Raw genomic sequence first — 115,343 nt, 5'->3', positions numbered from 1 at the left:
TAATCGGTCGAGGGCTTATCCTAAAATTACCCCAAAAAGTGAAGCGAAGCTTTGAAGCTAATGCCGAATACTTTTCGGGGACCCCGATACCACATCGGGTAATGCTACGGATTCTAATTAACGCAAAGACGTTTCGTATCTAGTTTTCAGGTGATCAAACCACCTTGAATCGTTTGGTGGCGATGGCGGAAGGGTTCCACGCGTTCCCATACCGAACACGACCGTTAAGCCTTCCAGCGCCGATGGTACTTGGACCGAAGGGTCCCGGGAGAGTAGGACGCCGCCAAGCGAACAACCATAAAGGCCGTTATCGAGCAATCGATGACGGCTTTTTTTGTGTATGTATTTTACGCCCAAGGACCGTAAGGATCGAAGGGATTTGCGTTAATGACTTTTGCACAGTGGCGCTGGCTATTCAACCTTTGCTGCTTGCGTGTATACAAAAGCTTAAGAAGGATTTTAATTTGCTATCACCGGGGAGCAGGAACGTTAACCGGCCAGTTATTAAAGCTGCCCTCGAAAATAGACCACCTTGAAGTCCCCGAAATGATCAGCTGTGATCAGCTGTTTAGTCTGTTTGATCTTAGGTGATACTATGTCAGCATGAAGCCCATCAAGGAATGTTACATCTTACACTTTTGGCTAATCAAAAGGGAAGGGGAAGATCAGGGAAGGAAACCATGTAATAGAAGATTATTGATGATTTGTCCACTGTGGAAAGACAATCTGACGCCGTGGATGGATACCATCCGTCTTTTAGATATGGGGCAATTCAATCCTTGACAGCCCATGGGCCCTTTGCTAAGATGGCAATAATATATTTTCTGAAAATACTTGAAAATGCCGTCCGGTCCAGCACTGACAGTCATTAAAAGTCCGCAGGAAGACGACAAAAAGGAGGAATAACCCAGGTGTGGGAAGATAAGTTTAGCAAGGAAGGCTTCACTTTTGACGATGTATTGTTGGTTCCTAGAAAATCCGAGGTGCTTCCAAAGGAAGTGGATGTCACCACTCGATTGAGCGAGCATGTGAAGCTGAACATTCCCCTGATCAGTGCGGGAATGGATACCGTAACGGAGGCTCCTCTGGCGATTGCGATCGCGAGAGAAGGCGGAATCGGCATTATTCATAAAAATATGTCCGTTGAACAGCAAGCCGAGGAAGTGGATCGGGTAAAGCGCTCCGAAAGCGGCGTTATTACGAACCCATTCTCCCTGCATGCCGATAATCTTGTAGCCGATGCCGAGAAGCTGATGGGGAAATTCCGGATTTCCGGCGTTCCGATCGTGGATAAGGATAACAAACTGATCGGGATTTTGACGAATCGGGATCTTCGTTTTGTGCATGACTATAACACGGTCATTCGTGACGTGATGACCAGCGAGAACCTTGTGACTGCACCGGTTGGAACGACGCTTCAAGATGCAGAAACGATTTTGCAGAAGCATAAGATCGAGAAGCTGCCTTTGGTGGACGAAAATAACGTGCTAAAAGGGCTTATTACGATTAAAGATATCGAGAAGGCCATTCAGTTCCCTAACGCTGCGAAGGACGCTCAAGGACGCCTGTTGGTGGGCGCGGCCATCGGGATCTCCAAGGATACCTTTGAGCGAGCGGAAGCGCTTGTAAAAGCAGGCGTGGATGTCATCACCGTCGATTCCGCGCATGGACATCATATCAACATCGTCGACGCGGTACGGAAGCTGCGCGAGCTGTATCCGGATCTCACTATCATTGCAGGTAACGTAGCGACAGGTGAAGGTACAAGAGATTTGATCGAAGCCGGAGCCTCTGTCGTCAAAGTCGGGATCGGCCCAGGCTCGATCTGTACGACCCGTGTCATTGCAGGTATTGGCGTACCGCAAATTACGGCGATCTACGACTGTGCTACGGTTGCTAAGGAATATGGCATTCCAATTATCGCAGACGGCGGAATTAAATATTCCGGTGAGATTACGAAGGCGATCGCTGCTGGAGCGCATGCCGTTATGCTGGGCAGCATGTTTGCCGGTACGGAAGAAAGCCCGGGCGAGTCGGAAATTTACCAAGGCCGCCGATTTAAGGCTTACCGCGGCATGGGCTCCCTGGCGGCAATGAAGCAAGGAAGTAAAGACCGCTACTTCCAGGATGACGACAAGAAGTTGGTACCGGAAGGCATCGAAGGCCGCGTGGCTTACAAAGGGCCGCTCGCGGATACGATTCATCAGCTGATCGGCGGATTGCGATCGGGGATGGGCTATTGCGGTACGCAGAACCTTGAGGAGCTGCGCAATGATACGCAGTTTATCCGCATTACGGGTGCTGGTCTTCGGGAAAGCCATCCGCATGATATTCAGATTACGAAGGAAGCTCCGAACTACTCTTTGTAATCAAATCTGCTAAACATAATCCACATATGTAAGCAATGTTATTTATTTCCTGGACAAGCCGGGCGGAAACGCTCCGGCTTGTCTTTTTTTGATATCTCTCCTGTGATAGAATAGAACAAGTTAAACTTATGACTTATTGAGTAGTAGAGGGGAGTAATTCCATTGATAGAGAAGTCTATTAAGAGAAACAAACGATATCGCATACAACGTACGCTAGCATCCTTGATGCTGTTTAATATACTGTGCTTCTCCGCTGCACCAGCTGTTTCGCTGGCTGCTCCAACCACGCTTGCTACGGCGGAAACCACCGACAGCGCGAAAACGGGGGATGCCGCTGCGGAGACGAAGAATGCCAAGCCTGATCGAGTTCCTTCAGCTGAACAGCTTGGACTCGAAGTGGAATCGGCTGTGCTCATCGAACCGTCTACGGGTCAGGTGCTGTTATCCATCAATGCAGATGAGGCATTGCCGCCAGCCAGCATGACAAAGATGATGACCGAATACATCGTAGCTGAACAAGTGAAGCAAGGGAAGCTCTCATGGGACGAGGTAGTGACCGTTGGGGAGAATGCGGCGAAGACCGAAGGTTCACGTATATTTCTTGCTGAAGGCGATCAACATACGGTTAAAGACCTTTACATAGCGATGGCTGTAGGCTCTGCGAACGATGCAACCGTTGCTTTGGCCGAGCGTGTAGCCGGTTCGGAAGAAGCTTTTGTGAAGATGATGAACGACACGGCCAAGAAGATGGGGCTTAAGACGGCCTTCTTTATTAACTCCACCGGTCTGAGCCGAGCAGATATGCCGGAGAAATACCGCCCCAAAGAAGATAAAGAAACCGTAATGTCGGCTATGGACGTTGCCTTACTGGCGAAGTACATCGTGGAGGACCATCCGGATTTCGCCGAGTTTACGGCGATCCAAAACTACAAATTCCGCGAGCGTGATGATAAGCCAATCGTTAACTATAACTGGATGCTGGAAGCGAACAAGGACATTACGAACTTCAAGTCGTATGCATACGAAGGATTAGACGGGTTAAAGACAGGACATACCAGTGCTGCTGGGTATTGCTTTGCCGGTACGGCCGAACGGAATGGCATGCGCCTCATTAGCGTTGTGATGGGAACGAAGTCCGAGCCTGCCCGTTTTGTGGAGACTCGCAAGGTTCTGGACTATGGCTTCAACAACTTTGAAGTAAAAGAGGTTCAGCCTGCGGGTGCTACCGTAGAAGGCTTTGACAAAGTGCAGGTCAAGAAGGGCAAAGGTAAAGAGGCAAAGCTGGTGACCGATCGTGCCCTGACATTCGTCGTGCCTAAAGGCTCCAACGGCAGCAATATCCAATTCGAAGCGAAGCTCGATTCCACCTCTGTGAATGCTCCTGTAGCGAAGAATACGAAGGTCGGGACGGTTACGTATAATTACAAGATCGAGGGCATGGCCAGCACACAGAGCGATACGCTGAATCTGGTTACAGCCGAGGAAACGGAAAAGGCGGGCTGGTTCAAGCTGTTCCTGCGTGCGATCGGCGAATTCTTCGCGGATTTGTTCGATTCGATCAAAAATTTGTTCTAATCCGCAAAAGCCTTATAAATTCCGAGTAAATGGGTTGTGTATTTCATAACCTTGCGTTAAAATATCAAGTTAGATTCATTACAAATTTCTACAAGATTCACATGTACGATACCACCTGAGATCTTCATTTCGGGAGGTAAGATCTAAACATATATTCGGGAGGCTGGGGGATATGGAAACAGGAACATCTACTGTAAAAAGAGGTATGGCAGAAATGCAAAAGGGCGGCGTCATCATGGACGTCATGAACGCGGAGCAAGCGAAAATCGCTGAAGCTGCCGGCGCAACGGCAGTCATGGCGCTGGAGCGCGTACCTTCCGACATTCGTGCTGCCGGAGGCGTGGCTCGCATGGCAGACCCGACCATTATTGAAGAAGTGATGAAGGTTGTTTCCATTCCCGTTATGGCGAAAGCCCGTATCGGTCACTATGTGGAAGCGAAAGTGCTTGAATCGCTGGGCGTCGATTATCTTGATGAGAGTGAAGTGTTGACGCCGGCTGATGAGGTATACCACATCGATAAATGGGACTTTACGGTTCCGTTCGTATGCGGCGCGAAGGATATCGGTGAAGCGCTGCGCCGAATCGGAGAGGGTGCTTCGATGATCCGTACGAAGGGTGAGCCGGGAACCGGCAACATCGTTGAAGCGGTACGTCATATGCGCCTGATCAACAGCCAAATCCGCAAGGTACAGAATATGTCGAAGGACGAGCTGTATGCCGAAGCGAAGAACCTGGGCGTCTCTTATGACCTCTTGAAGGGTGTTCATGAGACCGGCAAGCTTCCTGTCGTGAACTTCGCGGCTGGCGGTGTGGCAACGCCTGCGGATGCTGCGCTTATGATGCATCTCGGTGCAGACGGCGTATTCGTAGGCTCCGGTATTTTCAAATCCGAGAATCCAGAGAAGTTCGCCCGTGCAATCGTTGAAGCGACAACACACTACGATGATTACAAGCTGATTGCCGAAGTTTCGAAGAACCTTGGTACACCGATGAAAGGCATCGAGATTTCCAAGCTTACGGCTGCTGAACGCATGCAGGATCGCGGCTGGTAAGAGAGAAGGGGTTACATTGAAGATTGGCGTACTGGCACTTCAGGGTGCCGTTGCAGAACATATTCGGAGTATTGAACGGGCAGGTGCCGAAGCGATTCCGGTTAAACGAGTGGAGCAGCTTGGTGATATCGACGGCTTGATTATTCCTGGCGGCGAGAGCACCACCATCGGCAAGCTTATGCGAAAATATGATTTCATGGATGCGATCCGCAGCTTCTCCTCGCAGGGGAAGCCGATCTTCGGTACATGCGCCGGCCTGATTGTGCTGGCAGAGCGGATCCAGGGTGATGAGGAAGCGCATCTGAAGCTCATGGATATCACGGTGGCGCGCAATGCATTCGGCCGTCAGCGGGAAAGCTTCGAGACAGACCTGAAGGTCGTGGGAATCGATGAACCGGTGCGTGCCGTGTTTATCCGGGCGCCGCTCATCCTGGAAGTAGGAGAAGGGGTAGAAGTTCTCTCTACGTACAACGATGAGATCGTGACGGCAAGGCAAGGCCATCTGCTGGCCGCTTCCTATCATCCGGAGCTGACCGATGATTACCGGCTCCATGCCTATTTTATCGAAATGGTCCGGGAGCAGGCTGACCGCCAGGGTTAAATTCAATATAGACTTAGGATCAGACAGAAGACATCTTGACTCTTTATGCATATGCGAAGGGTCAAGTTTGTCTTTTTCGTTGAAATAAACTAAGATTGTAACGTATATGAGGTTCTTACAGCTTGCCAGCCTGCGGTAACGGGCCTGGAGCTGTTACGCTACACCGATGGATGTTTTACTTTAGGAGGGTTCCCCGTGTTAGACGTAAAAATATTGCGCAGCGAGTTTAGTCGTGTAGAACAATCGCTTAAGAATCGCGGCAAGTCGCTTGATTTGATTGCGGATTTTCCGAAGCTTGACGCCCGTCGCCGGGAGTTGCTGCAGGAAAGCGAGAGCTTGAAGAATCGCCGCAACACCGTGTCGGCTGAAGTCGCTCGTCTGAAGAAGAACCGTGAGAATGCAGATGAGCTGATCCTGGAGATGCGTGAAGTCTCGGACAAGATCAAGGCCATGGACGAAGAGGTGCGCGAACTGGAAGCAAGCATAGCGGAGCTTACGCTTGCGATTCCGAATATTCCGCATGAGAGTGTGCCGGTAGGCGCCTCGGAAGAAGACAATGTGGAGGTTCGCCGCTGGTCGGAGCCTGCTGCATTTGATTTTGAGCCGAAAGCGCATTGGGAGGTTGCCCAAAACTTGAATATCCTTGACTTTGAAGCAGCTGCCAAAGTTACGGGCTCCAGATTTACCTTCTACAAAGGGCTTGGTGCGCGTCTTGAACGTGCCCTCATCAGCTTCATGATGGATCTGCACAGCGACAAACACGGCTATGAGGAAATGCTGCCTCCTTACATCGTCAACCGGGACAGCCTGTATGGAACCGGTCAGCTTCCGAAATTCGAAGAGGATCTGTTCAAGATCAGCGATACGGACTATTATCTGATTCCGACGGCCGAGGTTCCAGTCACGAACTATCATCGTGAGGAAATTTTGAATGCTGAAGATTTGCCGAAATACTATGTAGCCTACAGCTCTTGCTTCCGTTCCGAGGCCGGCGCGGCCGGACGGGATACGCGCGGGCTGATTCGCCAGCATCAGTTCAACAAGGTAGAAATGGTGAAGATTGTGCACCCCGACACCTCCTTTGACGAGCTGGAGAAAATGACGGCGGATGCGGAGCGTGTTCTGCAGCTCCTTAACCTTCCTTACCGTGTGATGGAGCTATGCACGGGGGATATGGGCTTTGGCTCGATGAAAACCTATGATCTCGAAGTTTGGCTGCCGGAGAGCGGCGTATACCGTGAAATCTCCTCATGCTCGAATATCGGTGATTTCCAGGCACGCCGGGCGAATATTCGTTTCCGTCCGGAGCCGAAAGCGAAGCCGGAATTTGTCCACACCCTGAATGGGTCGGGGCTTGCGGTGGGACGTACCGTTGCGGCAATTCTGGAGAATTATCAACAGGCTGACGGCTCGGTGGTCATTCCGGACGTGCTTCGTCCATACATGGGCAATATCAGCGTGATTGCACCTAAATCATTGGCTTGATTAAATCATTTGGCTTGTGGTATAATGAATGATGCACGTGATTCATTTTGGTGCTAATGATATACCACATGGAGAGGTACCGAAGCGGTCATAACGGGGCGGTCTTGAAAACCGTTAGGGGGCAACTCCACATGGGTTCGAATCCCATCCTCTCCGCCATCCATAATAATGACAGGCCCGTTTCCTTACTGGAAACGGGCTTTTTACATAGCATTATTTCTAAAGCGGAAATCGATTCTTTCCAGGGGCGGGCGTTCGGTGCTCATTTATTTCCTTCTATAATAAACGGTTGCTGCGTAATAGGTCTCCTTTTTAAGCGATGCTTACCGGTTGAATAAACGAAGCCGGCATGCATGGGCTGGTTGGTGTGTCTTTACAGGGCTTTAGAGGGTGCATAAAAGTTCAACCACTTTCGCAATTTATAGAGAAGGGGAGGTGTGATGATGAACTCAGAACTGAATGTAGATCAGGCTACGCTTGTTAACGCATGGCAGGAAAGGCTGCCGACGATCCTCAAGCCCGGTGATCGTGCGGAGGTGGCTCCCGACGAGGGAGATCCCAATGCCATCCGCATTCATATCGGTGCGGCTGGGCGTCAGGAGTATTCATTCGATTTCCAATGCACGTACGTGGACACGAGAGAAGTAAAGGTGGACCTGATCGATGTGGAGCGGGATGGAGCGACGACCGATGAACGCAATGAGAATGTCCAGGGCATGATCGGCGATTACACCCGGCATATCCATGAATGCGCGCAGGCGCTGCAGCAGATTACCCATCAATAGGGATAGGAATGAATTTCGCTATGGTTCCGATCCCAAGAAACGGAGGACTTCACGATGAGCAAGCCGAAATCGATTCCTGTACCGGAAGCCCAAGAGACCCCGCGCCGACGCGATGACCGCGACAGAGGCGGCCAAGAGCCGTTGTCTGGCTCGCACAAAGCCAAGATCCGCAAGCAGGACGGGCATTTTAATCGGGAGGGCTGACCTGCTGTCAGCCTCATTTCGAGGCATTATAGACATGAAGAGATTAGAACTTCCTGTATGATTTCGACAGGAAGTTCTTTTTTTGTTGAAACTATTTCCATCAACGTCTCGTATTAGAAGGCAAGTGTAATATTACGGGGCCCCGAACATTACAGGAAAGTTAAGAAGTTTAAATTAAAGATTCCTGGAAAAAGAAAGGAAATAAAATTTCAGCAAATATTCCATAAAGTGTTTCTCATTTCGTCGAAATGGTATATGATTAAAAGGTCTGTTATTTTTTTTAAGCAATAGAGGGGAGAGAAAGTTTAATGAACAAGAAGTTGGTAGCCATTTTGCTGACACTGCTGCTCACAGTGACAGTGGTTATGTCTGGCTGCGCAAAGAAGGAAGAGCCTAAAGCCGCTATGACGGCAGCTGCTAAGAACGCAATGCAGATGACGTCGTACGAGATGAAAAGCAAAGTTGTCCTTGAAGATCTGCAAATCAACATACCGGAAGTTGCAGGGGATCCAAGCGTAACACAAGCGATGACCATGTTGAAAAATGCCGAAATCACGATGGACGGCATGTATCAAGCGGATCCGCAGCAAATGGAAATGAAGATGGGCATCAACCTGAAGGGTGACATGGCGATGTCTTTCAACATCGACATGGTTATGACGCAAGACACGATCTACGTTAAAGTGCCAAGCATCCCAATGCTTCCACTTCCTGAAGATGTTGTCGGCAAATACCTTAAGATGGATCTGAAAGAGCTTGCCGAGCAATCCGGCGAAACGTTCAGCCCAGAAACAATGGATACGGAGAAAACTCAGAAATTCGCGAACGAATTGCTTGAAGCATTGCTGAGCGAATACGATCAAACGAAGTACTTCAAAGAAATCAACGCGAAGGACGCCGGTCTTCCTGAAGGTGTAGACGCGAAGCAAGTGGTACAATTCTTCGTAACAAATGAGAACGTAAACGAAGCACTGGAAATCTTGGTTAACAAGGTTGCTCCTAAGGTTGTAGACATCGCAGGTAAAGAAGAATACCGCGAAATGCTGGGACTTACACAAGAAGACATCGACACCGCTAAAGCTGAGCTGTCCGAATTGAACCAGGAAGATTTCAAAGCTGGACTGGAAGAAATGAAGAAATACCTGAAGATCAACACATTCAGCATCAACACGGCAATCGATAAGAACGACTTCCCTGCATATCAGGATGTAGCATTGAACGTTGAATTCAATGAGCCTGAAACAAGCGAAAGCGTAAAAGTCGCTATCAAGGGCAGCACGCAATACCTCAATATCAATAAGAAGCAAGAGTTCAAGATCGGTATTCCAAAAGACGCTGATGTCATTACGATGGAGCAATTTGAGGAATCCATGAGCGAATTGGGCGCTTATTAATCACATCATCCATGAACAGAAAAACCCGGCCGTCATGGCCGGGTTTTTGTATTGTTTTCAGACAACAGGGATTACTTTCCCCGCAGTCGGCGAAAAAACTGAGTCAGAAGCGCGGCGCACTCTTCCTGCATAACGCCTTCCGTGACCTGGGTCCGGTGATTAAACCGCGGCTCCTGAAGCAGGTTCATCAAGGTACCAGCGCAGCCGGCCTTGGGATCCCGGGTCCCATATATGAGCTGCGGCACCCGCGATTGAACGATTGCCCCGGCGCACATCGGGCACGGCTCCAGCGTTACATACAATCGGCAGTCCAGCAAGCGCCAGGCGCCGAGATGCCTGCTGGCCTCGCGGATTGCAACCATCTCAGCGTGAGCCGTCGCATCGTATGTCGTTTCGCGCAAATTGTACCCGCGGCCGATGATTTTGCCGCCATGGACAACGACTGCGCCAATAGGCACTTCTCCGAGCTCCTCGGCTTTCCGGGCCTCGTCAATGGCTGCCTGCATCCAGTATTCATGCTGCTCGTTATCCACAATCGTGGTAGACGCTATATTTGATTCCATTTCACGATCTCCCTTCGTTTCAGCCCAAAACACGTGGGTTATACCCAGTGTTCAACGAACACTCATTCGTTTGTTAACATGATGTGGACATATTTGTGGATAACTTTATTTTTATTCACAAAGTTATTCACATTATCCCCAATAAAGATGTGTATTTGTTAGCAATCTGTGGATATATATCTTTACAAGCCAGGTTTAACCTCTATATTGTAAGGATTCCATCATTCGTTGGCAATGTAATTAGAAATCAGGCGTTCCCCTTGAGGGGCTTGTCTTTTCAAACGTTTACGATCAAGGTATCATGAGGATACCAGAGGTTGCAAGCCGTCACTGTGAATAGCAGAAAGGTGAAGATGCCATTTGTCGATCAAGACCAAATTATCGATGATCATGTCCATATCGGTATTATTTATACTTCTGCTTAACATCACGCTCAACTACTATACAACGCAGGAAAATTTGCAGCGGGACAGCGAAGTCAAAATGGTTATGGCAGCAACCCAGATCGCTATAACCGTACAGCAGACGGAGTTCAGCTCCTCCTATGTGGATGGTCTGTTTGGGGATATGCTTAAAGATGTTTCGATCGAAGCGGCTCGGGTGTTGGATCCGGATATTAACAATATTACGAACGGCCAGTTAGTAGAACTAAGCAAGGAGCTGGGCGTAGCCCATATTTCGCTGCTGGTCAAGACGAAGGATGACGTCGTCGTTGCCCGTTCCTCCGCCAATGAAGAGATCGGCTTGTCCACAAAAAACTGGGGTTATTGGCATACGGCGTTTCTCGAGCTGTTCGAGCACGGTGAAGTGCGCTCGGTTACGAAGGGCCAACGATCGGAGAATTTCTGGTCCGGCCCATTCGAGTTCTCCACTTCAAATCCCGACATGATTTATAAATGGGGGTATTATTACGACGGGAAGCGCAATTATATCATTGATCCATATATCCAGAATTCCACGTTTAAGGATTATGTAAAGGTTACGAGTCCGGATACGGTCGTTCAAGAGACTCTGAAGGCCAATCCGCATATATTGGAAGTCACGGGCATTAACCCTGATACGTTTGGCAATCAATATATGAGAGAGGACGGCTCGGACGACGTACATTATAAGCTTTACAACCGCCCGATTACGTTCGGTACCTACCATTACGGCAAGCTTGACCAGGATATGGAGGCGGTTCGGGACGCCGTGTCGACCGGCGAGAATGTCGTGCTCGTGGATACGATCCAGGGGAAAAAGGTGCTTAAGAGCTTTATCCCGATTGATTACGAGGACAAGCCGACCAATGTGATCGGCGTGGTCATGGATTATGAGGCCATCTCGTCGGTCATGAGAGAGCAAATGATCAGTCTCGTGGCAATCTCCCTGGTTCTGCTGGAAATCGTTATTTTCGGAAGCTACATTGTGGCCGGCTATTTTACCAAGCCGATTCAGTCGATTCTGAGAACCGTCAATGATGTCGCGGACGGACACTTTGACCGGCGTCTGGAAGTAACGAGCCGCGATGAGCTGGGTCAGCTGGCCGGACGGATTAATGCGATGACCCGCAACCTCGGCCATTATACAAGCCAACTGAAGCAGATGGTTGAGGAGAATCAATCTGTCAAAGAGTATCTCGAATCGATCATTAATCAAACGGCGGATGCGATTCATACCACCGATACGCATGAGCGGGTAATCAGCGTGAATAACGCCTTTGAACAGCTGTACGGCTGGAAGGCGAATGAGGTGATCGGGCAAAAGCTGGAGCTCGTTCCCCCGTCCAAGCTGGATGAAGAACGCGACCGGCTTCGGCGGCTTCGGGAAGGTGAGCGTTTGCCTCCGGTCGAAACGGTCCGCATGCGGAAGGATGGAAGCCTGATTGAGGTGAGCATCAGCACCTCGCTCGTTCGGGACGAGCAGGGGCAAGTGACCTCGATGATCAGCGTGTCCCGGGATGTCACCGAGCGCAACCGAATTGAGGAGCTGCTGCGGCGCTCCGAGAAGCTGAACACGGTCGGTCAGCTGGCTGCCGGCGTGGCGCATGAAATCCGCAATCCGCTAACGACGCTGCGGGGATTCCTGCAGCTGCAGCAGCAGACCCAATCCGTGAATGCGGATCATATTGACCTGATGCTGTCGGAGCTCGACCGTATTAATTTGATTGTGAGCGAGTTTTTGATTTTGGCAAAGCCGCAGGCGATTCATTTCCAGGAGCGGGATGTCAGGGGCATTCTCCGGGACGTAATATCGTTCTTGGACAGCCAGGCGCATCTATACGGGGTCGAGGTCAAGCTCGACTTCTCCCCCGAACCTGCGCTTGTCCATTGCGAGGAGAACCAGCTGAAGCAGGTATTTATCAATTTGCTAAAAAATGCGTTTGAAGCCATGCCGGACGGCGGAACAGTAACGATTACACTTAAACGCCCGGGAGGAGATCACGTGCTCATCACCATCCAGGATGAAGGCCACGGCATACCGGAGGAGCTGATGCCTCACCTGGGCGAGCCGTTCATCACCAATAAGGAGACGGGAACCGGACTTGGGCTGATGGTGAGCCAGCGGATCATTCAGGGTCATCAAGGCACGCTTGAAATCGAGAGCAAGTCCGGGGTGGGAACGAAGATCAGCATCGTTCTTCCTGCGGCAAGAAGACAATCAGACATGGAAGCAACATCAAACGATGAGTGACATAATAAGGGGATGGCAGCTTGAGAATCAATAAATTTATTAGCGAAACGGGATACTGCTCCCGGCGGGAAGCGGACAAGCTTGTCGAGAGCGGGAAGGTAACGATTAACGGCGAGATTGCCGTATTAGGAAGCCAAGCCGAGGAGGGCGATGATGTCCGTATTAACGGGCGTCCGCTGCAGGAAAAGCAGCAGCAGCACGTCTATATTGCCCTTAACAAGCCGGTAGGCATTACAAGCACGACGGAATCGCATATCAAAGGCAATATCGTCGATTTCGTAGGCCATAAGGAGCGTATCTTTCCGATCGGACGGCTCGACAAGGATTCCGAGGGTTTAATTCTGTTAACCAACGACGGGGATATCGTCAATAAAATATTAAGATCCGAGGGCAAGCATGAGAAGGAATACATCGTGACGGTCAACCGTCCAGTGACTCCTGCGTTCTTGAAGGGAATGTCCAGCGGGGTCAAAATTTTAGGCGAAATGACGCTGCCCTGCCAAGTTACCCGGATTTCCGAGCGGGTATTCCGCATTATTTTAACCGAGGGAAAGAACCGGCAAATTCGGCGAATGTGCAGCGCGTTTGGCTATGAGGTCCGGAGGCTCAAGCGGATCCGGATCATGAATATCCTTCTCGGGGATCAGAAGGTGGGCACTTGGCGGGACTTGACCCCTGCGGAGAAGCAGGAGCTTGGCAAGCTGCTGAAATACAAGCTGGAATAGAAAAATTGCGCCAAGATCGAAGAACCGTAGGATATAACAAAAAAAACAACCGATTCGTCTGTTTGAGGCAGAAACGAATCGGTTGTTTTATTTATAGGAACTTCCGGAGGCTAATTACCGGCTTCGTCGACACTCGTAAAGGTTGCGCTGTCCTGGTACTTCCGGATAATGGACACCTCAACCCGGCGGTTCTTCGCCCGGCCGGCAGCCGTTGCGTTGTCCGCGATCGGATGGTATTCGCCGTAGCCGATCGGCATGAAGCGTTTCGGATCCAGCGACGAGTTGGCCAGCAAGATCTTCATGAACTGAAGCGCTCGGTCTGAGCTCAGATCCCAGTTTGACGGGTATTTACTGTTGGAGATCGGTACATTGTCGGTATGCCCGGATACGATAATTTCATAATCCGGGAACTTCTGAAGCATTTGCGAGATGGCCTCGGCCAGCTTGCGGGCCTCCGGCTTCACGACCGCTTCCCCTGACGGGAACAGCGCGTTGTCGCGAATGGTCAGCACGAGCTGGGAGTGGTTGAGCTTGGTGCTGAGCTCGGAGGTCAGCCCATTATTTTTAATATAATTATCGATCTGCTTCTTAAGCTTCTCCAGCTCCTCCTGCTCCTGGCGCATCAGCTCCGCCCGTCGTTGGTCGGGAGTCGATGCGGGAGTGGTTGGTGCTGTCGCTTTATGATCCTTAAGATCAGGCGGGTCGTCGCTTGGCTGGGTCTTGCTGTAATCCAGCACGCCGGTACCGCCCGTCAGGGCAATGCTGAAGGCCTCGCTCATCTCCTGGAATTTGCGCGCATCGGTCGCACTCATGGCGTAGAGGACGAGGAACAACGCAAGCAGGAGCGTCAGCAAGTCGGCATAAGGGAGGAGCCAGGATTCATCGGCATGCTCCTCGTGCGGCTCGTGTCTAGTCTTCTTGCTCACTAGAACCAGCCTCCCTCTCATCAAGCTGCGCACGCTCCGACGGGGTCAGGAACACGGACAGCTTCTGGTTAATGGCGATCGTGGATACTCCTGATTGAATGGAGAGGAGGCCCTCGACCATCATGAGGCGGATTTCCACTTCCCGCTTCGACATACGCTTCAGTTTATTTGCAATCGGGTGGCAGATAACATAACCTGTAAAAATACCAAGCAGGGTAGCAATGAACGCAGCACCGATCGCGTGGGCCAGCTCGCCCATGTCTTCCATGTGGGTAAGGGCTGCAATCAGACCGACAACGGCACCGAGAACCCCGAGTGACGGAGCGTACATACCGGCTTGGGAGAAGATCAGGGCCCCGGAGCGATGGCGCTCTTCGGTTGCATTAATATCCTCCATCAGCACGTCGCGGACGAATTCCTGATCGTTGCCGTCGATAATCATCCGCATGCCGTTGCGCAGGAAGCCGTCATCAATCTCTTCGACTTTGGTCTCCAGGGCAAGCAGTCCTTCACGGCGAGTGATGGACGCCCATTCCATAAACAGCTTGATCATGTCCGTCTTGTCCATCAGCTGCTGCTTCACAAAGGTCATCTTGATCAGCTTGGGGATTTTCTTCAGCTCCGAAAGAGGGAAGCCGATGAATAAAGTTGCGGCAGTTCCGCCAAGAATGATTAAGTAAGCGGCCGGATTAATCAAAGACGCGAGAGAGGCACCCTTGAGGATCATGCCCACCAGCACCGCGATAAGCCCGAGAATCAAACCTATAAGTGTTGAAATTTCCATGCTACACCTCATCCGTGAGAAATAAATAACGAATCCATTCGTCTTTAGCGGCCCTTGCGGCGAACCGCGCGCCTTTACGGGGCGTTATCCTATTTATCGTCAGATCGGGCTTTTTTTTTTAGTTGTAATTTCCGGTATAATAGAAGGAAGGAAAATCGAAGCTTAGCATGGCAGGAAGGAGTTGATGGAGATGGGCGTAAAGCACGGAAGGGATTACGGCGAAATTCTCACCGAATTAACGGAAGCCGTTGGGCGTATTCCTGACAGCTATGTCTTCTTTGAAATGGATCCGGAGGACTGGGGCAGGCTGGAGGATGTCGAGCAAGCCGAGGTTCATGAAGCGCTGGCGGAGGATCTGTTCTATGCCTTGGGCACAGAGCCGGTCATCACGGTCGGCAGCGGGGTGGTCATGCATGACCGGACGAATCATCGGATACATATCTTGATCGGTGAGGAAGAGCTGGCATTCGTAGCGCTCGTGTAAGCCAGGCCGTTCGGGCAGGTTATCAAGAGATGTATCATGGAATAAAATAGATGGGAAGAGCCCTAAGGGACGTAACAACCGGCTTATGAAAGGTTTTTTTCGGGGAGGAATATGAGGATGCTTTATACGCAGCAGGAAGTGGAGGCTCATCTAGAGAAGCTTGAAGGCTGGGAATTTGAACAGGGGAGATGGATTGTACGCAAGTACACCTTTTCCTCCTTCATGAAGGGAATCGCCTTTGTTGATGAGGTGGCAGCGATTTCGGAAGCTTTCGGACATCACCCCTACATCACCATTGACTATAAAACGGTGACGCTACGCCTGACGTCATGGGATGACGGCGGCATAACGGCCGTCGATATCAAGGAGGCCCAGCAGTTTAACGAAGTTTATGAGAAGAGCCGATCCAAGGATCTGAAGGATCCGGAATAGGCAAGGTAGATTCGGGCAGCTGAGAAGCGTTAGGCCCGAGATTTCAAAAAAACACGCTTGGAATCCAAACAGCAGTCTGGGATCCAAGCGTGTTTTGCGTAATATTAGCTGATGGATTATTTTTTCTCAGCGAGGTACAGCGCGATGTTTGCAATTTCCTCAGGCTTCAGCTGATCCTTAAAGGAAGGCATTCCTTTACGTCCCTTCGTGACCACGTTAAAGATTGCGTTCGCATCCATGTGTCCGCCTACTTGATTCAGAGCCGGACCTGCACCGCCCTGGAGCTGATCGCCATGGCAGGAGATACAGCTGGCTTTCAGTGTAGCTTCAGCCGCAGCGGCATCCAAAGTAACCTCCGGCATGGTCGGCTTCTCTTCCTGCGCCACCTGCTCCTTGCCTGGAAGCGTAAACATCAGCGCAATAGCCAACGCACATGCGACGAAGAACAGTCCGCTCATGATCCATTTTTGCATCGTCATATCGTCCTTTCTATGTATACTGCACTTTTGCACTTGTCTTCATTATAAACCAACATCCTTACACATCATAGCCAGTTGTGACAAAAAAAGCAATGTTCCAGCTTGCCTTCATAAAAAGTACACAAAATTGTGCTTTTTCGTATAGACAAGACTACTATTCCTCATTGGCTTTAGGGTCATGCACCATGCAATAAAAAGGCGCCATGCCCGTCGGCGTCAGGCGTTCGTACGTATCGGCAATGTAAAAGCCAGTCTTCCGGTAAGTCCGGATGGCCCGTTCGTTCCAGGTAAGCACCTCAAGATCTATCTCATCCGAAGGCCTACGCCGCTTCGCCTCATCTACAATCGCCTGCACGAACCGTTTACCCATTCCTCGGCCGCACCAATCAGGCCGCATGCCCAGACCTAGTCGTGTAACCCCAGCCATAGGGAATAGCTGTGCGAATCCCCACAGCTGGTTCCTCTCATCCAGAACGGACAGGTATTGCTGGCGGCGAATGTCGGGATCCCCGAATTCCACCCCCAGTCCCTTCATTTGTTCCCAGGGAAGAAAGCCATAAATATTGTAGGGCGGGAGATAAGACCAGGTGCAAATTTCAGCGGCATGGGCTTCTTGCATGACCACGGTATGAAACGAGGGCGAATTCGCCTCCATGTGAATACTCCTCTCATTCAAAACAATTCCGTTAGAGAGTGAATACATGCTGCTTAACGGGATTGCAAAAAATTATACCGCTGATGGAAACGCTGTTGAAGCTGAAGAAAATTTTCGACGTATTATTCGGCCCCCTGTTTAGGTTATTTCTGGAAGGGTAAATATAATATAAGCGCCGGGATTGGCTATAGCCTTATTATGGCCTTGCGTGTGCGATGTGAAAAAATATTTTTGGATTTTCCGAAAAACATAGAACTTTTCCATGGTCTGAAACGTTATAGAGATATAGACGAAAAATTATAGAAAAAAAGCCGCTGGGTGAGATCGGCACATCTCATGCTCCAGGGCTTTAGGACATTCGAAAAAAAACAAATTACAGTACAGGCAATTAATTGTAGTTCACAGCAAGGGACTTGTACGAGCTTTGGCTCATGATTCTCTTCGCGCCTACATAACGCTTCGCATAGTAGCTCTGGCTGAGCGGGCTTACGATGACGCCGCGCGAGGAGGAGGAATGGGCGAACTTCCCGCCACCGACATAAATGCCGACATGGGAAACGCCTCTGCCGGAAGTATTAAAGAATACGAGATCCCCGGCCTTCAGGTTGCTCTTCGATACTGCGGTACCTACCTTGTATTGAGCTGCGGAAGTGCGCGGCAAGGTGAGGCCCAGCTTCTTGTAAATATAGCTGGTGAATCCGGAGCAATCGAAACCTTTCGTTGTGGTTCCGCCAGTTTTATAAGATACACCGATGGTTGGTTTGATGACGGTATTCAACTTGGAATCCGCGAAAGCGCTACCGGTTCCAATCGTGAGCGCAAGGGCCAAGCCTAAAGAGATGGCTGTTAACTTCTTCTTCAAAACAAAAAGCTCCTTCCACTGCCTGCGAGGTTAGCTTAAGGGTTCGGTTGAAGGTCCCCTATGATCCCTCTCTAGCGAGATCAATTCACCCAAAACGGATCCCCCGCTTCCCGTATGATGACGGGAATTCGGCATTTAAAGATGTTGATGAACCCAATATGACGTTCCAACATGTTAACATGATGACAATAGTTACAATAAAAATGACAAAGTTGTTACTAACCTATTCGTTATTTTAGCAGAGTATTAACATTTTGGCAAACGAGGAAAGATGTTTTTTTAACAAAAATCCCTGTCCCACTTCAATGTGGACAGGGATTTTGTATAAATATAGGAGGGGAACGGTGAGGATTCCGGGTGGATGAAGAAGTCAACGTTCGAAATTTATCCTTTCCGGAGGCTGTTTCCGCTTCCGGTTACAACCTTTTTACCACATTTAAACGAGGAATGGATGTTAACGAAATGTAACTTTTGGAACCGTTATGGATTTGAAGCGACGGACGCTCTCCACAAATGATATTGGGAGGAAATTCCCCATATTTGGAAGAGTCCGTTCAGAAAATAGGAGGCCTGCTGAATGATTAGTCCGATTAAACCTGCCCAGAACAGGGAGGCCGAGCTGAACAGGAGGAGAATGACGAATGCGGCTCCGCCGACGGTCAAGGATAACAGGACGGCGGTCCCCAGCTTGCGTATGAGCGCCATGGCGGACGTGATCATACCGAACTCCCCGGTGTGACCGAACTGCATATACAGCAGCACCATGCGAATAAGATAGGTATAGAGAAACCAGGCTGCCGCGTATGGCAGCACCCGGAGCAGCTGGGAAGGCTCCTGAATGGAGCCCAGCAGTGCCGGAAGCACCTTGGGAATGATCCAGTAACCCGGCGCAACCGTAAGAACAAGCTCAATGAGATAGAATACGCTCACCGATTTCCAATGCTTCCGCATGCCGATGAAGAAGAACAGACCGCGTTCCCCACGGGCCTCCTGATGGAGATTGTAGAAGACGCCGGCGCGAATCAGCGGAGTAAGCACCATGCGGATGAGGAGCAGAGCCGCAAGGAGCCAGCCGTAGGTGTGAACCGTATTGCTGAGCGATAAGCTCATTTCGCCCTCATAGAAGAACAGGAGGCGGCTGAGCTCGTTAGGAGCCGGATCCGGGTACCGCATCAGAAGCGGAACGACGGCGGATTTCACGAGCCTGTACAGACAGTAGCCCCAGAGAAGACGGTACAAGAACAGAAGAATGGACACGTATAATTGATCTTTAACACTGACCCAGCCTTGGCCTGCATAGCTTTTCATGTGCTCCCCCCTCACCACGACATGCTGCCGAACAGCGTCTCCACGAGCTTGGTAATGCTCAGATTCCAGCGTGTAACCACCTTCGGATCCATGCCTGCCTTCATATAGTTATTTATGTGTTTATTCTCGAGCATGATGGTATATTTCGGATCCACCATGACCCAAGCGAGCGGTGTATGATATTCCAGCGTATAAGTTACTTTGCCGTTCTTGCCGCTCCATGTTCGCTCAACCAGCTTGCCATCCCCAAAAGCGAACACAATCGGCACATCGGTAACATCGCCGCCCTTGCTCGTGATGTTTACGGTCGAAACATACCAGGGGTGCGTTTGCGTCCCCTTGTTCTTGGTTTTGATCCGGTCGATCGCGATGTCAGCCATTTGGCTGCCGTAAACGTATTGATCGAAATACGACTGCCAGGAGGACTGGGTAACCTGTTCAACAACCTTCTGGAAGTCCGTCGTCGTCGGATGCTTGAAGCGGAATTTTTTGGCGTACGTCATCATGATTTTATCCATCGTCTTGGACCCGACTTGCCGCTCGATGCCTTGGAGCACCAGCTTGCCTCGTGTATAGACGTTGAGTGCGTAATTTTCATGCGAGCTGTATTTCCAGGACTCCATCTTAAGCGGTTCAGGTGACGTAATGGATGCCCCCTGTGCTGCGGTATTGGATGTAATTCCGTACTGTTTCTCCATGACCTTCTCTTCGGCATAGGAAGCAAAAGCCTCGTCAAGCCATGCTTCTTCGAATTCGTTATTGGCTACGATGCCGTAGAAATATTGGTGGGCGATTTCATGGATGACGGTCCGCTCCAGCTCATATCCGGGCGAGTCGTTATTGGCCCCGAAAGCGGTGACCAGCGTCGGGTATTCCATTCCGCCTGCGCCGTTGCCGGAATAAGGCGGGACAACGATGGACAATGTGGAGTACGGATAGGAGCCGTACCATTTCCCGAAGGAGGACAGCGCTGTTTTGGCTGTATCGAAGTAACGCTCCTTCAAATCCTTATGCGCAGGGTCAAGGTACAGCTTGATCCGGACGCCCGGAATGCCCGGAGCGGAGTAAGCTTCTTCTGCCGTCACAAAGTTCGGCGAGGCGGCCCAGGCGAAGTCATGTACGTCATCCGCGTAGAATTGGTAAATTTTCTCCCCGTTCGCCTTCTGCGCAGGCTTGGTCGGGAACCCGGTAGCAGCTACGATATAGTCCTCGGGTACACGAATCCGAACGCTATAGATGCCGAAGTTCGAGTAAAACTCCGAATTGCCGTGATACTGATGTAAATTCCAGCCTTCCTGGGTTCTTCCCCGGGTGCCTGCAGGCTCGTATACCGATATCTTGGGGAACCACTGGCCGGCCATGACGAAATCCTCGGTCCGGCCCATGCGCGCGAAAATCTTCGGCAGCTCCACTTCGAATTCCAAATGGAGGGTTATGCTCTCTCCGCCTTTTACAGGCTTGGGCAATCGGAGTTTGGCAAGGCTTTGGTCATTGATGTTCCCGTCATCCGGCTGAACAAACTGCAGTCGTTGCGTCAGGCCCAGCCCCTCGGTCGTTTTCACGTTTGTAATTTTCATTGACCCGTAGCCGTTCTCGGGCATCGGGTCGGATCGAAGCCTGCCCCCGGACTCCTTCATGAACGTCGTTTCATCGGATGCAAAGGCGTTCGGGTATAAATGGAAGTAGAGCTCATTCACGCTTCTTTTCCCGGGATGGGTCCAGGTGACGGTCTGCTTGCCTTTCAGCTTGTTTTGTTCAGGCTCGTACCTTACGTCCATGTGGTATTCGACCAGCCGGTCGCTAAGCGCAGGGGCTGGCGCATCAGGCTGAACCTTTGGAGGTGAAAGCGGGGCCTTCTCCACGGCAGAGGCGGAGGGCTTGCCCCCATTCGGAGCAAGCGCCGACAAGGAGGGCCCTTGATTAGAAAGAAATATCGGCATCGATCCTGCAAGCAAACCCAAGGCGAGCAGGGATGATAGAAAGACTTTGGCACGTGGTGGGACCATATCGAATAACCTCCCGTTGACAAGCATCTACAGCATGTATATGTTTGCTTTTGGAGGATTATTAGTTAAAATAAAATTATTGGGACAAAGGTAGTTACGATGCAGCCGACAGGCTTTGTTGGCTCTGATATAGGAGGTTTTGCGGCAATGGAGAACGGGAGTCAGGAACAGGGCGCCAAGAAACAGATCGCGCTGAACATTATTAACAGCAAGAGCAAGCATAAAGGGTTCGGTGCAGGATCGATTGATTTGAACAGCCTGTCGCCGGTCATTATCGATAATGGTGAGGCCAAGGTGGATATCGGGGCCATGCATGCGAAGAGCAAGGTGGAGCGGGGCATCCGGTTTACGACGGACCGGGACGAGGTGCCTAATGGCCGTCAGGTGTGGATCGTATGGGTAGCGGTGGACCGCACGGCTGAAGGTCAGCATTACGCCGGTGCTACCGCTTGCGAAATGTGGATTGATCAGGAAGCGCGCAAGGGCTGGAAAATCCTCGCCGATCATGTGAACAAGATGGACGCTGCACTAAAGCGCCGGATTATTCTGGACGGACTTGGCGATGTAGAGAAGAAGGCGCTGCGTGAGCTGCTGATTTCCCGCAATGAGGAATGGTGGAATGCATCCCCGGAGGAATTCAAGGAAGCGCTCCGGACCGAGGAATAATTACATGGTCATGATAAGAAAGGCGTAGGATTAGAGCGTGAAGAAAGACCGGTCAAGATTCGAGATAGAATCTTAACCGGTCTTTTTGTGCTGACCTGATCAGGGTCTGGATTCGTTAGAAGGGCAGGGCATAGGTCAGATTCTTTTTGATATCAAGAAACGGATTGTCATATTGCAGCGTCAGCTTGCCGCTCTTATAACCGACATACGTCAAACCGTCACCGATGAAGCCCACCTCGTTCGGCGGCATTTCCCCGATGGCCTTGATGCTTTCCTCATCCAGAATCTCAGGATATATCAGCTCCGCCTTCGTGCCGGTCGGGTTAACGATGTACAGGCTTGCTTTCGTATACGGCCGGACGAGCAGGAAGTCCTGTTCGATCGCCTCTACCGTGAAATCATCCTTTACGCCTGTAAGGGCGGCGAGATCATAGGTTTTGACCGTCTTGCCGGTCGGATGAACGAGCTCCAGCTTGCTGCCGTTCATCATGGCGATATTTCCTTTATAGCCGGTCACGTTCGGCTCGTAGTTAATGCCCGCAAAGTTGGCATTCTGGGTTGCGGCTGTTTTGATGATCTTCTGATCCCGAATGAGTACACGGTATCTGGCTTCATGGATATGCGGCTCTCCGTACGTGTTATAGATGTCGGCTACGTACGTATGGCCATTTACTTTATGGGCATCGATCTCAAGCAAGTCGATGTTTTCAATGGATATCTTGCCTGCCTTTACAGGAACCGTTCCTGCTTTCCCCATATAGAGCGTTCCGTTCTCCCGGCTCACCCAGAACAGCATGCTGCCATTTGCCGTATAGGCATATCCGATTCCCTGGTTAAAGGTTGTTGCCAATCCGGATTTGGCATCATAACGAAGCGGGATGGCAAACGCTTTGGTAATCAGGCTGGCGGGAACGTAGGTGACCCCTTTCTTGATGACCGGCGCGGCCTCAAGCCTCAGCACGCTGCCTTTCGCATTCACGGCACGAGTCTGCCCGACCTTGATCCGGACGGATTCCTTCGGACTGTTAATGTACATTTGGTTCTTGCCAACAACCGTCAGCTGCAGCTGGAGCGATTCGGAAACTTCCTTCAACGGAACAAATAGGACTTTATTCTTCGTAAACGGCTGATGTTTAAGATCAATCGTGTTCCATGCGGCTTTGGCCTCCGAGGCGGCTGCCGCTGCGACGTGCGAAGGAACTGTCGCTGCGGATGCTGTTAATAAGAGCGTCACGGCTAGGGAGGCGGTTCCGGCTGCTTTGATCCATTTTCCTGTGTTCATGATAGGTCTCCTCCTTTAATCGTTGGGTTATCTTTCTCCCCTATGCATAAACGAGTCGACCATGGAAAATGTTTCATTAATGAGCAAAATAATATGAAAAAAAATAGATAGCCTTGAGCGTTGTGTGACCTAAGCAAACAAAAAACGAAGCTTCACCCTTCAGGGTGAAGCTTCGAGTGCAGGTCTCCGCTGCCAAGGTACGGGCATTCGGCTGGGCTTAATTCTCGGGTATGGATTCCCGATCCTTGCCGAGCAGGATGGACAGGCCGAGCAGGGTAACGACAATGGTAGCCCCCATATCCGAGATGATCGCGATCCACAGTGTCAGCCATCCGGGGATGGTGAGCAGGAGAGCAATTGCCTTCAAGGACAGTGAGATCCCGATATTCCATTGAATGATGCGGTTTACCCGGCGGGCTGTTCGGATCGCTCCGGGAAGCTTGCCGAGATGATCCTGCATTAAGACGACGTCCGCCGTTTCGATGGCGCTATCGGTCCCCTTGCCCATGGCTATCCCGAGATCCGCGGCAGCCAATGCCGGGGCATCGTTGATGCCGTCCCCGACCATGCCGGTTGTCCGGCGGGAGGACAGTTCCTTGATCTTGGATACCTTCTGTTCAGGGAGCAGGCTTGCAAAGACCCGGGTGACGCCGGATTGCTTCGCGATGGACTGCGCGGACTGCTCATGATCGCCGGTAAGCATAATCGTCTCCGTAATGCCGGCTTCATGAAGCTTGCGGACGACGTCCGCCGTTTCCGTCCGGATCTCATCTGCGAGACCGAAATGGCCCAATACGCCGTCTTCACTAACAGCTGCAACGATTGTATATCCTTGTGCCTTCAAGTGGGCGATATCTGCTTTGACGGCGGACAGATCATCCCGGGAGCCGCCGCGAATATGGGACAGCACATCCTCGCTGCCGACCCAGTAAAGCTGTCCATTGATTCGTGCCCGGACACCTTCGCCTGGAAGAACGGTAATATCCTGCGGATCACGGAACGTACACTGCGGCTGCTTGATTTCAAGATGCTTCATCACCGCCTTGGCCAATGGGTGGAGCGAGGCTTGCTCGATCGCCCCAACTACCGCGTAGAAGCGGTCTTGATCGTAGACTGTCTCGGCATACACGGCGGGCTCGCCTTTGGTCAGCGTGCCGGTCTTGTCGAATGCAATGGCCTCCAAACGGCCGAGCTGCTCCAAGTGGATGCCGCCTTTGATCAGAATGCCGTTTCGGGCCGCCCGGGTCATGCCGCTGACCAGCGCAATCGGCGAGGACAGTACAAGCGAGCAAGGACATCCGACAATAAGAATGGATAGTCCCTGGTAGATCCACGTCATCCAGGGCTGATTCAACAGCAGCGGCGGGATTAGAGCAACGCCGAGCGCGATGATCATAATGGCGGGCGTATAATATTTCGCGAACTTATCGATAAACAGCTCGGTCGGCGTCTTGCTGTCCTGCGCCTCCTGTACCAGGTGCATGATCTTGGCGAGGGAGGAATCCTCATAAGCCTTTGATATAGCGATATGGAGGACGCCGTCCGTGCTGACACTGCCGCCAAAGACCGCATCGCCGACCCGCTTGGTGACGGGCACCGATTCGCCTGTAATCGCAGCTTCATTGACAGCTCCGGCTCCGTAGGCAATCGTACCGTCAGACGGAATTTTCTCGCCGGGCCGGACCCGAACCACGTCGCCGGGCTTAAGCGTTCCGATCGGCACGAGGACAGGCTCGCCGTCCCGCAGCAGCTCCGCCTCCTTCGGCGCGGCCGCCAGCAGGGCTTCCATGGACTGGCGGGCGCGGTTCATGCCGTAGCCCTCCAGCAGCTCATTGAGCCCGAAAAGGATCGCAACCAGCGTAGCCTCGCGCCATTCGCCTATGATGACCGCACCGACGAGCGCCACGGTCATTAACGTATCCATATTAAATTTGAAGCGGGCCAGGTTTCTAAGTCCCCGCAGAAACGTTGTGTAGCCGCTAAGCAGCATGGCCCCCGCATACAGCGTGATCACCACGGGCTGGATCGTCCTTCCCTCCAATAGGAAGGTGAGCAGGTACAGCGCGGCCGAGATGCCGAGCAGCCATTTCATCCTGCGAGTGCCGTCCTGCGCGTGGTCGTGGGCATGGCCATGATCACGGCTGTCATGTTCATGGTCGGTTGCCCCATGATCCGAATGGTGGTGCCGCGATGAAGCGGCCTGGGAGGACGACGGGGCTTGAACGATTCGTGCTCCATCGCTCTTCAGGATGCTCTCTACACGGGCGAGATCCACATGCGGGGAGACGGTAAGCTTCCCGCTGTTATAGCTCAGCCGGGCATTGTCGCCATGCTTAAGCTTCTGTATCTCCTCCTGCATCTCACGCGTGCAGTTGGGGCAGGAGAGGCCCTGTACGCGATATTCAACAAAGCTAGATCCTTTCGTCTCTGGTGATCGCTTCACTTGAGATTTTTGTATACCCATTTACCTCTTCTCCTTCTGGTGCTCCAGCGTCATATGAAGCAAGGTCCGGATGTGATCATCCACCAGCGAGTAATACACGTTCTTTCCGGATTTTCGCGATTTGGCGATATCCTTATTTTTCAGCGTTCTTAGATGATGAGAAGCCGTTGCCGTGGAGCAGCCGAGCAGCTCGGCGATATCGCAGACGCACAGCTCGCCTCCGCGGTCCAGCATATAGGCGACCTTCACCCGGGTAGGATCCGCAAGAGCCTTGAAGATTTCCGCCATGCCCTGCACATCATTGTCGGACACCTGCTCGCTTAATACGGCAGCGACCCTGTCCGCTGAAGGGCAAGTGATTTCACATAGCTCGGCGGAACTGTCCGAGGGTACGGTTCGGGTTTCCATATCCAATCGCCTCCTGAAGAAAATAATTAGGACTCTTATTCTTTATATTCAAACCATCGTTTGATTGTTTAAACCTAATATACTTCTTTTTATTATTATATTCAAATGAATGTTTGATTGTTCCTGAGATTCCGCGATCGGCCAGGGAAAAGCGCAAGCCTGGTATTTAAAAGCCTGCGTCGTTAGGAGCAGGACATATAGGTCAGAAAATCCTTCCATTTCCTTGCCGGCAAATTTATACTTAATAGCAAAAAGCGAAGTCGCTTTAAAGCGAGCCGACTTGCCGGCGAGCGTTCCCCGTGCCCCGGTACATGAATTGGGCGGCTCATCACAACCGTTAGGTCAGCATCATCTGTACCCGATCCTTCAATTGCAGAATCGTAAATAACAGGGAGGCATGCTTATGATGTGTCCAATATGCCGATACGAGACGGAAGAAGGGAAGTACTGCGAGCAGTGCGGAGCCCGTCTGATCAGCGAGGATAAAGCCGTATTTACAGCGTTCAAAGAGCAGGCGGCCGCCTCGGAGGTATATGGTCTTCACCAGGGAAGCACAAGGTATAGAGGCGGCTCTCAAGGGGAGCAGGAAGTGCCTGTGTACATACCGCCTGACATTCCGTATCATACCGCGGGACGGCAGCACGTTGAGGAGGAAGCCGCATCCAACCCTTATTGGGAAAGCATTAAATTATACGGGCAAATCTACGGAGACTATGTGGTCAAGGGATTGAAGCATCCGATCGCCTCCGCTTCCGCCACGGACGGCAGCCAGCTGCTTAACGCGACGGTGTCCATGCTGCTGTATGTTCTGTTTCTTCCGCTCTTGGGTTATGTTACCCTGAGCTTTGATGGGGCAATCCTCCAGAAGGGAGCCTTTGTTCATCTTGTCCTGAAGCCGATGGGCTGGCTGGCGCTGTTCTTGTTTTTGCTCAATATATTTACTTTTACCGCCGTGAAGCTATCCAATTACCCGGGAGTCAAGCTGAAGGAAGCGATGGCAAGGTTCGGGACATTTCTGACCCCGTTTCTGGCCCTGCTCGTCATCAGCCCGCTATTTCTATTCATAAACAGCGATATTACAACGGTCATCCTCATTCTGTCGTTTGTCAGCACGGTCATCACGATCCCGGTGCTCGTCATGAACAGCTACAAGCGAAAAAAAACGGCCGGCTTGGATCCGTTATATGCGATCCTGTTGGTCTATGCCGCAAGCCTGCTGGTGCTTGCCTTGATCTGGGATATCTTCACCCGCTATTTGATCACAAGCCTCTAGAAGGTATGAAGGTATATAGGGATCTGCCTCAATTACATAGGAACACAGCAAAGGAGCAGGCGCACGCCTGCTCCTTGCTCATTTATCGATCTGTCTGATTTCGGATTGTGATGGATGATGCTAAAGCACGAAGATCCGACGCTGGGGCAATATCCATCCTGTGATTAGGCGCTTCGGTTACTGGCGAACGTTGCCCGGCGCGACATATCAGGGGTTGGTCGGCTCGATATGTCGTTCGTTTACTCCACCCACCAGCGCTTCAAGTCCCTCCACCAGGAGCGCTCTTCTTGCTTCTTGGCCGCTTTGGTCTGGTCTGCTTCCTTTGTCGGCTGCTTCTCCCCATCGCCGTGCTCGGCACAGTATTCCGTCGGCTCCGTTCCCTTCATGAATACCTCCAACACCTTGTCCGGGCAATCAGGTCCGGCCAGCATGCCGTTTTTCGGATCGACGTAGGCGCTGACCACCTGATCCGGAATGGGGAAAATTTTCGGCGGCACGTTCTCGAGCGCCTTCTCCGTAAAACTCGCAAAGATGGGCGCTGCCCGGTGGCCGTCCACCTTGCTGATCTCCCGGCCCTTGTCATAGCCGACCCACACGGCGGTGGCCAGCTCCGGGGTGTATCCGACGAGCCATGCGTCGGTATCGGTCGTTCCGGTTTTACCGGCAACCGGACGCTTCATCAGGGAGGACACGCGGTTGCCGGTTCCGCCGTTCTCGAACACGCCTTCCATCATGCGGGTCATCACATACGCGGCTGCCGGCTCAACGACCTGTTCGCCCGGATCCTCCGGAGCTTCGTAAACGCTCCGGCCGGCAGCATCTGTAATGCGCAGCACCGCCACCGGAGCGACCCGCTTGCCGTTGTTGGCCATGACGGCATAAGCGGATGCCATTTCCAGCGGGCTGACGGGGGAGGTCCCGAGCGCGAGCGAAGGAACGGGCTCGAGCGGGCTCGTGATGCCCATTTTTTTGGCCATGTCGACGACCTTGTCCGGACCGAGCTGCATGATGGTATTGACAGCATAAATATTGTCCGACGCCGCGATGGCCTCGCGCATCGGAATTTCGCCCAAATATTTGCCCCCGAAATTGCTGGGCTGGTAGGTCTTGCGGTTGTTGTCGTAATGAAACAGGGTCGGCTGGCTGTTGAATACCGTTGTGCTCGTCATTTCCTTGGAGTTGATTGCCGTTAAGTACATGATCGGCTTGAAGGACGAGCCGGGCTGTCTCGTCTTGGCCAAGGCGTGATTGTACTGGTTTTCACGGTAATTTTTGCCGCCGACCATCGCTTTGATATGCCCGTTTCGCGGGTCGATGGACACCAAGGCGGTCTCCAGCTCGCTTTTGCTGTCCATGCCGCTGGCAACCGCTTCTTCGGCTGCCTGCTGAACTCTCGGATCGAGCGTCGTGTAGATGTTCAGGCCGCCTTGCTCCAGCTGCTCCTCCGTTATATTTAGCTGCGATGTGACCAGACTTCGCACATAATCCCGGAAGTACGAAGCAATGACCTTGTTCTCTTGGCGGTCTTGGGGCAGTATAGCCAGCTTGGAAGTGGCGGCCCGGTCCGCTTCGGTCTGGGTGATAAAGCCGGTTTCGGCCATGGCGTTCAGGACGATGCGCTGTCTTTTGAGGGCATTATCCATATGGTTATAGGGCGAATAATAGGTAGGCCCCTTCGGAATGCCGGCCAGCATGGCGCTCTCGGCCAAATTCAGGTCTTTGGCGGATTTACCGAAATACAGCAGCGATGCCGATTCGATGCCGTAAGCACCGTGACCGTAATAAATTTCATTCAAATACATTTCAAGAATTTGGTCCTTCGTATATTTCATCTCCAGCTGGGCCGTAAACTTGGCCTCCTTGAGCTTGCGGGTCCATGTCTTCTCATGGGACAGGTACAGGTTCCGCGCGAGCTGCTGGGTCAGCGTGCTGGCTCCCTGCTTGCGGTCCATGTGACGCAGATTAACGAGCAGTGCCCGTGCCATGCCTTTCACGTCAAAGCCGGGGTGATCATAGAACTTCCGGTCCTCCACCGCCAAGGTGGCCTGGATCAGAAGAGGGGAGATTTCGCTTAAAGCAACCTGCTCCGAGGTATGCCCGGTCGTCGAAAACGTGGCGAGCAGCTCGCCCTGGCTGTCCAGCAGCCTGGAGTACCTGTCCGTTTCCGCTATAGGGAGCGGCGTTATAAATAGATAAGCGAGCAGAATGCCGCCGGCGATGACCGATAAGCCAAGGAGTGCGAACAGAAATGCAGATAGCCGGACGAAACGACGTTTGCGCTTTTGCGGTTGTTTTTTGGATCCCGGCATGAGTGAAGCTCCTTCCTTCTCCAGGTGTAAGTCGGCGATCTCCATCAAGGGCGGACCTGCCGGACAAAGCCGCTTGATGATTACCTTTTCTATACAGTATGGGGCGGGGAGGATCAGGATATTCATGGACGGGGCGGCAGAACCTGCCTTGTCCTTGCGAGTCCTAAGTTTTGGTTGCATTTTGGGCTTGATTTAATATAATACAATTTGTTTGGTACAATAGAAAAAGTGTGAAACTGTAAGCTCAAGGCATCTGCCCCGAATAAAGTTTTACGGCTTGGATCTGGACGGCTGAACATTATTCTAGCGGAAAGAAGGTAGAGACGATGGAATTATGGTTTACGGAGAAGCAAACCCCGACTTTCGGCATCACGGCGAAAATCCGGGAAACGTTTGTGCATGAGAAGACGGAGTTTCAACAGCTGGATATGATCGATACCGAGGAATTTGGACGTATGCTCGTCCTGGACGGCATGGTCATGACTACGATTAAGGACGAATTCGTCTATCATGAGATGGTCGCTCACCCTGCGCTAAACACCCACCCAAATCCGAAGAAGGTTCTGGTCGTCGGCGGCGGAGACGGCGGTGTCATTCGCGAAGTAATCAAGCACCCTGGCGTTGAGAAGGCCGTTCTGGTTGAAATCGACGGCAAAGTTATTGAATATTCGAAGCAGTACCTGCCTGAGATCGCCGGCAAGCTCGACGATCCGAAGGTCGAGGTGCTGGTGAATGATGGATATATGCATATTTTGGAGCACAAGAATGAATATGACGTTATTATGGTGGACTCCACCGAGCCTGTAGGCCCGGCTGCTCCATTGTTTGAACGCGGCTTCTATCAAGGCATCTATGAGGCGCTGAAGGATGACGGCATTTTTGTGGCACAGACGGACAACCCTTGGTTTAAAGCCGATCTGATCCAAAAGGTCAGCAAGGACGTCAAGGAAATCTTCCCGATCGTCCGCGTGTACGGTGCTAACATTCCGACGTATCCAAGCGGCTTGTGGACCTTCACCATGGGCAGCAAGACGTATGATCCGCTTGAAGTGGACGAGTCCCAAATCGCGGAGATGGATACGAAATACTATTCCCCACGCCTTCACAAGGCAGCGTTCGTGCTGCCTAAGTTCGTCGAAGATCTGGTGAAATAAGGAGGCCGCGGCAACTGATGAAACTTGATCAAGGTTACTCCGGCAACGTGTTTATTTTGAGCTCCGAGGATTACGCCGGATCCAAGGCAGTCATTTACGGCATGCCGATGGATTTTACGGTCAGCTACCGTCCCGGCTCCCGCTTTGGCCCGGCCCGTATCCGTCAGGCTTCGGTCGGCCTGGAAGAGTACAGCCCGTATTTGGATAAAAGCATTGAGGACATGACCTATTTCGATGCCGGCGACCTGATGCTGCCGTTCGGCAATGCCGCCCGCAGCCTTGACGTGATCGGCGACTATGTCGGCAAGCTGCTGGATGACGGGAAATTCCCGATCGGTCTCGGCGGGGAGCATCTCGTGTCCTGGCCGATCATTCAGAAGGTTTACGCGAAGTATCCGGACCTGATTCTGATTCATATCGATGCGCATGCCGACCTGCGTGAGCAGTACGAAGGCGAGCCGTTATCCCACTCGACGCCGGTTCGCAAAGCAGCCGAGCTGATGGGCGGCAGCAACATTTACCAGTTCGGGATTCGTTCCGGCTCGCGCGAGGAATTCCAATACGGACGCGAAAACATTAACTTCTATCCGTTTGAAGTGGCGGCTCCGTTGAAGGAAGCTTTGCCGTCTATGGGCAACCGTCCGGTATACGTGACGATCGACATCGACGTGCTTGACCCTTCAGCCGCACCGGGCACCGGTACCGCGGAAGCCGGCGGCATTACCTCGAAGGAGCTGCTGGAAGCCGTGCACCTGATCGCTAGATCCGACGTCAACGTCGTCGGCTGCGATCTGGTGGAAGTGGCGCCGATTTACGATCCGACGGAGCAGACGCAGATCGTGGCGGCGAAGCTGATTCGCGAGATGCTGCTAGGGTTCGTTTGACCCTCCCAAACCCTCCCTGCCAGGGAGGGCCCCGAGGGCGCTGCCCTCTGGACACCCGGAACTTGTTGGCGTGGAGTTAGGTAGGGGGCAGGATTGGAGCGGGGCTGGTGCGCATGCTCGGCCCTTCTCGGGCTCCCTTGCGGACCGCCCTCAGGGCCTTCTGGTTGTCGTGAGGCTGGCGGGGCTTCGCCAACCGGTTGCATTAAAGAAGGAGCCGGAACAGCGCTATCCGGCCGCGTTTTAGTTGAAAAAGCAAGCCTCCTCCATCTCAGCCTGACGGCTGGCGGAGGAGGCTTGCTTTTTCTTGTTGGGTTGGCCCCCTCGGTTCGGCCCCCCTGCCGGGGCTGCCTCGGGGGCCAGAGCAAGAGCCGGGGCTGCGCATCCCGGCAAGGGGCAGTCGGGGTTAAACGACCCCGACTGGAATCGCCCCGATCGGCCTCCTCCACCTTAGCCTGTCGGCTGTCGGCGTCGGCCGCTTGGGGAGGGGCCTGGCCCTCTCGAGGGCATCCCTAGCGGGAGCAACTCGAGGGCCAGCCTTGGTAGGCGCTCAAGGCTGCGCCTCCGTCCGCGCAAGGCCAAGCGTTCGGGCTACGCCCCCGACCGCGCAAGGGATAAGCCTTCCGGGCTCCGTCTCCGGCGGCAACCCGTAAGCTTCCGGGCTTCGCCAACCGGTTGCCCCAAGGAAGCAACCGGAACTACGCTATCCGGCCGCGTATTAGTTGAAAAAGCAAGTCTCCTCCATCTCAGCCTGACGGCTGGCGGAGGAGGCTTGCTTTTTCTTGTTGGGTTGGCCCCCCTCGGTACAGTTCCCTGCCGGGGGTGCCTCGGGGGCCAGAGCAAGAGCCGGGGCTGCGCATCCCGGCAAGGGGCAGTCGGGGTTACACGCCCCCGACTGGAATCGCCCCGATCGGCCTCCTCCACCTTAGCCTAGCGGCTGTCGGCGTCGGCCGCTAGGGGAGGGGCCTGGCCCTCTCGAGGGCATCCCTAGCGGGAGCAACTCGAGGGCCAGCCTTGGTAGGCGCTCCGGGCTGCGCCTCAAGGCCAAGCGTTCAAGGCTGCGCCTCCGTCCGCTCAAGGCAGGCGCTCAAGGCTGCGCATCCGTCCGCGCAAGGCCAAGCGTTCGGGCTACGCCCCCGACCGCGCAGGGATTAAGCCTTCCGGGCTTCGTCTCCGGCGGCAACCCGTAAGCAGCCGGGGCTTCGCTGACCGGTTGCCCCAAGAAGCAGCCGGAACAGCGCTATCCGGCGCGTTTAGTTGAAAAAGCAAGCCACCTCCATCTCAGCCTGACGGCTGGCAGAGGAGGCTTGCTTTTTCTTGTTGGGTTGGCCCCCTCGGTACGGCGCCCTTATCGGGGTTGCCTCGGGAGTCAGAGTAAGAGAGCCGGGGCTGCACTTCCCGGCAAGTCTATCAGATAGGAGTGAGCCGAGAACAAACGCATCCTCCACCGCATCAACAAATCCTGTTTTCGGTGCTTCCGCCGTCCCTATGCCCGTAACTTGATTTCCCCCTGTCCTTTCGCCGCGGGAGTGATGCCCATGGCGGAATTACACGATCTGCTCATTGCGTGTCGGATTGAACCGTTGTGGGTCAGCACGGCAGACGTTATGATTGGCGGTACATTGACATGCTCAAAAGCGAAGGGAGGTTCAATCACGATGGCAACCCGGTCAACCGAACTAAAACAGGATGACGCCCCGCTGCCCCTCAGGGCGAGCGGAATATCCCGCAACCGGTACATCGCCAATATCCGCAAGCACTGGATGCTGTATCTCATGATTCTCCCCGGCATCCTGTTCTACATCATATTCAAGTATGTGCCGCTGGCGGGAAGCGTCATCGCCTTTCAGGACTATCAGATCTTCAAGGGTATTTTGGGCAGCCCCTGGGTCGGCCTGGACAATTTCGGATTTATTTTCACCTATCAGGATTTCTACAATGTTCTGCGCAATACGGCCGTGATCGCTTTATACCAGCTGCTCTTCGGATTTCCGGCGCCGATTCTGCTGGCCCTGCTATTTAATGAAATCCGGCTGATGCTGGCCAAACGGGTGGTCCAGAGCCTGTTCTATCTCCCTCACTTCCTGTCATGGGTCGTTGTGGGCGGGATCGTATTCGAGCTGCTGTCCAGTCAAGGCGTGGTGAACGCGGTTCGCGGCTGGCTCGGTTACGAGCCGATCCTGTTCATGCAGGAGGCAGGTTATTTCCGGACCATCGTCGTCCTGTCGTCGATCTGGAAAGAGGTCGGCTGGGGCACGATCATTTATTTGGCGGCTATCGCCGGCATCAATCCGAATTTATATGAAGCGGCCGTCATGGACGGGGCGGGTCGATGGAAGCAAACGATCCATATTACGCTGCCCACGATGTTCCCGACGATTTTGGTGCTGTTCCTGCTGCAGATCGGCAATTTCCTCGAGCTCGGCTTTGATCAGATCTTCAATTTGCTGACGCCGATGACCTATTCGGTCGGGGATATCATCGAAACGTATGTCTACCGTGCAGGCGTGCTTCAAGGTCAGTACAGCATGACGACGGCGATCGGCTTGTTCCAGTCCGTCATCGGGTTTATCTTGTTGTGGATTTTTAACCGGTTGGCCAGAAAAACGGATCAGGGGTTGTGGTGATGAAAGCGACATTCGGAGAAAAAGTGTTTCAGACGTTGAATTATGTATTTCTGACCGCCGCCGCGGCGACGATGCTCTTCCCGCTTGTGCAGCTGTTGGCCGTATCGTTCAGCTCACCGGTTGCCGCCGATTCCAAGGAAGTGTTTCTGCTGCCTGTGGAATTTACGACCGCTTCATGGGAGCATATTTTGAAAAATCAAGGCCTGTGGACATCCTTCGGCATCACCGTATATATTACGGTCGTCGGGACGCTCCTCAGCATGCTGTTCTCGGTCATGACGGCCTATCCGCTGTCCCGTCGCGAGTTTCTGCTGCGCAAGCCGGTCATGCTCGGCATCGTGCTGACAATGATTTTCAACGCGCCGATGATCCCGTTCTTCCTGACCGTTCGCGAGCTCGGCATGATGAACTCGTTGTGGGCCCTGATCCTGCCGGGCCTGATCGGCACATTCAATATGATCATCATTCGAACCTTTTTCATGGGCATTCCCGGCGAATTGGACGATTCGGCGAGAATAGACGGGTGCAGCGATTTCGGCATCCTGTTCCGCATCTACCTGCCCTTATCCAAGCCGGTCGTGGCGACGGTGAGCTTGTTCTACGCGGTCGGTTACTGGAATACCTTCTCCCGGGCCGTGCTGTTTATCCGCGATCCGGAGAAATGGCCGCTTCAGATGAAGCTTCGGGCGTATCTGCAATCCCCGGAGGAGCTGGCCGCGGTCAATATGTTTCTGGGCGACTTCGATTTTAACACGACAACTTTGAAAGCGGCTACAATCTTATTTGCGACGATTCCGATCATTCTGGTGTATCCGTATCTGCAAAAATATTTCGTCAAAGGCTCGATGCTCGGCTCGCTAAAGGAATAGGCCGGGCAGACCTTCGATATGAAATCGGTTCTAGGACCGGTTTGATATAACAACCATTCAAAAGGGGAGGATTTACACATGGCGAAATGGTATTTCCGCAAATGGTTCGGGAAGCCGGCGCTCGCGGTCTTGCTGGCGGCAGGACTGCTGGCAGGCTGCGGCAGCCCGGGAGGCTCCGGAACCGAAGCAGGCGGCCAGGGCAGCGAAGGGGGAAGCGACGTTACGAAGGTCAAGGTGTTCAAAAGCCACATGGGAGTAGGCACGATTCCGGGCCCGGACAATCCGCATGTCCAGTACGTGGCCGAGCGCACCGGGGTCCAATATGAGCTGGTCACGACCCCGCCGGGCTCGGAGCCGACGGAATTTTTAAATCTGATGATCGCCTCCGATGATCTTCCGGATATTTTAAGGCCGATTGGCGGCATCGAGCAGACGTTGATCCGGCAAGGCGGCGCGCTTGCGCTGGACGATCTGCTGCCGCAGTATGCGCCGAACGTGTGGAAGAACATTCCGCAGGAGGCGTGGGATGTCGTACGATCGGCTTCGCCGGACGGAAAAATCTACTATGTGCCGAAGGTGTTTCTCGTGCCTGAGCGTGCACCGATGATCCGCCAGGATTGGCTCGACAAGGTCGGCTTGCCGATGCCGACCACCACGGAGGAATACAAGCAGGTGCTGGCCGCGTTCCTGGAACAGGACCCGAACGGCAACGGCGTAAAGGATGAGCTGCCGACGTCTGGCCGGGAATTCGGCAAATGGATGGACCATTTGTTCGCGATGTACGGCGTAGCGATGTGGGAGGGAAATCCGGAGTGGGATGTGTATGACGGGAAGATCCAGTATGCCGGCGTCACGGACAACATGAAGGCGGCGATCGGGTTCATCCGCGAGCTGTATGCCGAGAAGCTGCTTGATAACGAAACGTTCCTGAACAAGGGCGATGTATGGACTGCCAAAATTAACAACAACCTCGTCGGCAGCTGGTACCATCTTCCGGCGAACCTGCGCGACCGCTTTACGGCGATTCAGCAGAAAGCCCCGGATGCGTATGTCGTCGGCATGCCGCTTCCGAAAGCGGAGGGCTATGAGGGATATGTCACGCAAAAAAGCATGGGCGAGCCCGAATGGATCATTCCGACTAAAGCCGAAGCCAACGCGCCTGCAGCCCTGAAGCTGCTGGATTTCTTCTATGACCGTTCCAACGACGAGTTTATCCGGTTCGGCATCGAGGGACTGCAGCATGAAGTCGTGGACGGCAAGAAAGTGCTGCTCCCTCCAGAGGACAGCCGGCCGCTCGCCCTCGGCATGCGCAACCTGACGACCGAGGAGGACATGAACATCCGGATTCAGGAGACGATCCCGGAAGACATGCAGCAGATGGTGAAGGACATTTTCGAGGTAAGCACCGCGGACGCCAAGCGGATTGCCGGCGACGGGCTGCCGAGCACCGTGTACGAGGGATATCCCGATATTCAATCCCATAAGCTGTTCCAGGAATACTTGACCAAGATTGTCATCGGCGAGTGGCCGCTGGAGAAGTTCGATGAATTCGTGGATCGTTGGTATACGTCCGGAGGGGAAGAAGTCACCAAGCGGGTTGAGGAATGGTATTCGAGGATGTGATGCTAATGAAGAAGAAATATGCGATATGCGGTGTCAGCGGACGGGCGCTTGGGATGTTTGCCAAGCCGATCTTGACGACGTATGCCCCGCGGAGCGAGCTGGTGGCGCTGCTCGACACAGACCCGGAGCGTTTTGAGCTGTTCCGCACACGTTTTCCGGAGCATCCGGCCATCGCCGTTTACGGCGAAGAGGAGTTCGAACGCATGATCGAGGAGACGAAGCCGGACGTCGTGATTGTAGCGGGACGGGATGATACGCATGCGCGTTATATCGTCGCCGCGCTGGAGCACGATCTGGATGTCATCACGGAGAAACCGATGGTCACGACCGGGGCGGACGCCCGGCGGGTGCTGGAAGCGGAAAGGGCAAGCAAAGGCAGCGTAACCGTCACGTTCAACTATCGTTATGCTCCCGTTCACGACAAGATCAAGGAAATGGTATGGGAGGGCCGGCTTGGCCGCATTACTTCCGTGGATTTGAACTGGTACCTGGATACGTATCATGGAGCAAGCTATTTCAAAAGATGGAACCGCCGGCGCGAGCTTTCCGGCGGCCTCTCCATCCACAAGAGCACCCATCATTTCGACCTCGTCGGCTGGTGGATCAATCAGCGGCCGGTCGAAGCCTTCGCTTACGGGGCCCTTCATTATTACGGATCCGAAGGCGAGCTTAACCCGGAGCGGGTGGACGGCCGCCATTGCGGCACCTGCACGGCAGCAAGCCGCTGTGCCTACTACACGCGCTGGAATGCGCGCCATGTGAAGGATGATCACCTCGGTCTCCTTGCGGCGGAAGGGCGGCAATTTCCGTACACGGGTTACCGCCCGGACCAGTGCATCTTTGACTCCGAGATTGACATCGAGGATACGTATGCGGCCGCTATCCGATACAACGGGGGCGCGCTGCTCAGTTATTCCGTCAACTTCTCGCTGCCGTACGAAGGCTACCGTCTGGCGATAAACGGCACGAAGGGCCGCCTGGAGACGACCGAATACCATGCTCCGTCCAGGACCCCGTTTCCGACTCCGGTCCAGACCATCGACTATTTCCCGTTGTTCGGCTCCAAAGAAACGATCCATGTGGTGCATCGGGAAGGCGGGCATGGAGGAGGCGATCCGCTGCTTTTGAACGATCTGTTCCTGGGTGAGGACCGATCCAGGCCCTATTCCGTCTTATCGGGGGCAGCGGACGGCGCGTATTCGGTTGCAACAGGGGAAGCGGTGTGGCGCTCGGCCAAGGAAGGGAAGCCGGTGGCGATCCAGGACGTGCTTGCAGGTTGGAAAGGAGAGCTGACAAAAGCATGAGCAAACAGGATAGCAGCGAATATTTCGATCCGGCGGAGGGCTTGGCCTACCAGACGGAGGGAAGCTCGATTGAGCATGCTCTTACGGTCATCGCCCAGCGTTATGTAGGCGATCATCCTCCTCACCCTCCGGTGTACCGGGTTAGCCGCAGCGGGCCGATTCGCAAGCGGGGGGATCACGCTTACGTATTTCCGATCGGGGACATGTTTCCGGAGATGACGGAAGACCAGGTGGTTTATGCCTGGGGGAAGCTGTGGGTCCGGGAAGGGCACACCTTTCCCTTCCTGATCCAGAGCGACGGACCGGTACGGCTGTATCATAACGGGAGAAAGCGGTTCGGCTCCGCGCAGGGAGAGGCGGCGGATCCGGACACGCCGGTCAGAATCGGGATCGAGCTCACCGAAGGGTGGAACCACTTCGTCCTGGAATTCCGCCCTGGACCCGGGGGAGCCGGAGGTGTATTCGGTACGAGCAACCGTAAGAACAAACCGTATTGCTTTCTGGCTCCGTCAACGGAGAGGGAGGGGGAGGAGGGCTGGATCGTGACAAGGCCGCTCTCCCGCTCGCTTCCGGTCATCCCCGGTATCGTGAAGAGCGAGGCGCTCACGGGAACGGACTGGCTCCCAGCACGAGCGGAGCATGGTGAGAGAGTCGACGCTGGCAGCCCGAAAGGCCCCATGTCCGTCATGTATGGCGACAAGCCGGGATATGCCGCATATGCCTGGGCGGCTGTCATTAACCGCAGCTTGGCCCCGGCGAAGGTCCTGGTGTCCGGAACCGCCTACGGACCGGTGCGGTTTGAATGGAACGGCCGGGAAGCCGGCTTTTATCCCGAGGCGGGAAGCTTCCGCTTCACGCTCGATGCCCCCGCAGGACGCGGAGAGCTGACGGCCCGGTGCGAATGCGGCCCGGACGGATGGGGATTTCGCATCGATGAGGTTTCCCCCTCCGGGATGCTGTGCGCGCCCCGCAAGGTGCACGGCCTCAAGGGAGAATGGCTGTATCTCGGTCCATTCCGTGCGGATGCGGAGCTTGAAATATCCGAGTATTTTGGCATGGATACCCTCGCTCAGCCGGGCGGGGAGAAGCTGTTCTGGACGGGAGGCGAATCGGGTGCATGCATTCGGCCGTTTCTGGAGAACGAGCTGTTTGGCCGATGGAATTATCCGCTGGGCGTAACGCTTTACGGCCTGCTTGAAACGAGCAGAACGCTGCATCGCCCTGATCTTGAGCATTACGTTCTGCGGCATGTCGAGTTCGCTACCTCCCATTACGAGTACGCGTTATGGGATCGGGAACGGTTCGGCGCAGCCGGGCTGAACAATCAGCTGTCCGATATCGACAGTCTGGATGATTGCGGCTCCTTCGGCGCGCTCGCCATCCTCGCTGACCGCCTTCGGTCGCTGAAAGGGGCTCGCCGGGCCGCTGACGATATCGCCCGGTATATCATGACCGTTCAATCCCGGCTGCCGGACGGCGCCCTCTACCGGGAGGTCGGCGTTTCCCGCAGCATGGACCTGACGATGTGGTGCGACGATATGTATATGAGCGTGCCGTTTCTATGCCGGTATGCGGAGCTGACCGGCGACTCCCGCTATTTGGACGAAGCGGCAAAGCAGCTGCTGCTGTATAAGTCTTACTTGTATATGCCGGATTTGCAGCTGATGTCGCATGTCTATGACGTTCGGCGGGGCCTGCCTTCCCGTACGGTATGGGGGAGGGGCAACGGGTGGGTATTCTTCTCGCTGGCCGAGCTGCTCGCCGTGCTTCCGACCGGCCATCCCGACTACGAGCGTCTTCTGCAGTTCTACCGTGAGCTGGCGGAAGGGTACCGACGGGTGCAGGGCGTAAACGGGCTGTGGCACCAAGTGCTGACCGATCCCGAATCCTATGAGGAAGCGTCGTGCACCGCGATGTTCATCTATGGCATGGCCCGGGGCGTACGGCGAGGCTGGCTTCGGTCGACCCAGCTCTACGCGCAGGCAGCCGTCTCGGGGTGGGAGGGCCTGACCGCCCGGGCGATTGACGGCAAAGGCAATGTATTCGGCGTATGCAAGGGGAGCAGCTGGTCCACCTCCCACTCGTATTACAAGCACGACCTGTCGTGGAATGTGAACGACACGCACGGCATCGGCATTGTGCTTCTGGCCGGCGTCGAGCTCCTTCAACTGATGCGTCATACAGCACGGGAACTGGAAGACGACCCACAGCTGAAGACATCGGCGGCTCCCGGTGCCCATGGTACGTAAGTTCAGGACACTTAGATCCGCAATAAGTTAAAAGGTAGGACGGGGCAGGAGTGCGTGAAAACGCTTAATTCCTAATGACGGCAGGAGCGGAGCGTAGGCTATAATGGAACCAAACTGGTAGTAAAGCGGGGATGGATATGTTCCAAACGATCGGTAAGTGGCTCAAATATTCGCTGGCCCAGACGCAGGCCCGACTGGTGCTCATTTTGACCGTGTCCGTATTCTTGATCATTTTGGCCGTCAGCCTGACCTCCTATTACACCTCCAAATCGGTGCTGCAGGAGGAGCTGAGCGAGCCGCAGCATCAAATGCTGCAGATCAGCATGAAATTCATTGACGACTCGATCCGGGAAAGCGACAAAATCGCGGTCCAGGTCGCCGTGAACGAGCATGTTTACCATTTCCTGACGAGCGAGAACCAGAATTCGGTCTCCAATATTTCCACCTTGTACCGGCTCCTGTCCACCTGGATCAACAATTCGGAGTACATCAACAGCATATACGTTTATGACATCGAGCGGGGCAGCTTCGTTTCACTGCCCCAAGGCTACAGCTCCAGCAGGCTGACCTTCGTGGATTCCGAGTGGACCAGCATCGCGGACGAATTCGGTGACGACATGATGACGATCCGCAAGCGGCATGTTCCCGAGGGGGCGGGGAACAAGGGCTCTGAGCTGACGCTGTTCCGAAAGATCATGATTCAGGGCAAATTTCGAGGCATCGTAGCGGTGAATTTGCGGGAAACGGAGCTGTTTGCCAAGCTTAACCCGCCCGCGCTTTCGCAAGTGGACAGCATGCGGTATATCGTGGATCAGCAGGGTCATGTGCTGTACTCGGTCTCCAATTCGGAGTTTAAGCCGGATGCCGTGACCCAGGCGCTGAACGAGCTGAAGGAGGACCGCTTCGGCGATTTTGTTCATGAAGGGCAGAAGCTGCTGGTGAACCAGATCGAATCGCCGCTCACCGGCTGGAAATATGTATCCATCGTGTCGCAGGACAGTTTGCTGGCCCAGTCCAAGAAGGTGCGCGACACCGTGCTGTCGGTCTCGGTAGCTGCCCTGGCACTGGGAGCGCTTACGATCCTGTACGTGAACTCGGCTGCATTCCGGCCGGTGCGGCGGCTGAAGCAGTTGTTTAGCGCCTACGAAGGGAAGATGTCCAGCCCGGACCGCATCGATCTGGAGAAGCTTGCTGGAGAGCTGCTGAGCAACCATGCCCATCTGTCCCAATTGGTTCGGGAGACGATCCCGGATGCGGCGTCCAAATTTTTGCACGATATCCACTCGGGGCATATGAGCGGACGGCGTGAGATCCGGGAGAAGTGGTCCCGTTATTTTGCCGAATGGACCGATGCTCCGGTGACGGTAGCCGTGCTGTCGATTGACCGTTACGACTCGTGGTCGCGCCGGTTCCCGGCAAGCGATCATTCCTTGCTTAAGTTCGCCTTGGCCAATATCATAGCCGAGCTGCATGAGCCGAAATGGAGGGTCGCCTGCGCCGATTTCGGGGCAGACCGAATGGCGATTCTCCTTCAGCCTCAGGAGGCCGAAGGACGTCCGCCAATGGCTGAGGCGATCGAAACGGTGTCCCGGCTGCTGAAGTTCAGCGTATCTGCGGGCATGAGCATGCCGCAAAGCGATGTCTGTAAATTGAAGCAGGCCATGCTGGAGGCGGAGAATGCGTTAACCTACCGTTTATACAGAGGCTATGGCCAGCTCGTGCCGTTCCAGGACGTATCCGCCCATGAGGTAACCGACAAGCAAGCGCCGGAAGACGGAATACGGGAATTGCTGGCCGCCGTGGAGAGCGGGGAAGGGGAAAAAGCGGTGGCCCTGCTGGAGCGTATTGCCGGCAATATCCGCAGTCGATATTGGTATCCGACGGAAGCGCTTGCCGCGCTGCAGTCTTTATTGGAACGCTTGCAGGGACTCTGCCCGGGCGGGGAAGGAGCCGAGGCAGAATCGGCCGGCCGGCTCGCCACGATGTATATCGAGGACATCGAAGCGGAGCTGACGGGCCTGATTAACGCATTGTCCGAACGCTACCGACGCTTGATCGGAAGCAAGGATTTTATCCTGTGCCAGCGGATGATGGAATACATGGAGCAGCATCTCGGAGAGCCGATCGGCATTCCGGAAATCGCCGACTCCATCGGCATCAGCAGCAGCTTGGCCAGCCAGCTGTTCAAGCAGGAGACCAATGAAACGATTTACAACTACTTAACCCGGCTGCGGATGGAACGCGCCGGGGAGCTGCTGATCAAGACCGACCGGAAAATATCCGATATCGCCCTGATGGTTGGTTATCAGCACGAGAACAGCTTCATCCGGAGCTTCCGCAAATTCAAGGATATCACCCCGGGAAAGTACCGGGATATGATGAGAACCCGAATGGACGCCTTATACGAATAACAGGGCATGTCCACAGCATGGAAGGAGAGCATGGAGATGGAGAGAAAGCAGATTGTAGAACGACATCATCCGGAGTTCGACAGGCTGAATCCATTATCGCCGCTGTCGGTCGGCAATGGGGAATTCGCGTTTACCGCGGATATTACCGGGCTGCAGACGTTTCCCGAGCAATACGAGGTGCCGCTCGGGACCCAATCGAACTGGGGCTGGCACTTTACGGGGGGACGCCGCCGATTCGATTGGAAGGATGCCGCGCTTCAACCGTTTGACACGCATGGCCGCAAGGTCGGTTATCCGATGAAGCCCGGGGATCGGGAGGAGGCGTATCAATGGCTGAGGCAAAATCCCCATCGCCTTCATCTCGGCCGCCTGGCCTTCCGATTTTTGGATGAGTCGGGAGAGGAGCTTGATTACGGTCATGCGGGCGGATTTCGGCAAAAGCTCGACCTCTGGACCGGGGTCCTGTCTAGCCGCTTTACCGTTCGCGGGGTGCCTGTCGACGTGACGACGGTTTGCCATCCTGATGCGGATTTGCTGGGCGTGAAAGTCGTCTCGCCGCTTGTTGGCAAAGGGCAGCTGCAGGTATTTATCCGCTTTCCCGCACCGGATATGACGCACACCTCCTGGTCCAAGTCCGTGCAGCTCGACTGGGCGAATGACCATCGTCATGAAACGGTTCTGCTCCGGCAGGAGGATGGGGCGGCCTGGATCGAACGAACGATGGATGAGGACCGCTATGCCGTCCGGTGGCAGTGGAGCGGGGGGCGGCTCGAGCAGACGGGTCAGCATGAGTTTACGCTGCATCCGGAAGGAACGGGCGAAACGCATGTTGACGAGCTGGCGTTCTCCGTCGGATTTGCTCCGAGTACGCCCGCTGCCGCCGAGGTGGAAGACATAACGGCAGCCAGCGCCCGTCACTGGGAAGCCTTCTGGCAGAGCGGGGGGGCGATCAGCTTCGAGGGCAGCTCCGATCCGCGGGCCTTTGAGCTGGAGCGGCGGGTGGTCTTGTCGCAATGGCTGTGCGCCGTTCACAGCGGCGGCTCCATGCCGCCGCAGGAAACCGGCCTTATGTACAACAGCTGGTTCGGCAAAGCGCATCTGGAGATGCACTGGTGGCATGCGGCACATTTTGCGTTATGGGGCCGGGCTTCGATTCTGCGGCGCAGCATGGGCTGGTACGACCGCATCCTGCCGGTCGCCCGCGAGCTGGCCAGGATGCAAGGCTATGAGGGAGCCCGCTGGCCGAAGATGGTGGGCTTTGACGGCTATCCCTGTCCGTCGCCCGTCGCTCCCGGCCTGATCTGGCAGCAGCCGCATCCGATCGCGATGGCGGAGCTGTGCTATAAGGCGGAACCGACAACGGCGACACTGCGAAGACTCCGCGACATCGTGTTCGAATCGGCTGACTTTATGGTGTCCTATGCCCATTGGAATGAGGAGACCGGCGCTTTCGATCTCGGTCCGCCGCTCATTCCTGCGCAGGAATGCCACCCTATGGACGGCAGCGTCAACCCGCCGTATGAGCTGGAATATTGGAGATATGGCCTTCATATTGCGGTGAAGTGGGCCGGCCGCATGGGGATCCGGCCGAATCCGCGCTGGGCGGAGGTAGCAGGCAGGATGGCATCGCCGCCGCAGAAGGATGGCGTCTATTTGGCTCATGCGCTGGCCCCAGATACGTTTACGGCGAAGAATCATGATCATCCGTCCATGCTGTGTGCGCTGGGCGTGCTTCCGGGCAGGCTGATCGATCGGGAAACGATGCGCCGTACGCTGAAGAAGGTGAAGGACGTGTGGCAGTGGGAGACGGCATGGGGATGGGACTTTCCGGTATGTGCCATGACGGCGGCCAGGCTAGGCGAGCGCGATCTGGCTGTCGATTTTCTCTTGATGGACGAGGTGAAGAACACGTATTTGCCGAATGGGCACAATTATCAGCGTCCCGGCTTGTCCGCATACCTGCCGGGCAATGGCGGACTGCTTGCGGCGGTTGCCATGATGGCCTGCGGCTGGGAGGGGCAGGAGGACCCGGGCGCTCCCGGATTTCCGTCCAGCGGCTGGAATGTGCAGTGGGAAGGATTGAAGCCGTGGTTGTAGCATTGTTGTAGCATTGGATGAACCCTGGTTCGAAGGATGGGGAATACGCTGGACTGGAGGAAGGCATTATGGCAAAAGGAACGGTATGGAAACCGGAACGGAGGCAATACCGGGACCGGTTGACGGGAGTTGAGGTCGCGCAGCTGACCGACTACAAGGCACACAGCCACCATTTGTATTTTACGGAAAACGGATGGTATGACGGGGGACGGCGGCTGCTGTTCGTATCGGACCGCGAAAACAGCGCCAACCTGTACAGCATGGAGGTGGAGAGCGGCGAGATGCTGCAGTTGACCGATTATCCGGATAATGATGAGCTCGATGCCTGTCTGCTGCCGGATGGGACCGCGGCATTCGTCCGGGTGGGCCGAAGCGTACGCCGGCTCGATCTTGCAACGCTGGAGGAAGTGGAGCTATATGAGGCGCCTCAGGGCTACACGATCGGCAATTTAAGCTGCCCGGCCGGCGGCCGGTCGGTGGTTACGTGCATCCAGGAAGATCTGTCGGACCGGATCAAGCTTGATCTGGGCAATGGCTACGTCGGCCACCGCGAGTTGATGCAGGCTCAGCCCGACAGCCGGATCATCCGGCTGGATGCGGAAGGGAGGACGCAGCCGGAGACACTGTATGAAGACCATAACTTCATCACCCATATCAACGCTTCGCCGGTGGAGCCGTGGCTGATGACGTTCTGCCACGAAGGCCCCTGGCATGAGGTGGACCATCGCATATGGGGGCTGGATCTGCGGAGCGGAGAGGTTTGGAAAATCCGGGAGCGCCTCGAGCCGGGAGAGAAAGTAGGCCATGAGTTCTTTTATCCCGACGGCGTAACGATCGGGTATCACGGCTTTCGCGTAGACGGCACGAATTTTTTCGGCAGCATCCGGTATGACAATACGGCGATGGAGGAGACGGAATTCGGCTTTGATACGTGGCATGCGTATGCCGATGGCCTCGGGCAGGCCGTCGTCGACGGCAAGGGGGCGGTCCGCACGCTCTCGGTGTGGCGCAAGGACGCCGGCGGGATATATCAGGGGCCGAGCATGCTGTGCGAGCTGCGGTGCAGCTTTCACTCCCAGAAGGTGCATGCGCATCCGCGCTTTGATCCGGAGGGCAAACGGCTGCTGTTCACAAGCGACAAAAACGGCTACGCCAACCTGTATTTGGTTGACATGCCCGATCAGTTCGATATGCTGCCCCCGTTCTCGGTCTGAAATGAAGAGAAAGGAGTGAATTACATTGACAGAAGCAACAGTTACGGAACGGATGCCGGTCCGCATCGGCGACACGATCCTGTCCGCCTGCGTGGACGGGTATCACCCGGGCATCGCCAACAAGTGGGGATATGTGGCTGGAATGGCTCTAACCGCGCTTGGAAGGCTGGGCGATTGGACAGGTGAGCAGCGGTATCATGAGGCGGTTAAGCGCCACATGGATGTCTTTATCCGGGATGACGGCTCGATCGCAGGGTACACGCTTGAGGAATACAATCTGGATCATATCAACAAAGGCAAAAATCTGCTCCGCCTGTGGCGGACCACGGGGGAAGCCAGGTACCGCCAAGCCGCCGAGCTGCTTGCGTCCCAGCTGATCGGGCAGCCGCGGACGGATGAGGGCGGTTTTTGGCACAAAAAGATTTATCCGTATCAGATGTGGCTGGACGGTCTTTATATGTCCTCTCCGTTCATGGCGGAGTATGCGGCTGCGTTCGGGGAGCCGGAATGGTTTGACGAGGCAGCACGGCAGCTGCTGCTTATCGAGCGGAGGACGCGCAATCCAGAGACGGGGCTGCTGCATCATGCCTATGACGAGAGCCGGGAGCAGCGCTGGTGCGATAAGGAGACCGGGCGCTCACGGCACGTCTGGGGACGCGCCATGGGGTGGTATGCCATGGCGCTTGTGGATGTCCTGGAGTTCTTCCCGGTCCGGCATCCGCAGCGCGGGCAGCTGATGGGCATTTTCGAGCGGATGGCCAATGCCCTTGTACGGGTTCAGGATCAGGCAAGCGGTTTGTGGTATCAGGTCATGGACTGCAACGGCCGGCAGGGCAACTATCTGGAAGCTTCCGGTTCCTGCATGCTGACCTACGCTTTGGCGAAGGGCATTCGCCTCAAGTATTTGGCCGAAATCGACCGGGAGGTCGTGGAACGCGCCTATGAAGGCATTAAGAAGCGCTTCGTTACCGTGGACGGGGAGGGTGTCCATCTTCACAGCATTTGCCACGGCGCAGGACTTGGCGGGCGCAAATACCGTGACGGCTCGTATGCGTACTATATCAGCGAGCAGGTTGTCAGCGACTCGTTAATGGGCGTCGCTCCGCTCCTGCTGGCCAGCATGGAAATGGAGAGACTGGCGGCGGAAGGGGAAGGCGGTCGCCCTCAATGAATGCCGGGAATCTGCTGACTTTGCGATATCCGGCATCCTGGTGGCGCAATATGTGGCGAGAGGCGCTGCCATCCGGGAACGGCACGATCGGGGCCTCCGTCTTCGGCGGGGTTCAGGAAGAGACGGTGCTGCTGAACCATGAAGGGCTGTGGCATTGGGGACGGAAGGACCCGTTGCCGGATGTCAGTTCTGCACTGCCGGAAACGCGAAGATTAATGGATGAAGGGCGCCATGCCGAAGCCAGCTGGAAGCTGGCGAACGCATTGCGGGAGCGGGGGTACGGCACCAAGCTTGCCTCCCGGTTTCCGCTGGCGGCGATCCAGCTGCGGATGCCTGGAAGCCGGGCATTCCGGGAATACCGGCGTACGCTTGATATGGAGACAGGGGAGGTATCCGTCCGGTGGTCCGATGGTGCGTCCCGGTATGTCAGGCGGCTGTTTGTTTCCCGCGCGGATTCGGTTGTCGTTTACGACATCCGCCTCGGTGAGCCTGTATGGGAAGATTGCTCCCCTTCCGGTGCACGAGCCGAGCGAGCTGGCGATCCAGGGGATGGAGGAGGGAAGCTCTGCACCGTTTCCGGCGAGATTGGACTGATACTCTATCCGAGCGAGCGCTGGGGGGATTCCCCCGAGTTTAAGGAGCTGGCCGATTCGCTGACCATTCAAGCCGAAGGCTGCTATATCCGATATGCCGCCCGCAACGATGACGGGGAAGACTTCGGGGCCGTGCTGCGGATCATCGGCGAGGACGGGCGCTCCCATACCGGTAAGGAAGGGACGACGATCAGGTTTGAAGCCATGCGAAAGGCGCTGATTCTTGTTAAGGTGTTTGTCGGAGGGCGGCGCGAAGCGAAGTGGAAGGAGCTCGAGCAGGAGCTGGCTGCTCTTCCGGATGCATGTGAATACGAACGGCTCCTTCAGCGGCATGCCGAGCTGCATGGGCCGTTGTTCCATTCCGCTGCCCTGGAGCTGAGCGGAGCCTCCGATGACGGTCGCTCAGGCGAAGAGCTGCTGCTGGAGGCTTATGAAGGCCAGGCCCCAGCTGCGCTTGCCCGCAAAATGTGGGCGTATGGCCGGTATCTGTTCATCAGCGGGACAGGGGCGGAATCGGGTCCGTTCGGGTTATACGGCTTATGGGGCGGTGACTACCGTCTGGTCTGGTGCCATCACATGGCCAACGAAAACATACAGATGATGCACTGGCATGCCAATGTCGGCGGATTGTCCGAGCTGGTCAAGCCCTTATTCCGTTATTACGGCAGTCTGATGGAGGATTTCCGCGACAATGCCCGCAAGCTGTACGGCTGCAGAGGGATATACATTCCGGCAGGCACCACGCCAGGGATCGGCTCACCCAGTCAGATCGTGCCCGTCATCTTGAACTGGACGGGGGCTGCCGGGTGGCTGTCCCGGCATTTCTACGAGCACTTTCTGTACACGGGGGATACCCGGTTTCTTCAAGAGGAGACGCTGCCGTTTATGCAGGAGGCCTGGCAATTCTATGCCGATTTTGCGACGGAAGGCGAGGACGGCTTCCTCAAGCTGTATCCTTCGGTTTCACCGGAGAATACGCCGCGCAATTTTATGCCCGAAGACGGCAGACAGCTGGCTCACCCCATGCCGACGACGGTGAATGCAACGATGGACATAGCCATTCTGAAGGAATTGCTTACCCATCTCATCGAAGCGGGAAGAGCGATCGGCGTTCCGGATATGGAACGAGCCGCATACGAACGGATGCTGGCGAAAATTCCGCCCTATCGGACGAACCGTGACGGCGCCTTGGCGGAATGGCTGGATCCCGCCTTCGAGGATCGCTATGATCATCGGCATCTTTCGCATATCTACCCTCTGTTTCCCGGTCATGAAATTACCCGGGAATCGTCACCTGAGCTGTTCAGCGCCTGCGAGAACGCGGTGCGGCTGCGCCGCATCGAGGCGCAAAGCGGCTGGTCGCTGGCCCATATGGCTTCCATCTACGCCCGGCTTGGCGATGGGGATCATGCGCTGGAATGTCTGGATATGCTGGCGCGCTCCTGTCTGCTGCCAAATCTGTTTACGCTCCATAACGATTGGAGAGGCATGGGGATTTGCATGGATATGCCTGCTGCCCCTGTTCAGCTCGATGCGAATATGGGATGGGTTCATGCGGTGCAGGAAATGCTGCTGCAGGTATCGCCGCGCATGGTGAGGCTGCTCCCAGCCCTGCCTCGACGCTGGCGCAGGGGCCGGTATGCCGGTTGGAGATTCCATACGGGGCAGATTGCCGCCGAGTGGGACACCGATACCGGATGGCTGCAGGCCGAGCTTCACGCCGAGCGACAGACCGATACGGTCGTTTCCTTGCCGGAATGGACCGGAGCATGCTCATTCTCCGGAGAAGGGGATGTTCAGCCGTCGGAGCAGGGCCGCCGCTGCTTCGCCTTACGGCTGAGGCCTGGAGCACGGCTCACGTTCCGGTGCCGTCCCGATCGGTAAAGCGGGAGGCGCGGGTTCCCTAAGAAGCACCGATTCGGCGAACCGACCGGTTTCGCCTGCCCCGCATAACAGTAAACGAAAAAAGGCACCTTTCGAACCCCGGCCTCGGGCTATTGTTCGAAGGTGCCTTTCTTAGAATATCAGAGCGTATAAGCTTCGGAGAATCCGCTGTCTGATCACGCACGGAAAACGATCGCAACACGCGATTGGTCATCTTTTTAAGAGTACGTCGACAGACCTTTTTCTTATCGTTCATGCATAATAAAAAATCGGATAAGTTCAGGGAACCCAAGACGATGTCAATCGGAATCTTACTTCAGCTGAACGCCGAATACCGAGCCCGGGGCACCGGCAAACACGATCGTGCCGTTCTCCGGCAGCTTAACTTCGTTCGATCCGCTGACAAGGGAGTAGTTCAGGACCGTTCCCAGTTCGTCATAGACGGCAAATGCGCCTTCTGCAGGCAATGTGACGGTAAGGGTCTTGCCGGCCGCTCCTTTAGGAACCGTATACCATTTGGCGTATCCGTCGGAATGAATGGTCACCGTGGATCGCTTGCCCTTATACAGGGATTTGAGGCCGTCTTCGCTCATATACAGCGTTCCGGAAGCGTTGAAATACTCGACACCCTTTTCTTTGGTGAACTCGATGTCCAGCGTATCCCGGCTGCCCGTACCCGGAACGTTGTGCTTGGTCGTTGCCCGGTCGCGATCGGTGATTGCCATGTCGAGCACATAACCTTTAAGCTCAGGATTGCGGGCAATTTGCATGGTCGGCTTCATCATGAAGTAGGCGAGGGACGTGTATTTTTCGTTCAGCGGATAATAGGTTTTGCCATCCCGCTTGCTCCAGGCCGCCTCGACGTCAGCGGTCAGCTTGTTCTCGTCCAGCTTTTCGGCTAGATATTGGGAAATCGCTACCTGTCCGAGCTCCGGAACGGTGGCATATTGTCTTACCCAGAGATAGGTTCGGCCGTTGTCTTCCGTGACGAAGCTGGCTTTAATCGTGCCGGCCTCATCGATGAAGGCACCATCCTTGGTATAAATATATTTTTCTTCCGGATAATTCGGCACTTGCGGAACAGAGAGGCTGAGCACGCCTTTTGGATCCAGCTTTACACGAATCTGCTGCTTGGAAGCACCGTAGTATCCGTCATACTTCAGCAGGTCGCTTGGAAGCTCGGCTTGCACCGGCTTGCCGAACGATTTGTCGGGCTTGAACTCTTTAATTGTACCCTTCTCCTTCAAAGCATGGAGCAGCAGCTGGGTTGCCAGCAGCTGGTTCGTCGAGCTGGAGCCGCCGGATGACAATACAGCAGCAGCCATATCCTGCTCCGGAAGCACGATGAGGGAAGCATGGTACAGGATCGTATCGCCGCCCTTTACCAGACCCTTCATGCCGTAGTCGTTAAACGGATACAGCCGCACGCTGTCCCAGCCAAGGCCGAAATCGAACGAGTTGTCCGCATCCTCCGGCCACAAGCCGCGTTTGTACTCTTCCTGCTCCATCGCGCGTAAGGAGGCTTCCGAAAGAATACCCTTGGCTTCGCCGGTGAAGATGGTACCGAACTTAACAAGATCTTCCGCCGTGGAGTAAATGCCCCCGGTTCCGATCACGTTGACCGTCTCATTCGGCAGCTGCTCCGGATACGTCGGATAGTACAGGCCTGCCATTTGGTCGAGATCCAGATCGTCCTGTGACGTCTTGGTATGGTTCATCCCCAGCGGCTTTGTAAAATGCTCATGAATGAATGCGGTAAAATCTTTGCCGCTGACGCGCTCCACCAAAATTTCGGCCAATGTAAAGCCGTCGTTGCAATATACGGAGAATGCGCCCGGATCTGCTTTTAACGTCTGGGTGGACAGCTGCTCAAGCAGCGTATCGTGTGCGTAGGTGTCGTTATCCTCGAACAAAAAGGCATTGCCAAGGCTGGAGCCCTGCAGGCCCGAGGAATGGTTAAGCAGCATGCGCGGGGTGATCTTCTTGTAGCGCTCGTCTTTCATTTTGAATTCGGGTATGTACTGGACCAAAGGCGTATCAAGATTAATCTTTCCGGCCTCCACCAGCTTCATCACCGCAGCGGTCGTAAACACTTTGCTCGTCGAACCGATGCCGTACATCGTATCCTTCGTGAGCGGGATCTTTCCTTCTATATCGTTCATGCCCGACTGGCCCGATGCTTTAATCTCTCCGTTGTCGATTAGGGCATATTGGACGCTGATCGTACCGTACTGCTCGGTAAGAAGCGCCGCTTTCTCCGCAGCGATCTCCTGAAGTCCTTTGGTCGAGGCCGCCGGGTCACCGCTTGCAGCCATAACGCCTGATGGAACCAACAGGGTAAGCGTGAGCAAGCCTGCCAACATTCGTGAAAGTCGTTTCTTCAATGATAAACCTCCTTATGGTTGATGTATCACTTAGTACGTTTTACCAGCCCGAATGGTTCAATGTTTTTTCGAAAAAAAATTTAAACTTTCTCCAAATCGCCCTCGACAAAAGAGAGCTTCAGCGCGTGGAACGGAAATTTGGCGGTTCCCTTCAGCTTCTTATCGTCCACCACGATGCGGCTCCCCGTTCTGGTCAGAATCGGGGTATCCCCGTTGGACTCCAGAATGCAATCACCTCCAATCCGGCTGAGCAGGCGCCCTGTGAACGCCATAAGCTTCTCTGCCCAGTCCGGCTGGCTCGGCAGGATGTCGAACCACAGGCTGAACCGGAGCGGCATGCCGTAATCCTCGCTTTTGAACATCAATCCCTGTCCGCCTTCTTGGGCGGTCATGGTTGCCCAGTCGAATGAAATGACAAGCTCCTCCGGCGTATGTCGAATGACGTCCCCGTCCCCGGCATGCAGCGTTACAAGCGTTGCGCTCAGTTCCTCGAACGATGAGCCTGTTCCCAAATATAAATTGTAAAACACCGAGATCCACTCCTATTCTATTTTGGAAACCATCTCGTGATGGTCCCGTCTTTAACAACGAACAGCTCGTCAAGGCCCTCGATCGGCCAATCATCGAACTGTTTCATCAGCTTATCCATCGAGCCCGTGTAATCGTCGAGATTCAGAACGATGCCGCCGGCCTGCCGCTCGGTTTTGCCAACAACCGTGGACCAGATATTCCGGACGTTGCCCGTATCAGGCGAATAACAGTCAAAGGCTTTGCCGTTGATCAGAAAATCCGGATTAGATTCGGGCAGAATGCCGTGTCCGTTGCCGCCCTTCGTGCCGGGGAGCATTTCAACATCGTACCCTTGCGAGGCCAGCAGGTCGGCGGTTTCGTTTTGCCGCATGATCGGCCGCGGGTCGTTGGGATCAGGCGTTTCGTAATTGCCTCGCGGCTCGCCGCCGGACGTAGTAGGCTCGGTCAAGCCGGAATCCTCCGGCTTGTTCTCCGGCGGATGATTCTCCCCGGATTTATTTTCGTCGGGTTTATTCACATCTGGTTTATTCTCATCGGGTTTATTCTCGTCAGGTCTGTTATCTTCCGGTTTATCGTTGGGCTTGTTTTGGCCGGGTTTAGTGTCTTCCGGCTTATCGTCCGGCTGCCGGTTCTCGGGCTCCGGCTTTCCGTTCGGAGTTTCATGCCGGTCAGGCATGCCCCGCGTGTCGCCGTCCGGCTTTGGTTTAAGGCCGAGCTTCGATTGAATGGCATCCAGCAGGCCCTTTGCTCTCGGTCCCAGCCGGTCAGACAGCCATCGCAGCCCTCTTCCTACCGGAATCCGGTCGAGAAGAAAGGCCGTGAGCCCCGCCAGCACATGCTGCGGCGAGAGCAGCTTCTTCGGATCGCGGATGTAGCTGGCAATGCTGTGTCCGCTTGATGCGATATCGAGTCCGGTCAAGGCAAGCCCGAGGGCGGGCCAGAACCCGACGAACATAAAGCCCAGGGCGAACGCGCCGAGAACGATCGCTGCCTGCTCCCACCCGCTGAGGCGGTCCCACCAGCTCTGAAGCGAATCGAACAGGCAGGCGAAGCAGGCGGAATCCGGGGTCTGCACCATCTGAAATCCCGAGAAGACGCCTGCGGCAAGCAGGAGAACGGCCAGGGCTCCGAGCAGCACCCCGTATTTTTGCAAATGCTCATGAACGGTAAGTTCCCGGCTCTTAGCCTCTTCATTCCCATATAGAAAGGAGAAGCCGAGCTCACGCCTTGCTCTGTAAAAGGCAAGGAGATTTCCGAACCTTTTTCTGCTGCTGAACAGCGCGGTTAGGGTATGAAACAACTCGGAGAACGGATTAAGCATGGGCTCCTGACCGTACCTAGGCAGGCGCTGTCTAACCTTGTTCAAGTCGACGTAGTCCATGATCAAGCCGCCCGCCAGCATAAGCAGGAACATGTCTTTGACCCGGTAGCCTTCCCCGGTCCATTCGTGGACGGTCATGATCCAGTCCGGCAGCCGGCTTTGCCCGTTCCATGCCACGTGATTCAATATGGCCCAGAGGAGCAGGATGACCGGAAACAGGTAGACCCACGGAGTCAGCTTACGACGGAAACGGACGGCGAATCCGACGCCAAGGGAAATCACTGCGGTATGTAAGGGATGACCTTCACTCATCATTAACGGTACAATGCTTTCCTCGAAGTATCCCGGAAATAGGGTGAACAGGTCCCAATGGATCGTTTTGCCGCCTAACAACGTTACGCTGTAGTCGTACTGCCGGGCAAGATAACCGTCATTGACCCAGCGTCTGGAGAGCTCCTCGATGAGTTGGAAGCCGACGCCCGGGGCTGCGCCCAGGAGCACGTAATCGCTGAGGCTTAGCGCAGACGCCCTTCGGGAGAAGAACAGGAATGCCGCGAGCGGCAGCAGCTTCAGGGCTTCTTCCACAATGGGGGTGGCTACGGCCATGGACCAGGTATCCGAGGTGCGGCCGCCAAAGATCAGATGCAGCAGCTGAATCGTTAGGTTCGTAAGCGGCACGACCAGGATGACTCCGGACAGCACCATCAGGCTGACATGCTTCCACGGGAGCGTTTTGCTCCGGCAGAGCAGCCAGAACTGCAGCAGCACGTAGAATGACCAGAGGTACTGAACCATCATGAGACGGGAATCCCTAACAAAGATGAGGCTGATCAGGAGAAAGATCAAGGAAAGCCAGGAAAATGCATAGTAAACCTTTATGACCAAAGGGTGCTTCGCGAGCCAGGCGCGCGCTGCTTCGTATACTTGCTCCACCGCATCCCGAATGCGGGTTCGGACCATCGTGATGGACATCGTTGCTATGCTCCCCCTCCCGTGAATGACCAAGCTTTTGCGCGAGAATCGGCGCGGGTTCGGATGGTGCTTTTTCCAATATTTTTACACATTCCCGGTTTCGTGTGAACCAATATAAGGAAACTTCCCGAGCGGCCGCACAAAAATGATGCCAACGTACGAGAAGCGGGAGTGCGAAAATACCCATATCCTCAATTCCGCACAATTTCGGCAAGCCGGACGCAGCTGCTCCCGAGCCCTTCACCAATTTACTACTTTTATTTTCGCAGCAAATTTCTATTTCGCATTCGGGTCTCTACTGGATTGCCCATTCTACGGGCATTACGCCCCAAACAGATCATCATGGATTCCGCAAGCGAAGTTCTCTATAATCTTATATAATGAAACCAGCAAAGGCCTAAGGAGGAGTAGCATGAAATTCCGCGTTTCCGCCGTGCAGTACCATCTGCACACGATCCAATCGTTTGATGATTTCGCTCAGCAATCAGAGCATTACATACGGACAGCCGAAGAGTTTGAAGCTAATTTCGTGCTGTTTCCCGAATTCTTCACAACCCAGCTGATGTCCATTGGGGACGACCAGGGAAAGGCGCTATCGATCAATGATTTGCCGGATTTCACGGACCGCTATCTGGAGCTGTTCGTCCGGCTTGCCAAGCAATATAACATGCATATTATCGGCGGCACGCATGTGATTCGGCGGGCAGGAAAGCTGTATAACGTGGCGCATCTGTTCTACCCGGACGGGCGCGTGGCCGAGCAAGCCAAGATCCATATCACTCCGTCGGAGGTTACCGGATGGAATATGGGGGCAGGCGAGGGGCTCGAGGTGTTCGAGACCGAATATGGCACGATTGCCATGCTGACCTGCTATGATATCGAATTCCCTGAAATTGTGCGGATGGCGAAGGCCAAGGGCGCCGACGTCATTTTCTGTCCGTCCTGCACGGATGACCGGCACGGCTTCCACCGCGTCCGGTATACGAGTCACGCCCGTGCGATCGAGAACCAGGTCTATGTCGTGCTGACCGGCACGGTCGGCTCGCTGCCGACGGTCGATTTGATGCGGGCCAATTTCGGCCAGGCGGCCATTATTACGCCGAATGACGTTCCGTTTCCCCCGAAAGGACTGCTGGCCGAAGGCGAGCTGAACCACGATATGATTATTACAGCCGATCTGGATTTAGACCTGTTGTATCAGGTCCGGGAGAAAGGTTCCGTTACGACGTGGCGCGACCGCCGCACGGATCTTTATCCGGATTGGGAGTAAAACGGATCGATACAAAACACGGAAAGGCAGGGGGCGGCATGAGCAGCTATTTTCAGCGGTTTTACGTATTTGACGGCGACCGGCCGGTACCGGTTGTCATACGCGGCTATACGGCGGACGATTTCGACGAGCTGATCGTGATTCAATCCGAAACCTTCCCGCCGCCGTATCCATCCGAGCAGTGGTGGAACAAGGAACAGCTGACCCAGCATATAACCCGGTTTCCCGAGGGCGCGTTATGCGTGGAGGTGGACGGGGTGCTGGCCGGATCGATTACCTCGCTGATCGTGGATTACGATCCTTCGGAGCCGGCTCATTCCTGGGCGGATACAACGGACAACGGGTATATCCGGACCCATACACCGGACGGCAATACGCTTTATATCGCGGATATATGCGTGAGACCCCGGTTTCGTAAACTGGGGCTGGGCAAATGGCTCATCCAGTCGCTGTACCATGTGACCGTGCAGCGCGGGCTGGACCGCCTGCTGGGCGGCGGCCGGATGCCGGGCTATCACAAGTACGCGGACAGGATGAGTGCCGAATCCTATCTGGAGGCGGTCGTCCAGGGGAAGCTGCATGACCCGGTGATTACGTTCCTGCTTCGCTGCGGGCGCACGCCGATCGGCGTCGCGGCCGATTATCTGGAGGATGAGGAGTCATGCAATTACGGGGCTTTGATGGAATGGCGCAATCCGTTTAAAGCTGTACGGGGCGGGCTTAGTTAAAGTCTTCCATAGCTATGCATTATGCAAGGATGAAGAGGCATAATCTACGACCATTAATGAAGGGGGCTTTGCAGTCATGGAATATATTCGGATTACTAGTATCGAGGACCCGCTGTTTCGCAGCATGCACAATCTGATGAAAGAGGTGTTTCCGCCTGAGGAGGTGCTGGAATACGAGCTGTGGAAGGAACCGCTTGAGGACCCCGGTATCCGCGTGTTTGTAGCGCTGCATGAAGGGGAAGTGGTCGGGACGACCGAGTACCGGTATTACGAGGATTGGAACGTGGCGATGACCGACTTTACGATCATCGGCCGCGAAGGACTCGGCATCGGCCGGTTCCTCGCGCAGCATCGTTTGAAGGACCTGCATGCCCTGGCGGCGGCCAAAGGGAAAGAGCTGCTTGGCATGTTTGCCGAAATTTATGATCCTTATCGGGTCAGCGACTACGAATTCGGCGGAATCAAGCCGATGGATCCGTTTGTACGGCGCGAGGTGCTCTCGCATCTTGGCTACAAACGTACCGATATCGACTATGTCCACCCGTCCTGGAACAACGACGGGGAGGCGGTAACCGGCCTGGACTTCTGCTTCATGCCGAGCGATGACAGCATGTCGGAGCTGCCTGCCGAGCTGATCGTGAATTTCCTGACGCGCTACTACGCCGTCCTGCCGGAAAAGCCGCAAGCATGGCTTGATATGGTGGCAAAGCTCAAGCAGCGGGAGAAGGTAGCGCTGCTTCCCCTGTAATTTATGGAAGCTTGGTTCCCTGGGGAACCAAGCTTTTTCTTATTCCTGCTTTAGAACAGAAGGTCGGCCGGTAGCCTGATGCCGTGAGGGGCGGAAGGGAAAATAAGCAGGCTTTTTGTCGCAAAGTATGGCGCAAACCCTGCATGAAGAAGTATAATTTCTGAAGTATTGTACCATCCTCATTTGAATTGCCGGCCCATACTGGATATATTAATACAATAGGTAGGAAAAAGAGGAGCGTATCATGAACGACCGAAAACAAGCGACCATCCGTCTTCAAAGTCTTCACGAAGGCGAGAATACGGTTCAGGAGCTTCCGGCTGAGGTGATCTCCAAAGGGAAGGCCTTGTATGTCCGGTATATCGAACCGAAGACGGGGCCGCATCAGGGAGAAACCCGGGCGATGCTGAAGCTGACCGAAGATGAGCTGAAGCTTATCCGCCACGGGGAAGTGGAATCTGAACAGACGTTCAGATTAGGACAGAGGCTGCCGGGATTTTACCGTTCTCCGTTCACCTCGTTTAATCTGTCTACGCACACTCAGCGCCTGGAGCTTGCCGTGGAAGGTATGTCCGGACGCGCCGCATGGGTGTATGATCTATACGTGCTCGATGAGTTTTCGGGGCACTTTTCCATAAGTTTGACTATTCAGGAGGCTCATGAATCATGACATTGAATCCACTAGACCATATTAACGGGCTGGTCGCGGAAGCGGTGGCCGATGCCGCCGTCGCTGCCGGACTGGTATCCCGCGAGGAGCTTCCGGCAATTACGCTGGAGGTCCCTAAAGATAAATCGCATGGGGACTTGGCTACGAACGCTGCGATGCAGCTGACCCGGATCGCCAAGAAGAACCCGCGCCAGATTGCCGAGGCGATCCTGGAGCATTTGGACACGGCGAAAGCCTCGATTGAGAAGGCCGAGATTGCCGGTCCCGGCTTTATTAACTTTACCTTGAACAAAAGCTACCTTTACCCGGTCGTAGCCCTGGTTCACGAGCAAGGAGAGCGTTACGGCCGCGTCAATATCGGCGAAGGCCGGAAGGTTCAGGTGGAGTTTGTCAGCGCCAACCCGACGGGCAGCCTCCACCTTGGACATGCCCGCGGAGCGGCAGTCGGCGACGCGCTCTGCAACGTGCTGGACTTTGCGGGTTACGATGTGACGCGGGAGTACTATATCAATGACGCGGGCAACCAGGTGGTCAATCTGTGCAAATCGCTTGAAGCGCGCTATTTGCAGGAGCTTGGCCAAGAGGCTGAAATGCCGGAGGACGGCTACCACGGCGAAGATATCAAGGGCTTTGCCAAAGAGCTTGTCGCAGAGAAGGGCGATTCTCTTCTGGCGATGAATCCCGGCGAACGGACCGCGTTTTTCCGCCAATTCGGGCTTGAGAAGGAGCTCGACAAGATCAAGCGCGACTTGAATCGGTTCCGCGTGCATTTTGACGAATGGTTCAGCGAAACCTCGCTGTACGAGGACGGACTGGTGGAGAAGTCGCTCGAGGAGCTGAAGGCCAAGGGCGAAGCTTATGAGAAGGATGGAGCGGTCTGGCTGCGCACAACAGACTACGGGGATGACAAGGACCGGGTCCTGGTTAAGAATGACGGGACGTATACCTATCTGACGCCGGACATCGCCTACCACCGCAACAAATACGAGCGCGGCTATGACCGCATCATCAACATTTGGGGCGCTGACCACCATGGCTATATTCCCCGCATGAAGGCGGCCATGGAGGCGCTGGGCAACGATCCGGAGAAGCTGACGGTATTGATCGCGCAGATGGTGAGCCTGTTCCAGAACGGTGAGAAGGTAAAGATGTCCAAGCGTACCGGCAAAGCGGTCACGATGGAGGATCTGATGGATGAAGTAGGCGTGGATGCGATCCGCTACTTCTTCACGATGCGGAGCATGGACTCCCATCTCGATTTCGACATGGACCTGGCGGTTTCCACCTCCAATGAAAATCCGGTGTTCTACGTTCAATATGCGCATGCCCGCATTTGCAGCGTATTCCGCCAAGCGGAGGAGCAAGGTATTGCTCTCCTTCCGCTTTCCGAGGTTAAACTCGGCGTGCTCACGGCGGAGCATGAATATGACATTTTGCGCAAAATCGGCGAGCTTCCGCAAGAGGTGTCGGTTGCTGCCGAAAACTACGCGCCGCACCGGATCATCCGTTATGTATACGAGCTGGCTTCGCTGTTCCACAGCTATTATAAAGCCCAGCGCGTAATTACCGAGGATGCGGAGCAGACGCAGGCGCGACTGGCCCTGCTGGGAGCCGTGCGCACGGTTATCGCGAACGTGCTTCGCCTGGTCGGCGTATCGGCGCCGGAACGAATGTAGGATATTTCCATACGCATAATCATCGACAGCCGCTTATCCATGATGGAAAGCGGCTGTTTCTATGGGCAGCGGCGTACAGGAGCTATTCGATTCGGGCAGGCCGAAGCGTTCTATAATTTCATGCCCTCGCGCAAAAACTTCAGGGCATTTACCTCCCCGTCGGAAGCGCTGAAGCCCTTCTTCAGTTTAAGCGGGGTGGAAGTCCGGCGCAGCAGGGACTTGACCGTCGCCTGTTTAAGGTCGGGCTTTTGGGCGAGGAGCAGCGCGATGGCTCCGCTGATATGCGAAGTGGCCATGGAGGTGCCGCTCATTTCATGATATTTGCCTTGCAGCCAAGTGGATACGATTTTGTCGCCGGGAGCGTAGATATCGACAAATTGCCCGCGGTTGCTGAAAGCGGGGATTTTGCGGTTCCGGTCGGTTGCTCCAACGGAAATGGTATGGGGGTAGCGGGCCGGGTAATCGGCCGTGCGGCGCTTGCCGTCGTTTCCGGAGGACGCAACGATAATAAGCCCTGCCTGATTGGCCTTGCTGACGATATCCAGCAACGTTCTGCTCCGGGTCTGCATGCCGAAGCTCATATTGATGATATTGACCTCGGCCCGGACACACCAGTCAATGGCCGTTATGATATCCGATACAAAGGCCGACCCATTGTGGTCAAAGGCTTTCACCGGGTAGACCACCGATCTGGGCGCAACGCCAATCATGCCTTGCGTGCTGTTCGCCGCAGCAATCGTGCCTGATATATGCGTGCCGTGCCCGTTGTCATCGTATGGCGGGATGTTCCGGTTCACAAGATTGACCCCCTTCGCCAGGGAGTATCTCAAATCCGGGTGGGCAAAATCCACACCCGTATCAATAACGGCAATCTTGATCCGGTGACCCGTTGAGATCGACCAGGTTTGCGGGGCTTTGATCTGTTTAATCCCCCATGGGATCCCGGTTAGCGTTCCAATGCTTCCCTGTATCGCTTGGATATGAACCTGGTGATCCTCCTCGATCATCAGCTCGTTCCGGAATTCCGCCTCGAGCTTTGCGGTTTGGGATGCCGGAGCGATGATGGTCCGGACTAGCGGCGAGAAGCTGACTGAACCGACCAAAAGGCTTTTTCCGGTGAGTCGCTTCCATTCGCTGATGCACGCATGGTACAGCTTAGGGTCATGAAACGTCAGGAGCCGCCGGTTCTCTCCCCGGACGTTCCGCATAGGGTTCGTCTCCGCAAGTAGTGATTGCATGATCCGGGTGTAGTCCATGTGTGGCAATCTCCCTTCTCGATGAACCGTTGCTTCAGTATTGTATGAGCCGGGGAGGGAGCCCGAATGGGACGCAGCCCTTTTTCCGGGAAATAGGCCCTGTTTCCCGTGTCAAAGCGATAGGGCGAACATAAGATACATGGAGGGAGCCTGCAGAGGTTCTTTCATCTATCCCGTAAGGAGTCGATCCTAGGGGCGGATACAGTCGGAAGGCGGAGATGAAGAGTCTCCGCCTTTTTCCATGCATAAGATGCCAAGCGCATAAAAACTTGATTTTTATGTTTAAATAGGTTTTACTTAGTTTTGATAATGGATATGTTGAGGGTATAACGTGAAGATTGTGTGAGAGGAAGTGTACGCTTAGTGAGTAATCCGCTCAATTTAAAGATCGATCCGGAGAAGATCCAGGAAATCCCGATGGTTGACCTGGCTTTTATGGTTCTGAAGGCGGCCAATACGCCGTATTATTACCGTGACCTGATGAATGAGGTGGCCAAGCTTCGCGGCTTTACGGAAGAAGAGATTAACGAAACGATTGCCCAGTTATATACCGAGATCAATATAGACGGACGTTTCGCTTGCGTCGGAACGAATCTGTGGGGATTGAAGCGCTGGTACCCTCTGGAGCGCTCCGAGGATCCGATTGCGAACGCCAAGCGTCCTCGCATCATCAATGACGAAGACGATGACGACGATGATTTCACCGATGAAGAGGATACGTACAGCGTGGATGACGTCGAAGACGATTACGACAGCCTGGATGACGAGGATGACGATCTCTTCGCCGAGGACGACGATGCTGACGCTGACGTTGACGACGATGTCGTGATCGATGACGACGATTTGGACGATGAGGATGCCGAAGCCGAGGAAGAAGAGAATCTGGATGGCGAGGAATTCGAAGAGGACGATCTGGATTAATCCCTGATCGGAAATCTTGGAATGCGACTTGCCGCGTCCTGTTTCAGCTGGTCGTGAACGAGATTGGAAAACAGGGGGATTTTAAGCCTGTTTCTTCCCTTGACAAGCAGACAAGGCACAGAGTAAACTATTGCTTGGGCTTATGATTGTGGATTAAAATATGTTTAATATAAAAGTGCCCCGTTACTACTCGGGGTCACTTTTTTTGTTTTTATGAGCAGGTATAGCGTTGTCTTCTGTAAGAGGACATTTCTGCTCATAGGGATGTCTTCTCCAAGACCTCATGATCGATCTGGATGTAGTCTTTGCAGAAGACAAGGATGAAGGTATCAGAACCTGTTCCTGCCCGAATGCGCATGATTGCAAGGTCTGTGCGCTTATCGTGGCCGCCTGGATGGATAGCCGAATCGAAGAGGCGGGGACGGTTTGTAATAGGTCGGAGGTCAGCTCGCTCACCCTTAGGGAAGCGGGCCGTGCTTTTTGTTGGTCCCCTCTGATGAATCTGGGGAAAACGGGTTAGGATAAACATCATATGTCGCCTGAAGTTATGGAGATTATATAGGAGGGTTTTTAACAGTGACAAAGTATATTTTTGTAACAGGCGGGGTTGTATCATCTCTCGGGAAGGGAATTACCGCCGCTTCGCTCGGCCGATTGCTGAAGAACAGAGGACTCAAGGTAACGATTCAGAAGTTCGATCCGTACATTAATATAGATCCGGGCACGATGAGTCCCTATCAGCATGGCGAAGTATTCGTAACGGACGACGGTGCGGAAACCGACCTGGACCTCGGGCACTATGAGCGATTCATCGATATCAATCTGTCGAAGAACAGCAATGTTACGACAGGGAAAGTATATTCCTCGGTAATCAGCAAGGAGCGCCGCGGCGAATATTTGGGCGGTACGGTACAGGTTATTCCGCATATTACGAATGAAATCAAGGAGCGCGTATTCCGTGCAGGACGTGAAGCCGGCTCGGATGTGGTCATTACCGAAATCGGCGGTACGGTCGGCGATATCGAGAGTCTTCCGTTCCTTGAAGCGATCCGTCAGATCAAGAGTGACGTCGGCCGCGAGAACGTGATGTATATCCATGTAACCCTCATTCCGTTTATTAAAGCTGCCGGCGAAGTGAAAACAAAGCCGACCCAGCACAGCGTGAAAGAGCTCCGCAGCATCGGCATCCAGCCGAATGTCATCGTATGCCGTACGGAGCATGAGCTTTCGACCGAAATGAAAGCCAAAATCGCGCTCTTCTGCGACATCGATCCGAACGCTGTTGTTGAATGCCGCGATGCATCCTCTCTGTATGAAGTGCCGCTGAACTTGCGTGACGAGGGGCTTGACGAGATTGTCGTTAACCATCTGAAGCTGACTACGCCGGCGCCTGACATGAGCGAATGGGAGGCTCTGGTTGAGCGTGTATCCAAGCTGGAGAAGACGGTGGAGATCGCCATCGTGGGTAAATACGTGGCGCTTCACGATGCTTACCTCAGCGTGGTTGAATCCTTGTCCCACGCCGGATTTGATGCCAATGCCGAGGTAAAGATCCGCTGGGTGAACGCCGAGGAGATTACGGACGACAACGTGGAAGAGGCTTTGAACGGAGTCGGAGGCATCCTCGTACCGGGCGGATTCGGCGACCGGGGCATCGAAGGCAAGATCAGCGCGATCCGGTATGCCCGTGAGCGCAACATTCCGTTCTTCGGCATTTGCCTTGGCATGCAGGTATCGGTGATCGAGTATGCCCGCTCCGTCTTGGGATTGCAGGGTGCGAACAGCTCCGAAATCGATCCGGCAACCGAATATCCGGTCATCGATCTTCTGCCGGAGCAGAAGGATGTCGAGGATTTGGGCGGAACGATGCGCCTCGGCTTGTATCCGTGCAAGCTGGCTCCGGGCTCGCTGGCCGAAGCCTGCTACAAGGACGAGCTGGTGTATGAGAGACATCGTCACCGGTATGAGTTCAACAACCAATACCGCGAAGACATTGAAAAGGCCGGATTGCGCATTTCCGGAACATCGCCGGACGGACGTCTGGTCGAAATCGTGGAGATGCCGGGACATCCTTGGTTCCTTGCGGTGCAATTCCATCCGGAATTCACATCCCGTCCGAACCGTCCGCAGCCGCTGTTCCGCGAATTTGTGAAAGCTTCGATTCAGCATCAAGTATAATCGGCGAGTCATAGCCGTACTGCGTCCATTACAACGTACGATAGTCCCCTTTAATCAGACCGTGAGACGGTTTGCTTAAAGGGGATTTTTTTATGCTGAGCAGGCGCCATACTATTTAACAGCAAAGGGGATTTTTGTGTTTTGACAGTGCATTATTTTCCAGAAATTTTTCGAAGGGAAGGAAGGATTTCGACTGAAGCGGGCGAATACAGTTAATGGTCGGTTTATGGGGCGTTAAGGGCTTTTAGATTTGCGTAACATCAATGCCATTTAAGGATCGGGAGGCTTTGAAGAATGAACGAACCAAGCAAACACAAAGTGTTGATCGTGGATGACCAGAACGGAATTCGGATTCTGCTAGTGGAAGTGTTCAGCAGCGAGGGATATGAAACGTTCCAGGCAGCCAACGGCAAGGCGGCTTTGGAGATCGTGAAGCTGCATGAACCGGATTTGGTACTGCTCGATATGAAAATTCCGGGGATGGACGGGCTTGAGATTCTAAAGCATATTAAACAGATGAATCCGGATATCAAGGTCATCATGATGACGGCCTACGGCGAGCTGGATATGATTAAGGAAGCGACGGATCTCGGCGCGCTGATGCACTTTACGAAGCCCTTTGATATCGACGAGATGCGGCAGGCCGTCAATATGCAGCTGAAGGGCGCCGCGAATAAGATAGGATGAGCTATGAATTCTGCTTCAATGGCGGAGTTCTTTTTTTTGCCAATATGTGATGCAGGGGATTCGGGAAATGCTTGTTTAGTATTTACGACGCGATGTGGTATAATAAATGCGTATGTTATGTCGGCTATAAACCATAGACAAACTAAGCATCTTTAGGAGGATGAAACCATGCCATTAGTATCAATGACAGATATGCTGAACAAAGCGCTGGAAGGCAAGTATGCTGTTGGTCAGTATAACATCAACAACCTTGAGTGGACTTACGCGATTCTGGAAGCGGCTGAGCAAGAGAAATCCCCGGTTATTCTCGGTGTTTCTGAAGGCGCAGCACGTTACATGGGCGGCTTCAGCACCGTTGTGCACATGGTTAAAGGTCTGATGGAAGACCTGAAAATCACGGTTCCTGTAGCGATTCATTTGGACCATGGATCCAGCGTCGAGAAATGTAAAGAAGCGATTGATGCGGGCTTCACTTCGGTCATGATCGATGATTCCCACAGCCCGATCGACACAAATATTGCAACAACGAAGCAAGTTGTCGAGTATGCTCATGCCAAGGGAGTATCCGTTGAGGCAGAAGTGGGCATGGTAGGCGGCCAAGAAGATGACGTGATCGGCGATGTTATGTACGCGAAGCTTGACGACTGCGTGCGCATCGTGAACGAGACGGGCATCGACACGCTGGCACCTGCGCTTGGATCCGTACACGGACCGTACAAAGGCGAGCCAAACCTCGGTTTCAAAGAGATGGAGGAAATTCGCAATGCCGTGAAGCTTCCGCTCGTTCTTCATGGCGGTACCGGCATCCCGACGCATGATATCAAAAAAGCGATCTCGCTCGGCACTTCCAAAATCAACGTCAACACCGAGAACCAAATTTCGTTCACGAAAGTGGTTCGCGAAGTGCTTGCCGCTAAACCGGAAGCTTACGATCCTCGTACGTTCCTGAAGCCAGGCCGTGAAGCGATCAAAGAAACGGTTGTCGGCAAAATCCGCGAGTTCGGCTCCAACAACAAAGCGTAAATTTCTTACCATTCCAAATCCCTTGCTGCCCTTGGCGGCCATAACAGGAGACTTGGAATCATCTAATATATGTTTAGGCTGTCTTATGCTGCACCTTGAATTGGAAAGGCACCGGTTTTCTTTCGGTGCACTTTCCTTTTCATTTACTTACGAACGACTGCCATCAGAACCATTTCCGGCTGCGAAGTGATGTAGGGGGACCCGAAAGCTTATGGAAAAATTGATGATCAGCGGTGGACGCCCACTGCGAGGCACAGTCACCATCAGCGGTGCCAAGAACAGTGCTATTGCGTTAATTCCCGCCGCAATCCTGGCGGATTCAGAAGTCATACTCGATAACTTGCCGCTGCTCAGCGACGTGGCGGTGTACGCCGAAATGCTGAGAGATATCGGCGGAGAGGTATCATGGGAAGGCAATCAGATGAGAATCGACCCTTCTGATATCAAGTCTATTCCGATGCCCAACGGACCCGTGAAGAAACTGCGCGCCTCCTATTATATGATGGGTGCTATGCTTGGAAGATTTAAAGAAGCCGTAATCGGCCTGCCGGGCGGCTGTAACTTTGAACCTCGTCCGATCGACCAGCACATCAAGGGATTTGAAGCGCTTGGGGCCACCGTGACGAATGAGCATGGTTCCATTCACCTGCATGCCAAGGAGCTGCGGGGCGCGAAAATCTACCTGGATGTAAGCAGTGTCGGCGCGACGATCAATATCATGCTGGCGGCTGCCAAAGCCAAAGGCTCCACAATTATCGAAAATGCGGCCAAAGAGCCTGAAATCATAGATGTTGCAACCCTTCTAAACTCAATGGGAGCCGTCATTAAGGGCGCCGGAACGGAGACCATCCGTATTGAAGGCGTTACGGAAATGCACGGCTGCCGTCACTCGATCATCCCGGATCGGATTCAAGCCGGCACCTATATGATTGCCGCTGCCGCCACGCGCGGCGATGTTCTCATCGACAACGTCATTCCGAAGCATCTGGAGGCGTTAACAGCGAAGCTGATCGAGATGGGCGTCGGCATCGAGGAGCTGGATGAGAGCATTCGCGTAATCGGCAAAGACCGGTACAATCACGTGGATGTTAAGGCCCTTATTTATCCCGGATTCGCAACAGATCTGCAATCGCCGATGACCAGTCTGCTTACGCAAGCCGAGGGAGTCAGCGTTCTCAGCGATTTTGTATATAGCAACCGGTTCAAGCATGTGCCGGAACTGATTCGGATGGGCGCCAAGATTCGCGTGGAGGGACGCTCCGCGATTATCGAAGGAGGCCCGCTGAATGCAGCGAAGGTCAAGGCGACGGACCTGCGCGCCGGCGCGGCTTTGGTCATTGCCGGGCTTACGGTTCCGGAGGGCGTAACCGAGGTCAGCGGCGTAGAATTTATTGACCGCGGCTACGACCACCTGGTAGAGAACCTCCGCATGCTTGGAGCGGACGTATGGCGTGAGACCGAGGAAGAATAATTTTCACCCAGGATGAGGGAAATATGCCGTCTTTACTGCATATCTCCCTCTAATTTGGGTAATGCTTATCTAGTAAAGTGTTAAGTAACTCATAGAATGATAGACTTTTTTTACAATCATATGGAATGCTTGGAATGCGAATGACACGAAAAAATTGAATAGGTGGTTATTAAATGGATTTACAAATATCCGATTTGGAAGGCATGAAGCTGACGGATCTGTATAAGCTGGCCAAGAAATACCAGATTCCGTACTACGGGCAGTTGAAGAAGAAGGAATTGATTTTTGCCATTCTTCGGGCCCAGGCTGAACAGAGCGGTTTAATGTTCATGGAGGGCGTGCTTGAAATCTTGCCGGAGGGCTACGGGTTTCTCAGACCGATCAATTACTTGCCGAGCACGGAAGATATTTATATTTCGGCATCCCAGATCCGCAAATTCGACCTGCGTACCGGTGACCTCGTATCAGGCAAGTGCCGGGCGCCAAAAGAGAATGAACGATACTTCGGTCTGCTTCAGGTGAATGCCGTCAACGGCGAAAATCCTGCAGTAGCGGCAGAACGACTGCACTTTCCAGCCTTGACTCCTCTATACCCGCAAGAAAAGCTTGTTCTCGAAACATCCCCTAATCAGTTGTCCACCCGAATCATGGATTTGCTCGCACCGGTAGGTCTAGGACAACGCGGTTTGATTGTGGCACCGCCCAAAGCAGGGAAGACGCTCCTCTTAAAAGAAATCGCCAACAGCATCTCAACCAATTATCCAGATATCGAACTGTTTGTTTTGCTTATCGACGAACGACCGGAGGAAGTAACGGACATGCAGCGCTCAGTCAAGGGAGAGGTGGTTGCTTCCACGTTCGACGAGCTGCCGGAGAACCATATTAAAGTGGCTGAACTGGTACTTGAGCGTGCCTTGCGCTTGGTGGAGCATAAGAAGGATGTCGTGATCCTGCTTGACAGCATCACCCGTCTTGCCCGTGCCTACAACCTGGTTATCCCGCCATCGGGCAGAACGCTTAGCGGCGGTATTGATCCTGCAGCGTTCCATCGTCCGAAGCGTTTCTTCGGTTCGGCACGCAACGTGGAGGAAGGCGGAAGCCTGACGATTCTGGCAACCGCGCTGGTCGATACCGGCTCGCGGATGGATGATATCATTTACGAGGAATTCAAGGGCACAGGAAACATGGAGCTTCACTTGGACCGCCGCTTCGCGGAGCGCCGCATTTTCCCGGCGATCGACATTCGCCGCTCGGGTACACGGCGTGAAGAGGTGCTCTTGAACAAGGAGGAGCTGGATACGATCTGGGCTATTCGTAAGAACATGAACGATTCGGCCGATTTCGTGGAGGGCTTCTTGAAAAAAATGCGTGACAGCAAGAACAACGCGGAGTTTTTGGCAGCATTTGATGTCAGCGCGAACAGCAGCGGATCGGGCAGCTCGGGCAATCCGCCCAGACGTCCGTCCCGTGCATCGCAGACGGCTGCCCCTCAAAGCTAATCCCGAGAACGAAAGCCGGAGAATAGGAGATCAACATGTATTTGGTTTACGCAGATGAACAAGGAAACGTCTATGATCATCCCGAGCTGTTCGGGTTAGCCCGCAGCGCAGATATGATCGTTGAAATATTGGAGGATGAATTAATTCCGCTGCCGGAAGGCGCAACGCTGGTCGGACTGCCGAACACCCGTGCCATCGGAATGGACCCCGAGAGTGGTGAGATGCTGCCGCTGGAGGAGGGCTATACGGCGGTAGGGGCATTGCTCCCGCAGGGCTTTACCCGCCTGTGCCTGCCCGGGTATGTAAAGACGGACAAAGAATACAAGCTCCCGCTCTTTGGATATTCCGCCGTCGTGTGGAAAGACGGGGCCTTCTATACAACGGCCCGGCTGTCCGATGATCCGGAGAAATGGAATCCGGTTAACTGCGATCTGAATGAGCTCGAGCTTGGCGTGAAGCGGCTGACCGAGAAGTATCCTGATAACCGGTTGTACGAGCATCTCTCGAATTGTGCGCTGGGGTATGAATGCCTTACCGCCTCCAACACCTTCCTGAATCGCTGGGAAGGCGCTGTGCCGGTGTCCTACTCCTGCAATGCGGGCTGTTTCGGCTGCATATCGGAACAACCCGATGACAGCGGCTTCGTTGCACCTCAGACGCGGATGAACTTCCGTCCACGGGTGGATGAGCTGGTGCAGGTTATGATGGAGCATCTCAAGACGCCGGATTCAATTATCAGCTTCGGCCAAGGCTGTGAAGGTGAGCCTTCCACGCAGGCCAAGATCATTATCGAGGCAATGAGAGAAGTCCGTTCCCGGACCGACATGGGTTATATCAATATCAATACAAATGCGGGTCTGACCGACTTTATCCGCGGTATTGTCGATGCAGGGCTTGATCTTATGCGGGTAAGCACGATCAGTGCGCTGGACGATCACTATAACGCATACTACAAGCCGCGGGCCTACACATTGGCCAATGTGGAGAAATCTCTGCGCTACGCATCCGATCAAGGCGTGTATACGTCGATCAACTACTTGATTTTCCCCGGCGTAACCGATCGCGAGGAAGAGCTTGAAGCGATGATCGAGTTCGCCCGCCGTACTGGGCTTCGTCTCATTCAGCTCCGGAATCTGAACATTGATCCGGAGAGCTATCTTGAGCTGATCCCGCCGGCAAAGGGAGAGATTCTTGGCATGAAGCAAGCCATCGAAATTATGCAGGCCGAGCTGCCTGATGTTGTGATCGGTTCGTATACGCATGTTCCGCCTGCCGGTCAGGCGCGGCCTAAGAAAAAGCCTTTAATGCGTTAAATAACGTAAACCATCGACGGGATGGGTCTGTCTTGTTCTTAGCCCGCGAAAGGGGAAGTCAAGCCGGTAAACGATGCTTTAGCAAGAAGAATAGAACCCCTAAAATCAGGGTCTGCAACCAGTTTAGGGCTTGGCTGAAGATTTATGTGCGGGCTATTGCGCAATGAAAAATGCCGTGATATACTGATTTTATGTGTCCATATAACTCTGGGTCCGCATGAGGCTCAGGGCGGAAAGAGGTGAAAGGTATAATGAAACAAGAGATTCAACCGAAATATCACGTTACTACAGTAACCTGCGCATGCGGCAACACGTTCGAGACAGGTTCTGTAAAGCCGGATCTTCGTGTCGAGATTTGCTCTAACTGTCACCCGTTCTTCACAGGTAAGCAGAAATTCCTGGATGCTGGCGGTCGTGTTGATAGATTCAAAAAGAAATACGGTATCTAATAAACAAGCCCTTCGCCTTTACTGGCCGAAGGGTTTTTGTTTTTTCGGGGCAGGGCGGCAGTTAACAACTTCTTCCGTCGGTTGCATTTTTGATGCCCATGCGCTATACTAAAGTTCGCCGTGCTAGATGGGGAGGTAGCGGTGCCCTGTAACTCGCAATCCGCTGTAGCGAGGTTGAATTCCTGTTAGAGGTATTGTCGATGTGAGGCTGGTCCCTGCGCACAATGTTGACGGTTGGGTCCTCCGCAATGAGCACTTGTGAACCTGGTCAGGTCCGGAAGGAAGCAGCCATAAGCAAGCCCGCTCTTGTGCCGGAGGAGTGCCTAGCCCGAGTTGCTGTTCAGGATTGCCGCTCGGATCGCAATTATCAATAACAGGTGCACGGTTTTACATAGCACCTACTAACACCCTTGCCTTAGGCAAGGGTGTTTTTGGTTATTGGGTGAATGGACGTTAAAGCTCTTTAAGGTCACCCGGTTAAAGAAGCGGTGTTTTTTTCAGGTAGGGCGTGGAATTTTACATCATGTTCCGTGCGTCGATCCGTGTCGATTAATTTGGATAAAGATTTCCAATTAAACGTTTTGCTAAGGCAGGGGAAAGTAGTATAGAATGTAGTATAATAATATCCGTCAGCCGATGGCTGTTAATGCGTTGGTATGATGAATTCGAAGTAGCGAACAACGAAGCGCGTATGTTTTCGGTACGGGAGGATCCGGAAGAATGGATCCGTCCGTTCTGAAAAGCAACGTGAAGTGGAAGTTGAAAGAGGGTAAAGCACAGTGGAACATATCGCGCTATATCGTGCATGGCGGCCGCAGTCGTTCAGCGACATGGTAGGCCAGCAGCATATTATCCAAACCCTGCAGAATGCTATTCGCGAGCAGCGGGTGTCCCATGCCTACCTGTTCAGCGGTCCGCGGGGCACAGGCAAGACCAGTGCCGCTAAAATTTTGGCCAAAGCCGTGAACTGTGAGCATGGTCCGGCTGAGGAACCCTGCAATACCTGTGAAGCCTGCCGGCGAATAACGGCAGGAGCTGTTATGGATGTTCAAGAGATCGACGCGGCTTCCAACCGCGGCGTTGAAGAAATCCGGGATTTGCGGGAGAAGGTCAAGTATGCACCGACCGAGGTTCGGCGCAAGGTTTATATTATCGACGAAGTACACATGCTGACAACAGAAGCGTTCAATGCGCTCTTGAAGACGCTCGAGGAGCCGCCGGCACATGTGATGTTTATACTTGCCACCACGGAGCCGCATCGGCTCCCTGCCACCATTATTTCGCGCTGTCAGCGGTTTGATTTCCGAAGAGTTTCGCTCGAGGAGCAGACGGGCCGCCTGGAGCGTATCTGCACGGAAGAAGGGATTACGGCAGAGCCCGAGGCGCTCGCGTATATTGCCAGACTTTCCGATGGCGGGATGCGCGATGCGCTGAGCATCCTGGACCAGATCGCTTCCTTTACCGGCGGCACGGTATCCTATCAGCAGGTGCTGGACATGACAGGCGGCATCGCCTCCGAGCAGTTCGGCCGATTGGCTGCAGCCCTGAAGCAGGGCGATGCGGGACTCGTGCTGCAGATCGTGGAGCAATTCATGCAGGAAGGGAAGAGCGCTGACAAGTGCATGGAGAACCTTCTGTACTACTTCCGCGACCTGCTGATGATCAAGATGGTTCCGGATGCCGACAAGCTGACGGACCGTGTGCTGAATCCGGCGGAGTTTCAAGAGATGGCACAAGCCTTTAGCCGGGAAGAGCTGTTTCAGATGATCGATACGCTGAACCGCTATCAGGGGGAGATGAAGTACGCTTCGCAGCCGCAAACACTGTTTGAAGTCGCCCTGTTGAAGCTATCGGGCATCGCTCAATCGGCAGGGGCTTCGGCTCAGGGCTTCGCTCACGCCGGCAGTGCTGCCGATGCGGGTGAGGTGGCCAAGCTGAAGCAGCAGGTTGCCGCGCTCGAGAAAAAGCTGGAGCGCGTGATGCAGAACGGCGTGCCTGCTGCTGCCGGACGCGAAGCTGCCAAGCCGGCAAGAACGCCAGCGCCGAAGGTGGCGTCCACCGCAAAAATACCCCAGCATATGGATCAGTATGTCGCTTCCCGAAGCAGCGAGGCTTTTACAGCCGTGCAGCGGCAGTGGCCGCAGATTTTGCAGAACGTGAAGGAAACGAAGGTCACGGTCCATGCTTGGCTGATGGACGGGGAGCCCGTTTCCGTATGGGAAGACAACGTGCTTGTTGGATTTAAAAACAACATTCACCGCGAAACGACCGAGAAGCCGGCTAACAAGCAAGTGATCGAGGGCGTGCTGGAGTCATGCTTAGGCAAGCCGTACAGGCTCGTTACGATGATGCTCCGGGACTGGAGCGAAGCGGTGGAGGGCGTAGGAAAGCCTCAGGCCGAAGAACTGAAGCTGGAGCATGAAGAGGCCGGGGAGAACGGAGAAAAACCTTGGATTGATGAGGCGATCCAGCTTTTTGGTGAAGACCTCGTTGTCATAAAAGACTAGCGCGCTTAATCGGCGTGCACCCTATATGAAGGAGAGATGACTCATGAATAATATGAACCAAATGATGAAGCAGGTTAAGAAAATGCAGGAGCAAATGCTGAAGGCGCAGGAAGAACTCGCAACGAAAAAAGTGGAAGGCACTTCCGGCGGCGGCGTTGTTACCGTAGAGGCTAACGGACACAAGCAGATTTTGTCCATTAACATCAAGCCGGAGGCCGTTGATCCCGATGATGTTGAAATGCTTCAAGACTTGGTGCTGACTGCGGTGAACGATGCGCTGACGAAAGCGGAAGAGCTGGCCAATGCTGACATGGGCAAATTCACCGGCGGCATGAAAATCCCGGGCTTGTTCTAATCTAACCTAGAAGGAGTAGTTACATTTGTACTATCCCGAACCGATCGCGAAGCTCATCGACGCCTTTACGCGACTGCCGGGTGTGGGGCCGAAGACGGCTGCCCGCCTGGCTTTTCACGTTTTGAATATGAAGGAAGACGATGTCATTGATTTTGCCAAAGCGCTGGTGAGCGTCAAGCGGAATTTGCATTACTGCTCGGTATGCTGCAACATTACGGATACGGATCCGTGCCGGGTATGCCAGGACAAGACGAGGGACGCATCCGTGATTTGCGTCGTGCAGGATGCCAAGGATCTGGTGGCTATGGAGCGCACGAAGGAGTTTGACGGTTACTACCATGTGCTGCATGGAGCGATATCCCCGATGGAGGGGATCGGGCCGGATGAAATCCGCTTGAAGGAACTTCTCACCCGTCTTAGCGATGAAAGGGTGAAGGAGCTGATCCTGGCGACGAACCCGAATATCGAGGGGGAAGCCACGGCGATGTACATATCGCGACTGGTTCGTCCTTTTGATATTAAAGTAACCCGGATCGCGCACGGGCTGCCTGTCGGCGGTGACTTGGAGTATGCGGATGAAGTGACGTTATCCAAGGCGCTTGAGGGACGGCGCGAGTTGAATTGATCTCATACGTCATTATTATGGCTGTCGGTCTGCAGGCTCATCCAAAATGTCATGGTGCAATTTAGCCTTGAATAGGCGGAAGCTGCAGAGCGTTAGTTACACATGCCAAATGAACGGGAGGGGTGCCTAAAGGGCCTCTCCGGTTGGTTGGTTGCGATTTTAATACAGGCGGGTATCCGGTTTAAACCGGATACCCGCTTTTTTATGGCTTAATTACGGCTGGCTGCAGAAGATGGCTTGTTCGGGAACTCGCAGGTTTATGTTCTAAGTTTGTCCTTCCCTTTATATGAATGTTACAGACGGTCTGATGAAGCTATGACCAATAACGAAGGGGTGAGCTGGATGAGAGTATGGTGGAGACCAGCGAAGAAAGAGGAACAGGAAGTATATATAACGGCTGAGGAGCAGGAGCGGATGTGGCATGTGTATATGGACGTCCGCAAGTCCCAGGTGGAATGGGAGCGGGCACATATGATGTTCCAGGAGGCGACAGGACAGGATCAGATCGATTACGCCATCTATATGCTGGAAGCGGCAGAACGGAAGTATCAGATGAATTTAAAACAGGCCAAGCAGTTGAATCTGAACTCAGTATTTATGCAGAAGCTTGAACAACAGCGGGGGAATGGGTAAGGGGGGCGGACCCCGGAGCATCAATTAAGAGGAAAGGAGTACGGATGAGATGAAGCTCATAGTTTTAGCTGTGCTGTGCATATCATTACTGCTGCTCGTTTATATCATATTTCGGAGAAAGCTTGGTTTTGGTTGGATGACGGTATTCGGTGCGCATCTGGCCTTGTCTGCACTAGGGATCTACGTTGTGAATTTCTCAGGCGTCTTTACGGAAGTCTATATACCGCTGAATCCGATGACCATTGGAACGGTTGCGATATTGGGGCTGCCGGGAGTTGCTCTGCTGATCGGGTTGAAATTAACGATATTTGGGTAGTTGACGCGGTGCGGGAATCTATGATACATTAATGTTCGCCCATTTGATTCGGGTTGCTAGCAGGGTGGATGGCAAGACAACGATTGGTTATAAAAATAATTCAAAAAAAGTCTTGACCAATAGCAAGCTAGTATGATATATTATAAAAGTCGCCGCTGAGATGCGGATGACGATAAGAAACACAGATTGATCTTTGAAAACTGAACAACGAGTGAGTAGGATTTTACTTGTAAAATCCATCGCAACATCATTGGACAAGCTTAGGTTTGTCGGATGGTGAAGCGTAATAGAGAATTGAACAAATTCTCGTCAGTTTTTCTAAATGAGCTTAATCGCTCTTTGAATCAATCATCCGAAAGGATGATCTTTATTGGAGAGTTTGATCCTGGCTCAGGACGAACGCTGGCGGCGTGCCTAATACATGCAAGTCGAGCGGAGCAACGGTTTCCTTCGGGAAACCATTTGCTTAGCGGCGGACGGGTGAGTAACACGTAGGCAACCTGCCCTCAAGACTGGGATAACTACCGGAAACGGTAGCTAATACCGGATAATTAAATCCGCTGCATGGCGGAGTTATGAAAGGCGGAGCAATCTGTCACTTGAGGATGGGCCTGCGGCGCATTAGCTAGTTGGTGGGGTAACGGCTTACCAAGGCGACGATGCGTAGCCGACCTGAGAGGGTGAACGGCCACACTGGGACTGAGACACGGCCCAGACTCCTACGGGAGGCAGCAGTAGGGAATCTTCCGCAATGGGCGAAAGCCTGACGGAGCAACGCCGCGTGAGTGATGAAGGTTTTCGGATCGTAAAGCTCTGTTGCCAGGGAAGAACGTCTCATAGAGTAACTGCTATGAGAGTGACGGTACCTGAGAAGAAAGCCCCGGCTAACTACGTGCCAGCAGCCGCGGTAATACGTAGGGGGCAAGCGTTGTCCGGAATTATTGGGCGTAAAGCGCGCGCAGGCGGTTCTTTAAGTCTGGTGTTTAAACCCGAGGCTCAACTTCGGGACGCACTGGAAACTGGGGAACTTGAGTGCAGAAGAGGAGAGTGGAATTCCACGTGTAGCGGTGAAATGCGTAGATATGTGGAGGAACACCAGTGGCGAAGGCGACTCTCTGGGCTGTAACTGACGCTGAGGCGCGAAAGCGTGGGGAGCGAACAGGATTAGATACCCTGGTAGTCCACGCCGTAAACGATGAATGCTAGGTGTTAGGGGTTTCGATACCCTTGGTGCCGAAGTTAACACATTAAGCATTCCGCCTGGGGAGTACGGTCGCAAGACTGAAACTCAAAGGAATTGACGGGGACCCGCACAAGCAGTGGAGTATGTGGTTTAATTCGAAGCAACGCGAAGAACCTTACCAAGTCTTGACATCCCTCTGAATCCTCTAGAGATAGAGGCGGCCTTCGGGACAGAGGAGACAGGTGGTGCATGGTTGTCGTCAGCTCGTGTCGTGAGATGTTGGGTTAAGTCCCGCAACGAGCGCAACCCTTGATCTTAGTTGCCAGCACTTAAGGTGGGCACTCTAAGGTGACTGCCGGTGACAAACCGGAGGAAGGTGGGGATGACGTCAAATCATCATGCCCCTTATGACTTGGGCTACACACGTACTACAATGGCTGGTACAACGGGAAGCGAAGGAGCGATCTGGAGCCAATCCTAAAAAGCCAGTCTCAGTTCGGATTGCAGGCTGCAACTCGCCTGCATGAAGTCGGAATTGCTAGTAATCGCGGATCAGCATGCCGCGGTGAATACGTTCCCGGGTCTTGTACACACCGCCCGTCACACCACGAGAGTTTACAACACCCGAAGTCGGTGGGGTAACCCTTACGGGAGCCAGCCGCCGAAGGTGGGGTAGATGATTGGGGTGAAGTCGTAACAAGGTAGCCGTATCGGAAGGTGCGGCTGGATCACCTCCTTTCTATGGAGAATCGTCTTCTGCAACGAAGACATTCAAATATGAATCTAGCCAGGTCGGCTAGTTACTCACTCGTTGCTCAGTTTTGAGAGGTCAATCCTTTCATACATACGTTTGGTGATGATGGCGGAAGGGTTCCACGCGTTCCCATACCGAACACGACCGTTAAGCCTTCCAGCGCCAATGGTACTTGGACCGAAGGGTCCCGGGAGAGTAGGACGTTGCCAAGCGTATGATATGGGCCCTTAGCTCAGCTGGTTAGAGCGCACCCCTGATAAGGGTGAGGTCGGTGGTTCGAGTCCACTAGGGCCCACCATATAAATATTAACTTCATAAGGTAAGTATCGGGGTCCCCGAGAAGTAATCGGATCAAACCTCGAAGCCATACTTCACTTTTTTGAGGTGAATTATGGGGCTATAGCTCAGCTGGGAGAGCGCCTGCCTTGCACGCAGGAGGTCAGGGGTTCGATCCCCCTTGGCTCCACCATATTTATTCTTAACGCTTCCATAAATTGCGGGTTGTACTGCGATGGAGGTTGTGGTAAGATAATCTTCCGGTCGAAAGACTGGCATTGATCCTTGAAAACTAGATAACGAAACGAATTTGCGTTTTAGAAATATCCTTCTCTAACGACTTGTGTCAAGTGATTGACCAAGAAGTGAAAGAGTAGCGTTAGAGCGAAAGATTCGTGACAGGTGATCCTTTGGAAGCTTGTTTCACCATTGAGTGGTTTTATCCATTCAGGAAACAAGCGGACAACAGAGCACATGGCACGAAGCTGGAGCGACATGGTTAAGCTACTAAGAGCACACGGAGGATGCCTAGGCGCTAGGAGCCGATGAAGGACGTGGCGAACAACGATACTGCCTCGGGGAGCTGTAAGCAAGCTTCGATCCGGGGATGTCCGAATGGGGAAACCCAGCTGGTGTAATAGCCAGTTACCCGTATCTGAATACATAGGATGCGAGGAGGCATACCCAGGGAACTGAAACATCTAAGTACCTGGAGGAAGAGAAAACAAGAGTGATTCCGTCAGTAGCGGCGAGCGAACGCGGAACAGCCTAAACCAGAGAGTTTGCTCTCTGGGGTTGTGGGACGTCTCACATGGAGTTACAAAGGTTTAGATTAGACGAACAGGTCTGGAAAGGCCGGCCATAGAAGGTAAAAGCCCTGTAATCGAAAATGTGAACCCTCCGAGACGGATCCCGAGTAGTGCGGGGCACGTGAAACCCCGTATGAATCCAGCAGGACCATCTGCTAAGGCTAAATACTCCCTAGCGACCGATAGTGAAGCAGTACCGTGAGGGAAAGGTGAAAAGCACCCCGGAAGGGGAGTGAAATAGAACCTGAAACCGTGTGCTTACAAGAAGTCAGAGCCCGATCGATGGGTGATGGCGTGCCTTTTGTAGAATGAACCGGCGAGTTACGTTCCCATGCAAGGTTAAGGCGAGAAGCCGTAGCCGCAGCGAAAGCGAGTCTGAATAGGGCGATGTAGTATGTGGACGTAGACCCGAAACCGTGTGATCTACCCCTGTCCAGGGTGAAGGTGCGGTAACACGCACTGGAGGCCCGAACCCACGTACGTTGAAAAGTGCGGGGATGAGGTGGGGGTAGCGGAGAAATTCCAATCGAACTCGGAGATAGCTGGTTCTCCCCGAAATAGCTTTAGGGCTAGCCTCGGAATGAAGAGTCGTGGAGGTAGAGCACTGATTGGGTGCGGGGCCCGCAAGGGTTACCAAGCTCAGTCAAACTCCGAATGCCATAGACTTATATCCGGGAGTCAGACAGTGAGTGCTAAGATCCATTGTCAAAAGGGAAACAGCCCAGACCATCAGCTAAGGTCCCCAAGTGTGTGTTAAGTGGGAAAGGATGTGGAGTTGCACAGACAACCAGGATGTTGGCTTAGAAGCAGCCACCATTTAAAGAGTGCGTAATAGCTCACTGGTCGAGTGACTCTGCGCCGAAAATGTAACGGGGCTAAACACACCACCGAAGCTATGGCTTGATGCTTGCATCAGGGGTAGGGGAGCGTTGTGTATGCGTTGAAGGTGTACCGTAAGGAGCGCTGGAGAGTACACAAGTGAGAATGCCGGTATGAGTAACGAAAAGATCAGTGAGAATCTGATCCGCCGAAAGCCCAAGGTTTCCTGAGGAAGGCTCGTCCGCTCAGGGTAAGTCGGGACCTAAGGCGAGGCCGAAAGGCGTAGTCGAAGGACAACAGGTTGAAATTCCTGTACCACCGTAAACCGTTATGAACGATGGGGTGACGCAGGAGGGTAGTGACGCGGACTGATGGATGTCCGTCCAAGCAGTGAGGCTGATGTGTAGGCAAATCCGCACATCGTAAGGCTGGGCTGTGATGGGGAGTGAAAATTACAGTAGCGAAGGTCATGATCTCACACTGCCAAGAAAAGCCTCTAGTCAGGTGAAGGTGCCCGTACCGCAAACCGACACAGGTAGGCGAGAAGAGAATTCTAAGGCGCGCGGAAGAACTCTCGTTAAGGAACTCGGCAAAATGACCCCGTAACTTCGGGAGAAGGGGTGCCTCGGTAGGGTGAATAGCCCGAGGGGGCCGCAGTGAAAAGGCCCAAGCGACTGTTTAGCAAAAACACAGGTCTGTGCGAAGCCGCAAGGCGAAGTATACGGGCTGACGCCTGCCCGGTGCTGGAAGGTTAAGGGGAGCGGTTAGGAGGTAACTCCGAAGCTGTGAACCGAAGCCCCAGTAAACGGCGGCCGTAACTATAACGGTCCTAAGGTAGCGAAATTCCTTGTCAGGTAAATTCTGACCCGCACGAATGGCGTAACGACTTGGGCGCTGTCTCAACGAGAGATCCGGTGAAATTTTAATACCTGTGAAGATGCAGGTTACCCGCGACAAGACGGAAAGACCCCATGGAGCTTTACTGCAGCTTGATATTGGATTTGGGTACGATCTGTACAGGATAGGTGGGAGCCTTTGAAGCATGAGCGCCAGCTTGTGTGGAGGCGACGTTGGGATACCACCCTGATCGTATCTAGGTTCTAACCTGGTACCGTGATCCGGTACGGGGACAGTGTCAGGCGGGCAGTTTGACTGGGGCGGTCGCCTCCTAAAGAGTAACGGAGGCGCCCCAAGGTTCCCTCAGAATGGTTGGAAATCATTCGAAGAGTGCAAAGGCATAAGGGAGCTTGACTGCGAGACCTACAAGTCGAGCAGGGACGAAAGTCGGGCTTAGTGATCCGGTGGTACCGCATGGAAGGGCCATCGCTCAACGGATAAAAGCTACCCTGGGGATAACAGGCTTATCTCCCCCAAGAGTCCACATCGACGGGGAGGTTTGGCACCTCGATGTCGGCTCATCGCATCCTGGGGCTGAAGTAGGTCCCAAGGGTTGGGCTGTTCGCCCATTAAAGCGGTACGCGAGCTGGGTTCAGAACGTCGTGAGACAGTTCGGTCCCTATCTGTCGTGGGCGTAGGAAATTTGAGAGGAGCTGTCCTTAGTACGAGAGGACCGGGATGGACGTACCGCTGGTGCACCAGTTGTTCCGCCAGGAGCACGGCTGGGTAGCTACGTACGGACGGGATAAGCGCTGAAAGCATCTAAGCGTGAAGCCCCCCTCAAGATGAGATTTCCCAGTATGTAAGACCCCTTGAAGACGACGAGGTAGATAGGTTGGAGGTGGAAGTGCAGCAATGCATGGAGCTGACCAATACTAATCGGTCGAGGGCTTATCCTACAAGCTTTCTGAAAGAAAGCTCGCTACGGAAGCATAGACAAAAACCCACCAAAGTGAAGAAGAGCTTCGCAGCTGATTCCGATTACTTTGGCGGGGCCCGGAAAGATCTGAGGATCTGAAGGGACAATGCTACGGATTCTAATCAACGCAAAGACGTTTCGTATCTAGTTTTCAGGGTTCAATCTCTGAAACTGCATAATAAGTTATGATGGAGAGATACCCAAGTGGCTATAAGGGGACCCTCTGCTAAGGGGTTAGACTGCGTAAGCGGTGCGAGGGTTCGAATCCCTCTCTCTCCGCCATTGATATAACTTGAATGCATAAGAATTTGTTATGGCGGCGTAGCTCAGCTGGCTAGAGCGTACGGTTCATACCCGTGAGGTCGGGGGTTCGATCCCCTCCGCCGCTACCATACATATTCGGAGGCTTAGCTCAGCTGGGAGAGCATCTGCCTTACAAGCAGAGGGTCGGGGGTTCGATCCCCTCAGCCTCCACCATGAATATTTTTGTGCGTCCTTATATGCGCCGGTGTAGCTCAATTGGTAGAGCAACTGACTTGTAATCAGTAGGTTGGGGGTTCAAGTCCTCTCGCCGGCACCATCTAAAATGCGGAACTGTGGTGTAGAGGCCTAACATGCCTGCCTGTCACGCAGGAGATCGCGGGTTCGAATCCCGTCAGTTCCGCCATTTTATTTACCAGCATAAAAGTGAATCGGTTTCCACAGATTAAAGTGGGAAGTGTTACACTCCGCACTTTATTTTTATGCCAATTACATATGGCTCGGTAGCTCAGTCGGTAGAGCAGAGGACTGAAAATCCTCGTGTCGGCGGTTCGATTCCGTCCCGAGCCACCTTTATATTTTGGAGGATTAGCGAAGTGGCCAAACGCAGCAGACTGTAAATCTGTTCTCGTACGAGTTCGGTGGTTCGAATCCATCATCCTCCACCAGTATTATGAGCCATTAGCTCAGTTGGTAGAGCACCTGACTTTTAATCAGGGTGTCGAAGGTTCGAGTCCTTCATGGCTCATCTCAAAAGTCGTCAACATGGTTGGCGGCTTTTTTGTTATGTTCTTCTGTTTTTTCTAATTGAGTATCGGGGGATTTAAACGGGGAAGGGAAGCTTACCGTCCGAGCGTCGACGCTGGTCATCGTGCAGCCGTCAACATTACACCGCGCGCCGGAAGAGGCAGGCGGTAAGAAGATTTGTGGAGGCTTCCTGGATGACATTGTCGTTCCCGATGGTTGGTGTGCTAAAATAAGAAAAAACGATAAAGTGGTGGGGACATCAATGGTGGAGATGGAGCACATCGTTCAGCAGCTGGAGCAGTCGCTGGGCATATCCCTGAAATTGAAAACATTGAATGAGCAAGAATATGGAGAACTCACGAGAGCGCTAGCGGCTTCTCAAGATGATGCGGTGAGTTTTGGCGGCTCACAAGGCAAGCGGTCGACTCAATCCAAGGCGAAAAGTCCTCAATTTCAGGACGGACAAGCCCGGTCGAGGACGACAACGTCAGTGGGTGCCTATGAGAACGAGGAACTCGGTGAGATTTGGATTCCGATCCAAACGCAGCAGAAACCGTGGATCGTGATTGCGGCAGCCCAGGGAGATTTAACCGTTTCAGAGATCCGGCTCATTGAACTCTGGCTCTCGGCACTTCGTGGAGCCTCATCTTTGAATGCGAAGAGCGGCACTAAAGCCGAGGAGGAGCGTTCTGCGCAGCAGCTGGGTGCATGGCTGAAGGAACGCTTGGATGCAGGTGAGCAGGTTGCCGAGCTGCCGGAGGAGGTGCCGATCCGTTTAAGCCTGTCGGCGGATATGGTGCCGTTTCTGCTCCTGAATGAAAGCGAGCACGCTCCTGCACCAAGCTATAAGGCACTGCAGCGATTATTGCGGAGCTATTTTGACGGAGACATTGTGCTTGTGCCGCTGCATGAGAAAGAATGGCTCATTCTGGCGCAGCAGCAGCTGCTGGTGGGCATTATAGATGATAAAGAAGAGCTTACGGCTGATGGGGATCAGGAATCGCTGGCCTTATTCTGCATGGGTTTATACGAGCTGATCTCTACGGAATGGGTCGGGGATTTTCATATATCGGCCATACCGGCCGTGAATGCTTTACACGCGCTTCCGCAGGCGGTGAACATGCTGAGGGAAACGATGACCATCGGTCGTACGTTTCAGGTCAAGGAACATATTCACTTATCGACCGGGCTTCATTTGGAACGGTTGGTATACAGTATTCCCGAATACCAGCGCAATTTATTTTTACGGGAATATGCGGCCGGCCATACCGATCTGTTCGAGGATAGCGAAACGTTATCGACACTGGAGTCTTTCTTCGAGCTGGACTGTAACGTGAGCGAAACGGCTAAGCATCTATATATCCACCGTAACACGCTGCTGTACCGCCTGGATAAGATCAAGCAGGAAACGGGCTTGGACGTTCGAAGTTTCAGCGATGCGGTATTAGTGAAAATAACACTGCTATTGTATAAAGTGACGAAAAGGAAATAGGTTTTTTGTGCAGATTGTGTATAGCAAGTCAGGTGCCCATCAGGTAATATAATATTATAAATTGTATTCGATTTCATAACTTTCCTAAGAGGGGGCAAATGCACATGGCAGGTGTACGCTTAGAGCATATTTACAAGAAGTATCCAGGTGCGGATAAAGCAACGGTAATCGACGTGAATCTTGATATTAAAGATAAAGAATTCTTGGTATTGGTAGGTCCATCCGGTTGCGGTAAGTCCACAACGCTGCGTATGATCGCAGGTCTTGAGGAAATTTCCGAAGGTAAACTCTACATTGGCGACCGCGTCGTTAACGATGTGGCTCCTAAAGACCGCGACATCGCGATGGTATTCCAGTCCTACGCGTTGTATCCGCATATGAACGTATATCAGAACATGGCATTCGGTCTGAAACTCCGTAAAGTGAAGAAAGACGAAATCGACAAACGTGTACGTGAAGCAGCAAAAATTCTGGACATCGAGCATTTGCTGGACCGCAAGCCGAAGGCTCTCTCCGGTGGTCAGCGTCAGCGCGTTGCCTTGGGCCGCGCGATCGTCCGCGATCCGCAAGTCTTCCTGATGGACGAACCGCTTTCCAACTTGGATGCGAAGCTCCGCGGTCAGATGCGTGCCGAAATTACAAAGCTGGTTAAGCGTCTTGAAACCACTTGTATCTACGTAACGCACGACCAGACAGAGGCTATGACGATGGGTGACCGTATCGTCGTTATGCAGGATGGTATCATTCAGCAAGCCGACTCTCCGGAACAGCTGTACAACAACCCAAGAAACCTGTTCGTTGCAGGCTTCATCGGTTCCCCGACCATGAACTTTATCAACGGTAAGCTGTCCGAGCAGAACGGCGGCGTATACTTTACTGCTGAAGGACTGAATGTACAGGTTCCAGGCGGTAAGGCACAGCTTCTGAAGAACAAATCGATGATCGGCAAAGAAGTGATTATGGGTGTTCGCCCAGAAGATATCCATGAAGAGCCAGTATTCCTGGAAGCTTCCCCGAACACAATTTTCACGGCTAAAGTTGACGTTACAGAGAACCTCGGTCACGAGATGCTCTTGTACCTGAGCGGACTTGGTACGGATACCGTCATCGGCCGCGTTGACGGACGTTCCACAACGCGCGAAGGCGACAATGTGAAATTGGCTATCGACATGAACAAAGTTCATATCTTTGATAAAGAGTCCGAATTGAACGTATTGGTGGAGGACTAATCCCCAAGACTGCACGGCTAACTCTTGAAAAACCGCCCCTCAAGGGCGGTTTTTTTAGGTATATGACCGTCTTTACATTCATTAGTCCAGTCGCTTATGCGAGGACTGCTTAGCTACAGGTGGCCCAGACACGGGCAAGTATCACGGATGGAGAAAGAGCGCTGCCCAGCCTTGAAACACGGGGTGGAGAGTTTAAACACAATTTACACGGCTAAAGTTGAGGTTACAGAGAACCTCGGTCACGAGATGCTCTTGTACCTGAGCGGACTTGGTACGGATACCGTCCTCGGCCGAGTTGACAAAAGTTTTCCTTATTTCGGCTTCAACGTCCGAGGAAGATCTATGATTTTTAGGTAAGCATGAGTGTTTAAACCGCTTGATGAGCGATAACCTGAATTGCAATCCTTGGTTTTTTTCGATAAGATAAGCACAAAGCAGGGCCTGCATCATGATTGCTGAGAATAGGCTTGAGGCATTATGCAGTAACGGCCGCATGAGAGAATCATGAAGTTTTGGCATCGCTCGAAACTGGCGGCAACCCGATGCAACGAATCATGGATAACGGGGCGAATCAGCTATAAAGCAGGCTTCGTTAGGATGTTTACATACTGGATGAAGAGGGGTAAGACCATGGCCAAGAAAGTAAAAGTGTCCGAGCTGGTCCAACAATTCCAGCTGGAGGTCATTTCGGGCGAGGAGGGCTTGAAACGTCAGATTACAACGGATGATCTTAACCGCCCGGGTCTAGAGATGGCCGGTTATTTTGAATATCATCCGCGTGAGCGCGTTCAGCTTCTGGGACGGACGGAGCTGGCATTTTTCGGTATGCTCAAACCCGAGGAGCGTAAGGAGCGGATGCGCAGCCTCTGCACGGATGAAACGCCTTGCATTGTTGTAACCCGTTCCCTGGAGGTGCCGGAAGAATTAGTTGAAGTCAGCAAGGAGAAGGGCTTGCCGGTGCTGCGGAGCAGTATGGCGACTACCATTTTGACAAGCCGATTCACGAGCTTCCTGGAGCGCCGACTGGCCCCGACGACAACGATTCACGGCGTATTATGCGATGTGTACGGGGTAGGGATGCTGATCACGGGCTCCAGTGGAATCGGGAAAAGCGAGACCGCCCTGGAGCTGGTGAAGCGGGGACACCGCTTAATTGCGGACGATGCGGTGGAGATCCGCCAAACCTCCGATTTTCAGCTGCATGGTACCGCACCGGAACTGATCCGCCACCTGCTGGAGATCCGCGGGGTCGGCATTATCAACGTCATGACATTGTTCGGCGCCGGTGCCGTCCGGAACAACAAACGAATCACACTGGTCGTTCGTTTGGAGGCCTGGCAGCAGGATAAGCAGTATGACCGTTTGGGATTGGATGAAGAGACGACACGCATTATTGATACCGACATTCCGCTAGTGACCATTCCGGTTCGTCCTGGGCGTAACCTTGCGGTTATTATTGAAGTTGCGGCAATGAATTACCGATTGAAGCAAATGGGACTCAATGCGGCACTTCAGTTTACGAACAAATTAACAGCAACGATTAACGAAGATATGGATGACTTGGATTAGGACTAGGGGAGGTTAAGTTATGACGCAAACATTGCTTATCGATCCAGTGGCGTTCTCCATTGGATCGCTGAGTGTTCATTGGTATGGCCTGCTTCTGGGCTTAGGCGCATTGGTCGGGCTGCTCTTGGCCATTCGGGAAGGGAAACGGTTCGGTATCCCGCAGGAATTTTTCATGGATCTGCTGCTGCTTGGCGTTCCATCCGCAATCATTGCTGCACGTATTTATTATGTGGCTTTCAAGTGGGAAGACTACAAGGATAATTTCCTGGACGTGTTCAAAATATGGAATGGCGGGATCGCCATTTACGGTGCGCTGATCGGCGCCGTTATTTGCGCTGTCATTTATGTGCGCAGGAAAGGCTATTCGTTCTGGCGGATTGCCGATATCTGTGCGCCGTCCTTGCTCGCCGGTCAAATTATCGGACGCTGGGGAAACTTTGTGAACCAGGAAGCGTACGGCGGACCGGTAGAGGAGTCCTTTTTGCGCAACACGCTGAACCTGCCGGATTTTATCGTCAATCAAATGAATGTGCAGGGAGTCTTCCATCACCCGACCTTCCTGTATGAGTCGTTATGGAACGTTGTCGGCATCATCCTGGTCCTGATTATACGGAGACTTCGGTTTCTGCGGGCCGGCGAGCTGTTTATCGGTTACTTTATCTGGTATTCCATCGGACGGTTCTTTATCGAAGCTGTTCGAACGGACAGCTTGGCGTTCCAGGGAGCACAACCCGTGGCTGACTTCATCAACAATACGCTGTGGGCTCCAATGAGATGGATGGGCTTCGAGCTCGGGTATCTGGACCCGGCTTACGGCAACATCCGGATATCGCAGCTCTTGTCGATCCTGCTGGTGATCGGGGGCATTGTGCTCATTATCGTGCGGCGGGTGACGGGGAAAGCCAACGAACGGTACCTGGACCCGATTGTTTCCACGAAGGCGGTCTCCGTGGCACCTGAAGCCGATCCGCAAGCCGGGAAGACGCCGGTTTCGGCTGCCAAGGCTTCCGAGCCGGTGTCCGCAAACCGAGCCGATAAGGTGCAGGAAGACGCTAACGTCAAGATTCAGGAGGAGGATCGCCCCGCAACCCCGCACGCTTCGGGCAATGGGGAGTCTGATTCGTATATAGAGGATCCGGCCTTGAAGCCGGACACGGAGGATAAAAAGGAGTAGCAGCATGATTGAAACCGTACTGTTTGATTTGGATGGCACCATTATCGATACCAATGAATTGATTATTTCGTCTTTTCTCCATATCTTCGAGTCCCGGGAGTCGGGTCCCCTGACGAGGGAGCAAATCATTCCCCATATGGGGACGACGCTGGAGCAGCAGCTTCAGGCGTTCTCCGGCGCGGAGGATGTGAGTTCCTTCGTTCAAGCGTACCGCTCCTATAACTCGCTTCATCATGATGAGATGGTTCGTACGTTTCCCCACGTAAATGAGGTGGTGGAGCGTCTCTATCAGCATGGACTTGCGCTGGGCGTTGTTACGACGAAGATCCGGCCATCGACTATGATGACGCTGGAGAAATATGATTTGGAGCAGTATATGTCCGCGATCGTGACTGTAAACGATGTACAGCATCCGAAGCCGCATCCGGAGCCCGTGCTGACTGCGGTGGAGCGCCTGGGAGCCAATCCGGAGACGACCCTCATGATCGGCGACAGCCCGGTGGACATCCAGTCCGCCAAGGCCGCAGGTGTGAAGGCGGCAGCCGTGGCCTGGTCGCTTAAGGGGGAACAGCAGCTCCAGGCGTACAAGCCCGATTTCATCCTTCGGGATATGAGAGATCTGTATGACATCGTAGGACTTCCTAAAGAATAGGAGTATGGGGCAGTATGGCCAGAAAGTTAACCCGTTACCCGGTCGAGGGACCGAATGCGCTGTGGCAGATCTATCGTACGGTCAGTCCGCTTAAAGGCGTCAAAAACTTCATTTTCATTCAGCTTGCCCGCTATTGCCCGATCCTTCCGATGAAGAACTGGATCTATCGTCGTATGCTGGGGATGACGGTCGGCAAGCATACCGCTTTCGGATTGATGGTTATGGTGGATGTGTTCTTTCCCGAGAAAATCACGATCGGCGAGAATTCGGTGATCGGGTACAACACAACGATTCTCGCGCATGAATACCTGATTAAGGAGTACCGTCTTGGCGAGGTGCGGATTGGAGAGAATGTGCTGGTCGGTGCCAACACGACGATCCTGCCGGGCGTTACGATCGGGGACGGCGCGGTTGTTGCCGCCGGCTCCGTTGTACATAAGGATGTTGCTCCCGGGGCGTTCGTAGGGGGAAACCCGCTGCGGGAGCTGGGAAGGGTCGCAGCGGAAAACGAGTCAATATGAGGCAATGCGACAGGAATGGTTCCCATTCGATAGGATTTATTGTAGAATGATAGAGGATCGTCAAGAAGCGAACGATAGTCCCTTGGGTATGATGCGCCTTGAGGGACTTTTTTGTCGGTTCCTGAACGCCGGCTCACGTAAACGTATGAAAAAATGGATATAAGGAGGCGACGCTCGACATGTCTGCTACGCTGATCAAGAAGGAGCGGCTGCCGCAGTTGGATATTTACCGCGCGTTGGCAATTCTGGGCGTGCTGCACGTGCATGCGACATCCTTTGCCACGGTCGATGCAATTGATTCGAGATTCTATTATATTATTAACTTCATTAATATCTTCTTTAAATATGGAACGCCCTCGTTTATATTTCTGAGCAGCTTCGTTCTGTTCTATAACTATGCGGACCGGCCGTTGACGAAGGAGTTAATCGGGAACTTCTATAAACGGCGTTTGTTGTACATTCTGCTTCCGTATCTTTTGTTCTCGATCCTGTATTTCTTTGTCCGGATGTATCAAAACGGCTACTTGGGCCCGTCATTTGATTTGTCGGCGCAGCTGCCGGTCTTTTTCGAGCGATTGATTCGCGGTCAGAACTACACGCACTTATACTTTGTGTTTATCAGCTTACAGTTCTACATCCTGTTTCCGATCTTCCTGGCCCTGTTCAAATCATCCCGGTTTCTGGTCCGGTGGGCCGTGCCGATCGGATTCCTGCTGCAGTGGGCGTTTATTATCTGGAATAAATACGAGCTGCGGTACGAGTTCAAAGGAAGCTTGGCCATTTCCTATTTGGCTTATTATATGCTTGGTGCATTTCTTGCTATGCATTATGACAAGTTTAAGGACTGGCTAACCTTGTCGTGGTGGAAGCAAAGTGCAAGGCAGAAAGCCGGAACGGTGGTGCTCTGGGGAGGCTGGCTGTTCATGGCGCTGACGCATGTGCAGATCTGGTACAATCAACGCTTGCATGGAGCCAAATATGATTCCCTGCTGTACGAGCTGCTCTGGAACCTGCATACCATCTTCTCCGCACTCGTCCTGATGCAGCTGGCCAACTGGCTGTACCACGGCGGCTGGAAGTGGCTCGTGAAGCTCTTAACACGAATCGGCGAGCTGTCTTTCGCCATCTATCTGGTTCACCCGCTGTGGCTGTTCCTCTATCGGGAGCTCGATCCGAAGCTGAACCCGGTAACCGACGATTATTTGATCTGGGTCTATGGCGGAATGGTAACCGCGCTGATCGTAAGCGGGCTGGCCGTACAAGCCTTCATGCGGTGGATTCCTGGGGCTTGGGTGCTGCTCGGAAGCATTCCGCGTTCGCTCAAGCGGACTCCTAAAGCGCCGGCGCCGTCCCATCCGAAGGACACCGTTACCGGTGACAGCCGAAAATCGGTGGATCTCTAAACCGAATACTGAACTGCGAAGTATAGAGAATGCTGCACTCATGCGAACCGTCCGGGAATCCGGACGGTTTTTTTGCGGGTATATGGGGTAAAAAAATCATGCGCCCGAGTAATGTGTTTGCATTCCATTGACGATAAGGTTACATTCATGGTAATATAGCCAATAATATTCTTTATCTTATTAGCAAGTTAACACTTTACCATATTGAAGTAATCGCAAAACGGACTGAATTTGAGGTGGGATCATGTCTAAACCGAAAGGCTTCGAGAAACCGGCAGGCGTCCGGGATTATCTCCCGCATGCGGTTGCCAAGCTGCGCCGGATCGAGCGTGAGGTGCTGGCTTGCATGGATCGCTGGGGATACCGGCAAATTATGACGCCGACGATGGAATATTACGATACGGTAGGCGTGGCTAGCTCCACGTCGGATCAAAAGCTGTTCAAGCTGCTCAATAAACGGGGCACGACGATGGTGCTGCGGTCGGACCTGACTGCACCGATCGCCCGGGTTATGTCTTCGCTGCTGAAGGATGAGCCGCTTCCGGTTCGACTGTCCTACCATGCGAATGTGTTTCGGGCAATCGAGGAGGAGGCCGGGAGAGAGGCGGAATTTTACCAGACGGGCGTTGAGCTTGTCGGCGACGACTCACCGGAAGCGGATGCCGAGGTTATCGCGCTGGCGATTGAATCATTGCGGGCTGCTGGGGTAGAACGGTTTAAAATTGCCATGGGACATATGGGGTTCCTGAACGGTCTGCTGCAGGAGGTACTCCCGGAACGGATGGAGGATCAGGAAAATCTGAAGCAGGATCTGCTCAATCGCGACTACGTCGGCTACAGGGGAACCATCGCCGGGTTGAAGCTGGAAGCACAGCAGCAGGAGCAGCTGGAAGGCATTCTCCGGCTTCGCGGAGGCAAAGAGATCGCCGAGCAGGCATTGGAGATTAGCAGCAATCCGCTAGCCCGCTCCTCCATTGAGCACATGGGTCATGTGTGGGAGGTGCTGGAGGCTTACGGAGTATCGGGACATGTGATGATCGATTTAACGCTGCTTGGAGACTTCTCGTATTACACAGGGATCACGTTTGAAGGATATGCTGCAGAGCTGGGATCGCCCGTGGCAAACGGAGGCCGTTACGACAAGCTGCTGAGGCAGTTTGGCCGGGATGTTCCGGCTACCGGGTTTGCCCTGAAGACCAATCGGATTCTGGATGGCGTTCCAGGCGCAGCGATGGAAGAGCCGCTCCCGATCCTGGTCCGCTATACGGCGGAGTGCCGGCAGGAAGGCTTGGCCAAAGCGGCGAAGCTGCGGGCAGAAGGCCTCACGGTAGTAACGTCGTTGATTCGGGAGAACGATCAGGCCGAGCACGTCGGAGGCTCATCAGGGGCAGCAAGCAGCTTACTGAACAAAGGCTACCGGGAAATCATTACACTAAAGTAGTCCCGGCGGAGTAGAATATGCGAGATTTAGAGCTTCAATCAAGGTTAAGTCAGGAGGATTGAACGTGACGGAAACGTTGAAAGTAGCGATGCCCAAAGGGCGTATATATAAAAAAGCCTCTGCGCTGTTCCGTTCAGCCGGACTGCCGATTCCCCTCGATGTGGATGAGACGCGGAAGCTGGTCATCCCGTTGCCGGAAGCCGGCATGGAATTCATTCTGGCCAAGCCGGTCGATGTGCCGACCTACGTCGAGTATGGCGTAGCCGATATCGGCATCGTGGGCAAGGATGTGCTGCTGGAGGAGAACAAGGATGTTTACGAGCTTCTTGATCTAGGCATTGCAAGATGCCGGATGTCCATCATCGGGCTGCCGGACTGGAAGCCCGGCATTCACCAGCGGGTCGCAACCAAGTATCCGAATGTGGCCTCCCAGTACTTCCGCGAGCAAGGGCAACAGGTTGAGGTTGTTAAGCTGAACGGCTCGATTGAGCTCGCGCCTCTGATCGGTCTGGCAGACCGCATCGTGGATATGGTGGAGACCGGGCAGACGCTTAAGGAGAATGGATTGGTTGAAATGACGAGCCTGTTCGAAATTACGAGCCGTCTTATTGCGAACCGCGTCAGCTACCGAATGAAGAATAATGAAATTCAGGCATTGTGCGACCGGCTGCAGCAGGTTATAACGGAAGGGCAAGTTAACCGCTAAAACGGCTTGGCGTAGATAGAGTGAGAAACGCGTACGAATCGATCAAGAAGACCACTACGGAAAAGATAAGAGATCCGTTGTTTGCGTCAGGAAGCAAGCGGGATAGGGGGAGATCATGGTGAAGGTAGTATCAGCATCCGACTTTCAATTGAATCGGGAAAATGACTATGGCACACCGGAGCAGAATGAAACCGTCAAAACGATCGTGCAGGCGGTGCGGACCGAAGGCGATACCGCGCTGCTGCGGTATACCGAGCAGCTGGACCGGATCCGGTTGACGGCCGGACAGCTCCGCGTTACGGACGAAGAGCTGCAGGCTGCCTATCAGAAGGTAGAGCCAACATTCGTGGAAGCGATCCGGGCGGCGGCGGACAATATTCGCGCCTTCCATATGAAGCAGAAGCGGAATTCATGGATGGACGTTCAGCCGGACGGAAGCATACTCGGGCAAATTATCCGCCCCTTGAAGCGGGTCGGAGTATATGTACCCGGAGGCAAGGCGGCATATCCTTCGTCGGTGCTGATGAACGTCATTCCGGCTCAGGTGGCCGGCGTTCCCGAAATCGTCATGGTAACCCCGCCATCCACCGGAGGAGAGGAAGGGATCAACCCTTACATTCTGGTAGCTGCCGCGGAGGCCGGCGTTACGGAATTGTACCGTGTCGGCGGCGCTCAGGCGATTGCCGCATTGGCCTACGGCACCGATAGCATAGCTCGAGTTGATAAAATTTGCGGACCGGGCAACATATTTGTAGCGCTGGCGAAGCGTGAAGTGTACGGCGCCGTCAACATTGACAGTCTCGCCGGACCGAGCGAGATTGCCATTCTGGCGGATGACACGGCGCAGCCGGCTTATATCGCGGCTGATCTGCTCTCCCAGGCCGAGCACGACGAGATGGCCTCGGCGATTCTGGTAACGCCGTCCCGCAAGCTTGGCGAGGCGGTCGCCGCTGAGGTGGAGCGGCAGCTGGAGCTCCTGCCGCGGCGCGATATCGCGAGGGCATCCATCGACCATTATGGGGCGGTCGTGGTGACGGAGTCCCTGACTGAGGGGATCGAGCTGATCAATCGCCTGGCACCGGAGCATTTGGAGATCATCACCGAGGAGCCGATGTCGCTGGCCGGGCGAATCGAGAATGCCGGCGCCATATTCCTCGGCCCGTACAGCTCGGAGCCGGTGGGGGATTATTTTGCAGGCCCGAACCATATTATTCCGACCAACGGCACAGCGAGATTCGCGTCCCCGGTCGATTTGGACGACTTCATTAAGAAGTCGAGCCTGATTTATTACAGCCGGGAGGCGCTCCTTGCCAACGGCGAGCAGATCATGGAATTGGCACGGCGCGAGGGGCTGGAGGGTCACGCCAGGGCAATTGCCATCCGGCTCGAGCAGGAACGCTGATAATACCGGATAGCCGGTATGCTAATTATTCCGTATGACGATCATGACATAAGACCATATAGGGGGTATCATCGTGAGCAGTTTTGAAGCGGCAGGCCGCATCGCCAGTGTGAGCCGAACAACGAATGAAACGGACATTACCTTAAAGCTGAACGTAGACGGAACCGGGGTTTCCGAGCTGGAGACGGATGTTCCCTTCCTTAACCATATGCTGGATTTGTTTGCGAAGCATGGCCATTTCGATTTAAGCGTAAAGGCAAAGGGCGACATCGAAATTGATGATCACCACACGGTTGAGGATATCGGCATCTGTCTTGGACAGACCTTGCGGGAAGCGCTCGGGGACAAGCGGGGCATTAAACGATACGCGAGCGTATTCGTGCCGATGGATGAGGCGCTGGCACAGGTGGTCGTTGATATCAGCAACCGCCCGCACTTCGAATACCGGGCCGAATTCCCATCCGGGCAGGTAGGATCGTTCGACACCGAGCTGGTGCACGAGTTTCTCTGGAAGCTGGCGCTTGAGGCGCGGATTACGCTGCATGTCATCGTTCATTACGGACGCAATACCCATCATATGATCGAAGCGGTGTTTAAAGCGCTCGCCCGAGCCTTGGACGAAGCGACCAGCATCGACCCGCGGGTGACGGGCGTGCCATCCACGAAGGGAGTGCTCTAACCTCTATGGCAATTGCAATCGTCGATTATGGCATGGGCAATTTGCACAGCGTCAGCAAGGCAGTGGAGCGGCTCGGCTACGAGCCGCTTGTCACAGGGGATCGTGAGGAGCTTCTGTCGGCGGATGGCGTGATTCTCCCGGGTGTCGGCGCGTTCGGAGATGCGATGGAGCAGCTGCGGCAGACCGGACTGGATGCCGTCATGAAGGAAGCTGCCGCTGTCGGCAAGCCGCTGCTTGGCATTTGTCTCGGCATGCAGCTTCTGTTCAGCCGGAGCGAGGAGCATGGGAACCATGAAGGGCTTGATATGCTGCCCGGCTCGGTTGTCCGGTTTGCCGGCGGCGATTATAAAGTGCCGCATATGGGCTGGAATGCGCTGCAGTTTAAGAAGCCGGAGCATCCGCTGCTGGCCGGGCTTGAGGAAGGGCATGTGTATTTTGTTCACTCTTACCATGTCCTCCCTGAGGCGCAGGAGGATCTGCTGGCGGTGACCGATTACGGTCAGCCGGTAACGGCGATTGTCGGCCGGGGCTCCGTGTACGGCATGCAGTTTCATCCGGAGAAGAGCGGGGAGCTCGGCATGAGCCTGCTCCGGAATTTCTTAGCTTTAACCTAAATTGAATGGAAAGTGGGTATGGTGATGTCCTCTTTTATCATATATCCGGCCATCGATATTCGCGGCGGAAAATGCGTTAGACTTGTACAGGGTGATTACAACCAGGAAACGGTGTACAACGACAATCCGCTGGAAGTGGCCAAGTCTTGGGAGTCGCAGGGCGGATCGTTCATCCATCTGGTCGATTTGGACGGAGCCAAAGCCGGCCATCCGGTCAATGATGAAATTATCGGGAGCATTGCGTCGAGCGTCAATGTGCCGGTCCAGGTCGGCGGCGGTCTTAGAACCTTGGCCGATGTGGAGCGGCTGCTGGGACTCGGCGTCAGCCGGGTGATCATCGGTACGGCAGCGATCGAAGACCGTGTCTTCACGGAGGAGGTGCTCGGCCGGTATGGCGACAAGGTCGCGATCGGAATCGACGCCCGGAACGGATATGTCGCAACACGGGGCTGGCTCGAAACCTCCGAGGTGCAGGCCGAAGTATTAGCGAAGGAGCTTGCAGCCAAAGGCGCCGAGACATTCATCTTCACGGATATTTCCCGCGACGGGATGATGCAGGGCCCGAACGTGGAGGCCATTGTAGCGCTGGCTAAAGCAAGCGGCCGTTCGGTCATTGCCTCGGGAGGCGTAACCCGGCTTGAGGATTTGCTGGCGTTAAGCGCCCACCGGGAAGACGGCGTTGGCGGAGCCATTGTCGGCAAAGCGCTGTATACGGGCCATATTGACCTGGCCGAGGCGGCTTCGTCGATCGGGTAATGCCGCCCTGCATGGATGATGCAGGGAGGATTCGGTGCATTTTGCTAAAAGGTACAAAAGCCAATGGTCCTGATGCGTGATCGGTTCATCGGATTTGAACGGCCACGAATTGATCATAGGTTGGTTAACAGGGGGAGGAGACGAAACCATGCTGGCAAAACGGATTATCCCTTGCCTGGACGTAAAGGACGGGCGGGTAGTTAAAGGCGTTAACTTTGTAAATCTCCGCGATGCGGGGGATCCGGTAGAGCTCGCGGCGCTGTATGACCGTGAAGGTGCGGATGAGCTGGTGTTTCTGGACATTTCGGCCTCGGTGGAAGGACGGGCGACGATGGAAGAGGTCGTGCGGCGGACGGCCGGGGAAATTGCGATTCCGTTCACGGTTGGCGGCGGCATCTCCTCCGTCGATGATATGAAGCGGATCCTTCGCGCAGGTGCGGACAAAATCGGGATTAACACGGCGGCGGTCAAGCAGCCGGAGCTGATCTCGGCAGGCGCGCGCAAATTCGGCTCCCAGTGCATCGTGGTGGCGGTGGACGCCAAGTACAACGAGGACTGGGACGAATGGGAGGTCTACACGCACGGCGGCCGAACGCCAACCGGCATCAAGGCGCTGGATTGGGTGAAGCGGGCGGAATCCTTGGGGGCAGGCGAAATTTTGCTGACCAGCATGGACGCGGACGGAACGAAGGACGGCTTCGATCTGGCCTTAACCTCCGCCGTGTCATCGGCTGTTCGGATCCCGGTGATCGCCTCCGGCGGTGCCGGAGACGAGGAGCATTTCTTCGATGTGTTTACGAAGGGCAAAGCCGATGCCGGCTTGGCGGCAACCATTTTTCACTATAAAGAAATTTCCATTCCCGATTTGAAAGGGCAGCTTAGAGTAAAAGGAGTGAATGTACGGTGAGCGAGGATATAGGAAAGGATCTGATCCTGGAGCAAGCAAGCGAATATATTCGCTGGGATGCAACCGGCTTGGTGCCGGCGATCGTGCAGGATGCAAGCAGCAAGCAGGTGCTGATGATGGCTTATATGAACCGGGAATCGCTCAAGCGGACGCTGGAGAGCGGCGAAACCTGGTTCTGGAGCCGTTCCCGCGGGGAACTATGGCATAAAGGCGCCACTTCGGGCAATACTCAAACGGTGGTCTCGATAGCCTATGATTGCGACGGGGACACGCTGCTGGTGCAGGTGGAACCGAAAGGGCCCGCCTGTCATACCGGGGAAACGAGCTGCTTCTATCGGGAGATAAAGGCCGGAGATACGACACAAGGCCATGCTGACAGGCAGGCAGCCGCTAGTGACCGGTTTGCCGTGCTAGCCGAGCTGGAGGAAGTCATCGCGCAGCGTGAGAAGGAACGGCCCGAGGGCGCCTATACGACCTATCTGTTCGATAAAGGCGTCGACAAAATCCTGAAGAAGGTCGGCGAGGAAGCTTCCGAAACGATCATCGCTGCCAAAAATAAGGATAACGCCGAGCTGAAGCTGGAGATCAGCGATCTCATCTACCACCTGTTGGTTCTTCTGCAGGAGCGGAAGCTTCCGCTTGATGAGATCATGGCCGAGCTGAGCCGCCGTCACGAACGTCCGCGCCGCGATTAGGGGGGAGTATCTATGCATATCGATTATCATACGCACCATGTCCGCTGCGGACATGCGGAGGGACGACTCGAAGAATATGTGCAGCGTGCGATTGAGCTTGGCTACGATCAGCTTGGCTTATCGGATCATATGCCGCTCATTCACGTTGACCCTGCTTCCTATTATCCCGAAATGGCGATGCCCATGGAAGAGCTGCCCCGGTACGTGGAGGAATGCCTCCTCCTGAAGGAACGTTACAAAGGGCAAATCGATATCCGCGTCGGGCTGGAAGGGGACTATATCGAAGGTTATGAGGAGCAGATCGGACGAATCATCGCCGAGTATCCTTGGGATTATGTCATCGGTTCGGTTCACTTCTTGGGCGAATGGGACATTACGGACTATCGCCAGACCCATGGCTGGGAAGGGAAGGACCCGCTCGAGGTGTACCGCCAATATTACGATGCGGTGCAGAAGGCCGCGGCGACCGGATTCTATGATATTATGGGCCATCTGGATGTAATCAAACGGTTCGGCTACGGACCGGGCAAAGAGCAGGAAGGCGAGGTGATCGCTCTGGAAAATGCGGCGCTTGCAGCCGTCGCCAAAAGCGGCAAGGCGATGGAGCTGAACGCATCCGGCTTATCCAAGGCCTGCGAGGAGATGTTTCCGAGCCGCCGTATGCTGGAGGAAGCGATTGCGCTTGGCATTCCGCTGACGCTGGGTTCGGATGCGCACCAGCCCGGGAAGCTCGGGGAGCATCTGGATAAAGCGCGGGCGCTGCTGGCTGATCTGGGGGTACGGCACATCGCGACCTTCCGCGGGCGGAAGCGGGAGATGGTGCCTTTGGATGGTCAATTTTTGAATGATGAAGAAAACGATGTATAATAAAGCTATATAGATATTGATCGGGACATGCTCGTACGGACGGCTGTTCTCCTCCCCCGATGCTCGCAGGGTGCGGGCCTTGCGGGGAGGGGGGCAGCCTGATTTCGCGACAGCGCTTTCCTAATCGACGGGTGTGCAGCATGCGCCTAAACCATTTAATGTGTCAGGAGGTCCCCATGTATCGTACCCTTCGATTGTTCGCCGGAACGTCCAATCCGCAGCTTGCCGAAAGCATCAGCCGGCAGCTGGGCGTGGAGCTGGGCAAGATTAAAATTTCCCGCTTCCAGAGCGGCGAAATCTATGTTCACTATGAGGAGAGCATCCGCAATTGCGATGTGTTTCTCCTGCAGTCTTTTTCCCAGCCTATCAATGAGATGTTCGTTGAGCTGCTGGTCATGATCGATGCGGCCAAGCGGGCTTCGGCAAGAACCATCAATATTATCGTGCCTTACTACGGGTATGCGAGACAGGAGCGCAAGTCGGCTCCGCGTGAGCCGATCTCCGCTAAGATGGTGGCTGATGTGCTGACGACGGCCGGTGCGAACCGGGTAATTACCATCGATCTGCATGCGCCGGCCATTCAAGGCTTCTTCAATATTCCGGTGGATCATTTGACCGCGCTCGATCTCATTACGGAGTATTTGAGGACGAAGAACATCGAGCAGCCGGTTATCGTGTCCCCGGACGCAGGCCGGGCGAAAACGGCGGAGAAGCTGGCCAGCAGGCTGGGATCCCCATTCGCCATCATGATCAAACAGCGTCCGGCCCATAACGAATCGGTCATAACGCACGTGATCGGCGATGTGGCCGGCCGCACGCCTATCATCATCGAGGATCTGATCGACACCGGCACCACCATCGTCCAGGTCGTGGAGGGGTTAAAGGAGCGCGGGGCGAAGGATGCGATCGTCTGCGCCACGCACGGCCTGTTCTCCGGCGAAGCGCTGGACCGGCTGGATCATGCCCATATTGCAGAAATTGTCGTAACGGATTCGATCGTGCTGCCGGAGCATCACTGCCGGATGCGGCTGAAAGTACTGTCGGTTGCGCCGATGCTGGCGCAGGCTACCCAAATTATACTTGAGGGCGGATCCATCGCCACTTTGTTCAAAGACGCCGGTGTGTAAGCTGGTGTCTTTTTTCTGCAAATGATGTTGTAACTTGTGTTATACTGTTCTGGATAGAGGAGCAAGTTAAAAGGAGGTGCCTTGCTTTTCGTGAATGGAAATCCATACGGGTCGAGTGACCCTCACAACATTATATCTATCGAAATGAATGCGAACTTTTTCTTCGATCGGGCGGTTCGCTCGCTGGATCGTTACCAATATGACAAGGCGCTTAAATATTTTCGCAAAGCCGTTGAATATGAACCGGATAATCCGGTGAATCATTGCAATATGGCGGGTATATTATCAGAGACGGGAGATTATCAAGCTTCGAACGAGGTGCTCGCCCACGTTTTGGAGCAGGTCGACCCGTCGATGACGGAATGCTATTTCTATATGGCCAACAACTATGCCAATATGGAGCAGTTTGAGAAAGCGGAGGAAGCGCTGGTCACTTATCTGGAAGAGGATCCGAGCGGGCAGTTTCTGGATGAGGCGGAGGAGATGATGGAGCTGCTGCAGTATGAGCTCAATCGTCCTGCCAAGCTCAACCGCATCAAGAGCCGGGAAGGCGTCGTTGAGCACGAGCATGCCCGCGCTTTGCTGGAAGAGGGAAAATTCGCGCAGGCGGTGAAGCAGCTGGAGGAGATTGTGAAGGAGCATCCGGATTTCCTTGCAGCGCGTAACAACCTGGCGCTTGCCTATTATTATATGGGACGATTCGATTCGGCGAAACGGACGATCGGCGAGGTGCTGGATCAGGAGCCGGGCAATCTGCACGGCCTATGCAACCTGGCGATCTTCTATCAGCATGAGGGAGACGTGGAGCAGCGCGATCGTCTGATGGACATGCTGCGCATCACGGTGCCGTTTCATCTGGAGCATGTATTCAAGCTGGCAACGACGATGGGCATCCTTGGACAGCATGAGGTGGCGTACGGCCATTTCCGGCGGCTGCTGAAGCACGAGGAATTCAATTCCGATCCGAGCTTGTATCATTATACCGCCGTGGCTGCCTGCAATATCGGCCTTTACGAGAAGGCGGAGCAATATTGGCGCCATGCCGCGAAGCTGGATCCCGAGTCGGTCATTCCCGATTTCTACCTGGCTCAGCTTCAGAAACGCAAGGAGACGGGCACCGATCAAATGAAGGTCAGCTATCACTATCATTTGCCGTTTGAGGAGCAGTTCAGACAGTGGGCGCAGGACGGAGAACAATTGACCGAGGAAGCGAAGCAGAATCCGCTGATCCGTTCTTCGTTCTTCTGGGCACTCCGGCATGGCGATCCGCAGACGAAGCTGCAGGTTATTCGTACGCTCGAGCTGATCGCCGATGAAGAGGTGCAGCATGCGCTGCAGTCGTTCCTTCAGGAGCCGGGGGAGAACGCGGAGCTGAAGACGGCGGCCCGCCTTGTGCTGCAGCATATGGAGTCGGCAAGCAGCCGGATTGCGGACCGCAGGGAGGAACGCGATGCCGCACCGGTCAAAACCCGGGAGGTGCTGCCTGATTGGCTGCCTTCCTGGAAGGCCGTTCTGGAGAGAGCCGAGCAGGCGATGGACATGCGGTCCGACGCCTTCTGGAAGAAAGAGATGGAGAATCTCTGGACCGGCTTCCTCAGCCGCCTGTATCCGGACATCCCGAACATCCGGAATGTAGAGGGCTGGGCAGCGGCGCTAGAATATTGGACCGCCAAGAAGCGCGGACGCAACCTGACGTACGAGGAGGTTGCCGTCCGTTACGGAATATCGCCATCGACGGTCAGCCGCTATGCGCGTCAAATCAACAGCGTTTTCGGGGATGAGGCGCAATCAGATCATAATTTTCGCCCATTTACGGAGAATATTTAAGCATGGGTTAGTGAATGAATGGATCAGAGGACAGGCAAGCATTCCCTGCTCCATCATGGAATCGCGGTTAAGTCATGAATAGGATGTAGAAGCATCAATCACCCTATATACTAGGAGGCTGTATCTATGTATAAATCCATCGTAATCGGAACCGGGCCTGCCGGATTGACGGCAGCCATCTACTTGGCACGCGCCAACTTGAAGCCGCTCGTCATCGAGGGCATGCAGCCCGGCGGGCAGCTGACAACGACGACCGAAGTCGAGAACTTCCCGGGATTCCCGCAAGGAATCATGGGCCCTGAGCTGATGGACAATATGCGCCAGCAGGCGGAGCGCTTCGGAGCGGAATTCAAGAGCGCTTGGGTGGAGTCCGTTGATTTCTCCGAGCGGCCGTTCAAGGTGAACGTTGAAGGAATGGGTCAGCTTCTGGCAGAGTCGGTCATTATATCCACCGGCGCATCCGCCAAATATCTGGGCATTCCGGGCGAGCAGGAGAATGTAGGGCGCGGGGTGAGCACCTGCGCGACTTGCGACGGCTTCTTCTTCCGCGGCAAGAAGATCATCGTCATCGGCGGCGGCGACTCCGCGATGGAGGAAGCGAGCTTCCTGACGCGCTTTGCTTCCAGCGTTACGGTGGTTCATCGCCGTACGGAGCTGCGCGCTTCGAAGATTATGCAGGATCGCGCCCGGGAGAACCAGAAGATCGAATGGGCGCTGGATCGTACCCCGCTTGAAGTCGTGACCAGCGAAACGGGTGTGAAGGGTCTAAAGGTAAGAAACAATGAGACCGGTGAAGAAGAGCTGATCGAAGCCGAAGGCGTGTTCGTGGCAATCGGCCATACGCCGAATACCGGCTTCCTCGGCGGTCAGATTACAACAGACCCGACCGGCTATATCCTGGTTAAGCCAGGTACGACCGAGACGAATATTCCCGGCGTATTCGCCTGCGGCGACGTGCAGGATACCCGGTATCGTCAAGCGATAACCGCTGCTGGCACCGGCTGTATGGCTGCGATGGACTGCGAGAAATTCCTCGAAGGCCATATGGTCCATGACTGGAGCGAAACGCTCAACCCCTAATAGAAAATGTTCAAACAGCAGGAAGTGCGAAGAAGCCCCCGAGCTTACAGCGCCTTACGGATGTAGACGACAAGTCGACATGTCCGGGGCTGCCGAAAGCCGGGGGCTTTGTTGTGCATGATGCGGATCTCAAACTTGTGGATCCATCCGTAAGTCATTGCCTGAACAAACTTGCAGTTTTGCAGTTGGATCTTAACGTAACCCGTAAACCGCCGCATTTCCTATGTCCGGTGAAAGGCGGCGGAGAAGGGGTCCGGGCCAGGCAGGGTAGAGTAGAGCCGGGCAGGCCGGAGCTCCAATTACAAGCTGATCGCTTTATTGGCGTTCTTGACGTCGTTCGAAAGCAGCTGCTTCAGGTTGTAGGATGGGTACAAGCCCCGTTCGTACATAAAGTAGAACACCTTCCCGTGCAGCTCGATCGCTTTGTTCAGCTGCTTCTGCAGCGTCTCGCGAAGGCTTGGCGTCGCGGTTTCGGTAATGGCGATCGCATAGTTGCGGACCGACGTTTTGGCGAAAATGAGCAGGCGGCCGGCATAATAGGCGGTCAAATCTGCTTCGGTCAGCTTGCGGGTGCCGACAGGGGCTTCAGGGAAGTAATGCAGCAGTTCCTTCAGGTTGTTCTCCACGCCTTGAATCGCTTCGGTATACAGGCTGTGCAGCTGCGGGTCTTGGATATCGCCGAGCGCCATCTTGAACCCGATCAGGTTGTTTGCTTGGAAGGCGGTTAATTCATGCATCTCGAGCGTCTCATGCCACGCCAGATGCTTGGGATTATGCTTCATATTCTTCTTGTCTCCTCCATGTGATTAAATATGTGATAGCCTATTCAATCACGGGGAGGAAGGTGCCTATCCTGCCGGCGTTTTCGGGAGTTTATAAATCCTGGGACAGCCGTACCATATCCCGCAGCAGCATCCCGTTCTCGTAAATCTCCTCTTCATAGTGCCGGACGAAAAAATCCCGGTCGATCGCCGTCATGCGGAAGCCGCATTTTTGGTACAATGCGAGCTGGGCGACACCGGTGCTTCCTGTACCGACCTCAATGGTGGCAAATCCGAGCTCTTTGGCCTGAGCCACCGCATGGTTGACCAGCTGCTTGCCGAAGCCTTGGCCATGCCGCTCTTCTGCTACGGCTACATTGACGAGTTCAACGGTGTCGGGCCGCGTAGGCAGCAGAACATATACGCCGATGACTGCGGAATCGACTTCGCCGACATAGCAATGGCCCCGATGGATATAGTCCTCTACTAGGCGCTTTGAAGGGTCTGCCAGCAGCAGCAGCTCCATGGGAGGCGGTTCGCCAGGAACAAGCCGTCGGATGTTCATAGCGTCTTCTCCTTTCATGTTCATATTTCAAATATTTCGAAATGTATGTACTTTTGCTTGCTATTTTACCACAAAAAAGGGCTCGCACACGCTTCTCATGGAAGCAGCGGCCTGCCTCGGGGCTTCTTGTGCGAGAGGGAAATCCGGCAAAGCGCTGGACCGGCTGGATCGTGCCCAATCTCGAAAGGCGTTAACGCTCGTACCAGAGCGCATTCCCTCTAAAAAATACCGCAGGTTTAACATAGCGGTCCGGATTCGCTCATACATAAGGTGTAGGATGATTTGTGACAAGGGAGGACTTGGGCTTGAACAACAATGGATATTACGGATATCTGCCCCCGGCCGGATACCCGCCAAGCAGCTTCTATTCTGCACCGCCCCCGGCTGCTGCGTACCATGCACCGCATGCAACGCGAACACCGGCCGTTCCGCAGCATGTCAACTACGTAACGTTCGTAGAGCCAATGTTTATGGAACATCTGCTTAAGCATAAAGGGACAAAAATGACCGTTGTAACGACAGCGGGAAAAGTCGAGGGCATCCTCTCCGGGATCGCCGCAGACCATATCCAGCTCACCGTCGGGGATAACAAAGCGCTGCATATTCGGTTGGCACAGGTGGTGTATTTTGAAGGGGTTCCCTATTAGAGGAGCCTTGCGTCATCTTAGTTTGGCTATAATTGATTTTTACCGCCGCAGCAGCAGGATCGGGCGGTATAAACCGCCAATATGTATACAGGATCCGGAAGGCGTCTATTGGAGACGCCTTTGTATCATGTCAGACCTGGACTGGTTTACACTCGATGGCAGGATCTAACATGAGTAGGATTACGTCGGATATCGATGCTCTAAGCTATTCGATCTGAACCGACGATAGGCGGGAAGTGCATCCGGTGATACTTCAGCCGGCTTTTTGTAGATTCCGGACGAAAGCATGGGCTAACAAGAGAGGAGGACTTTTCATGACCATGAATTCGTATAACATTCGAGTGGCGACAGCACAGGATGAGCCCTTCCTATGGGACATGCTGTACGAATCCCTGTACGTGCCTGACGGGGGCGAATCCTTTAGCAGGGACATTTTAAACGAACCCTTCATGAAGAAGTATGTGGCAGGCTGGGGCCGTGAGGGCGATCTGGGCTATATCGCGACCAACGGGGAAGGAAAGCCGATTGGCTCGATTACCCTGCGGTATTTTGACGAAGCGAACAAAGGGTTCGGCTACGTCAGCGACGAAATTCCGGAGCTTGGGATGGCCTTGCTGCCGGAGAGCAGGGGGCAAGGGATCGGAACGGTGCTTATGACGGCGTTGTTTCAAGGGGCGAAAGCCAGAGGCATCTCCCGATTATCCCTAAGTGTAGCGCCGGAGAATACGGCAGCGGTGAAGTTATATAGGCGTTTTGGGTTTCAAGAGGTTGGCGTATTCGGCACATCCATTACAATGGTGGCAGATATCGTGTAAATTGAGAACTAGTGGTTGGCTCCGTCTCATAAAGGTCACCGAAGGAAGAGGCGGCATCGGGCTTGCTTCAGGAATCTGAGGTCGGAAAGCTCATGGGAGAGGAGGGAAGCTGTCAAGTGAAGTACCGCGCGGTATTTCTTGATTTTTACGGTACGCTGGTTCATGAAGATGACGATATCATTCTTTTGATCTGCGAACGGATTCGGGAGAGTGCTTCGATTGAATGCACGAATCAAGAGATCGGACGATACTGGTGGAGCGAGTTTTCGCGCATATTCCGCAGCAGTCACGGGGAAGGCTTTAAACTCCAGCGGACCATTGGCTTAGAGTCACTCGCCGAGACAATCAGGCACTTCGGATCAGTCGCGAGGGCAGAGGAAATCATCGGGCTTCAATTCGAGCATTGGACGAGGCCGAGGCTGTATCCGGATACGAAGCCTTTTCTGGATTCGCTCCGGCGAACCGGAACGCCCGTGTATATCTTGTCGAATATTGACCGATCCGATATTGAGTACGCCGTTTCCTATCACGGCATTCACGCACAAGGAATCCTTACAAGCGAGGATGTACGAGCGTATAAGCCCAGGCCGGAGCTATTCCGGAAGGCACTTATGCAGTATCGGTTAAAAGCAGATGACGTGATCCATATCGGCGATTCCTTAACGAGCGACGTCCAGGGTGCCCAAAGTCTGGGCATTGCAGCGATGTGGCTCAACCGGCTGGGTAAACCGCAAGCGGAAGGGATCGAGCCCGATTACATCTGTACCACCTTGGATGAGGCTCAGCAGGTGCTGCAAGGCCGTAATAAGGAGGAGGCAAGGGCGTGAGGCAACGAGAATACCATACATAGACAGTGTTCGCCGAATCCTGCTGCTTCTGAGCTTGAAAGCTTACAACAAGCTAAAACAAGCGTCCCGGGGCTAACCGTGAGACGCTTGTTTTTTTGGCTAAAGGAGTCGGGCTCGGTAAGCGCAGGTTTGGAGAATTTCGCCACGACAATGTCAAACCTTTTACCCAGGAACTGCGTTATAGCTACGTACTGATTACAAGGTTAAAAGAAGGTGCGGCATGAATCGAACGAAAACGATGCGGTTTGCCGGCAAAGGCGCGGCGTGGAAGGCGGAATATACCGTTACGCACAAGGATAAGGTTAATGCGAAGCAGACTATATTTCAGGATGAGCTTGGCGGGAAATTAAAGCTTCAGTATGTCGGGAAGGCGCCGCTAGGCAGCGGCAGAATTACCTACCGGCTGGAGGATCGAAACGGACGCTTCTCGGAAGGCGAGATCGTTGCGGGGACGGACTATGCCGTCATGAAAGAAACCCTCTCTACCTTGGACTACGGTTCTTTGCTCGATATGATGGATCCTGGTAAGGAACTGACCCTCGCCATAGACTGGGAGAGTGGGCGCGAACAGTTCCTGCTGACTCTTCCACCCTCACTCGGCTTCGGCAGAATTCCCCGTAAACGGTAAGGTCTATGTGCTTGTCCAAGATCCGTCCATCCCCAACAAGGAGAAGGCACAAGCCGATGGATTTAACCCTTTTTTAAACGAAGGCGCTCCCGCGTTTTAACCTGGGCCTTGTAAACTATAAATAGAAAACATCATGAAGGGAGTGAACGGGGCGTGCTGGAGGCGTATTTGTTCCCGATATCCTATGCATTTTTGACTTTTCCCATAGCGGCCTTGCTGTGTGCGGTCCCGTTTCTGATCGTGCAATACCGCAAGTACGGCTATTTCAATAAATTTCGCGGGTTTCTTCTGTATCTGTTCCTGCTCTATCTCCTCAATGCGGTGTACCTGGTGCTGCTCCCGCTGCCGGCGTCTCGGCATAATGCACCGATGGACGTGTCCTCGGTTATCCAGTTGATTCCGTTTAATTTTATTCACGATATCGTGAAGGAAACCCGGGTGGTTCTGTCCGAGCCTGGGACGTATGTCCACCTGATTAAGGAACGGGCCTTTCTGCAGGTGGTGTTCAATATCCTGCTGGTCGTGCCCTTCGGCATGTTCCTCCGTTATTATGCCCGGGTGAAATGGCGAACGTGCCTGATGGCTTCATTTGCGCTGTCCTTGTTCTTTGAGGTAACCCAGGTAACCGGGATCTACGGCTTCTATGATCACCCTTACCGGCTGTTTGATGTAGATGACCTGCTGACCAACACGCTCGGCGGGATGATCGGCTTCGTGCTGGCCGACTGGATGAAGAGCCATCTGCCGCGGATGGACCGGCTGGATGAGAAGGTGGATCTGTCCAAGAAGCGGGTCAGCTATACACGAAGGGCGATCGCTTTTGGCATCGATGCGATGATTACGCTGCCGGTCATCGGGATTATGTCCGTGGTGCTGAACGTGAAGGCCGCGTATTTTATCATTGTTATTCTGTACTATATCGTGATGCCGTATATGCTGGAGGGGCAGACGGTTGGCAAATGGATCGTACGGATTCGCATCCAAGGGCAGGGCGAGCATCTGAAGCTGAAGGAGATTATTGTCCGGAATGGGCTGCTGTACGTCGTGTGGGGCGGTATTCATGCACTGCTGATAACGTTGAGCTTCCCGGGCTCGGGCTTTCTGTATGCCTTGTATGTCATGGGAATGCTGCTGATCGACGGGGTTGTTATGGTTCATCTCGTGTTATGTCTTTTCAACCATGAACGGACGATGCTGCATGAGGCGAAGAGCGGAACGAGGCAGGTGATCGCGGAGAACAGACAGCCTGCGGCGGAGCGAAGCGGCGGGAATACGATGTGATTGGTTACTTCTTTCCCCTTAAGGGACAGATGAAGAAAAGTGTGGCCGGTGTTGAAGCGTAAGCCTAGACACCGGCTTTTATAATTATGCCGGTCAATCGGAATGATCTGCGGAATATCTTCAAAGCCGCATCTCCTCTTGGAAAATTCATCAAAAACGATCCATTGTATGATAACATAAGGTGAACAGCACCACGGTGAATTCTCGCATACAAGCGAGAGATCCGCACTCGCGCACCGCACATGTCAAAGCGGATCTGATGGAAGTCTGAAGAACAACAAACAGGAGTGACGTTTCATGGATAAATGGGAGTATAAAACTTTGAAATTTAAGACCCGGGGATTTCTCGGAGGCAAGGTGGATGAGGAGGAATTCGAGGATTTGCTGAACAGCTACGGCATCGACGGTTGGGAATTGGTGTCGTGCTTCGATACAAGCATGTATCAGGGCCAGTCCAATGATATTATTGCCGTGCTGAAGCGAAAAGCATATCTCGAGTAGTGACCAAAGGAAAGAGGGAGTTGATCCTGTGATCATTCGGGAGACGGAAGATGCGTTTGTAATGACGACTCAGGACGTTCATGGCCGGTTCTCCGGGGACATAGCCCGAGGGTTCCGGAAAGAGCTGTTCCTGGATGAATCGGTAGTGGAAGAAGTGCTGCTGGCGATCGCCGAGCATGACCGGGCCTGGCTGCCAATGGATGATACGCCCATCTGGAATGACGCGGCCTTGGTGCCCTTTACTTTTGTCGATTATCCGACATTGCCGAAATTGCTGATGTACGCAAAGGGAGTTGACGAAACGGAAGCGATGAGCCCTTACGCAGGGTATTTATGCAGCCTTCATTATGCGTCGTTTATGAAAAATGCGACCGAAGCGCCCTTCGTGGAATTTTATCATGCGGAGCTGGAGCGCCAGAAGAGGCTGAAGAGTCGGCATCCTTTTCCCGACGAGGAGACGATCAAGCGGCAGTTTGCCTTGCTGCAGCTGTGCGATGACCTCTCGCTCTATGTATGCATGAACGCTCCCGGGGCGCCCAAGGAAGAGGAGCATCCGTGGTTCAGGGACGGCTTTGATATGTCGGTGGATGGACGCCGGGTGGCGGCTGAATGGCTGGGCCGGGAAGAGATCAGGCTAACACCGTTTCTGTTCGAGCGGGAGTGGCCGGCCGTGCTGAAGAATAAGCACGTTCTGAAGGCGCAGATTAAACAAGAAGGAATCGCGAAGGCATTCGAGCATGCCCCATGGAGCGAGCAAAAGGTCCTCTTCGTTCCGTAATCGCAAGTGCGCAGGACTAAACGAATTTTTTGGAGATATCCAGACAGTAACACTTCGGAGGATCTGCTGCCTGATTCGCAAAATAAACGGGCCGCTAAACGCGTTTTGTCTTCTATAAGAGTACGTCGAGAGACGTTTTTCTTATGGAATATGGTATGATCCGGTTGGAAGCCATGGGAAAAATTCCGTCAGATTGTTGAGGTTGAAGGATGAAGAAAAAAGAGTTTTTGATCGTAGCCATGTTGAATTTTTTAGCGGCAGTAGCCTTTTTGGTCGTGGTGATTATCACCGACCGCAGCTCGTGGAAGTGGGGATTCGGCCTCGTGTCGCTGCTGTTCGCGCTCGGCGGGGTTGGCAATATCGTCCTGCATTTAAAAAACAAATCGTAGGCGCAGAGCACCCGATGCCGAGTATGAACAGCATACGTTAACGGGGGCTTCATGCCCCCGAAATGGACTTGGCGACAACAATGCATTTCACAGACAACGATTTTAAATGTGAAAATATTCACTTCATGAAAATGATGGAGTCCAGTTAAACATTCCACACGCAGGATAGGTCAGGACGTTTAACCGAGGAGATGCGAACTTGAAAAGAAATGAAGTAAGTGACATTACTCTATATCTTTGGACGCTTTCTTTTTTACGCTTCCACAAGTGGAAAGTTGCCGTGTTCATCGGATGCAGCATGATCGCGACAACTATTGAATTGTTATTCCCCAAGGTGGTACAGCTTTTTATCGATGAGATATTACCCGAACAAAGGGCAAGCGATCTCGTGTGGCTGCTTGGCATTCTAGTTCTTCTAACAGGCATAATGTTTGGTTTGAGTGCAGCGAGAAATATTCTCGGGCGTGTTATTACAGAGCATGGCTCCAAGTCGATCCAGCTTGCTATTTTCAAACAGCTAAGGTATTTGGGTTTTTCCTATCACGAACAAGTTCCTGCAGGTAAAACGCTTGCTTTATTTCAAGTGGACGTTGCAAATGTACAGCGGGTCTACAGCCACTATATACCGAAAATGGTGAAAGAAGTACTGTTACTGCTTATAGCATCTGTGTTTATGTTTGCAACAAATTGGAAAATTAGCTTGTTAGCGATGTCCTTCACATTGATCTACTATGTGTTCGGCCCCTATTTTGAACGTAAAGCCGTTTCGGCCGGAATCGAATTCCGCAATGAGCAAACGAATTATACGCAAAAGCTCCATAACGGGTTATCGGGAATGGCTGAGTTGCGTGCTTATGGTGCCGAGCAATGGCATTTAGGAAATATGAATAGCGGTTTATTTGTGCTGAATCGTGCTCGGTATCGTTTCGCATTATACTCCGGAATCCGAACTGCATTGAAATTTGTATCCATTAATTTAGGATTGCTCTCCCTATTTGTCTTTGGGATATGGGCAGTAAAGAACGGGGCTTTCAGCGTAGGTGAATTTGTAGCAATGTCATTCTACTGTTTTCGGGTAATGAACGAACTGACTAGTGTAGTGAAATTATATACCGAGCAGAAAATACTTATGAATCAAGCCAGAAATCTATACGAATTTATGAAAATGGAGCCGGAAGTCGCTGATAACGGAACTGCCCAAGTGTCTCAGCTAAAGGGAAATATTGAGGTTAAGCATGTCTCATTTGGATACGACAAGGATAAGCCTGTTGTACATAACCTTTCCTTTCAAGTCCATCCGGGGCAGCGGGTTGCTTTGGTCGGCACGAGCGGTCATGGGAAAACAACGATATTAAAGCTGATCGCACGGTTTTATGATATTGAACAGGGCTCATTGACGATCGATGGCTATGATATCAAAGATATCCCCCTGCATGTCATGAGAGATCAAGTCGGAATGGTCTTTCAAGAAACCTATTTATTCGGCGGGACGATTCGGGAGAATATCCAGTTTGGCAACCCGGATGCAGAGGAAGCACAGATCTACGCAGCGGCGCGTGCTGCCTATGCCCATGATTTTATTGAAGCGCTGCCAAATGGATATGATACCATCGTTGGCGAACGTGGTGTTAAGCTATCAGGAGGGCAGAAGCAGCGAATCGCAATTGCCCGGGTGTTTCTTAAAAGCCCGTCCATCGTTTTGCTGGATGAGGCAACCTCTGCTTTGGATAACTCAAGTGAACGTGAGGTACAACGGGCTTTTGAAGAGCTTCTCAAAGGAAGGACAACCGTCACTGTCGCGCACCGGCTGAGCACGGTACAGAATTATGACCGTATCCTGATCGTTGAGCAAGGCAGGGTGATGGACCAAGGCAGCTACGAAGAATTGCTAGCACACAGCCCAGGATTCAAAAAGTTAATAGCCGGGGTGAAGGAATGAACGCAGCAGCAATTTTGATGCGGTATGCCAAGCCAATGAAGTGGTCTTTGCTAGGTATTATTATGTTAATGATGGTTGAGAATGCTGCCGGCATGCTGATGACCGCAGCGCAGAAATTTATCATCGATGATCTGTTCATGCACGGGAAATATCATTTGTTCCTTCCCATCATTCTGTTATACCTTTGTCGCGTTCAATTTCCTGAATGTCGTCGTTTCGCAATACCGGCTGTCGGTTGATCATCGAATTCAACATCATCTTATGAACGACATTCTCCGCTGCATTCAAAGCATGCCTATTCGGGATCTGCAAAATGAGCGCGTGAGTAAACTGACCAATTATTTTACAAACGATATGCCCAATGTATCAGGGGTAATCTCAAACTATATCCCAAACACCGTTAATCAGATCGTGAGGATCATTTTGCTCCTATGCATCGTAGGGATTGGAGATCCGTTTTTGTTGGCAATCGTCCTAGGAATTACCTTTGTCTACATAACTTTAGGTAAACGTATGATGACAAGGATGTCGTCTCTATCAAGATCCGTACAGGACAGCAGAGCGGATCTTCAGGTTATCATTGAAGAAGGAGTATCTTCCTCTCGCGAAGTTATTGCATTTGATCGCAGCAAATGGGAGATGAAACGATATCTTGAGGCATTCCAGACGATGTTTGCTCGTGTGATAAAAGAGGGGAAAGCCCAAAACAAGTTTATGCTTCTCAGTGATCCACTTCGAACAGGGGTTACGATTATTACGCTCGCTTATGGCGGCTACAGGGTCTTAGAAGGAGACATGACGCTTGGCATGTTTGTCATTTTATATACATTTTCAACGCAGTTAATGGAAACGACCAGGGATGTCTATGGACTTCTTCAGGACTACAGCAGTAAGAAGGCGAATGTCGATCGATTAGCCGCTAACGTTCTGCAGCTGGAACAAATCGACCCAGGCGTCTATGAATTAAACGGACCGGTATCGTCCATCCATTTTTCTAAAGTATCCTTCAGCTATAGTGAGGATCAGCCCTATGTTCTGCGAAATTTGGAGCTCCATATCCCGGTGGGGAAGAAGATTGCCTTGGTGGGACCAAGCGGTAGTGGAAAATCTTCGATCGTTCAGTTATTAAACCGGTTCTATCAACCGCAGATTGGCGAAATTCTAGTCAATGAGATGCCACTAACAAGGATTAAAAGAACCGAATGGAACAACTGCATTAGTGTTGCAGCACAAGAGCCTTTTTTATTTACGGATTCCATTCGTAATAATATTCTGCTCGGCCGCTCATTTACGGAAGAGGAGATGATCGCGGCATGCCAGGCTGCTGAGATCCATGATTTTATAGAAACACTGCCTCTGGGTTATGATACGGAGCTAGGTGAAAGAGGACAAAACCTCTCCGGCGGACAACGCCAGCGAATTGCAATTGCACGGGCCTTGCTGGCTAATCCGGAAATTCTTATTTTAGATGAAGCAACCTCGGCTTTAGATATGGAGACGGAACGACGCGTAATGTATAACATCGATCAAGTTCGTAAAGGGAAGACAACCATTGTCATTGCCCATAGGCTTTCTACAATTGAGAATGCGGATATAATCGTGTTCCTTGATGGAGGAAGCGTCGTTGAAAGTGGCAACCATGACAAGCTGCTATCCCTGGATGGCCGCTATGCAGGTCTAACCAAAGAGTTGTCGGCTGTTTAGGCCGTACCGGGAGCCGGGGACGGAAACTTCACGCTGCAAGGCCTATTGAGGAGCACAGATCAACCCGAGGACCCCACGCAGACCGGCAGGTCCCTGTCAGATCCATCCCTTTTCCTCCGCGGTCGTAATCGCCTCAATACGATTCTTCGCCCCTAGCTTGCTTAGGATTTCAGACATGTAGTTCCGGACCGTGCCGTAGGACAGATGCAGCTTGGCCGCAATCTCGCTCGAGCTGCTTCCTCCGGCAGCCAGGCGGAGCACCTCCCGTTCCCGTTCCGTAAGCGGGTTCGCATCCCGCATCGTTCCGAACACAAGCTCGGGCGAAACCTCCCGGCGGCCGTCCATGACGCGGCGGATCGCTTCCGCCAGCCGCTCGCTCGGCTCATCCTTCAGCAAGTATCCCTGAACGCCGGCTTGGACCGCCCGCTCGAAATAGCCCGGTCTTGCGAAGGTGGTCAGAATGATGACCCGGCATTCGCAGCCGAGGCGCTTGATCTCCTCAGCAACCTCCAGGCCGCTGCGCACCGGCATCTCGATATCCAGCAGGCAAATATCGGGACGATGGGCTGCAATCAAAGACAGAGCTTCATCTCCGTTGCCCGCCTGCCCGACTACATCGATATCTTCTTCAAAATCTAGCAAAGAAGCCAGTGCGCCTCGAAGCATGCGCTGATCCTCGGCGATCACCACTCGGATGCTCATGTGTCTCGTCCTCCTTCCGACTCTCATTCTTGATGACGATCGGTACGCGGATGGTAATGACCGTGCCTTCGCTAGAACGGGCTTCGATCGTCCCTCCGATCAAGGACAGCCTCTCCGCCATCCCTTTCAGGCCGCTCCCCTCAGCGGGACGCTGATCGCCGTTCGGGATACCCACCCCGTTATCGGCGACGATCATCCGCCACTCATTCTCCAGCGTTTCCATCCGAATCCGGCATTGACTGGCCTTACTGTGCTTCACCACATTGGTTACGGATTCGCGCAGGCAGAGGCTGAAAATGTTGTGAGCCAGATCAGGGATGCCCTCCAGCCGCTCGTTCCCTTCGCAGACCAGCTCAATCCCGGCGCTTTCCAGAATCATGCGTGCATCCCGGATTTCTTCGGGGAGCGTGGCTGTCCGCATTTCCGCGACAAGCTCGCGCACCTGGCGCAAGGCTGCTCGGGACGTATTCTGGATTTCGCGGGCTTCCGCCTGGGCCTTGACCGGATCCTTCGTGACCAGCTTCTCTACGAGCTGGCTCTTGAGCGTGATGAGCGACAGCGTGTGGCCAAGCGTATCATGAAGATCCCGTGCGATGCGCATCCGTTCTTCGCCTTTAATCAAATTGTGGATTTGCTCATTGGCTTTCGCGAGCTCCTGTTCCAGCTTCTGACGTCTGCTCAGAGAACGGAAGCCAAGCGGCGACAGCAGCATGATCAAGAAGAACGGAATGATGACCAAGAGATCGGCGGTTTCGAGCGCCGGTGCATAGATCGCCAGCGGGATCGCTTCGACAAGGAAGAAGATCAGCATAGCCGTTTTGAATCGGCGATCATCAATGTACCAGCCGATGAAGTTGGCGGAGAAGAAGCCCATATACATAAAGGTAGGGTGATACCAGGTGGACAAGATGAAGATGACGGCAAGCTGGGCCAGCAGCCAGTACATAAAGGGTCGCTTCTCTACTTCAAAATACAGCTGGCGGTACGTAACGAGGAATACAGCGATCAAGAAGAAGCCGATGCCCATTTTCCACGAATCGAATTTGAACATGTTGTAGATCGGCAATATTACATACACCAGCCACAGATAGGGGAAGAATCCCATGTGGCGAGGAAACACCTCAAACCTGAATCCTCTCATACATCCATCACACTCATCCCCTTAATCGGCTTGTTGTTTTTTCCGAATATAGGTGGATAGTATCATAAATACGAGCAAATATCCCGCCAAAATGAGGATGTGATCCCAGCCCGGCGCCTCGCCGCGCGTAATGGCCCATGCCCCGCCGCCGAAATGGTAGGAAGGCATCCACTTGCCGACCGCTTGCATGAAGCTTGGCATGGCTTCGATCGGAAACCACATGCCGCCGGTTACGGCCAGCGCCAGATAAATGCCGTTGCTGACGCCGCTGGCGGTGTCGACGCGCTTCATGGCCCCGATTAGCGTGCCGAGCGCCAGGAAGGGAACGGAGGCGATCAGAATCCACAATCCGCTGAACAGCCACTGCCAGAAGGAGAGCGATACGCCGTTGATAAGGTAACCGGCAGTGAAAATGACAACGATACAGAGCAGGTGCATGATCGCCTGCACGAACATTTTGCCGAAGAAATAGACGCTGCCCGG

At 53.7% G+C, this 115,343-nt stretch carries 96 protein-coding genes, 11 tRNA genes, 5 rRNA genes, 1 other RNA gene and 1 riboswitch (2 of these 114 cut by a window edge); of the genes, 92 read left to right on the top strand and 21 right to left on the bottom strand.

Translation table 11 applies throughout. The features are described 5' to 3' along the window. From BBD41_RS13975 to BBD41_RS13925, 11 genes are all read left to right on the top strand, one after another. Nucleotides 1-23 (top strand): 23S ribosomal RNA (locus tag BBD41_RS13975); it begins 2,903 nt to the left of the window's first position. 149 nt (nt 24-172) lie between these two features. Continuing rightward, nucleotides 173-289 (top strand): 5S ribosomal RNA (gene rrf, locus BBD41_RS13970). Between the two features lie 622 nt (nt 290-911). Then, on the top strand, nt 912-2,369 hold the full coding sequence (guaB, locus tag BBD41_RS13965) for an IMP dehydrogenase (RefSeq protein ID WP_077571001.1): 1,458 nt from the start codon (nt 912-914) through the stop codon (nt 2,367-2,369). 162 nt (nt 2,370-2,531) lie between these two features. Beyond that, nucleotides 2,532-3,944 carry a D-alanyl-D-alanine carboxypeptidase family protein gene (locus BBD41_RS13960; RefSeq protein WP_077571003.1) on the top strand — a complete coding sequence of 471 codons (1,413 nt, stop codon included), beginning with the start codon at nt 2,532-2,534 and terminating at the stop codon, nt 3,942-3,944. Between the two features lie 172 nt (nt 3,945-4,116). Further along, complete coding sequence (gene pdxS, locus BBD41_RS13955; RefSeq protein ID WP_007133228.1) at nt 4,117-4,998, top strand: pyridoxal 5'-phosphate synthase lyase subunit PdxS; 882 nt, start codon at nt 4,117-4,119, stop codon at nt 4,996-4,998. Nucleotides 4,999-5,014: 16 nt separating this feature from the next. Continuing rightward, on the top strand, nt 5,015-5,599 hold the full coding sequence (gene pdxT, locus BBD41_RS13950) for a pyridoxal 5'-phosphate synthase glutaminase subunit PdxT (protein ID WP_007133229.1): 585 nt from the start codon (nt 5,015-5,017) through the stop codon (nt 5,597-5,599). A gap of 195 nt (nt 5,600-5,794) precedes the next feature. Beyond that, on the top strand, nt 5,795-7,084 hold the full coding sequence (gene serS / locus BBD41_RS13945) for a serine--tRNA ligase (protein ID WP_099477931.1): 1,290 nt from the start codon (nt 5,795-5,797) through the stop codon (nt 7,082-7,084). 70 nt (nt 7,085-7,154) lie between these two features. Next, nucleotides 7,155-7,243, top strand: a tRNA-Ser gene (locus BBD41_RS13940). A gap of 284 nt (nt 7,244-7,527) precedes the next feature. Further along, entirely contained in the window at nt 7,528-7,869 is a 342-nt protein-coding gene (locus BBD41_RS13935) for a hypothetical protein (protein ID WP_007133231.1), read from the top strand. A gap of 54 nt (nt 7,870-7,923) precedes the next feature. Then, on the top strand, nt 7,924-8,073 hold the full coding sequence (locus BBD41_RS13930) for a spore protein (RefSeq protein ID WP_077571112.1): 150 nt from the start codon (nt 7,924-7,926) through the stop codon (nt 8,071-8,073). Nucleotides 8,074-8,381: 308 nt separating this feature from the next. Continuing rightward, nucleotides 8,382-9,467, top strand: a complete 1,086-nt coding sequence (locus tag BBD41_RS13925; protein ID WP_077571110.1) for a hypothetical protein — start codon at nt 8,382-8,384, stop codon at nt 9,465-9,467. Nucleotides 9,468-9,538: 71 nt separating this feature from the next. Here BBD41_RS13925 and tadA read toward each other — a convergent pair whose 3' ends face one another. Further along, nucleotides 9,539-10,030: a tRNA adenosine(34) deaminase TadA gene (gene tadA / locus BBD41_RS13920; protein ID WP_077571108.1), complete on the bottom strand. Its 492-nt coding sequence runs from the start codon at nt 10,028-10,030 to the stop codon at nt 9,539-9,541. A 360-nt stretch (nt 10,031-10,390) separates the two neighbouring features. On the opposite strand from tadA, the gene BBD41_RS13915 reads away from it, so the two are divergent. Further along, nucleotides 10,391-12,703 carry an ATP-binding protein gene (locus BBD41_RS13915; protein ID WP_077571107.1) on the top strand — a complete coding sequence of 771 codons (2,313 nt, stop codon included), beginning with the start codon at nt 10,391-10,393 and terminating at the stop codon, nt 12,701-12,703. Between the two features lie 20 nt (nt 12,704-12,723). Then, a complete protein-coding gene (rluF, locus tag BBD41_RS13910) occupies nt 12,724-13,428 on the top strand; it encodes a 23S rRNA pseudouridine(2604) synthase RluF (RefSeq protein WP_099477930.1) in 705 nt (234 codons plus the stop codon). A 110-nt stretch (nt 13,429-13,538) separates the two neighbouring features. Here the strand turns inward: rluF and motB are convergent, their stop codons facing one another. Together motB and motA are read right to left on the bottom strand one after the other, a co-directional pair. Continuing rightward, nucleotides 13,539-14,354 carry a flagellar motor protein MotB gene (motB, locus tag BBD41_RS13905; RefSeq protein WP_077571103.1) on the bottom strand — a complete coding sequence of 272 codons (816 nt, stop codon included), beginning with the start codon at nt 14,352-14,354 and terminating at the stop codon, nt 13,539-13,541. Continuing rightward, nucleotides 14,338-15,138: a flagellar motor stator protein MotA gene (motA, locus tag BBD41_RS13900; RefSeq protein WP_077571101.1), complete on the bottom strand. Its 801-nt coding sequence runs from the start codon at nt 15,136-15,138 to the stop codon at nt 14,338-14,340. Before motA ends, motB begins: the two co-directional genes overlap by 17 nt. A 190-nt stretch (nt 15,139-15,328) precedes the next feature. On the opposite strand from motA, the gene BBD41_RS13895 reads away from it, so the two are divergent. Both BBD41_RS13895 and BBD41_RS13890 read left to right on the top strand, forming a co-directional pair. Beyond that, entirely contained in the window at nt 15,329-15,622 is a 294-nt protein-coding gene (locus BBD41_RS13895; protein WP_099477929.1) for a hypothetical protein, read from the top strand. A 117-nt stretch (nt 15,623-15,739) separates the two neighbouring features. Then, a complete protein-coding gene (locus BBD41_RS13890; RefSeq protein ID WP_007133240.1) occupies nt 15,740-16,054 on the top strand; it encodes a 4a-hydroxytetrahydrobiopterin dehydratase in 315 nt (104 codons plus the stop codon). A gap of 116 nt (nt 16,055-16,170) precedes the next feature. Here BBD41_RS13890 and BBD41_RS13885 read toward each other — a convergent pair whose 3' ends face one another. The 5 genes from BBD41_RS13885 to BBD41_RS13865 all read right to left on the bottom strand — a co-directional run bounded on the left by BBD41_RS13885 (nt 16,171) and on the right by BBD41_RS13865 (nt 21,364). Beyond that, nucleotides 16,171-16,527, bottom strand: a complete 357-nt coding sequence (locus tag BBD41_RS13885) for a c-type cytochrome (RefSeq protein ID WP_007133241.1) — start codon at nt 16,525-16,527, stop codon at nt 16,171-16,173. Between the two features lie 160 nt (nt 16,528-16,687). After that, nucleotides 16,688-17,188: a GNAT family N-acetyltransferase gene (locus BBD41_RS13880; RefSeq protein WP_077571097.1), complete on the bottom strand. Its 501-nt coding sequence runs from the start codon at nt 17,186-17,188 to the stop codon at nt 16,688-16,690. Nucleotides 17,189-17,576: 388 nt separating this feature from the next. Then, nucleotides 17,577-18,050, bottom strand: a complete 474-nt coding sequence (locus tag BBD41_RS13875; protein WP_077571093.1) for a C40 family peptidase — start codon at nt 18,048-18,050, stop codon at nt 17,577-17,579. Between the two features lie 4 nt (nt 18,051-18,054). Further along, a riboswitch (cyclic di-AMP (ydaO/yuaA leader) is annotated at nt 18,055-18,194 on the bottom strand. A 336-nt stretch (nt 18,195-18,530) separates the two neighbouring features. Further along, nucleotides 18,531-19,358 carry a hypothetical protein gene (locus BBD41_RS13870; RefSeq protein WP_077571091.1) on the bottom strand — a complete coding sequence of 276 codons (828 nt, stop codon included), beginning with the start codon at nt 19,356-19,358 and terminating at the stop codon, nt 18,531-18,533. Between the two features lie 11 nt (nt 19,359-19,369). After that, nucleotides 19,370-21,364, bottom strand: a complete 1,995-nt coding sequence (locus BBD41_RS13865) for a M1 family metallopeptidase (RefSeq protein ID WP_099477928.1) — start codon at nt 21,362-21,364, stop codon at nt 19,370-19,372. 147 nt (nt 21,365-21,511) lie between these two features. On the opposite strand from BBD41_RS13865, the gene BBD41_RS13860 reads away from it, so the two are divergent. Continuing rightward, nucleotides 21,512-22,030, top strand: a complete 519-nt coding sequence (locus tag BBD41_RS13860; protein ID WP_077571087.1) for a YwhD family protein — start codon at nt 21,512-21,514, stop codon at nt 22,028-22,030. Between the two features lie 115 nt (nt 22,031-22,145). Here BBD41_RS13860 and BBD41_RS13855 read toward each other — a convergent pair whose 3' ends face one another. From BBD41_RS13855 to BBD41_RS13845, 3 genes are all read right to left on the bottom strand, one after another. Beyond that, on the bottom strand, nt 22,146-23,312 hold the full coding sequence (locus BBD41_RS13855) for a stalk domain-containing protein (RefSeq protein ID WP_099477927.1): 1,167 nt from the start codon (nt 23,310-23,312) through the stop codon (nt 22,146-22,148). A gap of 217 nt (nt 23,313-23,529) precedes the next feature. After that, the gene (locus BBD41_RS13850; protein ID WP_099477926.1) at nt 23,530-25,776 is read right to left on the bottom strand and encodes a heavy metal translocating P-type ATPase; all 2,247 of its coding nucleotides are present in this window, start codon (nt 25,774-25,776) and stop codon (nt 23,530-23,532) included. Beyond that, nucleotides 25,777-26,163, bottom strand: coding sequence for an ArsR/SmtB family transcription factor (locus BBD41_RS13845; protein WP_077571082.1), 387 nt, complete (start codon nt 26,161-26,163; stop codon nt 25,777-25,779). It abuts the gene before it with no gap. Between the two features lie 403 nt (nt 26,164-26,566). Between BBD41_RS13845 and BBD41_RS13840 the strand changes: the two genes are divergently transcribed. Beyond that, nucleotides 26,567-27,436: a hypothetical protein gene (locus tag BBD41_RS13840; RefSeq protein ID WP_077571080.1), complete on the top strand. Its 870-nt coding sequence runs from the start codon at nt 26,567-26,569 to the stop codon at nt 27,434-27,436. Nucleotides 27,437-27,675: 239 nt separating this feature from the next. Here the strand turns inward: BBD41_RS13840 and BBD41_RS13835 are convergent, their stop codons facing one another. Continuing rightward, complete coding sequence (locus BBD41_RS13835) at nt 27,676-29,745, bottom strand: transglycosylase domain-containing protein (RefSeq protein ID WP_099477925.1); 2,070 nt, start codon at nt 29,743-29,745, stop codon at nt 27,676-27,678. Between the two features lie 326 nt (nt 29,746-30,071). On the opposite strand from BBD41_RS13835, the gene speE reads away from it, so the two are divergent. The 13 genes from speE to BBD41_RS13775 all read left to right on the top strand — a co-directional run bounded on the left by speE (nt 30,072) and on the right by BBD41_RS13775 (nt 49,822). Next, nucleotides 30,072-30,899: a polyamine aminopropyltransferase gene (gene speE, locus BBD41_RS13830; protein WP_077571076.1), complete on the top strand. Its 828-nt coding sequence runs from the start codon at nt 30,072-30,074 to the stop codon at nt 30,897-30,899. Nucleotides 30,900-30,916: 17 nt separating this feature from the next. Further along, nucleotides 30,917-31,783 (top strand): agmatinase, encoded by an 867-nt coding sequence (gene speB / locus BBD41_RS13825; protein ID WP_099477924.1) that lies wholly within the window; start codon nt 30,917-30,919, stop codon nt 31,781-31,783. Between the two features lie 70 nt (nt 31,784-31,853). Further along, nucleotides 31,854-32,027 carry a hypothetical protein gene (locus tag BBD41_RS29810; protein WP_157929301.1) on the top strand — a complete coding sequence of 58 codons (174 nt, stop codon included), beginning with the start codon at nt 31,854-31,856 and terminating at the stop codon, nt 32,025-32,027. Between the two features lie 1,411 nt (nt 32,028-33,438). Beyond that, nucleotides 33,439-34,407 (top strand): ABC transporter permease, encoded by a 969-nt coding sequence (locus BBD41_RS13820; RefSeq protein ID WP_077571069.1) that lies wholly within the window; start codon nt 33,439-33,441, stop codon nt 34,405-34,407. Next, nucleotides 34,407-35,276, top strand: coding sequence for a carbohydrate ABC transporter permease (locus BBD41_RS13815; RefSeq protein ID WP_099477923.1), 870 nt, complete (start codon nt 34,407-34,409; stop codon nt 35,274-35,276). Before BBD41_RS13820 ends, BBD41_RS13815 begins: the two co-directional genes overlap by 1 nt. 78 nt (nt 35,277-35,354) lie before the next feature. Then, complete coding sequence (locus BBD41_RS13810) at nt 35,355-36,899, top strand: extracellular solute-binding protein (RefSeq protein WP_099477922.1); 1,545 nt, start codon at nt 35,355-35,357, stop codon at nt 36,897-36,899. A 5-nt stretch (nt 36,900-36,904) separates the two neighbouring features. Further along, entirely contained in the window at nt 36,905-38,203 is a 1,299-nt protein-coding gene (locus BBD41_RS13805; protein ID WP_189636203.1) for a Gfo/Idh/MocA family protein, read from the top strand. Next, nucleotides 38,200-40,452 carry a glycoside hydrolase family 88/105 protein gene (locus tag BBD41_RS13800; RefSeq protein WP_099477921.1) on the top strand — a complete coding sequence of 751 codons (2,253 nt, stop codon included), beginning with the start codon at nt 38,200-38,202 and terminating at the stop codon, nt 40,450-40,452. The genes BBD41_RS13805 and BBD41_RS13800 overlap by 4 nt, the downstream gene beginning before the upstream one ends. A 137-nt stretch (nt 40,453-40,589) precedes the next feature. Next, the gene (locus BBD41_RS13795; RefSeq protein ID WP_077571117.1) at nt 40,590-42,863 is read left to right on the top strand and encodes an AraC family transcriptional regulator; all 2,274 of its coding nucleotides are present in this window, start codon (nt 40,590-40,592) and stop codon (nt 42,861-42,863) included. Nucleotides 42,864-42,893: 30 nt separating this feature from the next. Further along, nucleotides 42,894-44,960: a glycoside hydrolase family 65 gene (locus BBD41_RS13790; protein WP_099477920.1), complete on the top strand. Its 2,067-nt coding sequence runs from the start codon at nt 42,894-42,896 to the stop codon at nt 44,958-44,960. Nucleotides 44,961-45,028: 68 nt separating this feature from the next. Then, complete coding sequence (locus BBD41_RS13785; protein WP_099477919.1) at nt 45,029-46,174, top strand: oligogalacturonate lyase family protein; 1,146 nt, start codon at nt 45,029-45,031, stop codon at nt 46,172-46,174. Between the two features lie 25 nt (nt 46,175-46,199). Further along, a complete protein-coding gene (locus BBD41_RS13780; protein ID WP_099477918.1) occupies nt 46,200-47,345 on the top strand; it encodes a glycoside hydrolase family 88/105 protein in 1,146 nt (381 codons plus the stop codon). Next, nucleotides 47,342-49,822, top strand: a complete 2,481-nt coding sequence (locus BBD41_RS13775; RefSeq protein WP_099477917.1) for a glycosyl hydrolase family 95 catalytic domain-containing protein — start codon at nt 47,342-47,344, stop codon at nt 49,820-49,822. The genes BBD41_RS13780 and BBD41_RS13775 overlap by 4 nt, the downstream gene beginning before the upstream one ends. A gap of 311 nt (nt 49,823-50,133) precedes the next feature. Here the strand turns inward: BBD41_RS13775 and BBD41_RS13770 are convergent, their stop codons facing one another. From BBD41_RS13770 to BBD41_RS13760, 3 genes are all read right to left on the bottom strand, one after another. Further along, complete coding sequence (locus BBD41_RS13770) at nt 50,134-52,206, bottom strand: serine hydrolase domain-containing protein (protein WP_099477916.1); 2,073 nt, start codon at nt 52,204-52,206, stop codon at nt 50,134-50,136. 80 nt (nt 52,207-52,286) lie between these two features. Beyond that, nucleotides 52,287-52,736, bottom strand: coding sequence for a SitI3 family protein (locus tag BBD41_RS13765; protein ID WP_099477915.1), 450 nt, complete (start codon nt 52,734-52,736; stop codon nt 52,287-52,289). Between the two features lie 17 nt (nt 52,737-52,753). After that, nucleotides 52,754-55,030, bottom strand: a complete 2,277-nt coding sequence (locus BBD41_RS13760) for a CdiA C-terminal domain-containing protein (protein WP_237087074.1) — start codon at nt 55,028-55,030, stop codon at nt 52,754-52,756. A gap of 412 nt (nt 55,031-55,442) precedes the next feature. Between BBD41_RS13760 and BBD41_RS13755 the strand changes: the two genes are divergently transcribed. The 5 genes from BBD41_RS13755 (at nt 55,443) to argS (ending at nt 60,122) form a co-directional block, all read left to right on the top strand. Then, a complete protein-coding gene (locus BBD41_RS13755) occupies nt 55,443-56,300 on the top strand; it encodes a carbon-nitrogen hydrolase family protein (RefSeq protein WP_077571049.1) in 858 nt (285 codons plus the stop codon). Nucleotides 56,301-56,338: 38 nt separating this feature from the next. After that, the gene (locus BBD41_RS13750; protein WP_099477914.1) at nt 56,339-57,028 is read left to right on the top strand and encodes a GNAT family N-acetyltransferase; all 690 of its coding nucleotides are present in this window, start codon (nt 56,339-56,341) and stop codon (nt 57,026-57,028) included. 76 nt (nt 57,029-57,104) lie between these two features. Next, entirely contained in the window at nt 57,105-57,776 is a 672-nt protein-coding gene (locus tag BBD41_RS13745; protein ID WP_099477913.1) for a GNAT family protein, read from the top strand. Nucleotides 57,777-58,020: 244 nt separating this feature from the next. After that, nucleotides 58,021-58,446 carry a YwiB family protein gene (locus tag BBD41_RS13740; protein ID WP_099477912.1) on the top strand — a complete coding sequence of 142 codons (426 nt, stop codon included), beginning with the start codon at nt 58,021-58,023 and terminating at the stop codon, nt 58,444-58,446. After that, complete coding sequence (gene argS, locus BBD41_RS13735; RefSeq protein WP_099477911.1) at nt 58,443-60,122, top strand: arginine--tRNA ligase; 1,680 nt, start codon at nt 58,443-58,445, stop codon at nt 60,120-60,122. Before BBD41_RS13740 ends, argS begins: the two co-directional genes overlap by 4 nt. A 110-nt stretch (nt 60,123-60,232) precedes the next feature. Here the strand turns inward: argS and BBD41_RS13730 are convergent, their stop codons facing one another. Continuing rightward, complete coding sequence (locus BBD41_RS13730) at nt 60,233-61,378, bottom strand: S8 family peptidase (RefSeq protein ID WP_099477910.1); 1,146 nt, start codon at nt 61,376-61,378, stop codon at nt 60,233-60,235. Between the two features lie 363 nt (nt 61,379-61,741). Here BBD41_RS13730 and rpoE point away from each other — a divergent pair, with 363 nt between their 5' ends. The 46 genes from rpoE to trxB all read left to right on the top strand — a co-directional run bounded on the left by rpoE (nt 61,742) and on the right by trxB (nt 102,161). Next, the gene (gene rpoE, locus BBD41_RS13725) at nt 61,742-62,299 is read left to right on the top strand and encodes a DNA-directed RNA polymerase subunit delta (protein WP_099477909.1); all 558 of its coding nucleotides are present in this window, start codon (nt 61,742-61,744) and stop codon (nt 62,297-62,299) included. Between the two features lie 576 nt (nt 62,300-62,875). Then, entirely contained in the window at nt 62,876-64,477 is a 1,602-nt protein-coding gene (locus tag BBD41_RS13715; protein ID WP_077571036.1) for a CTP synthase, read from the top strand. A gap of 294 nt (nt 64,478-64,771) precedes the next feature. After that, a complete protein-coding gene (locus BBD41_RS13710) occupies nt 64,772-65,164 on the top strand; it encodes a response regulator (protein ID WP_077571034.1) in 393 nt (130 codons plus the stop codon). A 168-nt stretch (nt 65,165-65,332) separates the two neighbouring features. Continuing rightward, nucleotides 65,333-66,187: a class II fructose-1,6-bisphosphate aldolase gene (fba, locus tag BBD41_RS13705; RefSeq protein WP_077571032.1), complete on the top strand. Its 855-nt coding sequence runs from the start codon at nt 65,333-65,335 to the stop codon at nt 66,185-66,187. Nucleotides 66,188-66,398: 211 nt separating this feature from the next. Continuing rightward, nucleotides 66,399-67,658 carry a UDP-N-acetylglucosamine 1-carboxyvinyltransferase gene (locus BBD41_RS13700; RefSeq protein ID WP_099477908.1) on the top strand — a complete coding sequence of 420 codons (1,260 nt, stop codon included), beginning with the start codon at nt 66,399-66,401 and terminating at the stop codon, nt 67,656-67,658. Between the two features lie 173 nt (nt 67,659-67,831). Continuing rightward, entirely contained in the window at nt 67,832-69,157 is a 1,326-nt protein-coding gene (rho, locus tag BBD41_RS13695) for a transcription termination factor Rho (protein ID WP_077571028.1), read from the top strand. Nucleotides 69,158-69,192: 35 nt separating this feature from the next. Further along, nucleotides 69,193-70,470 (top strand): radical SAM family protein, encoded by a 1,278-nt coding sequence (locus BBD41_RS13690; protein WP_077571026.1) that lies wholly within the window; start codon nt 69,193-69,195, stop codon nt 70,468-70,470. Nucleotides 70,471-70,721: 251 nt separating this feature from the next. Further along, entirely contained in the window at nt 70,722-70,919 is a 198-nt protein-coding gene (rpmE, locus tag BBD41_RS13685; RefSeq protein ID WP_028406562.1) for a 50S ribosomal protein L31, read from the top strand. 118 nt (nt 70,920-71,037) lie between these two features. Next, nucleotides 71,038-71,304: signal recognition particle sRNA large type (gene ffs / locus BBD41_RS13680), an RNA gene on the top strand. A 394-nt stretch (nt 71,305-71,698) separates the two neighbouring features. After that, the gene (gene dnaX / locus BBD41_RS13675) at nt 71,699-73,426 is read left to right on the top strand and encodes a DNA polymerase III subunit gamma/tau (protein WP_077571024.1); all 1,728 of its coding nucleotides are present in this window, start codon (nt 71,699-71,701) and stop codon (nt 73,424-73,426) included. Nucleotides 73,427-73,469: 43 nt separating this feature from the next. Further along, the gene (locus BBD41_RS13670) at nt 73,470-73,781 is read left to right on the top strand and encodes a YbaB/EbfC family nucleoid-associated protein (protein ID WP_077571022.1); all 312 of its coding nucleotides are present in this window, start codon (nt 73,470-73,472) and stop codon (nt 73,779-73,781) included. Nucleotides 73,782-73,806: 25 nt separating this feature from the next. After that, nucleotides 73,807-74,406, top strand: a complete 600-nt coding sequence (gene recR / locus BBD41_RS13665) for a recombination mediator RecR (protein ID WP_007133125.1) — start codon at nt 73,807-73,809, stop codon at nt 74,404-74,406. Nucleotides 74,407-74,748: 342 nt separating this feature from the next. Further along, nucleotides 74,749-75,039 (top strand): DUF2508 family protein, encoded by a 291-nt coding sequence (locus BBD41_RS13660; RefSeq protein WP_077571020.1) that lies wholly within the window; start codon nt 74,749-74,751, stop codon nt 75,037-75,039. 49 nt (nt 75,040-75,088) lie between these two features. After that, on the top strand, nt 75,089-75,355 hold the full coding sequence (locus BBD41_RS13655; protein WP_099477907.1) for a pro-sigmaK processing inhibitor BofA family protein: 267 nt from the start codon (nt 75,089-75,091) through the stop codon (nt 75,353-75,355). A gap of 367 nt (nt 75,356-75,722) precedes the next feature. Continuing rightward, nucleotides 75,723-77,277: ribosomal RNA gene (locus BBD41_RS13650) — 16S ribosomal RNA — on the top strand. Between the two features lie 110 nt (nt 77,278-77,387). Continuing rightward, nucleotides 77,388-77,504: ribosomal RNA gene (gene rrf, locus BBD41_RS13645) — 5S ribosomal RNA — on the top strand. Between the two features lie 9 nt (nt 77,505-77,513). After that, nucleotides 77,514-77,590 (top strand) — tRNA-Ile (locus tag BBD41_RS13640). 95 nt (nt 77,591-77,685) lie between these two features. Beyond that, nucleotides 77,686-77,761: transfer RNA gene (locus BBD41_RS13635), tRNA-Ala, on the top strand. A gap of 304 nt (nt 77,762-78,065) precedes the next feature. Beyond that, nucleotides 78,066-80,992, top strand: a 23S ribosomal RNA gene (locus tag BBD41_RS13630). The 16S, 23S and 5S rRNA genes sit together here with 10 tRNA genes alongside, the layout of an rRNA operon. A 210-nt stretch (nt 80,993-81,202) precedes the next feature. Continuing rightward, nucleotides 81,203-81,294: transfer RNA gene (locus tag BBD41_RS13625), tRNA-Ser, on the top strand. 33 nt (nt 81,295-81,327) lie between these two features. Further along, nucleotides 81,328-81,404 (top strand) — tRNA-Met (locus BBD41_RS13620). Between the two features lie 9 nt (nt 81,405-81,413). Then, nucleotides 81,414-81,489, top strand: a tRNA-Val gene (locus BBD41_RS13615). A gap of 27 nt (nt 81,490-81,516) precedes the next feature. Continuing rightward, nucleotides 81,517-81,592: transfer RNA gene (locus BBD41_RS13610), tRNA-Thr, on the top strand. 10 nt (nt 81,593-81,602) lie between these two features. Next, a tRNA-Asp gene (locus BBD41_RS13605) sits at nt 81,603-81,679 on the top strand. A gap of 91 nt (nt 81,680-81,770) precedes the next feature. Continuing rightward, a tRNA-Phe gene (locus tag BBD41_RS13600) sits at nt 81,771-81,843 on the top strand. Nucleotides 81,844-81,855: 12 nt separating this feature from the next. Then, nucleotides 81,856-81,941 (top strand) — tRNA-Tyr (locus BBD41_RS13595). Between the two features lie 7 nt (nt 81,942-81,948). Continuing rightward, nucleotides 81,949-82,021: transfer RNA gene (locus tag BBD41_RS13590), tRNA-Lys, on the top strand. A 261-nt stretch (nt 82,022-82,282) separates the two neighbouring features. Next, nucleotides 82,283-83,512, top strand: coding sequence for a PucR family transcriptional regulator (locus tag BBD41_RS13585; protein WP_099477906.1), 1,230 nt, complete (start codon nt 82,283-82,285; stop codon nt 83,510-83,512). A gap of 104 nt (nt 83,513-83,616) precedes the next feature. Then, a complete protein-coding gene (locus BBD41_RS13580) occupies nt 83,617-84,741 on the top strand; it encodes an ABC transporter ATP-binding protein (protein ID WP_077570584.1) in 1,125 nt (374 codons plus the stop codon). A gap of 630 nt (nt 84,742-85,371) precedes the next feature. Next, entirely contained in the window at nt 85,372-86,310 is a 939-nt protein-coding gene (hprK, locus tag BBD41_RS13570) for an HPr(Ser) kinase/phosphatase (protein WP_007132961.1), read from the top strand. Between the two features lie 19 nt (nt 86,311-86,329). Next, nucleotides 86,330-87,484: a prolipoprotein diacylglyceryl transferase gene (gene lgt, locus BBD41_RS13565; RefSeq protein WP_099477904.1), complete on the top strand. Its 1,155-nt coding sequence runs from the start codon at nt 86,330-86,332 to the stop codon at nt 87,482-87,484. A gap of 4 nt (nt 87,485-87,488) precedes the next feature. Beyond that, a complete protein-coding gene (gene ppaX / locus BBD41_RS13560) occupies nt 87,489-88,136 on the top strand; it encodes a pyrophosphatase PpaX (RefSeq protein ID WP_099477903.1) in 648 nt (215 codons plus the stop codon). Between the two features lie 14 nt (nt 88,137-88,150). Further along, entirely contained in the window at nt 88,151-88,657 is a 507-nt protein-coding gene (locus BBD41_RS13555; protein ID WP_099477902.1) for an acyltransferase, read from the top strand. Between the two features lie 179 nt (nt 88,658-88,836). Then, on the top strand, nt 88,837-90,060 hold the full coding sequence (locus BBD41_RS13550; protein ID WP_099477901.1) for an acyltransferase: 1,224 nt from the start codon (nt 88,837-88,839) through the stop codon (nt 90,058-90,060). A gap of 244 nt (nt 90,061-90,304) precedes the next feature. Next, on the top strand, nt 90,305-91,501 hold the full coding sequence (locus tag BBD41_RS13545) for an ATP phosphoribosyltransferase regulatory subunit (RefSeq protein ID WP_099477900.1): 1,197 nt from the start codon (nt 90,305-90,307) through the stop codon (nt 91,499-91,501). A gap of 64 nt (nt 91,502-91,565) precedes the next feature. Beyond that, the gene (gene hisG, locus BBD41_RS13540; protein ID WP_077570572.1) at nt 91,566-92,207 is read left to right on the top strand and encodes an ATP phosphoribosyltransferase; all 642 of its coding nucleotides are present in this window, start codon (nt 91,566-91,568) and stop codon (nt 92,205-92,207) included. Between the two features lie 118 nt (nt 92,208-92,325). Then, nucleotides 92,326-93,609, top strand: a complete 1,284-nt coding sequence (hisD, locus tag BBD41_RS13535) for a histidinol dehydrogenase (protein WP_077570748.1) — start codon at nt 92,326-92,328, stop codon at nt 93,607-93,609. A gap of 73 nt (nt 93,610-93,682) precedes the next feature. Further along, nucleotides 93,683-94,288, top strand: a complete 606-nt coding sequence (gene hisB, locus BBD41_RS13530; protein WP_099477899.1) for an imidazoleglycerol-phosphate dehydratase HisB — start codon at nt 93,683-93,685, stop codon at nt 94,286-94,288. Between the two features lie 5 nt (nt 94,289-94,293). Continuing rightward, on the top strand, nt 94,294-94,902 hold the full coding sequence (gene hisH, locus BBD41_RS13525; protein ID WP_077570569.1) for an imidazole glycerol phosphate synthase subunit HisH: 609 nt from the start codon (nt 94,294-94,296) through the stop codon (nt 94,900-94,902). A gap of 24 nt (nt 94,903-94,926) precedes the next feature. After that, entirely contained in the window at nt 94,927-95,658 is a 732-nt protein-coding gene (gene hisA, locus BBD41_RS13520; RefSeq protein WP_206098305.1) for a 1-(5-phosphoribosyl)-5-[(5-phosphoribosylamino)methylideneamino]imidazole-4-carboxamide isomerase, read from the top strand. 148 nt (nt 95,659-95,806) lie between these two features. Further along, complete coding sequence (hisF, locus tag BBD41_RS13515; protein ID WP_099477897.1) at nt 95,807-96,565, top strand: imidazole glycerol phosphate synthase subunit HisF; 759 nt, start codon at nt 95,807-95,809, stop codon at nt 96,563-96,565. After that, nucleotides 96,562-97,260: a bifunctional phosphoribosyl-AMP cyclohydrolase/phosphoribosyl-ATP diphosphatase HisIE gene (gene hisIE / locus BBD41_RS13510; protein ID WP_099477896.1), complete on the top strand. Its 699-nt coding sequence runs from the start codon at nt 96,562-96,564 to the stop codon at nt 97,258-97,260. The genes hisF and hisIE overlap by 4 nt, the downstream gene beginning before the upstream one ends. Before the next feature lie 12 nt (nt 97,261-97,272). Further along, a complete protein-coding gene (hisJ, locus tag BBD41_RS13505) occupies nt 97,273-98,127 on the top strand; it encodes a histidinol-phosphatase HisJ (RefSeq protein ID WP_099477895.1) in 855 nt (284 codons plus the stop codon). A 176-nt stretch (nt 98,128-98,303) separates the two neighbouring features. Then, nucleotides 98,304-99,254, top strand: coding sequence for a ribose-phosphate diphosphokinase (locus tag BBD41_RS13500; protein WP_077570559.1), 951 nt, complete (start codon nt 98,304-98,306; stop codon nt 99,252-99,254). Nucleotides 99,255-99,344: 90 nt separating this feature from the next. After that, nucleotides 99,345-101,081: a tetratricopeptide repeat protein gene (locus tag BBD41_RS13495; protein WP_397311342.1), complete on the top strand. Its 1,737-nt coding sequence runs from the start codon at nt 99,345-99,347 to the stop codon at nt 101,079-101,081. Between the two features lie 126 nt (nt 101,082-101,207). Then, a complete protein-coding gene (trxB, locus tag BBD41_RS13490; protein WP_007132977.1) occupies nt 101,208-102,161 on the top strand; it encodes a thioredoxin-disulfide reductase in 954 nt (317 codons plus the stop codon). Nucleotides 102,162-102,460: 299 nt separating this feature from the next. Here the strand turns inward: trxB and BBD41_RS13485 are convergent, their stop codons facing one another. Next, nucleotides 102,461-102,943, bottom strand: a complete 483-nt coding sequence (locus BBD41_RS13485) for a spore coat protein (RefSeq protein WP_077570555.1) — start codon at nt 102,941-102,943, stop codon at nt 102,461-102,463. A gap of 91 nt (nt 102,944-103,034) precedes the next feature. Next, nucleotides 103,035-103,487, bottom strand: coding sequence for a GNAT family N-acetyltransferase (locus BBD41_RS13480; RefSeq protein WP_077570553.1), 453 nt, complete (start codon nt 103,485-103,487; stop codon nt 103,035-103,037). Nucleotides 103,488-103,792: 305 nt separating this feature from the next. Here BBD41_RS13480 and BBD41_RS13475 point away from each other — a divergent pair, with 305 nt between their 5' ends. From BBD41_RS13475 to BBD41_RS13430, 11 genes are all read left to right on the top strand, one after another. Then, entirely contained in the window at nt 103,793-104,134 is a 342-nt protein-coding gene (locus BBD41_RS13475) for a DUF2642 domain-containing protein (protein WP_077570551.1), read from the top strand. Nucleotides 104,135-104,448: 314 nt separating this feature from the next. Beyond that, complete coding sequence (locus BBD41_RS13470; RefSeq protein ID WP_223260666.1) at nt 104,449-104,949, top strand: GNAT family N-acetyltransferase; 501 nt, start codon at nt 104,449-104,451, stop codon at nt 104,947-104,949. 62 nt (nt 104,950-105,011) lie between these two features. Next, a complete protein-coding gene (locus BBD41_RS13465; protein WP_223260665.1) occupies nt 105,012-105,776 on the top strand; it encodes an HAD family hydrolase in 765 nt (254 codons plus the stop codon). A gap of 241 nt (nt 105,777-106,017) precedes the next feature. Beyond that, nucleotides 106,018-106,425, top strand: a complete 408-nt coding sequence (locus tag BBD41_RS13460) for a hypothetical protein (RefSeq protein WP_077570549.1) — start codon at nt 106,018-106,020, stop codon at nt 106,423-106,425. Between the two features lie 153 nt (nt 106,426-106,578). Next, on the top strand, nt 106,579-107,706 hold the full coding sequence (locus BBD41_RS13455; protein ID WP_077570547.1) for a VanZ family protein: 1,128 nt from the start codon (nt 106,579-106,581) through the stop codon (nt 107,704-107,706). Nucleotides 107,707-108,003: 297 nt separating this feature from the next. Next, the gene (locus BBD41_RS13450; protein WP_007132987.1) at nt 108,004-108,207 is read left to right on the top strand and encodes a DUF4177 domain-containing protein; all 204 of its coding nucleotides are present in this window, start codon (nt 108,004-108,006) and stop codon (nt 108,205-108,207) included. Between the two features lie 28 nt (nt 108,208-108,235). Next, nucleotides 108,236-108,985 (top strand): DUF3891 family protein, encoded by a 750-nt coding sequence (locus BBD41_RS13445; RefSeq protein ID WP_099477894.1) that lies wholly within the window; start codon nt 108,236-108,238, stop codon nt 108,983-108,985. Nucleotides 108,986-109,194: 209 nt separating this feature from the next. After that, complete coding sequence (locus BBD41_RS13440; protein ID WP_077570544.1) at nt 109,195-109,374, top strand: hypothetical protein; 180 nt, start codon at nt 109,195-109,197, stop codon at nt 109,372-109,374. A 199-nt stretch (nt 109,375-109,573) separates the two neighbouring features. Beyond that, nucleotides 109,574-111,313 (top strand): ABC transporter ATP-binding protein, encoded by a 1,740-nt coding sequence (locus BBD41_RS13435; protein WP_077570542.1) that lies wholly within the window; start codon nt 109,574-109,576, stop codon nt 111,311-111,313. Beyond that, complete coding sequence (locus BBD41_RS29910) at nt 111,310-111,552, top strand: hypothetical protein (RefSeq protein WP_162292778.1); 243 nt, start codon at nt 111,310-111,312, stop codon at nt 111,550-111,552. The genes BBD41_RS13435 and BBD41_RS29910 overlap by 4 nt, the downstream gene beginning before the upstream one ends. Continuing rightward, on the top strand, nt 111,440-113,017 hold the full coding sequence (locus tag BBD41_RS13430; protein ID WP_099477893.1) for an ABC transporter ATP-binding protein: 1,578 nt from the start codon (nt 111,440-111,442) through the stop codon (nt 113,015-113,017). Before BBD41_RS29910 ends, BBD41_RS13430 begins: the two co-directional genes overlap by 113 nt. Before the next feature lie 96 nt (nt 113,018-113,113). Here the strand turns inward: BBD41_RS13430 and BBD41_RS13425 are convergent, their stop codons facing one another. The 3 genes in view from BBD41_RS13425 to BBD41_RS13415 are tightly spaced (at most 21 nt apart) and all read right to left on the bottom strand, a layout consistent with a single transcriptional unit that may run on beyond the window. Beyond that, a complete protein-coding gene (locus BBD41_RS13425) occupies nt 113,114-113,719 on the bottom strand; it encodes a response regulator transcription factor (protein WP_077570538.1) in 606 nt (201 codons plus the stop codon). Further along, the gene (locus BBD41_RS13420; RefSeq protein ID WP_099477892.1) at nt 113,646-114,860 is read right to left on the bottom strand and encodes a sensor histidine kinase; all 1,215 of its coding nucleotides are present in this window, start codon (nt 114,858-114,860) and stop codon (nt 113,646-113,648) included. The genes BBD41_RS13425 and BBD41_RS13420 overlap by 74 nt, the downstream gene beginning before the upstream one ends. 21 nt (nt 114,861-114,881) lie before the next feature. Further along, nucleotides 114,882-115,343: the 3' portion of an ABC transporter permease gene (locus tag BBD41_RS13415; RefSeq protein WP_099477891.1), read on the bottom strand. The gene runs 285 nt beyond the window's last position; 462 of the gene's 747 nt are visible here — the last part of the coding sequence; the start codon falls outside the window, past its right edge; it ends in the stop codon at nt 114,882-114,884.

It is taken from the genome of Paenibacillus ihbetae (genome assembly GCF_002741055.1).
Classification (GTDB): Bacteria; Bacillota; Bacilli; order Paenibacillales; family Paenibacillaceae; genus Paenibacillus_AQ; species Paenibacillus_AQ ihbetae.
The sequence above is the reverse complement of the archived record's forward strand: the minus strand, read 5'-3'. Positions and strand labels throughout refer to the sequence as shown.

Excerpts from the sequence above, each read along its gene's own strand:
- fba (WP_077571032.1), top strand. The coding sequence starts at position 65,333 with ATGCCATTAGTATCAATGACAGATATGCTGAACAAAGCGCTGGAAGGC.
- BBD41_RS13935 (WP_007133231.1), top strand. The coding sequence starts at position 7,528 with ATGAACTCAGAACTGAATGTAGATCAGGCTACGCTTGTTAACGCATGG.
- BBD41_RS13795 (WP_077571117.1), top strand. The coding sequence starts at position 40,590 with ATGTTCCAAACGATCGGTAAGTGGCTCAAATATTCGCTGGCCCAGACG.
- motA (WP_077571101.1), bottom strand. The coding sequence starts at position 15,138 with ATGGAAATTTCAACACTTATAGGTTTGATTCTCGGGCTTATCGCGGTG.
- BBD41_RS13755 (WP_077571049.1), top strand. The coding sequence starts at position 55,443 with ATGAAATTCCGCGTTTCCGCCGTGCAGTACCATCTGCACACGATCCAA.
- BBD41_RS13930 (WP_077571112.1), top strand. The coding sequence starts at position 7,924 with ATGAGCAAGCCGAAATCGATTCCTGTACCGGAAGCCCAAGAGACCCCG.
- argS (WP_099477911.1), top strand. The coding sequence starts at position 58,443 with ATGACATTGAATCCACTAGACCATATTAACGGGCTGGTCGCGGAAGCG.
- BBD41_RS29910 (WP_162292778.1), top strand. The coding sequence starts at position 111,310 with ATGAACGCAGCAGCAATTTTGATGCGGTATGCCAAGCCAATGAAGTGG.
- ppaX (WP_099477903.1), top strand. The coding sequence starts at position 87,489 with ATGATTGAAACCGTACTGTTTGATTTGGATGGCACCATTATCGATACC.
- hisJ (WP_099477895.1), top strand. The coding sequence starts at position 97,273 with ATGCATATCGATTATCATACGCACCATGTCCGCTGCGGACATGCGGAG.
- speE (WP_077571076.1), top strand. The coding sequence starts at position 30,072 with ATGGAATTATGGTTTACGGAGAAGCAAACCCCGACTTTCGGCATCACG.
- BBD41_RS13440 (WP_077570544.1), top strand. The coding sequence starts at position 109,195 with ATGAAGAAAAAAGAGTTTTTGATCGTAGCCATGTTGAATTTTTTAGCG.
- BBD41_RS13815 (WP_099477923.1), top strand. The coding sequence starts at position 34,407 with ATGAAAGCGACATTCGGAGAAAAAGTGTTTCAGACGTTGAATTATGTA.
- BBD41_RS13670 (WP_077571022.1), top strand. The coding sequence starts at position 73,470 with ATGAATAATATGAACCAAATGATGAAGCAGGTTAAGAAAATGCAGGAG.
- BBD41_RS13800 (WP_099477921.1), top strand. The coding sequence starts at position 38,200 with ATGAGCAAACAGGATAGCAGCGAATATTTCGATCCGGCGGAGGGCTTG.
- BBD41_RS13730 (WP_099477910.1), bottom strand. The coding sequence starts at position 61,378 with ATGGACTACACCCGGATCATGCAATCACTACTTGCGGAGACGAACCCT.
- BBD41_RS13485 (WP_077570555.1), bottom strand. The coding sequence starts at position 102,943 with ATGAAGCATAATCCCAAGCATCTGGCGTGGCATGAGACGCTCGAGATG.
- BBD41_RS13500 (WP_077570559.1), top strand. The coding sequence starts at position 98,304 with ATGTATCGTACCCTTCGATTGTTCGCCGGAACGTCCAATCCGCAGCTT.
- BBD41_RS13690 (WP_077571026.1), top strand. The coding sequence starts at position 69,193 with ATGTATTTGGTTTACGCAGATGAACAAGGAAACGTCTATGATCATCCC.
- trxB (WP_007132977.1), top strand. The coding sequence starts at position 101,208 with ATGTATAAATCCATCGTAATCGGAACCGGGCCTGCCGGATTGACGGCA.
- BBD41_RS13760 (WP_237087074.1), bottom strand. The coding sequence starts at position 55,030 with ATGTCCATCACGATGGTCCGAACCCGCATTCGGGATGCGGTGGAGCAA.
- BBD41_RS13480 (WP_077570553.1), bottom strand. The coding sequence starts at position 103,487 with ATGAACATCCGACGGCTTGTTCCTGGCGAACCGCCTCCCATGGAGCTG.
- BBD41_RS13700 (WP_099477908.1), top strand. The coding sequence starts at position 66,399 with ATGGAAAAATTGATGATCAGCGGTGGACGCCCACTGCGAGGCACAGTC.
- BBD41_RS13710 (WP_077571034.1), top strand. The coding sequence starts at position 64,772 with ATGAACGAACCAAGCAAACACAAAGTGTTGATCGTGGATGACCAGAAC.
- BBD41_RS13750 (WP_099477914.1), top strand. The coding sequence starts at position 56,339 with ATGAGCAGCTATTTTCAGCGGTTTTACGTATTTGACGGCGACCGGCCG.
- BBD41_RS13925 (WP_077571110.1), top strand. The coding sequence starts at position 8,382 with ATGAACAAGAAGTTGGTAGCCATTTTGCTGACACTGCTGCTCACAGTG.
- BBD41_RS13775 (WP_099477917.1), top strand. The coding sequence starts at position 47,342 with ATGAATGCCGGGAATCTGCTGACTTTGCGATATCCGGCATCCTGGTGG.
- BBD41_RS13850 (WP_099477926.1), bottom strand. The coding sequence starts at position 25,776 with ATGGGTATACAAAAATCTCAAGTGAAGCGATCACCAGAGACGAAAGGA.
- BBD41_RS13785 (WP_099477919.1), top strand. The coding sequence starts at position 45,029 with ATGGCAAAAGGAACGGTATGGAAACCGGAACGGAGGCAATACCGGGAC.
- BBD41_RS13420 (WP_099477892.1), bottom strand. The coding sequence starts at position 114,860 with ATGAGAGGATTCAGGTTTGAGGTGTTTCCTCGCCACATGGGATTCTTC.
- BBD41_RS13835 (WP_099477925.1), bottom strand. The coding sequence starts at position 29,745 with ATGCCGGGATCCAAAAAACAACCGCAAAAGCGCAAACGTCGTTTCGTC.
- speB (WP_099477924.1), top strand. The coding sequence starts at position 30,917 with ATGAAACTTGATCAAGGTTACTCCGGCAACGTGTTTATTTTGAGCTCC.
- rho (WP_077571028.1), top strand. The coding sequence starts at position 67,832 with ATGGATTTACAAATATCCGATTTGGAAGGCATGAAGCTGACGGATCTG.
- pdxS (WP_007133228.1), top strand. The coding sequence starts at position 4,117 with ATGGAAACAGGAACATCTACTGTAAAAAGAGGTATGGCAGAAATGCAA.
- BBD41_RS13810 (WP_099477922.1), top strand. The coding sequence starts at position 35,355 with ATGGCGAAATGGTATTTCCGCAAATGGTTCGGGAAGCCGGCGCTCGCG.
- BBD41_RS13450 (WP_007132987.1), top strand. The coding sequence starts at position 108,004 with ATGGATAAATGGGAGTATAAAACTTTGAAATTTAAGACCCGGGGATTT.
- BBD41_RS13655 (WP_099477907.1), top strand. The coding sequence starts at position 75,089 with ATGAAGCTCATAGTTTTAGCTGTGCTGTGCATATCATTACTGCTGCTC.
- BBD41_RS13865 (WP_099477928.1), bottom strand. The coding sequence starts at position 21,364 with ATGGTCCCACCACGTGCCAAAGTCTTTCTATCATCCCTGCTCGCCTTG.
- BBD41_RS13660 (WP_077571020.1), top strand. The coding sequence starts at position 74,749 with ATGAGAGTATGGTGGAGACCAGCGAAGAAAGAGGAACAGGAAGTATAT.
- BBD41_RS13870 (WP_077571091.1), bottom strand. The coding sequence starts at position 19,358 with ATGAAAAGCTATGCAGGCCAAGGCTGGGTCAGTGTTAAAGATCAATTA.
- BBD41_RS13880 (WP_077571097.1), bottom strand. The coding sequence starts at position 17,188 with ATGGAGGCGAATTCGCCCTCGTTTCATACCGTGGTCATGCAAGAAGCC.
- BBD41_RS13890 (WP_007133240.1), top strand. The coding sequence starts at position 15,740 with ATGCTTTATACGCAGCAGGAAGTGGAGGCTCATCTAGAGAAGCTTGAA.
- BBD41_RS13790 (WP_099477920.1), top strand. The coding sequence starts at position 42,894 with ATGGAGATGGAGAGAAAGCAGATTGTAGAACGACATCATCCGGAGTTC.
- BBD41_RS13740 (WP_099477912.1), top strand. The coding sequence starts at position 58,021 with ATGAACGACCGAAAACAAGCGACCATCCGTCTTCAAAGTCTTCACGAA.
- BBD41_RS13470 (WP_223260666.1), top strand. The coding sequence starts at position 104,449 with ATGACCATGAATTCGTATAACATTCGAGTGGCGACAGCACAGGATGAG.
- BBD41_RS13845 (WP_077571082.1), bottom strand. The coding sequence starts at position 26,163 with ATGGAAACCCGAACCGTACCCTCGGACAGTTCCGCCGAGCTATGTGAA.
- BBD41_RS13430 (WP_099477893.1), top strand. The coding sequence starts at position 111,440 with ATGATCTGTTCATGCACGGGAAATATCATTTGTTCCTTCCCATCATTC.
- BBD41_RS13580 (WP_077570584.1), top strand. The coding sequence starts at position 83,617 with ATGGCAGGTGTACGCTTAGAGCATATTTACAAGAAGTATCCAGGTGCG.
- BBD41_RS13585 (WP_099477906.1), top strand. The coding sequence starts at position 82,283 with ATGGTGGAGATGGAGCACATCGTTCAGCAGCTGGAGCAGTCGCTGGGC.
- BBD41_RS13545 (WP_099477900.1), top strand. The coding sequence starts at position 90,305 with ATGTCTAAACCGAAAGGCTTCGAGAAACCGGCAGGCGTCCGGGATTAT.
- BBD41_RS13860 (WP_077571087.1), top strand. The coding sequence starts at position 21,512 with ATGGAGAACGGGAGTCAGGAACAGGGCGCCAAGAAACAGATCGCGCTG.
- BBD41_RS13820 (WP_077571069.1), top strand. The coding sequence starts at position 33,439 with ATGGCAACCCGGTCAACCGAACTAAAACAGGATGACGCCCCGCTGCCC.
- rpmE (WP_028406562.1), top strand. The coding sequence starts at position 70,722 with ATGAAACAAGAGATTCAACCGAAATATCACGTTACTACAGTAACCTGC.
- BBD41_RS13840 (WP_077571080.1), top strand. The coding sequence starts at position 26,567 with ATGATGTGTCCAATATGCCGATACGAGACGGAAGAAGGGAAGTACTGC.
- tadA (WP_077571108.1), bottom strand. The coding sequence starts at position 10,030 with ATGGAATCAAATATAGCGTCTACCACGATTGTGGATAACGAGCAGCAT.
- hisF (WP_099477897.1), top strand. The coding sequence starts at position 95,807 with ATGCTGGCAAAACGGATTATCCCTTGCCTGGACGTAAAGGACGGGCGG.
- BBD41_RS13460 (WP_077570549.1), top strand. The coding sequence starts at position 106,018 with ATGAATCGAACGAAAACGATGCGGTTTGCCGGCAAAGGCGCGGCGTGG.
- BBD41_RS13555 (WP_099477902.1), top strand. The coding sequence starts at position 88,151 with ATGGCCAGAAAGTTAACCCGTTACCCGGTCGAGGGACCGAATGCGCTG.
- BBD41_RS13550 (WP_099477901.1), top strand. The coding sequence starts at position 88,837 with ATGTCTGCTACGCTGATCAAGAAGGAGCGGCTGCCGCAGTTGGATATT.
- lgt (WP_099477904.1), top strand. The coding sequence starts at position 86,330 with ATGACGCAAACATTGCTTATCGATCCAGTGGCGTTCTCCATTGGATCG.
- hprK (WP_007132961.1), top strand. The coding sequence starts at position 85,372 with ATGGCCAAGAAAGTAAAAGTGTCCGAGCTGGTCCAACAATTCCAGCTG.
- BBD41_RS13805 (WP_189636203.1), top strand. The coding sequence starts at position 36,905 with ATGAAGAAGAAATATGCGATATGCGGTGTCAGCGGACGGGCGCTTGGG.
- BBD41_RS13855 (WP_099477927.1), bottom strand. The coding sequence starts at position 23,312 with ATGAACACAGGAAAATGGATCAAAGCAGCCGGAACCGCCTCCCTAGCC.
- BBD41_RS13745 (WP_099477913.1), top strand. The coding sequence starts at position 57,105 with ATGGAATATATTCGGATTACTAGTATCGAGGACCCGCTGTTTCGCAGC.
- BBD41_RS13885 (WP_007133241.1), bottom strand. The coding sequence starts at position 16,527 with ATGCAAAAATGGATCATGAGCGGACTGTTCTTCGTCGCATGTGCGTTG.
- hisA (WP_206098305.1), top strand. The coding sequence starts at position 94,927 with ATGTCCTCTTTTATCATATATCCGGCCATCGATATTCGCGGCGGAAAA.
- BBD41_RS13425 (WP_077570538.1), bottom strand. The coding sequence starts at position 113,719 with ATGAGCATCCGAGTGGTGATCGCCGAGGATCAGCGCATGCTTCGAGGC.
- hisH (WP_077570569.1), top strand. The coding sequence starts at position 94,294 with ATGGCAATTGCAATCGTCGATTATGGCATGGGCAATTTGCACAGCGTC.
- BBD41_RS13895 (WP_099477929.1), top strand. The coding sequence starts at position 15,329 with ATGGGCGTAAAGCACGGAAGGGATTACGGCGAAATTCTCACCGAATTA.